This window comes from Roseateles sp. P4_D2, from assembly GCF_056401875.1.
On record NZ_JBFUIM010000007.1, the window covers coordinates 1 to 115,343 of the forward strand.

The following is a 115,343-nucleotide window of genomic DNA, read 5'->3' on the forward strand; positions in this document are numbered from 1 at the left end:
AATGACCTGGCCTTCAAGCACTACGACAAGGACCGCATCGTCCTGGGCCAGCGCATGGAGGACCACCTGCGCTTTGCCGTGTGCTACTGGCACAACTTCGTCTGGACCGGCCTGGACCCGTTCGGCGGCGCCACCTTCGAGCGCCCCTGGTTCCAGGGCGGCAGCCCGATGGAGCTGGCCAAGCTCAAGGCCGACGCCGCCTTCGAGTTCTTTGCCAAGCTCGGCGCGCCCTACTACTGCTTCCATGACCGCGACGTCGCCCCGGAAGGCGCCACGCCGCGCGAGAGCCACGAGAACTTCCTGCGCATGGTCGACGTGCTCGGCGAGAAGCAGCAGGCCACGGGCTTGAAGCTCTTGTGGGGCACGGCCAACCTGTTCAGCCACCGCCGCTTCATGAGCGGTGCGGCCAGCAACCCCAACCCCGAGCTGTTCGCCATGGCCGCGCTGCAGGTGCGCGACGCGATGGACGCGACGAAGAAGCTCGGCGGCGAGAACTACGTGCTGTGGGGCGGCCGCGAGGGCTACGAGACGCTGCTGAACACGCGCCTGGGCCAGGAGCTGGACCAGCTCGGCCGCTTCCTGAACATGGTCGTGGAGTACAAGCACAAGATCGGCTTCAAGGGCGCCATCCTCATCGAGCCCAAGCCGCGCGAGCCGTCCAAGCACCAGTACGACTTCGATACCGCGACCGTGTACGGCTTCCTCGTCCGTTACGGCCTGGAGAAGGAAGTCAAGGTCAACATCGAGGCCAACCACGCCACGCTGTCGGGCCACAGCTTCGAGCATGAGATCGCCACGGCAGGCGCCTTGGGCATCCTGGGCAGCCTGGACATGAACCGGGGTGATCCGCAACTGGGCTGGGACACCGACCAGTTCCCCAACAACGTGCCGGAGACGGCGATCGCGCTGTACCACGTCATCCAGGCCGGCGGGCTGGGCTCGGGCGGGTTGAACTTCGACGCCAAGGTGCGCCGCCAGTCCATCGACGCCGAGGACCTGTTCCACGGCCACATCGGCGGCATGGACGTGTGCGCCCAGGCGCTGCTGATTGCCGAGAAGATGGTCAACGACGGCCGCCTGAAGGCCGCCGTGGACAGCCGCTACGCCGGCTGGGACGCACCTGCCGGGCAGGACATCCTCAACGGCCGGCGTTCGCTGACCGAGCTCGCCGACCAGGTGCTCGCCGCCAACACCGACGTGGCGCCCGTCTCCGGCCGCCAGGAAGTCTTCGAGAACCTGGTCAATCGCTTCTGCGGCTGACCGGCCTCGTTAAAACAACAGGCCGACGCCCTGCCATGACCCACGCTCTCCCATTGCTGCCCGACTTCGTTCCGGTCGCGCCCGCGACTGCCCGCCACACCGGAAGCGCCCCCTTCATCAAAGGTACCGCCGCGACACCCGGAAGTGCCTTGAGTAGCGAGGCGCGCAACAGCGCGATGCTGACCTACTCCAGCCCCTTCCCCGCCGACTTCGTCTTCGGTGTTGCCGCCGCCGCACCCCAGATCGAGGGCGCCGCCTTCACCGATGGCAAGGGCGAGTCCATCTGGGACCGCTTCTGCCGCACGCCCGGCAAGGTGCATGACGACGACACCCTGGACGTCGCCTGCGATCACTACAACCGCTTCGATGACGACTTCGCGCTGATGGCGTCGTTGGGCGTCAAGAACTACCGCCTGTCGCTGGCCTGGCCGCGCATCTATCCGAACGGCGACGGTGCGCTGAACCAGGCCGGCCTGGACTTCTATCACCGCCTCTTCGCCAGCATGAAGAAGCACGGCATCGAGCCCTGGGTGACGCTCTTCCACTGGGACCTGCCGCAGGCGCTGGAAGACCGCGGCGGCTGGACGTCGCGCGTGACGGTCGACGCCTTCGGCCGCTACGCCGACACGGTCGTCAAGGCCTTCGCTGGTGAAGTGAAGCACTGGATCACGATGAACGAGATCCGCTGCTTCACGCAACTGGCCTACGGCTATGGCACCAAGGCACCGGGGCGCAAGGAGAGCGCGGCCGTCGTCAACCAGACCTTCCACCACGCGCTGCTGTGCCACGGCCACGGCGTGCGCGCGGTGCGCGAGTTCGGCGGCGCAGGCGCCGTGGTCGGCCTGACCGACAACTGCGATGTCTGCGTGCCCGTCACCGAGACACCGGCCGACATCGCCGCGGCCAAGGCCTGGTTCCTGGAGAAGAACGCGCACGTGCTGGGCGCCATGCACGCCGGCCACTACCCGGCCGACTATCTGGCCCGCGTGGGCAGCGATGCCCCGCAGGTGCTGCCCGGTGACTTCGAGCTCATCAGCCTGCCCACCGACCACCTGGGCCTGAACATCTACACCGCCACGTACGTGCGCGCCGGCAAGGATGGCGCCGCCTGGGAGGCCGTGCCGCTGCCGGCCAACTACCCGCGCGCCGACAGCCTCTGGCTCAACCTGGTGCCCCAGGCCATCTATTGGGCCACCCGTTTCTGCCATGAGCTGTACGGCCACGCTTCGCTGTACATCACCGAGAACGGCTGCGGCTACAACGACGAGCCAGTCGTGAACGGCGAGGTGCTGGACCTGCACCGCCGCGACTTCCTGCGCAACCACCTGCGCGAGGCCCACCGCGCGATTGCCGACGGCGTGCCGCTGCACGGCTACTTCCTGTGGAGCTTCATCGACAACTACGAGTGGGAAGACGGCTACCAGCGGCGCTTTGGCATCGTGCACTGCGACTACGCCACGCAGGTGCGCACCCCGAAGTTGTCGGCGCGCTACTACGCCGAAGTCATGCGCGAGCGGTGCATCCTGTGAACGCGAGCACCCTTCACCTGGAGCGCGTCGTGCCGCCGGCGGCGGATCGCCTGCCGATGCGGCAGAAGATCGGCTTCGGCCTGGGTTCCATCCTGGACATGTGGGGCCACTGGCTCTATCCGTCGCTGGCCTACCAGGTCTTCAACATCTTCCTCGGCGTGGCCCCCGGCCTGATCTCGACGGTGCAGATGATCAAGATCTTCGTCGACGCCGGCTCGGACGCCGTCTTCGGCTGGCTGTCGGACAACACGCGCACGCGCTACGGGCGCCGCCGTCCCTTCATCCTGGTGGGCGGCGTGCTTGCCGGCATCGGCCTGCCACTGATGTTCGCTGTCGGCAAGGGGTGGACCCAATCCGAGTACTTCATCTTCATGCTGGTCAGCACGGTGATCTACGTGCCCATCATGAGCTGCTTCAACATGCCCTGGAGCAGCCTTGGTGCGGAGATGACGCCGGACTACCACGAGCGCACGATGGTGATGGCGATCCGCAACGCCATCCAGAAGGGGCCCGAGCTGGCGATGTTCTTCGCCGCCCAGTTCACGACGCTGGCCATCTTCAACCAGGCCAACGGCAAGCCCGACATCCTGCGCGGCGCGCAGACCTATTGCGCCATCCTCGGCGCCATCATGGTGGCTGCTTCCATCGCCATCTTCCTGCTGGTGCGCGAGCGCTACTACGAGAAGCTGGTGTCGCGCACACAGACCCACATCCCGTTTGCCGACACGCTGTGGCGCACGCTGCGCTGCAGGCCCTTCCGCCATGTGCTGGGCATGATGCTGGCCTACGGCACCGGCACGGCCATGGTGGGCACGCTCGGCTACTACGCGACGGTCTACTACGTCTGCGGCGGCAACGTCGTGGAGGGCGCGAAGTGGAACACGGCCATGGGCCTGTCGGGCATGGCCTTCGGCTTCGCGGGCATCCCCTTCTTCGCGTGGATCGCGCGCCGCCAGGGCAAGCGGGTCGGCCTGGCGGCAGTGCTGTTCCTGGCCATCTGCGCCTTCATCGGCGACTGGTGGCTGTACGACCCGGCGCGGCCTTATCTGCAGCTGCTGGCCTGTGGCTTCGTGGCTTTCACAGGTGCAGGGTTCTGGACGCTGTACAACGCCACGCTGGGCGACGTGGTGGACTACGACGAGATGCAGACCGGCCAGCGCCGCGAGGGCTCGTTCTCGGCCTGCCAGTCGTGGATCTCCAAGGTCGGCATCGCGCTGGGCACGGGCGCCTCGGGCTGGATCCTGCAGTTCACCGGCTTTGACGCCAAGCTGGAGGCCCTGCAGACGCCGCACGCCATTTTTATGATGCGCATCCTGCTGTCCACCATCCCCGTCATCGGCCTGGTGCTGGCGCTGCTGTCGCTGCTGCGCTTCGAGCTGACCGAGAAGCGCATGGCCGAGATCCGCGTGCAGCTGGAAGCCACGCGGGGGCAGGTATGACAGCCACCGGAGCGCGTTGATTTCGCCACCCAGGTCGACGCAAAGCACCCCAAAACGATGATGCAGGAATGCAAGAAGAGCCCACGCCCTTCCTGGGCTCGATGGCATCTGCTCGCCCTGACCTTGACCTTGCTCGCGTGGGTGTGCCCATGTCCCGCTGAACCGGCGGTCTTGCGCATCGTGGCGCCGACCAGCCAGTCGATGCCGGTGCTCAGGATGGCTGAGCAGCGACCCGTCGCAGGTTTGCTCAAGGACCTGGGCGAGGTGTTCGCCCGGCAACTGGGGCTGAGCCCAGTTTTCCTGCCGCTCCCGAGCAAACGCGCGGCCCTGGCCGTGGAGTCTGGTGCCGCCGATCTGCTGTGCTACGCCAAGCCGGAATGGCTGGAGGCCGATGTGCTCTGGACGCAGCTTTTCCTGTCGGGCACGGGCATCATCGCGGCCGGCCCGGACTCGCCCGCCGTGTCGCAGTTGCAGGATCTGCGCGACGAACCACTTGGCACCGTGCTGGGCTACCGCTACCCGGCAATCGATCAGGTGCTGGCGCGGCCGATCGCCCGAGAGGACGTCGCCGACGCAGAGACGAATCTGCGTCGTCTGGCCCTGGGGAGAGTCCGCTACGCCGTGACGGACCGCGCCGCGTTGGCGCATTACGTCAAGAGCCATCCGACGTCAAACCTGCGCGAAGTGCTCGAGGTCGAGCCCTACCGGCTGGGCTGCGCGCTGTCACCGGCCAAGGCCGACCTCCTTCAGCCTCTGAACCGCGTCATCGATCGCATGCGCGTCGACGGCACGTTGGAGAAGCTGTTGAATCGCTACCGCTGATCGGCAATCCGGCCCGGGTATTCACTGGTCTTACCAAATTTTCCATATGGCAAAGTGGCATGACCAATATTTTGACTATTAAGGAAACCTTGTCGCGATGACCTCGCTCCAGGCCGAGTCCTCCACTTCATCGTTGCTGAGCATGCGCGGCGTCTGCAAGCGTTTCGACAGCGTCACCGCGTTGTCGGGCGTCGAGCTGGACGTTCGTCGCGGCGAGGTCCACGCGATCTGCGGTGAGAACGGCGCCGGCAAGTCGACGCTGATGAAGATCCTGAGCGGCGTCTATACACCCGACGAAGGCGAGATCCGCATCGACGGCCAGCCCGTTCGCATCGGCGGCCTGCATCACGCGCAGGAACTCGGCATCGTCATGATTCACCAGGAGCTGAACCTGGTGCCCCACCTGACCGTGGCCGAGAACATCTGGCTGGGTCGCGAGCCGCGGCGGGGCTGGTTTGTGGACAGGGCTCAGCAGCGCAAAGGCGCGCTCGCCTGCCTGCAGCGGCTGGGCATGGACATCGACCCGGATACCGAGGTTTCGGCCCTGTCGATCGCGCAGCAGCAAATGGTCGAGATCGCCAAGGCCCTGTCGATGGATGCGCGGCTGCTGATCATGGACGAACCCACGTCATCGCTCGGCGAGGCGGACGCTTCCCGCCTGCTGGCGGTGGTGCAGGAACTGAAGCGCTCCGGCGTGGGCATCGTCTACATCTCGCACCGGCTCGACGAACTGGACCACATCGTCGACCGCGTCACCGTGCTGCGCGACGGCCACTACATCACCACCCGGCACTGGGCCGAGACGTCGATCGACGAGATCGTCAGCCTGATGGTGGGCCGCGAGCTGAACCAGCAGTTCCCGCCGGCCACGCGCCAACCTTCCACCGAAGTGCTGCTGCGGGTGCGCGGCCTGCGGCGTGAGGGTGTCTTCGGGCCGCTGGATTTCGAGCTGCGGCGCGGCGAGATCCTCGGCTTGGCCGGCCTGGTCGGCGCCGGCCGCACCGAGGTCGCACGGGCCATCTTCGGTGCCGATGCTGTCGATGGCGGCGAGATCGAACTGGATGGCCAACGCCTGCAGATCCGCTCGCCGCGCGATGCCATCGCTGCCGGCATCGCCTACGTCTCCGAAGACCGCAAGGCCCACGGCCTGGCGGTGAAGATGAGCGTGGCCCACAACATCACGCTGGCCAACCTGGGCGCGCTGGCCAGCGGCCTGGGCTTCATCGACGCGGCGCGCGAGCGCAGCACGGCCGAGCGCTTCATCAGCCAGCTCGGCATCCGCACGCCGTCGCCGGACCAGATCGCCCGGCTGCTGTCGGGCGGCAATCAGCAAAAGGTGGTGATTGCCAAATGGCTGTTCCGTGAAGCGCGCGTGATCCTGTTCGATGAACCCACCCGAGGCATCGACGTGGGCGCCAAGTACGCCATCTACGAGCTGATGGACCGGCTCGCGGCCGAAGGCGTGGGCGTCGTGCTGATCAGCTCCGAGCTGCCGGAGATCCTGGGCTTGAGCGACCGCGTGGCGGTGTTCCGCCAGGGCCAGCTCGCCACGCTGCTGAACACCCGCACGTGCAGCCAGCACGACATCATGCACCATGCCTCCGTCGGCTCATCCGAGCCGGCCAAGCCCTCCATGGCATCCCTCGAACCGACGACATGAACGACCGCCAGAAAGACCTGATCCAAAAATTTGCCGCGCTGGCGGGCCTGCTCATCCTGGTGCTGGTGTTCTCGCTGACGAGCAACGCCTTCTTCTCGGTCGGCAACGCGATGACGGTGTCGCTGCAGGTGAGCACCATCGTCTACCTGGGCATCGGTGCGACCCTGGTCATCCTGACCGGCGGCATCGACCTGTCGGTGGGCTCGGTGCTGGCGCTATCGGGCGTGGTGGCGGGCATGCTGGTCAAGAACGGCATGCCGGTGCCGCCGGCCATGGCCATCGGCGTCGTCGTCGGCGCGCTGTGCGGTGCCATCAACGGCCTGTGTGTGACCCGCCTGCGCCTGCCGCCTTTCATCGCCACGCTGGGCATGATGCTGGTGGCGCGCGGCGTCGCGCTGCAGCTCACCGACGCGCGGGCCATCTCCGGTCTGGGCGAAGCCTTTGGCGAACTGGGCAACGGCGCGCTGTGGCGCATCGAGAAGATCGACGAGCAGGGCTTCCCCGATATCGTCTTCCCCGGCATCCCCTATCCGGTGCTGCTGATGATCGTGCTGGCCATCGTCGCGGGCATCCTGCTGCGGCGCACGACGCTGGGGCGGCATCTGCACGCTGTCGGCTCCAACGGCGAGGCAGCGCGGCTGTCGGGTGTCAACGTCGGGCGCGTCGCTATGTTTGCCTACATCGCCTCGGGCGCGCTGGCGGGCCTGTGCGGCTGCGTGCTGATGTCCCGCCTCGTCACCGCGCAGCCCAACGAGGGCGTGATGTACGAGCTCGATGCGATCGCGGCAGCCGTCATCGGTGGCACCTCGCTGCTGGGCGGTGTCGGCACCATCTCCGGCACGCTCATCGGCGCCTTCGTCATCGGCATCCTGCGCAACGGGTTGAACATGAACGGCGTCTCGTCCTTCACACAACAGATCATCATCGGTCTGGTCATCCTCGTCACCGTCTGGATCGACCAACTCCGCAACCGGCGCTGAAGACCGGTTCCATTCCTCAGGAGACATCCCATGCCCCGTCCTTTGATTCACGCGCTCGTGAGCGCCTGCCTGGCTCTGCTCGGCACCGCATCCCAAGCCGGCGAGATCGCCGTCATCGTCAAGACCACGAACTCGACCTATTGGCAGAACGTCAACAAGGGCGCCGAGACCGCCATCAAGGAGATCGCCGGCCACACGCTGACCTTCTCCGGCCCGGCCAGCGAATCAGCCATCGCCGACCAGGTCAACCTCGTCGAGAACGCCATCAACCGCAAGGTGGCCGGCATCGTGCTCGGCCCGTCGGACCCCGACGCGCTGGTGCCGGTTATCAAGAAGGCCTGGGAAGCGCGCATTCCTGTCGTGTTGATCGACTCGCACGTGTCCGAGGCCGGCAAGCCCTACTACCAGTCCTTTCTGACGACGGACAACCGCGCCGCCGGTGAGCTCTGCGCCAAACAGCTGATCGACAAGATCGGCACCACCGGCAAGGTGGCCGTCATGTCCTTCGTTGCCGGGGCCGGCTCCGAGGTCGGGCGCGTCGGCGCCTTCACAAGCTACCTGAAGGCCAACTCCAAGCTCGAGATCGTCGGGCCCTTCTATTCGCAGTCGCAGATGGCCACCGCGATGAACCAGACCACCGACGTGCTGGCCGCCCACCGCGACCTCAAGGCGATCTTCGGCGCCAACGAGCCCACCGCCGTCGGCATGGGCCGCGCGCTGGTGCAGAGCGGCCGCGCGGGCAAGCTGGTCGCCATCGGCTTCGACGGCAACCAGGACCTGCAGAAGTTCGTCCAGGACGGCACGCTCACGGGCATCGCGGTGCAGAGCTCCTTCCAGATGGGCTACCTGGGCGTCAAGACCATCTCCGACGTTTTGCAGAAGAAGCCCGTGCCCAAGTTCCGCGACACCGGCGTCGTGTGGGTCAACAAGGCCAACCTGCAGTCGCCCGAGGCCAAGGCCGTCCTGTACTGAAGTGGACCCGCGACGAACTTCAATGCCGCGCTTGAACCACCTTCCCAGCCGCCCTCTCACCGGCGCCGGCCTGCAGCTGACGACGCTGGGCCTGGGCGCCGCGGCCCTGGCCGGCCTTTACGAGGCCGTGGATGACGCCACGGCCATCGCGACGCTGCAGGCCGCCTGGGGCGCCGGCGTGCGCTATTTCGACACGGCCCCTTTCTACGGCTACACGCGCAGTGAACGCCGCGTCGGCGAGTTCCTGTCGCGGCAGCCGCGGGACAGCTTCGTGCTGTCCACCAAGGTTGGGCGCCTCATGCATTCCGACCCGAAAGTGGCGGCCGGCAGCGACGGCTGGGCCAATCCCCTGCCCTTCCGCCCGGTGTATGACTACAGCTACAGCGGCGTGATGCGCTCCTTCGAGGACAGCCTGCAGCGACTGGGACTGGCGCGCATCGACATGCTGCTCGTCCACGACATCGGCCGCCTGACCCACGGCGACCAGCACGACCTTCATTGGCACGCGCTGACCACCGGTGGTTTCCGGGCACTGGAGGAACTGCGCAGCCAGGGCGTCGTGCGGGCCATCGGCCTGGGCGTGAACGAATGGGAAGTGGCGCAGGACGCCATCGCCGCCGCACCCCTGGACTGCGTGCTGCTGGCCGGCCGCTACACGCTGCTGGAGCAAGGCAGCCTGGGCTTCCTGGACCAATGCGCAACGGCGGGCGTGAGCGTAGTCATTGGCGGCCCCTTCAATTCGGGGCTGCTGGCCGGGCAGGCCAAATACAACTATGGCGGCGTGCCACCGCAGGTGATGCGCCAGGCGCAGGCCCTGGACGGAACCTGCGCCGAGTTCGGCGTGCCGCTGCAGGCCGCGGCGCTGCAGTTTCCGCTGGCGCATCCGGCCGTGGTCAGCGTGCTGGCGGGCATGCGCTCGCCTGAACAGGTCGCAGCCAACGCCGCCTGGCTGGAGCGCGCCATCCCACGCGAGCTCTGGCATCGGTTGCGCGGCCGTGGCCTCATTGCCGGCAATGCGCCCCTGCCCGAGCGCGGGCCCCAGGACGACTGATGAAGGTCGACTCACATCAGCACTTCTGGCGCCTGGCCGATCGCGAGGGCCAATGGCCGCCCGCTTCGCTGCAGGCCATCCACCGCGACTTCGGCCCCGAGGATCTCGCACCTCACCTGCAGGCCGCCGGCATTGACGCCACCGTGCTCGTGCAGTCCTTGCCGAGCATCGACGACACCCGTTGGATGCTGGCACTTGCCGAACGCACGCCCTGGGTGCGCGGGGTCGTCGGCTGGGTGGACTTCAAGGCCGCCGATGCGGCAGCGCAGATCGCCGCGCTGGCCCGCCACCCGCTGCTCAAGGGCCTGCGCCCGATGCTGCAGGACCTGCCCGAAGACGACTGGATCGCCGACCCGGCCTGCAGCCCGGCCGCCGAGGCCATGCAGCGCCATGGCCTGGTGTTCGACGCGCTGGTGCTGCCGCGCCAGTTACCGGCGCTGTGCCGTTTCGCCGCACGCCACCCGCGGTTGAACCTCGTCATCGACCACGCCGCCAAACCCCTGATCGCGCGCGGCGAGCTCGAGCCCTGGCGCAACGACATCGCCGCATTGGCCGCCCTCCCCCAGGTGCACTGCAAGCTCTCGGGCCTGCTGACCGAGGCAGGCGAGCGCCGCGATGCGGCAGCCCTGCAACCTTACGCCCAGGCGCTCTGGACGCTGTTCGGCCCGCGCCGCCTGCTGTGGGGCAGCGACTGGCCCGTGCTGCGCCTGGCTGCCGACTACGCCGACTGGTGGCAGCTCGCCCACCAGTTGGCCCGCCAATTCCACCCGGTTCCCCAACCTGACGACCTGCAGGCGCTTTTCGGGGGCAATGCCGCTCGCCTCTACCGCCTCGCCTCCACCACCTAGAACCATGTTGACTGTTTCCTGCGAATCCCCCGGCGTTCTCGTCGCTCACCAACGCCCTCGCCCCGAGCGCGGCCCCGCGGAGGTGTTGCTGCGCGTGAAGCGCGTGGGCGTGTGCGGCACAGACCTGCACATCTTCACCGGCCACCAGCCCTACCTCAGCTACCCGCGCGTCATGGGGCACGAGCTCTCGGGCATCGTGGAGGACGCCGACGCCGACAGCGGCCTGAAGCCGGGCGACGCGGTCTACGTGATGCCCTACCTGTCCTGCGGCCACTGCATCGCCTGCCGCCAGGGCAAGACCAACTGCTGCGTTCGCATCCAGGTGCTGGGCGTGCATCGCGACGGCGCCTTTGCCGAATATGTCAGCGTGCCGCAGCGCTTCGTCGGCAAGGCCGATGGCATCACGCTGGACCAGGCCGCGATGGTGGAGTTCCTGGCCATCGGCGCACACGCGGTCCGCCGCGGCGAGGTTGCGGCCGGCCAGCGCGTGCTGGTAGTGGGCGCAGGCCCCATCGGCATCGGTGCAATGCTGTTCGCCCGCCTGCGTGGCGCCATCGTCACCGCCCTCGACAGCCGCCAGGACCGCCTCGATTTCGCGCTGCGCCACGCCGGCGCCACTGCGGCCGTGGCCCTGGGTGAAGGCGATGAGGCGCAACTGTCGCAGCTCACCGAGGGTGAGTTCTTCGACGTGGTGTTCGACGCCACCGGCAACCCAGGCGCCATGGAGCGCGGCTTTCGCTTCATCGCCCATGGCGGGCGCTATGTGCTGGTGTCCATCGTGCAGGGCGATATCCGCTTCTCCGACCCGGAGTTCCACAAGCGCGAGGCGACGCTGCTCAGCAGCCGCAACGCCACGACGGAAGACTTCGAGACCGTCATGAAGGCGATGCGCGAGGGTCTGGTGCCCGACGTGGCGCTAGCCACGCACCGGCTGACGCTGGCCGACGTACCCGCCGGCTTCCCGCGCCTGCTGGACCCTGCCGAGGGCGTCATCAAAGCCATCGTCGAATGCTGAGCATGAAGCCCCTCGTCCAAGGAGTACCTTGGCCGGTCCCCCGAGGGGGCGGCGATGCTTGCCGGTTCGACCGGCAAGCACATCGCCCTGGCGGGCCGGCTTGGGAGCGGCCCGGCGCTCGGCCCGCGATGCCTGAATTCGAAACCGCTCGGCACCCATGAACCCAGGCCAGCCCATCCTGCAGTTCGGCACCAGCCGCTTCCTGCAGGCCCATGTCGACCTTTTCGTCAGCGAAGCCGCCGAGCGCGGCGAGGCGCTGGGCGGCATCACGGTGGTGCAGAGCACCGGCAACCCGGCAAGCACGATGCGCACCCAGGCCATGGCCCGTGCCGGAGGCTTCGACGTCATCGTGCGCGGCCTGGCGCAGGGCCAGCCCGTGGAAGAGCGCAGAACCTGCCGCTCCGTGCGCGAAGCCTTCCATGCCGCGACGGACTGGCCCGCCGTGCGCGGGCGCATGCGGGGGCCCGTGCAGGTGATCGTTTCCAACACCGGCGACGGTGGCTGGGTGCTGGACGCTGCTGACGCCGCCGCCCTGCTGTCCGACGACGCCGCAGCGCCCTCATCCTTCCCCGCCAAGCTGCTCGTGCTGCTACACGACCGCTGGCAGGCGCAGCCCGACGCCGAGCTGACGCTGCTGCCCTGCGAACTGGTGTCGCGCAACGGCGATGCGCTGCGCGACCTCGTCGTGGCGCTGGCCCGCCAATGGCAGTGCACGCCGGCCTTCGTCGACTGGCTGCAGGCCCGGCCGGTGTGGGCCAATTCGCTGGTGGACCGCATCGTGTCCGAGGCGCTGGAGCCGGTCGGCGCCGTGGCCGAGCCCTATGCGCTGTGGGCCGTCGAGGCGCAGCCGCGGCTGCAGCTGCCTTGTCGGCATCCCGACGTCGTCCTCACCGACGATCTCGCGCGCTTCGAACGGCTCAAGCTCTTCTTGCTCAATCTTGGCCACACACTGCTCGCTGAGCAATGGCAGAAGGGCCGCCTTGCAGCCGACATGACAGTGCTGCAGGCCATGCAGGACCCGGCGCTGCGCGAGCCGCTCGAAGCCGCCTGGCAGCAGGAGGTGCTGCCGGTGTTCGACGCGCTGGGCCAGGGCGATCAGGCGCGGGACTACCTGGTTGCCCTGCGCGAACGGCTGTTGAACCCCTTCCTGGCCCATCGGCTGGCCGACATCGCGCAGAACCATGAACAGAAAAAATCACGGCGCCTGCGTCCAGTGGTTGAATTAGCACGGCTGCATGTGCCCGGCCTGGTGCAGCCCCGGCTGAACGCCGCGCTGGCCGCGCAATGAACAAGGAACACGCAATGCAACGCATGGGCATGGTGATCGGCATCGAGCCGGACCGTATCGCCGAATACAAGCGCCTGCACGCGGCCGTCTGGCCCGCGGTGCTGGCGCGCCTGGCCGCCTCCAACATCCGCAACTACAGCATCTTCCTGCGCGAGCCGGAGAACCTGCTGTTCGGCTGCTGGGAATACCACGGCAGCGACTACGAGGCCGACATGGCGGCCATCGCCGCCGACGCCGAAACCCGCCGCTGGTGGACCTTCTGCAGCCCCTGCCAGCGTCCGCTGGAAAGCCGCGCGCCTGGCGAGCACTGGGCAGCCATGGAGTGCGTCTTCCATGTCGACTGACGAAGCGCCGCCGCTGATCCTGCTGCACGCCAGCGACAACGTCGCCGTGGCGCGCGTGGCGCTGGCGGAAAACGCAGAAATCGCCGCGCCGGGTGGTGCTGCCTTGCGTGTTCGCGCTGCCATCGACGCGGGCCACAAGATCGCATTGCGCGCCATCGCGCCCGGTGAGGTGGTACTGAAGTACGGCCAGCCCATCGGCGTGGCCAGCACCGCCATCCAGGCCGGCGACCATGTGCACGTCCACAACGTCGACATGGCCAAGGAAGCGCCACCCCAGGCGGCCAGCCGCTCGCCCGCAGCGCCACTGGCCGCTGGCGAGGCGGCCAGTTTCGAGGGATTCGTGCGAAATGACGGCCGTGTCGGCACGCGCAACTACATCGGCGTGCTTTCCAGCGTGAACTGCTCGGCGACCGTCTGCAAGGCCATCGCCCAGGCTTTCAGCGGCGAGGCGCTGGCTGCCTTCCCTGGCGTGGACGGCGTGGTCGCCATCACGCACGGCAGCGGCTGCGGCATGAGCGCCGAGGGCGAAGGCCTGGAACTGCTGCGCCGCACGCTGCGCGGCTACGCGACCCACCCGAATTTCGCCGGCGTGGTGCTGATCGGCCTGGGCTGCGAAGTGAATCAGGTCGACCCGCTGGTGCAGGGCCTGCCTGCTGAAGCGCGTGAACGCATCCACACGCTGACGATCCAGCAGGCCGGCGGCACCCGCGAAGCCGTCGAGCAGGGCAAGCAGCTCGTCCGTGAACTGGCCGCGCAGGCAAGCGCCGCCCGGCGCAGCACCGTGGCGCTGTCCCATCTCGTCATCGGCCTGCAATGTGGTGGCTCGGACGGCTATTCCGGCATCAGCGCCAACCCGGCACTGGGCGCCGCGGTGGACCTGCTGGTGCGCCACGGCGGCACGGCCATCCTGTCGGAGACGCCCGAGATCTACGGCGCTGAACATCTGCTCACCGCCCGCGCCGCATCACCTGAAGTGGCCGAGCGGCTGCTGGCCCGCATCCGGTGGTGGGAGACGTATGCCGCCCTGCATGGCGCGCAGCTGAACAACAACCCGTCGCCCGGCAACAAGGCGGGTGGCATCACCACCATCCTCGAGAAGTCGCTCGGCGCCGTGGCCAAGGGCGGCAGCAGCACGCTCAATGACGTGGTCGAGTACGCGCAGCCCGTTCAGGCGCACGGTCTGGTGTTCATGGACACGCCGGGCTACGACCCCGTGTCAGCCACGGGCCAGGTGGCCGGTGGCGCCAACCTGATCTGCTTCACAACGGGGCGTGGCTCGACCTATGGCTGCAAGCCCACGCCTTCGCTGAAGCTCGCCACCAACAGCCGCCTGTTCGAGCGCATGCCCCTGGACATGGACTTCAATGCCGGCGGCATCGTCGAGGGCTCGCAAACGGTGGCCGAGGCTGGCGAGGCGCTGTTCCGGCTGATCGTGGAGACGGCGTCGGGCCGTCTCACGCTGAGCGAGCAGCATGGCCTGGGTGACAACGAGTTCGTGCCCTGGCAGCTGGGCGCCGTCATGTGAGGCGCGCGGCGCCAGCGCCGCGCTAGACGGCGATGGCGCGCCGCGCAGCCGATTCGGACGGTTCGCCGATCCAGCGACCGTGCGAGGCCAGCAGATGGCTGCACATGGCCGCCGCTGCGGCCTGTGGGTTGCGCGCCTCCAGCGCATGCAGGACGGCTTCGTGCTCAGCCATCGCCGCCTGCCAGGTGTGGGTTGACTCGACACGCCCGCTCATGCGCGAGGAGATCGGGCTGTGGCGGCCGTCGAACAGCGTTCCCACCATGCCGACAAGCACCGAATTGCCGCACATCTCGGCAATGCTGAGGTGAAAGCGCCGGTCCGCCTCGACAGGCTTGCGGTCATGGGCGTGATCTTCGCGCATCGCTTCCAACGCGTCCTCGATGCGCCTCAGCCCGGCCTTGGTGACCCGGGCCGCGGCCAGCGTGATGACCGCACTTTCGAGCACGACGCGCGCCTGCATGAGCTCGGCGGGGCTCTCGCCCAACGCGGGTGTCGCCACATTGCCGCGCTCGGTGGCGGCGCAGAGGTACACGCCCGAGCCGCCGCGGATCTCGACGCGGCCGTCAATCTCCAGCGCGATCAGCGCCTCGCGCAACGATGGCCGAGACACACCCAGCTGCAGCGCCAGCTCACGCTCCGCCGGCAGGCGTGATCCGTCGGCGATGCCTTCGGTCTCGATCAACGCTCGAATCCGGTCCGCGACCAGCTGATATTGGCGGCGGGCGTCGCCGCCGCCGCGAGGTTGACTGGCCATGGCTCACTTGAATCAAAAAATTGGACTGACCAAATGCTATCGCGCGCCGCGCGAAAGATTCGGCTTCGCAAGGAAAACCCTGGCGAAATCGCTCAAGGATCTGACCGTTTGAGGCGCCATGCCGGCGCGAGGCTGGTCGTTGCCTCAGTCGGCGACAGCCGCCCCGACCGGCGGATCGGACGGTTCGCCGATCCATCGGCCGTGCGACGCCAGCAGGTGGCTGCCCATCGCGGCAGCCGCAGCCTGCGGGTTGCGCGCCTCCAGCGCATGGAGGATGGCCTGGTGCTCCGCCAGCGCCACGTGCCAGGCATGCGTTGGCTCGAAGCGACCGCTCATGCGCGAGGAGATCGGGCTGTGGCGGCCATCGAACAGCGTTCCCACCATGCCGACAAGCACCGAATTGCCGCACATCTCGGCAATGCCCAAGTGAAAACGCCGGTCGGCCTCGACCGGCTTGCGCCCAAAGGCATGGTCTTCACGCATCGCCTGCAAGGCCTCCTCGATACGCTGCAATCCCGCCGGCGTGACCCGGGCCGCCGCCAGCGTGACGACCGCGCTTTCGAGCACGACCCGCGCCTGCATGAGTTCGCCGGGGCTGTCTCCCAGGGCCGACGTTGCCACATCGCCCTGGTCCTGGCCGGCACAGACATACACGCCCGAGCCGCCGCGGATCTCGACGCGGCCATCGATCTCCAGCGCAATGAGTGCCTCGCGCAACGACGGCCGTGACACGCCGAGCTGCAAGGCGAGGTCACGCTCCGCCGGCAGCCGCGACCCGGCCTCTCGGCCTTCCGTCTCGATCAAGGCTCGAATGCGGTCCGCGACCAACTGGTACTGGCGGCGCGTGTCGCTACCGCGAGGGTGTTGAGCCATGTTTCCCTGGATGTGGCAATTGGACTGACCACATGCTAACGCCCCAAATTGCGAAATTTACAGCCACGTCACGAAAACCCCAATGAATATCCCTGCTGCGCGGGATCAATTCGGGTATTCACCGGTCTTACCAAAAAGTCTCAGTGGCAAAGTGGCAATACCAAAGTGGTTTGACCGAACGCAACAGGCCATCAACCTGAAAGAGCGAGCTGCCAAGCCGCCGCGGCACGCTCCAGCTTCGCTGCACTTATTGATCTCCCGTCGGCCGGCGTACAAGCGCTGGCCGGGCCCGTTCCCGCCGCCATGCCGATTCTTCTTTCGCGCCGTCTCGCCCAAGTGGCGCTGGCGGTTGCCCTGCCCCTCGCCGCCACGGCCACCCTCGCGGCCGACATGCCCCGCCTCGCCCAGCGCGACGGCCGTCACGCGCTGATCGTTGACGGCGCGCCATTCACCATCCTGGGCGCCCAGGTCCACAACTCCAGCAACTACCCAGAGGCGCTGAAGAAGGTCTGGCCCGCCATTGCCGACATCCACGCCAACACCGTGGAGGTGCCGGTGGCCTGGGAGCAGATCGAACCCGTCGAAGGGCGCTTCGACTTCTCCTTCGTCGACACCCTCGTCAAGCAGGCGCGCGAGAACAAGGTGCGCGTGGTGCTGCTGTGGTTCGGCACCTGGAAGAACACCAGCCCGCAGTACACGCCCGCCTGGGTCAAGTTCGACAACCAGCGCTTCCCGCGCATGGTCGAGCCGGACGGCAAGAACAGCTACTGCCTCTCGCCCCTCGGCGAAGAAACGCTCAAGGCCGACAGACGAGCCTTCACGGCGCTGATGGCCCACCTGAAGAAGATCGACGAGAACGAGCGCACCGTGCTGATGGTGCAGGTGGAAAACGAGGTCGGCACCTTCGGCCTGGTGCGCGACTTCGGCAAGACGGCACAGGCCGCTTTCGAAGCCGACGTGCCAGCCGCCGTGCTGGCCCGCAAGAAGGCGCCGGTGCCGGGCGCGGCCAAGGGCAACTGGCGCGCCGTCTATGGCGAGTACGCCGACGAGTACTTCCATGCCTGGGCCAAGGCCCGCTACATCGGCGAGATCGCCAAGGCCGGCCGCGCCGTCTACGACCTGCCGATGTATGTCAACAACGCGCTGCGCGACCCGCTGGAGCAGCCGCCCAAGCCCTGGAACAAGAACTTCGCCAGCGGCGGCCCGACCTACGATGTCATCGACATCTACAAGGCCGCCGCGCCCGCCATCGACATCGTCGGCCCCGATATCTACAACCCCGAGTCGGCCAAGCTCAGCGCCAATCTGGCCAAGTTCAAGCGTCCCGACAACGCCTTGTTCGTGCCCGAGATCGGCAATGCCGAGCTCTATGCCCGCTACCTCTATCAGATCCTGGGCAGCGGCTCCATCGGCGTCTCGCCCTTCGGCATCGACTACTTCGATTACGCCAACTACCCGCTCGGCGCCAAGACCAACGACAAGGCCACGCTGGAGCCTTTCGCGAAGATCTTCGCCGCCTTCCGGCCGATGCAGCGCCAGTGGGCGCAATGGGCCTTCGAGGGCCGCACGCACGGCGTGTCCGAGCCCGACGACCATGCCGACCAGTTCGTCACGATGAAGGGCTGGAAGGCCCACGTCACCTTCGGCCAGTGGCAGTTCGGCGAGCGTGAATGGCCGGGCAACCAGAAGGAGGCGCCGGCGCATGCCGCCAAGCTCGTCGGTGGCGTGTCCATCGCGCAGATCGGCGACGACGAGTTCCTGCTGGTGGGCCAGCAGGCACGCGTGCGCATCGACGACATCGAAGGCAGCGGCCGCACGCTGATCGAGTACGCCGAGGAAGGCCACTTCGACACCAGCGGCAAGTGGGTGATGGAGCGCCGCTGGAACGGCGACCAGGTCGACTGGGGCCTGAACTTCGTCGCGAACCCGCGCGTGCTGAAGGTCAAGATGGGGCGCTACAAGTGAGCGGCGTTCGCACGGCAATCCTAGGCGCGCTGCTCACCACGGCGGCCCTGGGCGCCCTGGCGCAGGCAGCGCCCGACATCACCCTCCTGCCGGCGCCATCGGCCGCCTGGCGCACTGTCGTCGGCCACTGGGAGAAACAGGTCGAGCTGACAGGCGACGGCGTCGTCGTCCCGGCGCCGACCGCCGACTACGCACGAGCCAGCACGCTGGCCGCCAGCGCACTCACGACCGGCGGCAAACGCGAGGCCGTGCTGCTGGACTGGAAGGACCTCTGGCAGGCCACGCTGCGCATCGAAAGCCGCGAGCCGCTGGACTTGCGCCCCTACCTGGGCGGCACGCTGGAGTTCGACCTCGATGTGGCCGAACTCGCCAAGGGCGGTGTGCGTGCCAAGCTCAGTTGCGGCGACGGCTGCGAGCGCGGCGTCAACCTCATCGAGCCGGCGCGCAGCTGGGCCGGCAAGGGCTGGCAGCACGTCGCCCTGGCCATGAGCTGCTTCACGCGCGAAGGCGCCGACTTCTCCAAGGTCAGGCTGCCGTTCGCCATCGACGCGACCGGCACGGGCCGCGTCAGCGTCGCCAACGTGCGCATCACGCGCACGGCCAAGGCCGGGCTGGCCTGCCCCGACTACCGCACCGAGTCCGTCACGCCGGCCATGCTCAACGAGTCCTGGGCCGTCGACTGGTGGCAGCCGCGCCACGAACAGAAGCTGCAGGAGAAGGCCCGGCTGATCGCCGCCGGCACGCCGCCCGAAGTCGTCTTCATCGGCGACTCCATCACCCAGGGTTGGGAGAAGGACGGCAGCGAGGTCTGGCAGCGCCACTACGCGCCGCTGCACGCACTGGCCCTGGGCTTCGGCGGCGACCGCACCGAGAACGCGCTGTGGCGGCTGCAGCACGGCGAGGTCGATGGCATCGCGCCCAAGGTGGCCGTGCTGATGATCGGCACCAACAACACCGGCCACCGCGCCGAGGCGCCGGAGCGAACGGCCGCCGGCGTCAAGCGCCTGCTCGACGAGCTGCGCCAGCGCCTGCCCAAGACCCAGCTGCTGATGCTGGCCATCTTCCCGCGCGGCGAGAAGCCCGACGACTTCCTGCGTGGCATCAACCAGCGCGTCAACAAGCTCCTCGAAGGCCTGGCAGACGGCCGCAGCGTTCACTTCCTGGATATCAATGCCGCGCTGCTCAATACCGACGGCACGCTTGGCAAGGACGTCATGCCCGACCTGCTGCATCCCAACGCCAAGGGCTACGACATCTGGCAGCGGTCCATGGCGCCGACGCTGCAGAAGCTGCTGAGGTCGACGCCATGACGCTGGCGGCCACCGCTGCCGAGCCGACCCGGATGCCGGGCGGCCTGCCGTGCCGCGCGTGGGCGCACGACCATTTCGTGTCCAAGGCATGAACACGCCGGCCACGCTGCCCCTGGTTCCGCGGCATCCAGCCGTGGTGGCAGCCCTCGGCAGCGCAGGCACGACCCGCCCTACCCAGTCCTGGGGCCGCGGCATCGACGGCCAGCGGCTGGCGGACCTGGGCGACGGAAGCTTTCGCAACCCCGTCGTGGCCGGCGACCACCCCAACCCCGCCATCCTGAAGGACGGCCCCGACTACTACATGACCTTCTCGTCGCGGCAGTCCTGTCCGGGTGCCGTGATCTGGCATTCACGCGACCTGGTGAACTGGGTGCCCATAGCCGCGGCGCTGAACCAGCCGCCCGGCACGGGCTCGCCGACGGATCTTGTCCGGCACAACGGCCGCTACTTCCTCTACCTCCCCTTGCTACGGCCTCAGGGGGTCGGCATCCACGTCATGCACGCCGACAGCATCCGCGGGCCCTGGAGCGATCCCGTCGACCTGGGGCTGCAGGGGTGCCTGGACCCGGCCCATGTCGTGGGCGAGGACGGCAGGCGCCATCTCTTCGTCAACGGCGACCGGCGCGTCGGCCTCACGGACGACGGACTGGCCACCATCGGTGGGCTTGTCCATGCCCAGACGGCCCGCAGCGCCGCACCGGCCGCGACCGCCGGCGCCAAGCTGCTGCGCCGGGGCGACTTCTTCTACCGCGTCCAGGCCCAGTGCGCCAACGCGCTTGACGGCCATGTGGTCAAGGTGGCGCGAGCGCCTTCCATCGCCGGGCCCTGGCAGGACGGCCCGTTCAGCCTGATCGATAGCGCAGCGGACGGGCCGTGGCGCACCAGCGGCCCTGCCAGCCTGGTGGAAGGCCCGGCAGGCGACTGGTGGATGCTGTGCCACGGCCACGAAAGCGGCTACCGCACCCTCGGGCGGCAGGTGCTGCTGGCGCCGATCGAATGGACGCGTGACGGCTGGCCGCGCAGCAATGGCGACCCGCTCGACCGGGCCCAGCGCAAGCCGCGCGGTGGATCGGTGTTGGCAGCGGGTCTCTCGCTCAGCGACGACTTCACGCATGACCGCCTCGGCCTGCAGTGGACCTTCCAGGACGCAACGCCCGAGGACCTGCAGCGCACCCGCTATGACGGCACCGGTCTGACGCTGCGGGGCAAGGGCACGGGGTTGTCCGACTGCTCACCGCTGACCTGCCTCGCGGGCGATCGCAGCTACACCGCCGAGATCGAATTCGAGCTTGAAGGTGCGGCCCAGGGTGGGCTGGCTCTCTTCCATGACGCGCGCGGCTTTGTCGGCGTGGGCATCGGCGACGGCCAGATGCACACCTACAGCTATGGCCAGCGCCACGGCTGGATGCGGCAGGCCGTGCAAGGGCAGCATCACCGCCTGCGCGTGACGAACCGCCGCCACCTCCTGACCTTCGAGCATGCGATCGGCGACGGTCCCTGGACCTGCAACCCGTGGCTCACTGAGGTTTCAGCCCTGCACCAGACCGCCGCCGGCAGCCTTGCAAGCCTGCGGCCGGCGCTGTTCGCCGCCGGCGAGGGCGAGGTGCGCCTGCGCCGCTTCAGCTACAACTGCATCGGGCCCGAGCCCTGAGATCCCTCCCAAAGCCCGAGCGCGACGGAGACATTCGCGCCGAGCATTTCCGCAAGAGAAAAGGTTGATCCATGAAGTCCAAGTTATTGAAGACCCTGCGCCTGTTGTCGGCGCTGCCCGCGCTGGCTCACGCCCAGGGCTGCGGCAGCGGCATGGCTGACGCCGGTGCGCCGCGCCTGCCTGACCAGATCAATGCCCTCGTCGACGCTACAAAGTAAACGTCCCCACCGGCAACCACAGGGCCGGCATCGCAAAACGGGCATGGCGTGCTTCGGCGCGCCATGCCCATCTCCACATCTGACACCGCCATGTCCGCACATCTCCCGACCCGCCGCTCCTTCCTTCAGGCCGCCACCGCTGCCGCTGGCGCCACCGGCCTGCCCGCGGCGCAGGCTGCGCCCGCCCCGTTCAAGCCCACCTGGGACTCCCTCGTCGAGGGCTACCGCACGCCGGACTGGTTCCGCGACGCAAAGTTCGGCATCTGGGCGCACTGGAGCGCTCAGTGCGTGCCCGAGATGGGCGACTGGTACGCCCGCCAGATGTACACCCAGGGCAACTGGCAGTACGACCACCACGTGCGCACCTATGGCCACCCGACCAAGGTCGGATTCATGGAGATGCAGAACCGCTGGAAGGCCGAGGCCTGGGAGCCCGAGGCCCTGATGGACCTCTACGCCAAGGCCGGCGCCAAGTATTTCGTCGCGCTGGCCAACCATCACGACAACTTCGACGCCTACGATTCCAAGTACCACGGCTGGAACTCAGTGCGCGTCGGCCCCAAGCGCGACCTCGTCGGCGAATGGGCCAAGGTGGCGCGTGCCAAGGGCCTGCGCTTTGGCGTCAGCAACCATTCGGCGCATGCCTGGCACTGGCTGCAGACGGCCTACGGCTACGACCCCGAAGGCCCGCTGGCCGGCCAGCGCTACGACGCCTACCGCTTGACCAAGGCTGACGGCAAGGGCACCTGGTGGGAAGGCCTGGATCCGCAAGACCTCTACACCGGCCGCAACATGGTCATGCCCGACGGCATCAACACCATCCGCACGGCCAACGAGTGGCATGAGCAGAACGACCGCGTCTGGGACGAGAAGGCGCCGCCGCACAACCCGGCGTTCACCCGCCAGTGGTTCCTGCGCTGCCGCGACCTCATCGACAGCTACCGACCCGACCTCGTCTATTTCGACAACTCCGGCCTGCCCCTGGGCCAGGCCGGGCTGGACATCACGGCGCACTACTACAACGCCAGCATGGCCTGGCACGGCGGCAAGCTGGAGGCCGTTGTCAATGCCAAGGTGCTGCCGCCCGAGCGCCGTGCCGGTGTCGTCGAGGACGTCGAGCGCGGCCAGCGCGAAGGCATCGAGCCGCTGCCCTGGCAGACCGACACCTGCATCGGCGACTGGCACTACAACCGTGGCGTGTTCAACAACCACAGCTACAAGTCGGCCGCCAGCGTGATCCACAGCCTGTGCGACATCGTCTCCAAGAACGGCAACCTGCTGCTGTCCATCCCCGTGCGCGGTGACGGCAGCATCGATGCCGACGAGCGCCGCTTCCTCGAGCAGATGGCCGAGTGGATGGGCCGCAATGGCGAGGCCATCCACGGCACACGCCCCTGGCGCAGCTTCGGCGAAGGCCCGACCCGCGTGGGCGGCGGCATGTTCAGCGAAGGCAAGGCGCACTTCGGCGCCGAGGACATCCGCTTCACGACCAAGGGCGGCGCCCTCTACGCCATCGCACTGGGCTGGCCCAAAGGCGGCCTGCTGCGCATCCAGGCGCTGGCACAGGACTCGGCGCTGGCGCCCGGTGCCATCGAGCGCGTCGAGGTGCTGGGTTCGACGGACAGCCTGGCCTTCACGCGCAGCCGCAAGGGGTTGGAGGTGAAGCTGCCGGAGGGCCTCGCCGGCACGCCGGCCGTGGCGCTGAAGATCCGCGGCGCTGGCCTGGCTTGAAGCTGAACCTGGTCATCGCGGCGGTGCCGCGGTGATCCTGGAATCCTTGCGCTGAAGACGGGTATGCCGTCGCCGATGTTCACTGAGAAATCCATGAAGACCCTTCTTTCGACGCTTCTGCTGCCCCTCGGGCTGGCCTGCGCGTTTGCGGCTTGCGCCGCCGACGGCACCGGCATGCGCGAATTGACCAGCCTGCAGCTCTCCCGGGAGATGTCGCCCGGCCTGAACCTGGGCAACACGCTTGAGGCCGTGCCGAGCGAAACCGCCTGGGGCAACCCGCCCGCCAACCAGGTGGTGATGACCGCCTTCAAGGCGGCCGGCTTCAATACCGTGCGCATCCCGGTGGCCTGGAACCAGTACGCCGATGCCAACGGCAACATCAGCCCCGCCTGGATGGCCCGCGTCACGCAGGTGGTGGACTACGCCCGCAAGGCCGGGCTGTACGTGCTGCTCAACACCCATTGGGACGGCGGCTGGGCGGACCACCCCACCTACGCCAAGCAGGCCGAGGTCAATGCCAGGTTGACGAAGTTCTGGACCCAGATCGCCAAGAACTTTGAGGGCTACGACGACCACCTGCTGTTCGCCGGCACGAACGAAGTGCACATCGAGAAGGAATACGGCCGGCCCACGCCCGAAAACTGCACGGTGCAGAACAGCTTCAACCAGACCTTCGTCAACACCGTGCGCGCCACCGGCGGCAATAACGCCAAGCGCCACCTCATCGTGCAGTCCTACAACACGAGTCACATCGATGCACTGGGATGCAACGCCAAGCTGCCCGCCGACACCTTGCCCGCGCGGCTGATGATGGAAGTGCACTACTACGACCCCTTCCCCTTCACCATCGACGACAAGAGCAAGATCTGGCAGTGGGGCAAGATCGCCACCGACCCCGCCGCCACCGTGACCTGGGCCAACGAGCCCCAGGTCGATGCCGCCTTCCAGGCGCTGAAGGCCGCCTTCATCGACAAGGGCGTGCCGGTGGTGCTGGGTGAATACGCCGTCGCCATGAAGCGCGCCTACCCAGGCATGGACCGCTACCGCATGTACTGGAACGAGTACATCACCGGCTCGGCCGTGCGCCACGGCATGGTGCCCGTCTACTGGGACACCGGCGGCCTGTTCGACCGCAAGACTGGCGCGCGCAAGGACGCCGTCATCGAACTCATCGTCAACGCTGCCAACGCCGCCGACACCGCCAAGAAGCCATGAACAAGTTCTCCTCCTTCTTCACCTGGCTGCTTGCGCTGACGCTGTGCGCGGGGCCTGCAGCAGCCAATGACAACCCGCGCCAGCGCACCCGCATCGACGACGGCTGGCGCTTCGCGCTCGGCCACGCGCAAGATCCCGCACAGGACTTCGATCACAGCACGCGGGCCTTCTTCTTCGCCAAGGCCGGCTTTGGCGATGGCCCCGCGTCGGCCGAGTTCGACGACCGGCCGTGGCGCCGCGTCGACCTGCCGCACGACTGGGCGGTGGAACTGCCCTTCGACGCACGCGGCAGCACGACGCACGGCTCCAAGGCCATCGGCAGGGCTTTTCCGGAGAACAGCGTCGGCTGGTACCGGCGCGAGCTGAGCGTCCCCGCCGCGGCGCAGGGCAAGCGCATCGCGCTGGAGTTCGACGGCGTCTTCCGCGACAGCGTGGTCTGGGTCAACGGCCACTACCTGCGCCACGAGGCCAGCGGCTACTCGAGCTTTCGCGTCGACATCAGCGACTACCTGCACTACGGCGGCCGCAACGTCGTCGCCGTGCGCGTGGACGCCAGCACGCAGGAAGGCTGGTGGTACGAAGGTGCCGGCATCTACCGCCACGTCTGGCTGACGCAAACCGAGCCACTGCATGTGGACCACTGGGGCACGTTCGTGCGCGCCACGGTGAACGGCAACCGCGCCGACGTGGCCGTTGACGTGACGGTGCGCAACGACGGCAAGGCCGCCGAGTCGTTCAGCCTGGAACACGAGCTGCGCGACCCCGAGGGCCGGGTCGTCGCGCGCGGCAGCGTGCCCGCCCGGCGCGTGGCGGTGGATGCCACCGCAGAGGCCAGCGCCACGCTGCGCGTGACCGCACCGAAGCTGTGGTCGCTGCTGACGCCGCAGCGCTACACGCTGACGACGCAGGTGAAGCGCGGCGGGCAGGTGATCGACAAGTACGACACGCCGTTCGGCATCCGCACCCTCCGCTTCGACGCGAACCAGGGCTTCTTCCTGAACGGCCAGCACGTCAAGCTGCATGGCACCAACAACCACCAGGACCATGCCGGCATCGGCATCGCGCTGCCGGATGCCATGCATGACGCGCGGCTGAAGATGCTCAAAGACATGGGTGTGAACGCGATCCGCTCGGCCCACCACCCGGCCACGCCCGAACTGCTGGACGCCTGCGACCGCCTTGGCATCCTCGTCATTGACGAGCACCGCATGATGGGCACCGCGCCGCAGTTGCGCGACGAGATGGAACGCATGGTGCGGCGCGACCGCAACCACCCGTCCGTCATCCTGTGGTCGGTGGGCAACGAGGAATGGGCCATCGAGAACAGCGAGATCGGCACCCGCCTGGCGCGCGAGATGCAGGCCATCGTCAAGCGCATGGACCCGACGCGCCCTGCGACGCTGGCTGCGTCCAGCTCCGGCGGGCCCGAAGGCACGGCAGTAGGCTCCGAGGTGCTGGGTTTCAACTACAAGGCGCAGCACGACATCGACGCGATGCACAAGCGCTTCCCCGAGCGTGCGTCCGTCGTCACCGAGGAAGGCCTGACCTACGCCACGCGCGGCATCTACGCCGACGACCCGGCGCGGGTGCACGTCGCCGCCTACGACAAGCGTTCCGGCGGCGCGTCGACGGCGTCCATCGAGGAGGCCTGGCGCTTCAACGCCGAGCGCCCCTTTATGGCCGGCATGTTCGTCTGGACCGGTTTCGACTACCGCGGCGAGACCACGCCCTACGGCTGGCCCGCCGTCTCCTCGCAGTTCGGCATGATGGACACGACCGGTGCGTTGAAGGACAGCGGCTACTACCTGAAGGCTGCCTGGACGTCTGAGCCGATGGTGCATGTGTTGCCCCACTGGAACTGGCCCGGCCGCGAAGGCCAGCCCGTCGATGTGCGCGTCTACGCCAACACCGACGAAGTGGAACTGCTGCTGAACGGCAGCTCGCTCGGCCGCAAGCCGCTGGCGCGCTACGCCCACCTGCAGTGGAGCGTGCCCTACGCGCCGGGCAGCCTGACGGCGCGCGGCTACCAGGCCGGCAAGCTGGTCGTGACCGAGACCGTGGCCACCACAGGCGACGGCAGCGCCGTGCGGCTGACGGCGGACCGCGCACGCATCCGCGCCGACGGCGACGACGTGGCGGTGGTGCGTGTCAGCGTCGTTGACCGTGAAGGCCGCGTCGTTCCCACCGCCAACCAGCGCCTCAGCTTCGAGGTTTCAGGCCCCGCGCGGTTGATCGGCATGGGCAACGGCGATCCCGGCTCTCACGAGGCCGACAAGCCGGCCGAGTTCCATCGCTACGCCGCGCTCGGCCACTGGCGCCTGCAAGGCGTGGCACGTTCGGAAGACGCCGCGGCATTGCTGGCCGGTGCCGGCGAGGCCAAGGGGCGTGACCCCTTCGCCTGGGTGCCCGCCGACGCGCAACCGGCCGACAGCGCCTGGAACGTGGTGCATGCCAGCTTTGCGCGCCCGCCTGCGACGGCAAGACGCGCATCGCTGTTCGTGGGCGACATCGCACCCGGTGTGCAGGTCTACCTGAATGGCCGCCCGGTGACGCCGCGGCCCGAGGAAGGCATGGGCGTGATCGACCTCGACCCGGCGCAGTTGAACGATAGCAACACGCTCAGCCTGGTCTTCGCCACGCCAGCCGGTGGCACTCGCAAGCTCTTCGACGACGCCCAGGGCGGCCGTCGCTGGGCGACGCTGCGCACGTCCACCGCCGCCGGGCCATGGCAGCGCAGCGTGTTCAACGGCCAGGCGCAGGTGATCCTGCAATCCACCGGCAGCCCGGGCCGCGCCACGCTGCGCGCCCGCGGCGACGGCCTGGACCTGGGCAGCCTGACCCTCGACGCCTTCTGAACCGCGCCATCTGCGATCCCACCGCCCATCTGGAACCGGCAAGCTGAACCCAAAGAGCCCCTCATGAGCCAGAGCTTCAATCGCATCGTCATCGTGGGCGGGGGCACCGCAGGCTGGATGACCGCCGCCGCCATCGCCACCGGCCTGAAGGGGCGCTGCACCGTGGAGGTGGTGGAGTCCGAGGAGATCGGCATCATCGGCGTCGGCGAGGCGACCTTCCCGTCCATCCGCAACTACAACCGGCTGGTCGGCATCGACGAGGCCGAATTCCTGCGTGCCACGCACGGCACCTACAAGCTGGGCATCGAGTTCCGCGACTGGCGGGTGCAAGGCGAACGCTACTTCCACACCTTCGGCGACTTCGGCGAGATGCAGGGGCCGCACGCGCTGTGGGGCCAGTACCGGCGCCTGGCCGACCCGGCGCTCGGCGGGCTTGGCGAGCAATGCCTGCCCACCGTCATGGCCATGCAGGGCCGCTTCGTGCCGCCCGACGACGAGGGCCGCGCACCCTACAAGTACGCCTATCACTTCGACGCCACCCTCTATGCCGGCTTCCTGCGCCGCCTGGCCTTCGGCCGTGGCGCGCGCCGCACCGACGGGCGCATCGTCGGCGTCACGCGGCGCGCCGACGGCGGCGTTCACAGCCTCAGGCTGGCCGATGGCCGCGAGATCGAAGGCGACCTCTTCATCGACTGCTCCGGCTTCGGCTCGCTGCTGTTGGGCAAAACGCTGGAAGAACCCTTCGTCGACTTCAGCCGCTGGCTGCCGGTGGACAGCGCCTGGGCGTGCCCCTGCGAGCGCACCGGCACGGCGCTGACGCCCTACACCCGCGCGACCGCGCTCGAAGGCGGCTGGGCCTGGCGCATCCCGCTGCAAAGCCGCACCGGGCATGGTCATGTCTTCAGCAGCCGCCATATCGACGCCGACCGCGCCCGCGAGCAGCTGCTGCAGCAGCTGGACGGCAAGCCACTGGCCGAACCGCGGCTGCTGCGCTTCACCACCGGCCACCGCGAGCGTTTCTGGGTCCACAACGTCGTGGCACTCGGCCTGTCTTCGGGCTTCCTGGAGCCGCTGGAATCAACCAGCATCTTCCTGATCCAGAGTGGCCTGGGCCACCTGATGACCCTGCTGACCTCCGGCCAGCCGATCAGCGAGGGCGTGGTGGCCGGCTACAACGCGCGGGCCGTGCGCGAGTTCAGCCGCATCCGCGACTTCATCATCCTTCACTACTGCCTCACGGCACGCCGCGACAGCGCGCTGTGGCGCGACATGGCGGCGATGGAACTGCCCGAGACGCTGGCCTTCAAGATCGACGCCTGGCGCCGCCTGGGCCTGCTGCACCTGCAGGGCGACGAGGGCTTTGACGAGCACAGCTGGCTGGCCATCCATGCCGGCATGCAGCACTGGCCCGAACGCACCGACCCGGTTCTGCAGGAAATGCCGCCCGACGAGGCGCGACAGGCCCTGCAGCAGCGCCGCCACGCCATCGCCGAGTCGGTTGCCCGGCTCCCCTCGCATGAGGCCTTCCTTGGCCAGGTGTTGGCCAGGGGCGGCGTATGAACGGCGCCCAGCCGCCGTGCCGCCGTGCCGCCGTGCCGCCTGGCGCTGGCGGTGGCAGGCTCCCATCTATGCCCATGAACCCGTTTTAAGTTGCTGAAGTAGAAGACCATGAACCCGATACCACCCGAGGCCGGCAAGCCCACCACCGAAACCGGACAGCAGCAGCAATGGCGGCGGGGGGTCAACGGCTATGCGCTGACCATTGCGGTGATCGTCCATCTCATCCTGCTGGCGGCGGTGCTGATGTGGCGCACCCGCGTGCCGCCCCCAGAGAAGCCCCGCATCACGGATGTGAGCATCGTTGAGCTCAAGACCCCGCCAAAGCCTCCCGAGCCCCCGCCACCCSCCCCAAAGATGCCCGATCTGCCGCCCCCGAGCATGCCGCCCATGCCCGAACTCCCGGTGATCGAGGTGCCCAAGGTCGCGCCCGTGCCGCAAGCCGTCGCGCCSGTGGTGGCGGTGGCGCCGGCACCGCCGGCTGTCAGCGTGGCCCCGCCGCCAGCGCCTGCCCCGGCGGCCAGCAGCGCGGCGCCGGCCAAGCTGTTTGAGGAATGCGCGGACTCACCGGACCGGCCGATGGTGGCCGAGGTCTACCGCCTCCGACCGGACACCAAGTCGGTGAACGAAATGCGCCGGCGCAAACCCATCAAGACCGTTTGCCTGGCCCAGCTCGACATCACGCCGCGCGACCACCGCGAGGGCTTCCCTGGCCTGGACATGAACGAATGGTTCGGGCTGGACATCCGCTTCACCGTCAACATGCCGCAGGACCTCACCATGGACCTCATGCTGCTGTCTGACGACGGGGCCATCCTCACCATCGATGACGTGGAGGTGATCAACAACGACGGCATCCATGCGGCGTATCCGCTGATGGAAACCGTGAAGCTGGCCAAGGGCCTGCGTAATTTCCGTGTGCGTTACTTTCAGGGGCCTGGCTACGGTCTCGCGCTGATCCTGGGTTGGAAGAAGCCGGACGGCAAGGACTACCAGTACATCCCCCGCCGGCTGCTCGGCCGCCCGCCGGCCGCCGCTTCGGCCCCGGGATAGCACGATGCCGCGAGCTTGACCCGTGCACCGCTGGGTTACGCGCTGACCACTGTGGTCAGCGTCCATCTGCCGGCTGCCCACCGCGACTCATGCTCGCCGCGTTTCTCGTAGGAGAACATGTCGATTTCAGATCGACCATCATCGGTCAGACCGATGATCGACCGCAGAAGTTCACCGCGCCGAGCTTGGATAAACCGGACGCTGTCCAGCGATGGCGGTCGCTGGCTTCGGCAAAGTGCCATCCAGTCTGTTGATCAGCACATTGTCGAAGTACGGCGTGCTGACGCGGTTCTGCGATGCGCCCGCCATCAGTCCCGCCATTCCCTTCCCGTACAGCGTGTCGGTCGCACTGAGTACCGCTTTACCGTCGACGACGGCGGTGATGGTGGACCCGCTGAAACGCAGCGCCAATTTGTGCCACCGGTTCGGCGCGATGCCCGCCAACTGCGTCGTCGCGAGCACTTTTTCGCCACCAGGACTGCTGTCGTTTTGCGCCTTGATCAAGGCCTGCTGCTCGGCGTCGCCTTCCAGCTTCTTCGGGTCAGCCTTGCCGCGAATGACCACCAACCGCAACTGCCCGTTGTCGTCCAGTTGCGCGAAGTAGCCCTTCGGCGTGACGCCGAAACCCGTGCCAACGTGGTTCACACGCCCCATCACGGCGGCCGCGTCGCCAGGCTGCAGATACACGTCGGCGCTGACTTCGTAGTCTTGCCAGGCGTCGTCACCCACGATGGTGTACGGCTGCCAGTCGGGCCCCCACGAGATCGTTGGCACTGGCGTCATCTGACGCAAGCAACGTCCCTTCCCCCCTGGACAAGCGGTCAACTCGAAGGCACCGCTGATGTCGGAGAAGTAGCGCGGCAAATAACCCCATTGCTTCGGATCGGCGTACTGTTCGAAGGTCTCGTAATAGGGGAAGGGGAAAGCCTTGACCTCCGGGATCTTGTCGAAACCACCCTTGCGCTGCCCGCGGGTGGTCGTCAGTGAATAGACAGCATGCGGATCGAGGGTGAGCGTCACGACACCATTGACCGGTTCGAGGTCATCCTGGCGTACGAAGTGCTCCTTCTCATTGCTGCGCCAGACAGCCAGCTCGTTCGACGACAGGCCGCCGCCAATTTCGAACCGGACCTGCTGCGGGGCCTTGGCGTCTTTGGTTTCAAGGATGATGCTGTAGTCGCTGGCTGGCGATTTCAGGGTGACATAAGTGCCGCCCGCCGTCAGGTCGCCACTACCACCCTTGAGGTAGGTCCAGCCAATTTCGGTGAATTGGCCGTAATGGGCGTAACCCCAAAGCACGGGGTTGAGCTGGTAATGCGCACTCCAAGGCCAATTGGCCCGTATGGCCGCTTCCTTCTCGCCGGAATACGGGGTCATGGTGTACAGGCCTGCAATGCCATACCAGTTGACGACCTTGGTGGCGCCGCTGCGAACAAAATTCTCGTTGAAACCCTGCACCATCGAGATCAGCCCGTCGTAGCCAGCCTTGTACACGTGCTGCTCGGTATTCCAGATCGGCTTGTTGAGGCGGTCGGCCAACTCGCGCACCGATGCCGGCGTAAATGACTCGGGCGGATTGATATGGGCGCCGATGATGTCGATCGAGTCGCGCAAGTCTTTGTCCGTCAGCATGTCCTTCACAAAATTGAATTTCCAATCGTCCGGCCAGTTGTCAAAGGCGTGAATCTTTGTCGACTTGAAACCATTCGCTGTCAGGGTCGTGCGCAGCGCCTTGCTGAAGTCATAGCTCACGCCCTTTTCATTGCGAATGCCGATCGCGTCCAGCTCCAGCCCATACACCTGGCGCAGGCCCTGGAGCCACGTCACGTAGTAGTTGGCCGTGTCTTGTGAAAAGAAGTTGAGGTCGCCCTTGTCGTCGCTACCGGCTTGTTTTTTAAATACCGGGCCCTGGTCGCCCAGCCATCCGGGCGCGCTCCAGGCGGTGGCATCAAGCGAGAGTTTTGGATTGCGCTTCTTGGCCTCCTGCATAACCCACCACATATAGCCGCGCGAATAATTCAAGTCATCGCGCTTGTGCATGTGGCTGGGCATGGAACCCTGCGTGGAATTGCCGTCGCCGGGAATTTCGACGTACAGCGCGCTGACGGAGGCACCGAACCTGGGCTTGTAAATCAAATCTAGGATCTGGCTGCGCTGGGGTTCCGGATAATCCTTCAACAAGACCGAAGTGGCCCCGCCGCCATCGACGACGCCGATGCCGTCAAAACGCTTCCCGCCCGCATCGCCTTGCAGCGTAATGCGCTGCTCTGGCGGTGATGCGAGTACGCCGTTGAATCCGATAATCAATAACAGAAATATAACTGGCAAGGAAAAACGGCCGCGCATAGGAAACTTCCACGAAATCGTCAGGCCGGGCTTAGGCCGGCAATTAAAAACAAATTAGTCTCGCGTATTGGGAAGTTCGACTTCGTGCCGACCCGATGCCTACAGCTATTTTGAGAATTGCCAGTAATCGAACTTGAACAGTTCTTCGCCGGCCGCACCGCGGAATACAAAGAAAAGATCTTGGATGCCGGAGGCTCCAGAGATCTCGGCCAACTGCTGCTTCCATTCGCCGCCGGTTCCCGAGACCGGCAGGGTGCCGACCAACTGGCCGTCGAGCTTGCCCAGACGAATCTCGATCTTCGCCCCGCTGGCCTCCTTGGCCTTGGCCGTGCTGGAGAGGCTGGCCATGAAGGCGCGCGCGCCGGTCACGCCGAAATCGACATTTCGCACCTGGATATAGGCCCCGTCGTGGATGTCGCGCACGTTCTGGCCGCCGGCGCTGCTCGGCTCGATCTTGACGCCGGAAGACCAGGCGATGGTCTCGGCTTCGACTCGCTTGTAGGGATCGAGCGGGCCGACCGGTGCCGGCCCTTCCTTGGTCGGCTGCACCATCGGGACCGAACCATCGGGGTTGAACCTCAACTCGTCGACGCACACGGAACGTTTGAAGCCATCGCCTCCCGGAAGCGCGGCGTTGTGATAGAAAAGGTAGGTCTTGCCCTTGTAATCGACCACGCCCGGGTGGTTGGTGAAGGCGCTCTGCGGGGCCATGACGGGGCCGCCGTAAGTCCACGGCCCTTGCGGTGTGGGGCCGGTGGAGTAGCCGAGAGGCTCAGGGAGCGGACCAGCGGCAAAAAACAGGTAGTAGCGCTCATTGCGCTTATAGAGCCAGGGGCCTTCTTCGTAAGACGTGCCGCGTTTTGCGTCCGCAGGGATGCGCTCGCCCAAGGCCTTGATGGTCATCGGATGCCGAATGAGGCCGTTCTCCCCGACGCTGGTGTCGTAGGAAATCATGTTCTTGTTCAGCTTCACCGACCACAGATTGGGATTGCCCCAGGCGAGATGGGCCTGGCCCTTGTCGTCGATATAAACGGTCGGATCGATACTGTCATACTGGCCGCCGATCAGCGGCTTTTTGAGGGGATCGGTGTAAGGCCCGAGGGGATTGTCGGCGACCAGCACGCCAATGCCCCGGCCTTGCAACGGAGCATAGAGATACCATTTGCCATCCCGCTCAATCACCTGGAGGGCCCAGGCGCCGTTGTCAAAACCATCCCCGCCTGAGATCTCCTTGGCGGCCCAGGGAAAATCCCGGAGGGAGGCGATGGCGCCATGCTGGGTCCAGTTCACCATGTCCGTCGTCGTGGCGAGCACCCAGTTCTTCATGTTGAAGTTACCTTTTTCCCCGACATCTTCGTCGTGGCCGGAAAACAGGTAGAGCGTGCCGTTATGGACGATGGGGGCCGGATCGGCCGTGTACATCGTTTGAATAACCGGGTTGAGCGCGAATGACGTCGCGGGCAGCAGAGCCAACACGGACAAGAGAACGACAGCGGAGAAGGTTGGTTTTTTCATGACGGGCGGAAATTGGGGGAAGTGGGAAATAAGGTCGCGCCGCGTCAGCGCCCGTCTTTCGCCCCTTGTCCGATTCGGTAATAGTCGAAGTCCACACGGCCGCCGGCGGTTTTGGTCGAGTAATAGAAGAGACCGAAGCGATAACCCATGAAGTGCTCCGGAAGGGTGTAGTGAAGAGCCGAGGGACGTCCGATGGGGGTCCAGGATTTGCCGTCGAGGCTGTAGGAGAAGCGGGCGACGTCAGGCGCGGGCAGAAATTCGCATTCGACCTTGAGGTGAACGGTTTTGCCGGAGAGGGGAACGGAGGCGATTTCCTCGGGATTGCCGGAGTCGGCGCTCACCATGACGAGAGATCGGGTGCCGCCGCTCATCTTTACGCCAACAAACCCATAGTCTTTCTGAAAAGCGGCGATGCCGGCCAGGTCGCCGTCTTTCATGCCACTCACGTCGATGCTCGTGGTGGCGAAACTGCTGGGGCCAAAGGTGCGCTGGGTGAGGGTGTTCGTGGCCTCCGGCAACGTGGAAACGACCCGGCTGGTGACGAGGCTCAGGTGGCCCGGGCGCTTGGTAAGCGACCAGTCACGCGGCTTGGGGTTGTGATTCCATTGCCAGGCGAGGGGCAGGTCGGGATCGCCGGGCCGGCGGTCGAATTCGTCGGAGGCGACGACGCCCGAGACGCCGGAGACGCCCTGTACGCCGGCGGGGATGTCGAGCGTCATGGGCGCCTTGCCGTTTTCGCCGAGCACGGGCCAGCCGTCCTTCCAGGTCACCGGCACGAGATAGGGAATGCGACCGACGGCGCCGTTGTCCTTGAAAAGATAGGCGTACCACTTGCCTTCGGGCGTGTCGATGAGGCCGCCCTGGGCGATGCCGCGGTCATCGAGCACGATGCGACCCTCGTAGGGACCGTCGATTTTGTCGGCGCGGTGGACGATGACGCTGCGCGCCCAGCGGCTCCCGGGCGAGGCGATGTTGACGAGGTAGTAGCGGCCGTTGATCTTGAAAAGCTGCGAACCCTCGCTGAGCCCGCCCAGGTCGGAGCCGAAGACGGCGTTGAGATTTTCGATGATGACCTTGTTCACGCCGCCGGGCTTGATTCCGGAGAGGTCGGGTTGCAGCTCGGTGAGCGTGATGCGACCGGCCCCCCAGAGCATGTAAACGCGACCGTCGTCGTCGAAAAACAGGCTGTGGTCATGCAGCGCTGGCTCGAAACTCGTCTCTTTCCACGGGCCGCGCTCCGGATCGCGCGTGGTGTAAATGTGGGTGCGTCCGCTGGTAGAGGCGAACGTCGAGACATAGAACACGCCGTTGTGGAAACGCAGGCTGCTGGCCCAGGAGCCGCGACCGTAGGCGGTTTTGCCGTTTTCGAGGCGCATGGCTTCGTTGTCGGCAAGGGTTTCATAGGCGTAGGAAGCCATGCTCCAGTTGACCAGGTCCGTGGACTTCATGATCGGGAGGCCCGGGCTCATGTGCATCGTCGTGCTGCTCATGTAGTAGGTCTTGCCGACACGGATGATGGCGATGTCCGGGACGTCGGCCCAGATGAGCGGGTTGTGGGCAGGAGCCGCCTGTGCAGCTGGTGCTGCCTGTGCAGCCTCGGCCGCCGGAACGACCTGAGACGCGACGGAGAGCACGAGGGCCATCAGCATGGGAAAGATCGGGCGGTTCATGAGACGCGCGGGAGAGCCGGCGGAACGGCGGCCCAGGCTGCCAGCGTGTGTGTTCATGTTTTGTCTCTGGAGTAGTTATTGCGAGTCCAGCGCCGTAAAGGCAGCAGCAACGGCCTGAAGCAGCGCACGGCGCGACGGCGAGGAAGCGTCAGCTGCGGCGACGGAAATCTCGTTCTTCTTTATCGCTCAGATCCGGGGGCGGCTTCAGGGTCGCAGACCTCACTTGCGCTCGAAGCGCCAGTGATCGAACTCAAACATCGTCGGCTCGCCTTGACCCCTGAAGATGAGGTAGAGGTCGTGCACGCCCGTGGCGCCTGAGACCGGCACGCTTTGCTGCTGCCACTGATCCCGGCCGCCGGTGCGGGCCACCGTCAGGGTGCCAAGATGGGGACCTTCGACGCTGTCGAGCCGCAACTCGATCTTGCCGCCGTCCATTTCGCTGGCCACGTTGGCGACGAAGCGTGATGCGCCCTTGCTGCCAAAGTCGACGCCGTTGACCTTGATGTAGCTCAGATCGGTGATGCGCGTGACATACATGCCGGCCTTGTCACTGCGCGCGGTCTTGATGCCAGGCGCCCAGTCGAACGGGCGATCCCGATCCCGCTTCACGCGGGACGTCCAGGCCATGGTCTCGGCCTCCACGCGTTCGTAGGGCGACAAGGGTTTGAGCGGAGCGACGCCGACGTTGTCCCACCAGGGGAGCATGTTGATGGTGCCGTCCGCGTTGTAGTCGAACCGGGTCACGGTGACGGAGCGGCGTTCGCGATGGATGGGCGTGTCGGCAAAGTTCAGCCGGTAGTTGAACCCGAACAGGTAGGACCCACCCATGTAGTCGATGATGCCCGGGTGGTTGCCAGTCGAGTTGGTGTTGTGGTCCATGATGTCGCCCTTGTAGACCCAGGGGCCGGTGGGCTTGTCGCTCATGGCGTAGCCAATGCCTTCGGGGCAGCAGGCCGATGCGTAGGCCATGTAGTACTTGCCCTGGCGCTTGTAGAACCAGGGGCCTTCCTGGTAGTTCCCCGGCTTGGAGTCGATCTGCTTGATCTCGCCCGAGTAGGAAATCATGTCCTTGTTCAGCTTGACGTACCAAAGATGGGGATTGCCCCAATACATATAGGCCTGACCGTCGTCATCGACAAAGACCGTGGGATCGAAGTAGCCGTTGGCCTTGTCGATCAACGGCTTGCCCAAGGCATCCTTGAAGGGGCCTTCGGGCCGGTCGGCCACGGCGACGGCAATCACGCTCTTGGGCCAGCCCTGCACACTCACCGACGCGTAAAGGTAGAACTTGCCGTCGCGCTCGACCACCTGGGAAGCCCAGGCATCGTTGTCCTGCACCGCCCAGGGGAAGGTGGCCAACGACGCCACGACGCCCTTGTCGGTCCAGTTCGACATGTCGGTCGACGCGTAGAGCCGCCAGTTGCGCATCTTGAAGTCGCGGGCGTCGTCCTCGTCCTGCCCGGTGTAGAGGTAGACAACCCCCTTGTGCACCAACGGTGCCGGATCGGCGGTGAAGCTGGTCTGGACGACGGGGTTCTCGGCCTGGCTCGGCTGCGGCCAGACGCAGGCCTGGACAAGCGCCAGGAGCGCAAGCACGCGCGCAATCATGGGAAACCTCGATTCGGAACGATGCGGAGCGGCGAAACGGCCATCCGCTGGGAAAACTACGGGCGATTTCGACCCATGCCGCATGGCGCTTCACCTTTCAGGTTGATCAGTCCGAGCTGACGCCAGTGGGCGTGCAGCAGATGGTTTTTATCGTGCCCGCATGAGCTCAAGATGCGCCAGGGATCAGCCCAGCATCTTGAGCAGCATGCGATGGTGCTGCGGCATGCGCGCCACCGAGGCTTCGATGGCCTTGCGACGCTGGTCCAGCGCCTGCGTGGCGCGCTCCGGCGAAATCTCCGCGAAGACCGGATCGTTGCGCTCCGGCCAGTGCTCCATGCCGGCGTGGATGGCCAGCCAGCTGGTGGCGTCGAACCCCTCTTCGTCGTACTCATGCAGCACGCCGTAGCGACGCCACAGCTCCATCCGGAAGGCCAGCGTCTCTGGCAGCTCCATCGATGACACGTGCCGCCACAGCTCGCTGTCGCGGCGGCGGGTCAGGCAGTAGTGCAGGATGATGAAGTCGCGGATGCGCGCGAAGCGGCGAGCCGCGCCGTCGTTGAACAGGGCCCGGTCGTTCTCGTCCACCGGCCGGCCGGCGGTCAGCAGGGTCATGAGACGGCTGATGCCGTCCTGGATCAGGTAGATGCTGGTGGACTCGAGCGGCTCCAGGAAGCCGGAGGACAGGCCGATGGCGACGACGTTGTGCACCCAGAAGCGCTCGCGGTGGCCGGTGGTGAAGCGCAACAACCGCGGCTCGCCGAGCGGCTTGCCGTCGAGCCGGGCCAGCAGCTGTTCGCGGGCACGGTCGGCGTCGATGAAGCGGCTTGAGAAGACGTGGCCATGACCGGTGCGGTTCTGCAGCGGGATGCGCCACGCCCAGCCCCCTTCCAGCGCCGTGGCCTGGGTGTACGGGGCCAGTTCCTCGCCGACCCGCTCGGTGGGGCAGGCCCAGGCGCCGTCGACGGGCAGCCAGTGGCTGAAGTCGACGAAGGGCTCTTCCAGCGCCTGGCCCAACAGCAAGGAACGAAAGCCCGAGCAGTCGACGAACAGGTCACCCTCGATGCGCCGGCCGTCCTCCAGCTGCACGGCGGCCACGCCACCATCGGCACGGCGGGACACGTCGGTGATGCGTCCCAGCGTGTGGCGGGCACCGCGCTGCACGGCCAATTTGCGCAGGAAGGCGGCGTACTGGACGGCGTCGAAGTGGTAGGCGTACTTGAACTGCGCCTGCTCGTCGGGCAGCACGAAGCGGCCCTTCATCGCCATCACCGTCGGCACGCACTGCACGCCCAGCGGTTCGGCCAGCCCCATGCGGCGGTGCTGGCCCCACAGCGTCTGCGAACCGAACAGGTTGCCGAAGTGGCCGAAGGTGTGGAAGTAGTCCTTGCCCACGTCCAGCCAGTCGCAAAAGCGGATGCCCAGCTTGTAGGTGCCGTTGGTGGCGCGCAGGAAATCGCGCTCGTCGATGCCGATCAGCTGGTTGTAGTTGCGGATGGACGGGAAGGTGGCTTCGCCCACGCCGATGATGCCGATGTCCTCGGACTCGACCACCTCGACGGCGGCGCGGCCCTTCAGCCCGGTGACCAGCGCCGCGGCCACCATCCAGCCGGCGCTGCCACCGCCCACGACGACGATGCGAGCAATTTTCTGCGTCATAGAGACTCTGCCAAGTTCTTGGGCGCCATCAATGATCTGCGCCGACGTCCATCATTTCCATCTCTGGCCACGCGGCGCCGACCCACGCAAGTGGGCATGCCGCCCGGACAGTCCGTCCAGGCGGCATGCAGTTACGCCGCGTCAGGGACCGCGTCAGAACTCGTAGCGTGCGCTCATTGAGTAGCTGCGGCCAGGGTAGAACCACGCACGCCCCATCGTGCCGATGTGCTGCTGCTGCGTCTGGCGGACGATGACGTTGTTCAGGTTCGTCATGTTGAGCGACATACTGAACTGGTCGCTGAACCTGTAGTTCATGCCCGCGTCCCACTGGCCGAACGCCTCCTGCCAGGTCGGCAGGCCCCAGCCCACATCCCGGGCACCCGGGCGCGTCGGGTCCGCGCTCGTCGCATCATCGCCGCGCGTGCCATTGGCATCCGCCCCCTGCAGCACCCGGCTATGCCAGTTGTAGGCCAGCCGTGCCGAAAACGGGCCGCGGTCGTACATCAAGACGAAGTTGGCCGCGTTCTTGGCCATGTAGGGCAGCGGCAGATCGTTGAACGGCACGCCGTTGGTGTCGCAGCCGAACAGGTGCAAGGTGCCATTCGTCTGCGTCCTGCCCGCATCGCAATAGGGGTTGTAGATCTGCTTGTACAGGCTTTGCTTGGCGTCGATGTAGGTGTAGTTGGCCGACACGCCGATGCCCTTGGCCCACTCCGGCAGCACGCCGTCCAGGAAGGGCAGCTTGTCCAGGTAGGTCATGCCCGCAACTTCCAGGCCGCTGACCTTGGCTTTGCCCACGTTGGCAGGACCCGTGACCGAGAAAATCTGCGGATTGCCACCCACACTGTTGTAGGTGCGGCTGTAAGAGGTGTTCATGATGACGTCCTTGACATCTTTATGGAACACCGTGCCCGTGATGGACTGGCCGTCACGCGGGTACCACTCCAGCGCCAGGTCATAGCTGTTGGCCGTGATCGGCTTGAGCTTGACGTTGCCAGAGTTCTCGCCACGGTAGGAGACCCTCTGGTTGATGGCGTCGTAGTCCTGCCACAGCTTGATGTACTCGCCAAGTTGGTTGAAGCCGGGTCGGTTCATGCTCTGGGCCATCGCCAGGCGAGCCTGCAACCTGTCGGTGAAGTTCATCTTCAGGTTGAGCGACGGCAACACCTTGACGAATTCGTTCTGCACGTTCAGAGGCCCTCCGAGCTGGTCGAAGCGCGGCAGATCGGGCGGCGTCTGCGAGTTGTATTGCGTCTGGAAAGCTGTGTAGCCGTGCGAGACGTCGCGGGTCAGCACGACACGCACACCGGCGTTGCCTTCGATCGGGAACTTCAGGTCGTCGAAGCCGAAGCGCAGCGTGGCGTAGACCGCGTCGGTCTGTTCGCTGTGCGTGCTGGTCTTTTCCGGGTTGCCGTCGAAAACCAGCTCCTGGAAGTTCTGATAGTCCTTCGCGTAGTCGCACGTGATGTTCATGGTGGGGAACAGCGCCTTGCCATCCAGGCATTGCTGGTAGCGGTAATCGTTGGCCAGCGTCTTGTATGTGTTCGGGTAGTCGCGCACGGCACCGATCGTCGGCATGACGATGTTCGGCAGCTTGCCCGCCTTGCCGCCATAGAAGTTGCTGAAGTTGAACACTTCGACCGGCACGGTCTGGTAGCGCGGGTCGCTCATGTAGCCGAAGCTTCCGCGTGATTGCCAGTCGAGCCCATCGGTGACCGCAGGCGGCTTGCCGGGCGTGGAGGTCTGCTTGACGGCCCAAGGATCGGAAGTGGACGTCCAGGTATTGCCCGTGGCGTCGTAGTGGCGTGCCACGCGATAGGTGGCTCTCACGCCGACACGGATGTCACGCAGGATGGGGTTGTCCTCGAAACGGTAACGCGCGTCGGCCTTCCAGGCGTAGAGGTCGGCATCGGCCTTGCTCATGCCCGGCATGACCAGGTTCCAGTAATAGTTCTTCGGGTCGGCCAGGAAATCCGTGGCGGTCTGGTCGAACCCGATGCGCACCGGACTCTTTCCGGACACGTCGATGCCCATGCTCGGCACGTAGGTGCCCAGCTGCATGTTGCGGCCGATCGAATCGTTCTTCGCATGAACCCATTGGACGTCGTTCTGCACCAGCCACTGGTCGTTGATGGCCCACTTGAAGTTCCACGCCAGTTCACCGGTTTTCGAATTGCTCCGATTCCAGCCGCGCGAGACGTTGAAGCCCAGGCCGCCATCGGCAAAGGTGTTCGCCCCGAGGCCCCCGCTGGGGTAGGTGTAGAGGCCAGAGGTCAGCACGTTGTTGGCGTCGTACGTCGCATTCTTGATCACCGACTTGTACGGGTTCTCCACTCCGGTGTAGATGCCCTGCTCGCTGCCCGTCTCCCGTGCGCCCGACAGGAAATAGGTCAGCGACGAGTCCATCCTGTCCTTTTTCCACTGCAGCGCGGCGTAGAAGCCGGCACGTTCGGTGTCGCCGGTGTTGTTCCGGAACGAGGCCGATTTCGGCGCCCAGGCCACCTTGCCGGCGATCAGGTCGGTCCGCGGGAAGTAGGCATCCAGCTGGATGCTCTCATTCTGGAAGCTGGAGTGGTTGTAGGAGAGGTCCAGCAGCACGCCGACGCGCCCGATGTCCGTATTCCATTGGGTGGTGTACAGCCCCGACACGCTGGGCGAATTCTTGCCCGAGCGCTGCACGTAGTTGTTGCCTGCCGACAGGTAGGCCTTCGTTCCTTTGTAGTCAAAGGGCAAGGCTGTGCGCAGGTTCACTGTGCCGCTGACGCCGCCTTCGATGATCTCGCTGGAGGGGTTCTTGTAGACGTCCACGCCGGCCATCAGCTCTGGCGGGATGTCACCCCAGCTCAGCTCGCGGCCCGGCCAACCGGCCGAGAACGACTCGCGGCCATTCAGCACCGAAGAACCCCAGCTGAGGCCCCGCACGCTGATGCCCGAGCCTTCGACGGAGAAGTGCTCCGGGTCGCCACGCGACTTGTTGCGGTCGATGACGACGCCCACGACGCGCTGCAGCACTTCCGTGATCGACTTGTCCGGCAGCTTGCCGGCCTCTTCCGCGACGACCGAGTCGACGATTTCCTCGGCGTTTTGCTTGATCTTCTGCGCCGACTGCAGCGCTGCGCGCTGCCCGGTGATGACAACGGTTTCCAGGTTTGCCGGCTTTTCAGCCGCCGTCTGTGCCATTGCGGCGCTGCCGACGGTCAGCAGCATCATGTGGACCATGCCGCGATGGATGGCCGTGGTGCGGAACTGTTTTTTCATGGTGTCTCCGTATTCCTTCGATGTGTCCGGCGGCAGCTGGCTTCAGCGCTGCCGCGTGCCCCGGCACCGAATGCCGAGGCCGCCCCTCGCGATGCTGGTGTCACCGCCCCGATCAACACGGGGCCGGTCGCTGACACGCAACGCCGCTCGCGGCCTGGGTTACTGGATGGTGATGGCGCCCTTGATGGTCAAGTCGGACGCGTAGATGCCCGCGGTTTTCTTGTCCACGTTCGCGTCCATCAACCAGAAGCGCGTGCGCACGACGTTGGAGGACTGCAGCAGCGTCGCAGCCGAGGCGCGCGAGGCCGCCATCTTGTCCAGGGCCGCCTTGAACGCGGCGGCGTTGACGGGGGCGCCCGTGCTGTCAAAAGGGTTCGGCAGCTTGCGCACGTCGTCGTCAAGCGACGCCGTGGTGACGCCCGACAGGCCGCAGGCATCGGTCACCGCGAAGTTGTCAAGCGGCACGCCGTAGCTGAGCAACCCCGGCAATGGGGCCCACACCAAGGTGCTCAGCCTGACGTTGCAGCCGTTGTTGCGCTTGCCCAGGTCCAGGTGCACGACGATGGGCTTGTTCGACGAGTAGAGATCAAGGCCCAAGCCCATGGTGAAGCCCAACGCCTTCTCGGTGGTTACCTGCAGTCCACCCACCGTGTCGCCCGACGAATTGAAGCCACTCAGGCCAGGCGCAAAGATGTCGATGCGGTTGAAGCCGTATTGCCAGCCGCCGGTGAACATGGTGTCCGGGATATGCAGGGCCGAATCGAGCGTGGAGCCATCGGTGGAGACCTTGCTGTAGCACCAGTCGCCCGCGCTCGCATCGCACCACTCCCAGCCAGCGTTGAGCGCGCTGTCCCACGGGTTCACCCAGACGTTGCCGCCCTGCTTGGTGACTAGGTTGTTCATTGTTCCGCGACCACCTCCCGGCGCGAAGCCGTCGGCAATGAGCAGCGGGTCGACGGCGATATAGCGCTGCGTCGTCGTCTCCTTGTAGCTCTCATTGCCGGCTTGCTTCGCCGACACCGCGCAGGAGCCCTTGGCCAGCAACTGGAGCGTGCTGCCGCTGACGGTACAGACCGCAGGCGTGTCGCTGGAGAAAGTGACCGGCAGCCCTGAGCCCGAGGTCGCGCTGAGCGCGATGGACTTCGTTGCCGCGCTGAGGACGTAGTCCGGCGGGGTGAAATCAACCACCTGCGCATGCTTCAACACATTGAACAGCTGGCTCGCATCGTCGGCAGCGGCCCATTGGGTGCCATCCGAACCGGCCCCGCCGGGCTGGCTGGCGATGACCAGGCACTCACCCGCGGCCACCAGCGTCAGCTTGTCACCAGCGACCGTGCAGGTGGTGGGTGTGCCGGTTCGGAAGCTGACCGGCAGCCCGGATGTGGCCGTGGCTGACAAAGTCGTCGGGGGATTCAGCAGCGTGCCGCCTATGGCGCCACCCGGATATTTGAGAGTTATGACCTGGTAGCGGCCCTCTGAGCCGCCACCGCCACCGCCACCGCCACCGCCACCGCAGGAGGCCAGAAAAGCGCAAGCCGCAATAACGGTCAACTTCCGGGCCTGCGGAACCATCTTTTTCGTCACTTTATGTCTCCTGTTCTGAAATAACTGGGCACCCGGCTGCAGAACTTGCTCTGCAGCGACGCTGCTCCTTGAGATCGGCTCGCCCCGCCTCACTGACGGCGACTTGGTTCGGTCGTTGCACCAACTATTGGCCGGTGAGAGAAAGCCGCCCGTTGCGTCTTTGTCACCCTGTTCCAAGGCTGGCGAGCGCACCATGAACCGCGCCGTCTGTCAGAAATGCTTTCCGATGCCTGCGCCAAGCGTACAACTGGTAAGACCAAAGAGACATAGGGCAAACTCCCGGACAGACCAGATCTGTTTTTTTTTGGAGACTTTTTGTGCGAAATCGTCCACTTCAGCGGATCGTCATCGTCGGCGGCGGCAGCGCCGGCTGGATCACCGCCGCCCCGCTGGCGCGGATGCTGTGCCGGCCTGACCAACGGGATCAGCATTGCGAGGTGACGCTGGTGGAGTCGGCGGACATCGGCACTGTGGGGGTCGGCGAAGCGACGTTGCCAACCATCCAGTTCTACAACCAGCTTCTGGGAATCGACGAGGCAGACTTCGTCCGCAGCACACGCGCCACCTTCAAGCTCGGCATCGAGTTCCAGGACTGGGGCCGGATCGGCCATCGCTTCTTCCACGGCTTCGGCGGGTTCGGCCCGGCCATCCACAGCCGGCCGTTATGGGCCTACTGGCTGCGCCTGCAGGCCCTGGGAGACAAACTCCCCTCCTACGAGGAATGGTCGACCGCGACGGTGATGGCCCGGCAAATGCGCTTCGTGCCACCGGCAGCCGGCGAGCCGTCGCCTTCCAATGCCTTCGACTACGCCTTTCACTTCGATGCATCGCTGTACGGCGCCTACCTGCGCGAGTACGCCCTCAAGCACGGCGCAAAGCGCGTCGAGGGCACCATCACGCACGTCGAGACGCGGCCCGAAGATGGTTTCGTGGCGGCACTGCACCTGAGCGACGGGCGCCGCGTGGAAGGCGATCTCTTCATCGACTGCTCCGGCTTTCGCGCCCTGCTGATCGACGGTGCGATGAAGTCGCCCTATGAAGACTGGAGCCGCTGGCTGCCCTGTGATCGCGCGCTGGCCGTGCCCTGCGAGCGCGCCGGCCCCATGACGCCCTACACGCGGTCGACCGCACGTACGGCCGGATGGCAGTGGCGCATCCCGCTGCAGCACCGCACGGGCAATGGGCTGGTCTATTGCAGCGGCTACCTGAGCGATGACGAGGCGCAGCGCACGCTGCTGGACCACCTGGACGGCAAGGCCCTCGACGAGCCTCGGCAACAGCGCTTTGTCACCGGGCGACGCAAGCAGGGCTGGGTGAAGAACGTGGTGGCCATCGGCCTGTCGTCCGGCTTCCTGGAACCGCTGGAATCCACCAGCCTGCATCTCATCATGGACGCCGTCAGCCGCCTGACGGCCATGCTGCCTGACCAGTCATTCCAGCCGGCGCTGGCGGACGAGTTCAACCGGCAAATGGCCTACCGCTACGAGTCCGTGCGTGACTTCATCATCCTTCACTACAAGCTGGGCGAGCGGCGCGACAGCGAGTTCTGGCGCTACTGCGCCGACATGCCCATTCCCGACGATCTCGCGCACCAGATCGCCCTGTTCCGCAAGACCGGCCGTGTCGCCGTGATCGAGCCGGAAGGCTTTGCCGAGCCGTCGTGGGCGTCCATCCTGCTGGGCCTGGGCGTCTACCCCGAGAGGTACGACCCATATATCGACCTGGTGGACCCGCAGCTGATCCGCCGGCACCTTCACTCGGTGCACAGCTCGATCTCGCGCACGGTGGCCTCCATGCCGTCGCATACGGACTTCCTGGACAGGATCTCCGCCCCGCCGAAGGCCTGACGCGCGCGGCCCTCGACGAGGGCGGCCCCGGCCGCGAGTCGAAGGCACCCGTCGCCGCGCAAGCTGCCTCGTCAGCGCCAGCGCTGGCTTGTCGCATCATCCCGGCCGTCCCGGCACGGGTTGCACACACTGCGGTCGTCCCTCCCAAACTGAAAGGAAGAACCGATGGACTACCGAGCCCTTTTGACCATTCCACTGGCTGCCTTGGCGCTGACCGCCAGCGGCGCCGAGAAGCTGCGCCAGCCCGACGGCTGGATGGCGGGTGCCACCTATCGGTGGCCCGACGGCAACACGCATGAAGCCGGCATTGCCCCCGAGACCGAAGCCAGCGGCCAGCGCGCGCTGACAGTCAAGTCCATTGGCAAAGGATCCAGCAGCGACATCGGCAGCATCGGTCAGTTCGTCCTCGGCTACACCGGGCAGCGTGTGCGCTTCACCGGCCAGGTCAAGACCGCCAGCCTGGATGGATGGGGCGGTCTGGTCGTGGCCGCCGGCTTCAAACTTCTCTACGGCGCACACCTCGACCCGGACTTCGACAAGACGCCGCCACTGGGTGCGGCCGGTTGCCCGGACTGGTGCGACGTCAGCGTGGTGGCCGACATTCCCGCCGACGGCTCCGGCGCGGTCAGCGTCGGTCTGGCCTTGGCCGGCAGCGGCCAGGTCTGGGCAAGGAGCCTGCGGCTGGAGGTGGTGGGGCGGGATGTGCCGTTGAGCACCCAGCGCTTTGGTGTCGAAGCGGCCATCACCGCACGGGAGCTGCATCAGAAGGTGCAGCAGATGCTGAGGGCGGCACAGCAAGCCGAGCCGCCCATGCTTCCGCAGAACCTGTCCCTGCAATAAATCCGACAACGTCGTCAAGGACCAACGCCATGAACTTCCGCATCCTCCTGCTCGCGCCGCTGGCCGCCGTCGTGCTCAGCGCTTACGCCGCCAGCCCGCACGTGCCCCAGGGTTGGTACGCCTTCCAGGCGTCCTATCCCACTGACGCCAAGACGTCCGCGCTGAACGGCTATGAAGTGGGCATCGATCCCGCCGCTGGCGGCGTGCCGACCCTGACGATCCGCTCGGTCTACCCGAAAACACTGGGACCCATCAGCGCCGGCTCCGCTCATCAATCGGTGCTGGGCTATGCCGGCAAGCGGGTCCGCTTCAGCGGCGAGCTGAGAGCCGAGGCCGTCCGCGGCTGGGCCGGCCTCTACCTCGGCGAGGGCTTCGGCGACTTGAGCGGCGTCACGACTGCCGGCAGCGGTGGGGAAAAGCCGCTTCCCAGGGGCATCGCCGTACCGGCTGACGGCGGTTGGCACGACATGAGCGTCGTGCTGGACGTGCCCGCCGAAGCCACACACCTCGGCCTAGGTCTGGGCTTGGTGGGCGAAGGCCAGGTCTGGGCGCGTGGCCTGCGCTTTGAGGTTGTCGGCCCTGAAGTGGCGCCGACGACAACACCCATCGGCATTGACCTGGAGCGAGCGCGGCGCTTCCATGCGCAGGCATTGGCCGAAACGGCAAAGCAGCCACCGGCGCCGCTGAAAAATGCCGCGCTGGACTGAGTCGCTGCGCCGCGCCCTCCTCCCCGCCCTGCTGTTCTGGGCGGCCTGGGTCCTGTTGCACTGGTACTGGCCCCATGCGCGCTGGCTGCCCCTGGCCGCTCAGCTCTGGCTGGCCTACAGCGCTGCCTGGTTCACGCTCAACTGGCGCTGGTGGCCCGTGGCGGTGCCGGCGGCCGCCGCTCTGGGCGCGGCGGCGGGGACGCTGCTGCTGCCGGCCATCGACTTGGCGCAATGGCAGAACCCGCTGGCCATGTGGCGGCCCTGGCTGCCGGCCTTCGCCTTCGCGCTGCTGATGCACCTGCCAACCCGCTGGTGGCGCTGGCGCGAGGAACAAGCCCTGGCGCTGCGCCTGGCACACGCCGAGCACACAGCAGCGATGGCCGAGCTGTCGCGCCAGGTCAGCCTGACGGAACTGAAGGCGCTGCAGGCCCAGGTCGAACCGCACTTCCTGTTCAACGCGCTGGCCAGTCTGCAGCAGCTGATCCGCAGCCAGCCGGCCACGGCCGAGCGCTTTCTCGGTGAGCTGCACGACTACCTGCGCCTGGCCCTGCCCTCGCTGCGCGAGCCCATGAGCACGCTGGAGCGCGAGTTCGAGCTGGCACGCGCCTACCTCACGGTGATGTCCACACGGCTGGGCGAGCGCCTGCGCTTCGGCCTGCAAGCCGAGCCCGGCTGCGACGACCACAAACTGCCACCGCTGATGCTGCTGACGCTGGTGGAGAACGCGGTGCGCCACGGCATCGAGCCCAAGCCGCAAGGCGGGCGCATCGAGCTAGACGCTCGGCGCGAGGGCGAGCGCCTCGTGCTGGAGGTGCGCGACGATGGCGCCGGCCTGCAGGCCGCTGCGGCGGGGCCGGCCAGGGGCCAGGGCCTGGGCCTGGCCAATGTGCGTGACCGCCTGGCTGGCCTGTACGGCGAGGCGGCGCGCTTGAGTGTTCAACAGCGTTCCACGGGCGGCGTCTGCGCGCGCATCGAGCTGCCCTGGAACACCCCCGAGACCCGATGAAGCACCCCACCGCTCTCCTGATCGAAGACGAAGCCTTGCCACGCCAGCGCCTGCGCGAGGGCCTGGCCGAGCTGTGGCCGCAGCTGCAAGTGCTGGCCGAGGCAGAGGACGGCGAACGCGGCCTGGCCCTGGTGCTGGAACTGCGGCCCGACATCGTCTTCGTCGACATCCGCCTGCCCGGGCTGGACGGCCTGCAGCTGGCGCGGCGCATCAAGGGCCTGTGCCACATCGTCTTCGTCACCGCCTACGACGCGCACGCGGTGACCGCCTTCGACCAGGGCGCGGTGGACTACCTGCTCAAGCCGCTGGCCACCGAGCGCCTGCGCGAGACGGTGCAGCGCCTGCAGCAGCGTCTGCAGTTGCCTCCGGCCGAACTCGCGCGCTGGTTGCAGCAGTGGGCGCCACCCTCCTTGCCATCCAGCGCCCCTCCCGCGCCCAGCGCACCGCTGCGCTGGCTGCAGGCCTCACAGGGCGAACGCTTGCACCTTGTGATGGTGGCGGATGTGAGCCATTTCCGCAGCGACAACAAGTACACCTGCGCCTTCACCGCGGAAGGCGAATACCTGCTGCGCCTGTCCTTGCGCGAACTGCTGCAGCAACTCGACCCGGATCAGTTCTGGCAGATTCACCGCGCCGTCGTCATCAACGTGGCCCACGTCGCTCGCGTGGATCGCAGCCTGGGCAGCATGGAAGTGCTGCTCAAGGACGGCAAGACAAGGTTGCCGGTGAGCCAGAGCTTCCAACCCCGGTTCAAACCGATGTAGCGTGCAAGGTCGGCACACGCCTGCGGCCTCATTTGCTTGACGGAAATGCAAACGCCGCGTTCTCGCGCACGCCCGACGACGGCCAGCGCTGCGTGATCTGCTTGCGGCGCGTGTAAAAGCGCACCGCGTCCGGGCCGTAGGCGTTCAGGTCACCAAACAGCGACCGCTTCCAGCCGCCAAACGAGTGATAAGCCACGGGCACAGGCAGCGGCACGTTGACGCCCACCATGCCGACGAGGATGTGGTCGGTGAAGTGCCGCGCCGTCTCGCCGTCGCGCGTGAAGATGCAGGTGCCGTTACCGTATTCATGCGCGTCGATCATCGCCATCGCCGCCAGCAGGCTGTCTACGCGGACGATGCCAAGCACGGGGCCGAAGATCTCTTCCTCGTAGATGCGCATGCCGGGCGTCACGCGGTCGAACAGGCAGGGGCCGAGGAAATAGCCGGCTTCATGCCCGGCCACCGTCAGGCCGCGGCCGTCGACGACGAGTTCAGCGCCCTCTTCCACGCCCTGGTCGACATAGCCGCGCACCTTCTCCAGGTGCGCCTTCGTGACCAGCGGCCCCATGTCGCAGCCCGCCTCGCGGCCGGAGCCGATCTTCATGCGGGCCATCTCGGCAATGAGCTTCTCGCGCACGGCATCGGCCGTCGCATCGCCCACCGCGACGACCAGCGGGATGGCCATGCAGCGCTCGCCGCAGGAGCCGAAAGCCGCGCCCATCAGCGCCGTGACGGCGTTGTCGATGTCGGCGTCGGGCATGACGACGGCGTGGTTCTTCGCGCCGCCCAGCGCCTGCACGCGCTTGCCGTGCCTGGTGCCGGTGGCGTAGATGTATTCGGCAATCGGCGTCGAGCCGACAAAGCTGATGGCCTGCACGCGCGGGTCGGTCAGCAGCGTGTCCACGGCCTCCTTGTCGCCGTTGACGACGTTGAGCACGCCCGGCGGCAGGCCGGCGTCCTGGGCCAGCTGGGCGATGAACAGCGTGCTGCTCGGGTCGCGCTCCGACGGCTTCAGGATGGAGGTGTTGCCGCAGGCCACGGCCATGGGCCACATCCACAGCGGCACCATGGCCGGGAAATTGAACGGCGTGATGCCGGCGCACACACCCAGCGACTGGAACTCCGACCAGGCGTCGATGCCCGGGCCGACGTTGCGACTGTGCTCGCCCTTCAGCAGCTCGGGCGCATAGGTCGCGTACTCGACGTTCTCGATGCCGCGCTGCAGCTCGCCCAGGCTGTCGGCCAGTACCTTGCCGTGCTCGTCGGTGATGAGGCGGCAGATGGTGTCGGCATGCGCTTCGAGCAGTTCCTTGAAGCGGGTCAGCACGCGGGCGCGCTTGAGCGGCGGCGTGTTGCGCCAGGCAGGGAATGCGGCTTGCGCGGCGGCTATTGCCGACTCGACGGTGGCACGGTCCGCCAGGCGAACCTGCCCGCCGACCTTGCCGGTGGCGGGGTTGAAGATGTCGGCCGAGCGGCTGCCGCCGTCGACCTGCTGGCCGTTGATGAGATGGGTGATCACGGGATGCTTGGAAGTGAAAGTTCAGGGAGTCGCGTCGAAGCAGTCGCCTAAAGCGGAGACCAGCGAGTCGATCTCGGCGGGCGTGCTGATGAAGGGCGGCGCCATCTGGATGGTGTCGCCGCCGTAGCGCACGTAGAAGCCCTTGGCGTACATGGCCATCGCGATGTCGAAGGGGCGCTTGGCGGGCTCGCCGGGCAGCGGCATGACGGTGATGCCGGCGGCCAGGCCGTAGTTGCGGATGTCGGCCACGTGTTTGGTGCCCTTCAGGCCGTGCACGGCAGTCTCGAACATCGGCGCCAGTTCCTTCACGCGCTGCAGCGCATGCTCGCGCTCCAGCAGGTCCAGCGAGGCGATGCCGGCCGCGCAGGCGACGGGGTGGGCCGAGTAGGTGTAGCCGTGCGGGAACTCCAGCATGTAGTCGGGCCCGCCCTGGGCCATGAAGGTGTCGTGGATCTCCTGCTTGGCGACGACCACGCCCAGCGGCTGCACGCCGTTGGTGATCTGCTTGGCGGCGGTCAGGATGTCGGGCGTCACGCCAAAGGCCTCCGCACCCGTCCATGCACCGGCGCGGCCGAAGCCGGTGATGACCTCGTCGAAGATGAGCAGGATGTTGTGGGCCGTGCAGATCTCGCGCAGCCGCTGCAGATAGCCCACGGGCGGGATGACGACGCCGGCCGAGCCCGAGAACGGCTCGACGATGACGGCGGCGATGTTGCTCGCGTCATGCAGCGCGATCAGTTGCAGCAGGTCGTCGGCCAGCGCGGCGCCCATCGGCCCCTCCTGCGGCGGCATGCCCTTGAAGAAGCTGCCGTTGGCCGGCTGGGTGTGCGGCAGGTGGTCGGCCTCGATGCCCTGGCCGAAGGTCTTGCGGTTGCCCACCATGCCGCCGACCGAGATGCCGCCGAAGTTGACGCCGTGGTAGCCCTTGGCGCGGCCGATCAGCCGCGTCTTGCCGGCCTGGCCCTTGGCGCGCCAGTAGGCCCGCGCCATCTTCAGCGCCGTGTCGGCCGACTCCGAACCCGAGCCGGTGAAGAACACGCGGTTCAGCCCCGCAGGCATCTTCTCGACGATCTTGTTGGCCAGCTCGAAGGACAGCGGGTGGCCGAACTGGAAGGCGGGCGAATAGTCCAGCTCGCGCGCTTGGCGGCTGACGGCGTCGACGATCTCCGTTCGCCCGTGGCCCAGGCCTGTGCACCACAGGCCCGACAGGCCGTCGAAGATCTGCCGCCCGTCGTCGGTGCGGTAGTAAGCGCCGGCGGCGCCGGTCAGCAGGCGGGGGTTGGCCTTGAACTGCCGGTTGCCGGTGAAGGGCATCCAGTGGGCGTCCATCCATCCTGCGGGTCGGTCGGCGGTCTGAGTCATGGCTGCTCGTGCGAGTGGTTTGCGCCGCATCGTGCCCGGGCCAATGCTTGTAGACAATGACAACGTCGCCATGTCTACTTGCCGCTAGATGAAACCAAACGACGCACGTCTTCCGGGCCAGATTGCCGATGTGGACCTGCGCCTGCTCAGGGTCTTCAAAGCCGTCGTCGAATGCGGCGGCATGGCGGCGGCGGAGCTGGAGCTCAACGTCGGCATGCCGACCATCAGCCGGCAGATCAAGGACCTGGAGGAGCGCCTCGGCCTCGTGCTGTGCCGCCGCGGCCGCGCCGGATTTGCGCTGACGGCCGAGGGCGCCGAGCTCTACGCGGCGGCGCTGCAACTGCTGTCCGCCACCACCGACTTCCGCGCCCGACTGGAAGAGATCCACCACCAGATCGGCGGCGAGCTGCACCTGGCGCTGTTCGAGAAGACCGTCAGCAACCCCGCCTGCCACATCGACCGCGCGCTGGCGCAGTTCAACGAGACGGCACCGGGCGTGAAGCTGCACATCCATGTCGGCACCATCACCGACATCGAGCAGGGTGTGCTGTCGGGTCAGTTCCAGGTCGGCGTCATCCCGGAGCATCGAAGGTCGGAGAGCCTGGCCTACCGGCCGCTGTTCGGCGAGCAGATGCACCTCTACGCCGGCAGCAGCCACCCCTGGTTCAAGGCCGACCACCGCTGGAGCTGGGCGGACCTGAGAGGCCAGCAACTGGCGGGCCTGGGCTACCACTCGCCCAACCTGGTGCTGACGCACCGACAAAAGCTGGAGCGTGCGGCCACGGCGTCCGACCAGGAAGGCGTCGCCACGTTGATCCTGACCGGCTGCTTCGTTGGCTTCCTGCCCGACCACTACGCCCAGCCCTTTGTCGACGCCGGCCGCCTGCGCGCCGTGTCCGTCGATGAGCTGAGTTATGACTGCAGCTTCGCCTGCATCTACCGCCACGACCCCGCACCCACCCGGGCTGCGGCAACCCTCGTGCAGGCGCTCGAAGCGGCTCACGCCTGAGGAAGCGGCGACTACCATCCCGCTCCTGCCTTCACCGCCATCTTCAGCGGCCTCGCGCCCTCCATCTCGCATGAGCCACACGCCCGATTCCTCGCGATACGACCGCCAACCCTATCGCCGCAGCGGGCGCAGCGGCTTGCTGCTGCCAACCTTGTCGCTTGGCCTGTGGCACAACTTCGGCGACGTCGACCGTTACGACAACGCCCGCACGATGCTGCTGGGCGCCTTCGACCGCGGCATCACCCACTTCGACCTTGCCAACAACTACGGCCCACCCCCAGGCTCGGCCGAGCTGACCATGGGCCGCGTGCTGCGCGAGGACCTGCAGGCCCACCGGGACGAGCTGATCATCTCGACCAAGGCCGGCTACCGCATGAACCCGGGCCCCTACGGTGAATGGGGCTCGCGCAAGTACATGCTCGCCAGCCTGGATGCGAGCCTGAAGCGGCTCGGCCTGCCCTATGTCGACATCTTCTATTCGCACCGCCCCGATCCCGACACCCCGCTGGAGGAAACGATGGGCGCGCTGGACCAGGCCGTGCGCAGCGGGCGGGCGCTGTACGTTGGCCTGTCCAACTACTCGGCCGCGCAGACCCGCGAAGCCAGCGCCATCCTGCGGCGGCTGGGCACGCCCTGCGTCATCCACCAGCCGCGCTACAGCATGCTGGACCGTCATGTCGAGGGTGGCCTGCTGGAGGTGCTGGCCGAAGAAGGCATCGGCTGCATCGCCTTCTCGCCACTGGCCCAGGGCCTGCTGACGGAGAAATACCTCTCGTCCATCCCTGCCGACTCACGCGCCGCGCTGGGCGGTTTCCTGAAGCCCACCGACATCACGCCGGGACGGCTGGCGGCGTTGTGCGCGCTCAAGGCACTGGCGGATGCGCGTGGGCAGACGCTGGCGCAGCTGGCCCTGACCTGGGTGCTGAGGCAGCCTGGCATGACGTCCATCCTGGTCGGCGCCAGCCGGCTGGGCCAGATCGACGACGCTCTCGGCATCGTCGCGGCAGCGCCACTGACCGATGCGGAGCTGGCGGCGGTCGACTCCGCGCTGGCGCTCGAGAAGGCCGCCGGCTGAGGCCGCTCAGCCGCCGGGGGCCGCCAGGTTCTCGCGCAGCTTGGCCAGCAGCGCCAGCAATTGCCGGCACTCCGCCTCGTCCAGCCCGCTGACGGCCTGCGCTGACACGCGCTGAGCCTGCTTGCGCACCTGCTGCTGCAATGCCTTGCCCGCCGCACTGACCTGCAGGTGCACGCTGCGCCTGTCGGTGGCATCCGCAGTGGCCTCCAGCAGGCCACGCTCGCGCAAGCCCGCGATCAACCGCGCTACCTGGCCCTTGTCGCGCCCAGAGTGCTGCACCAGCTCGCTCTGCGTCGCGCCCGGGCGAGAGGCAAAGAAACCCAGTGTCTTGGCCTCCATGTGGCTCAGGTCATGCGCGGCGTCCTTCAGCGCCTGGAACTGCAGCGAGCGGAACCGGTGCATGACCGAGTGAACGCTCTCCACGACCTCTTCGGCGAGGCTGCCCTTATTGTTGACAATATCAACTTGTTTGCGCATGATGGATGACATTATCAACCAATGTTCCAGCCCATCATGTCCGACCCCACCACGGCGCCCGTGCGCCGCATCCAACGCGTCCGCCATGAGCTGCTGATGCGCGACCTCGAAGTCAGCCGCGTCGAGCAGCTCAGCCCACACTTCGTCTCGGTGACCCTGCACGGCGAGTCCCTGGCGAGCTTCCGGTCCGACTCCTTTGACGACCACGTGAAGCTCTTTTTCGGTGAAACGGATCGCCGCGACTACACGCCGCGATCGTTCGACCGCGAGCGCCGCGAGCTGACGATCGAGTTCGCGCTGCACGGCGCCGGCGCCGCCTCCGACTGGGCCGGCCAGGCCGCGGTTGGCCAACACCTCAGGGTCGGCGGCCCCCGAGGCTCGATGGTCATCCCGACCGACTACGACTGGCACCTGCTGATCGGTGACGACTCCGCCCTGCCAGCGGTGCATCGCCGCCTGGAAGAACTGCCGCCCGAGGCGCGCGTCATCGCCGTGTTGCGGGTCGGCGACGCCGCGGACCGCCGGCTGTTTACCGGCCGTGCGCAGACGGAAGTGAACTGGGTCGAAACCCCCGAAGCGCTGCAATCCGCCGTCGCCGCACTGAAGCTTCCCGATGGCGAAGGCTTCGCCTGGGCCGCGGGTGAAGCGTCCGCGATGGCCTCGGTGCGGGCCCTGCTCGTGGCCAAGGGCTTGCCCAAGGAAGCGCTGAAGGTGGCGGCCTACTGGAAGGCCGGCGCCGCAGCCTTTCACGAGACGCTGGAGGCCTGAGCCGAGTTCAGGCCTTGTGGCCGCGCGGCGAATCAGCCAGCGGTAGCCGCACACGGGCGTCCAGGCCCGACACGCGCGCGCCTTCGATCCGATTGACCAGTTCGATCTGGCCGCCCAGGGAATGAACCAGGGCCAGGCAGATCGCCAGCCCCAGGCCTGATCCCTTGCCGGCATCGCCGACGGCAAAGGGCAGGAAGAGCCGCTCCTGCTGCTGCGGCGTCAGCCCCGGCCCGCCATCGGCAATCAACAGCTGCGCCATGCCCATGTCGAGCGACAGCGCGATGGCCAGCCGCCCGCCCACCGGCGTGTGCTGGATGGCGTTGTACAGCAGGTTGCGCGTCAGCTCGCGCAGCGCCCACTCGTGGCTCTCGACGGCCGCGGGCTCGGTGTGGATGTCGAAGTCCAGGCCCTGCTTGGCGATCAGCGGCGCCAGGTCCAGGGCCACGGCGCGCGTGATCTCGGCCCAGTCCTGCGTCGGCATGGCCTCGCCCGGCTGGCGCATCTGTTCGGCGCGCGCCAGGGCCAGCATCTGGTTGGCAAGCTGGGTGGCGCGGTTCACCGTGGTGTCGATTTCGGCGAGGGCCTGCAACGGCTCCACATCACCCTGGCGGGCGGACTGCACCTGCACCTTCAGCACGGCCAGCGGCGTGCGCAACTGGTGCGAGGCGTCGCGCACAAAGCGCTTCTGGTGCTCCAGCAGCCGCGCCTGTCGGGCCAGCGCCTCGTTGGTGGCGACGATCAGCGGGGCCAGCTCAACGGGCAGGCCAGGCGCCTGCAGCGGGCTGAGGTCGTCGGCGTCACGCGTACGCAGCGCGGCGCTGAGCTCGCGCACCGGCCGGGTGGCGCGCTGCACCACGGTCCAGACGACGATGGCGATGACGGCCAGCAGCGCCGCCTGGCGCCACAGCGTGTGCAGCAAGACCTGGCGCGCGAGGCCCCGGCGCAGGTGCAGCGTCTCGGCAACCTGGATGGTCGCCAGGCCCATGCCGGTCTGGCCAGACACCGGCTGCAGTAGCACGGCCATGCGTACCGGCTCGCCACGGAAGCGCGCGCCGTAGAAGTCCACCAGCGCCTGGTAGGCGCCCTGGTCGGGCAGCTTGCCCGTCCAGTCGGGCAGGTCCTCGTCGCCCGAGACCAGCTCGCCTTTGAAGCCTCGCACCTTGAAGTAGAGCCGGCTGCGGCCATCGGTCTCGAAGGCTTCCAGTGCCGAATACGGCACGGGCGCCAGCAGCCGCGCCTGCTCGCCGCTGCCCGCCACGCCGAGCAGTTCGCCGATGGCCTTGGCCGACGCCAGCAGCGTGCGGTCGTAGGCGGTGTCGACGGCGCGCAGCGTTTCGCGGTAAAGACTGAACGTGTTGATGGCCACCAGCAGGCCGACGGGCAGCAGGATGCCCCACAGCAGGCGGGCGCGCATGGACAGGGCGGCGAGGCGCTTCATCGGACGCGGCTCAGTCGTCCGACTGCAGCAGGTAGCCCAGGCCGCGCAACGTCACGAGCCTGGCGCTTCCTGGTGGCAGTCGCTTGCGCAGCCGGTAGGCCACGACTTCGATCGCATCGGGCAGCGCATCCGCCGCGTCCGCAAACACCAGTTCGAAGAGCTTGTCCTTGGCCACCGCCTGGCCCGGTCCCACGAGCAGCGCGCGCAGCAGCGCGGCCTCGCGCGGCGCCAGGTCCAGCGGCTGGCCCTGGTGATAGACGGCGCCACTCTGGGCATCGGCGCGCAGGCCGCAGAAGCTCGGTGCGTCGGCGGGCCGGGCCTCGCTGGCCTGGCCCTGGCGGCGCACCAGCGCGCGGATGCGGGCCTCCAGCTCGTCGAGGTCGAAGGGCTTGGGCAGGTAGTCGTCGGCGCCAGTGTTGAGGCCGAGGATCTTGTCGCCCAGCGTGCCGCGGGCCGTGATGATGATGACCGGCGTCGTCAGCCCCTCGGCGCGCGCCTGGGACAGCACGTCCAGCCCGTCCTGGCCCGGCAGGGACAGGTCGAGCAGCACGACGTCCGGCACGCTGGCGCGCCAGCGGCTCAACGCCCGCGCGCCGTCGTCGCAGATGACGACCTTGAAGCCGCGCCGCTCGAAAGAGCGCTGCAGCGTCGTCTGCATCGCGGCGTTGTCCTCGATCACCAGCAGCTTCATGGGCCGGCAGGCTAGCACCGCGGCGCTGTGAAACAGGGGCTGAGGTTTACCCCGAGGCCATGGACAGCGGATTGACAGCCTCGTCGTCAACCATGCGGGCTGTAAAAGAAAACCGGCCGCTTCCTCATCCGCAGGGGCTCGGCCATCATGCCGGGGCGGGATACGCCCCGAGACGACAAGGAGACAAGCAATGCGTCGCGATACCTTCCTGAAGTCCCTGGCGGCCCTGGCCGCAGCCGGCGCCTGGCCATTGCAGGCCAACGCCGCCGGCGTGCCCATGAAGCTCATGATCCCCGCCAACCCCGGCGGCGGCTGGGACACCACCGGCCGGGCACTGGGCAAGGCACTGCAGGACGCGGGCCTCGCGTCCTCCGTGCAGTTCGAGAACAAGGGCGGCGCTGCCGGCGCCCTGGGTCTGGCGCAGTTCGTCAACGCCAGCAAGGGCGACCCGCATGCCCTCATCGTCATGGGCGCCGTCATGCTGGGCGGCATCATCACCGGCAAGCCGCCGGTGACGCTGGCCCAGGCCACGCCGATTGCGCGGCTGCTCAGCGAATACAACGTCTACGTCGTCCATGCCGCATCGCCGCTGAAGACGATGAAGGATGTCGTCGAGCAGCTCAAGAAGGACGCCGGCAGCGTCAAGTGGGGCGGCGGCTCGCGCGGCTCGACCGAGCATGTCGCCGCGGCCATGATCGCGCGCGACGTCGGCGTGGACGCGGCCAAGATCAACTACGTGCCCTTCCGCGGCGGCGGCGAGGCGGTGGCGGCCATCCTGGGCGGCAACGTCACGGTGGGCGGCAGCGGCTTCAGCGAGTTCCAGCCCTATCTCGATAGCGGCAAGATGCGCGCGCTGGCCGTCACGGCGCCGACCCGCATCAAGGGCCTGAATGCGCCGACGCTCAAGGAGCTGGGCATCGACGTCGAGATCGGCAACTGGCGCGGCGTCTACGCGCCGCCCGGCATCACGCCCGAGCAGCGCAAGGCGCTGACGGACATGGTCGTCGCGGCCACCAAGAGCAAGAGCTGGGCGGAGTCCATCGACAAGAACGGCTGGACGCCGGCACTGCTGTCCGGCCCCGAGTTTGAGGCCTTCGTCGACCGCGAGTTCGCGACGTTGCGGGCGATCATGGTCAAGTCGGGGATGATCTGACGCCCCTCGCCTGGTCTCGCGCCGCTGAACGCGGGCGAGCCCAGTCGGTCTTGCAGACCGCGCTGCGGCAATGCCGCAGCTCTTCGGCAGGCACGACAAGCCCACAGGGCTTATCGTGTCCGGCCTCAGCCCCCGAGGGGACGGCGATGCTTGCGGCATCGAGCCGCAAGCACATCGCCATCGCGGGCCGGCTTGGGAGCGGCCCGGCGCTCGGCCCGAAATTCACGCGGCGCTGCCGCGAATTCACAAGGATCGCTGATGAGCAGCAATTCCTCTTCCAACGGCCAGACATTCGTCGGCGTCGGCACCCTGCTGATCGGTGCGGTGATGGCCTACGGCGCGACCTTCATCTCGTCGGAGGCCGGCTATGCCGGTGTCGGGCCGAACGCCCTGCCCTGGCTGGTGTCGGTGGTGCTGATGATCTGCGGCGCCTGGCTTGTCTGGGAGGCGCGCACAGGGGGCTACCGCGAGATGGAGGCGCCGTCGGGTGCCGAGCGTGGCGATTGGAAGGCCGTCGCCTGGGTCATCGCTGGCGTCATCCTGAACGCGAGCCTCATCACGACGCTGGGCTTCATCCTGTCCTGCGCGCTGTGCTTTGCATTCGCCGTGCGCGGCCTGCGAATTTCGGAGGGCAAGACGGGCGGCGCAATCAAGCGTGGCCTGCTGGACCTTGCGACCGGCATCTGCATCGCGGCGCCGGTGTTCTGGCTCTTCACCAAGCTGCTGGCGATCAACCTGCCCGGCCTGACGGCCAGCGGCTGGCTGTGAGGAAAACACCATGATGGATCTCTGGAACCAACTGCTCGGCGGCTTCGCCACCGCCGGCACGCCCATCAACCTGATGTGGGCCTTCCTCGGCTGCGTCATCGGCACGGCCATCGGCGTGCTGCCGGGCCTGGGCCCCGCGGTGACGGTGGCCATGCTGCTGCCCATCACCACCCAGGTGGAACCGACGGCGTCGCTGATCTTCTTCGCCGGCATCTACTACGGCGCGATGTACGGCGGCTCGACGACCTCCATCCTGCTCAACACCCCCGGCGAGACCGGCACCATGGTGACGGCGCTGGAAGGCTTCAAGATGGCCAAGAGCGGCCGCGCCGGCGCTGCCCTGGCCACCGCGGCCATCGGTTCCTTCGTGGCCGGCACCATCGCCACCGTGCTCGTCACGCTGTTCGCACCCCTCGTCGCAGACTTCGCCGTCACCCTCGGCCCGCCGGAGTATTTCCTGTTGATGCTGCTGGCCTTCACGACGGTCAGCGCGGTGCTGGGCAAGAGCACGCTGCGCGGCATGACATCGCTCTTCATCGGTCTTGCCCTGGGCCTGATCGGCCTGGACCAGATCACTGGCCAGGTGCGCTACACCGGCGGCGTGCCGGAGTTCATGGACGGTATCGAAACCGTGCTCGTCGCGGTTGGCCTGTTTGCGGTGGGCGAGACGCTGTACCTGGCCCTCTACGAAGGCCGCAGCACCACCGATCTCAACAAGATGGGCAGCGTGCACATGACGCGCCAGGAATGGCGGCGCTCCTGGCCGGCCTGGCTGCGCGGCACCCTCATCGGCTTCCCGTTTGGCACCATCCCCGCAGGCGGCTCAGAGATCCCGACCTTCCTGAGCTATGCCACCGAGCGCAAGCTCAGCAAGCACAAGGAAGAGTTCGGCACCACCGGCGCCATCGAGGGCGTGGCGGGCCCCGAGGCCGCCAACAACGCCGCCGTCACCGCGACCCTGGTGCCGCTGCTCACACTGGGCATCCCGACCTCGGTCACCGCGGCCATCCTGCTCAGCGCCTTGCAGAACTACGGCATCCAGGCCGGCCCGCAACTGTTCACCACATCATCGGCCCTGGTGTGGGCGCTGATCGCGTCGCTCTACATCGGCAACGTGATGCTGCTGGTGCTGAACCTGCCGCTCGTGGGCCTGTGGGTGAAGCTGCTGAAGATCCCGCGGCCGCAGCTGTATGCGGGCATCCTGATCTTTGCCACCGTCGGCGTCTACGGCATGCGCCAGAGCGCCTTCGATCTCTTCCTGATGCTGGGCCTGGGGCTGATGGGCGTCGTCATGCGGCGCTTCGACTTCCCGACCGCACCAATCGTCGTCGGCATGATCCTCGGCCCCCTGGCCGAGGCCCAGGGGCGCAATGCGCTGTCCATCGGCAGCGGGAACTGGAGCGTCTTCATCGAGCGGCCGCTGTCCGTGGGCCTGCTGGTGGTGCTGGCCGCCGTGCTGGTGCTGCCACGTGCATGGCGCTGGGTGGCCGCGCGGCGCTGACGCCGGCGCCCGTCCCGTACTGCGACGACCCGGATCAGAACGGGTCCTTGAACTGCATCGTCACGAAGAACGAACCCCGCGCCTCGCCGGCCTGGCGGCGCAGGTTGGCCATATAGCCCAGGCTGAAATCCACGCTGTCCACCAGCGTCACGCGCAGGCCCGTGCCCACGGCCAGGCGGGTGCGCGGGCCGCTCAGGCGCGGGCCGAGATTCACCGCGTCGAGCATCAGCAGCGGGCTGATGGCGATGGCATTGATCTCGTCCATCAGCGTGTCGACGATATGGCGCACCGGTTCGATCTCGCGGCGCGCGTCCTGCTCGGCCAGCTTGGGGTCGGCCGCCGCGAACCACCGCGCCAGCTGCTCGATGTCGGCGCGCAGCGCGGCGCCTTGTTGCGTGATTCGCGGGTTGCGTGGGCCGGCGTTGAAGCCCTCCACGCAAAGCGCCACCACCTGCCCCAGGGTGTTGGCGGTGTCTTCACCGGGCAGCAGTTCGGTGAACAGGCCAAGCTGCGTCAGGCTGGACTCCCGCAACACCTGGGTGATCTCGTCCTGGGCTTGAGCGAGCTGCCCCTTGCAGGCGGCGAACGCATCCCTGTCGGCGCTGCCCGCAGGGGGCTGCACGGCGGCCACGGCACCATCCAGCGCGCCCAGGGTCTGCTGCACCTTGGGCAGTTGCGCAATGGCCTGCAGATAGGTCGGCAGGGTGGTGCGGTTGTCTGCCGCGAGGCCGCCGACGGCGGAGTCGAGCTGGCCGTTCAGTGCAGCGCGGACCTGGGCGTCGCGGTAGGCCTCGGCCGGTACCAGGGGCTGGTTGAACACCGGCAGCGCCGCCGTCAGGCTCAGGGCCGAGAAGCGCCGATAGCCCGGGCTGGCGGCGCTGCCGGCCAGTGCATTGGTGCCCAGGCTGCGCAGCAGCGGCGCCGCGCGGATCTGCCATTCCTCGCCGCCGATGAAGGGCTGCTCGCGCCCGCCGGCGAAGAAGCGCGCGCCGTGGGGCACCAGGCCTGCCTCGCGCAGATGGCCCAGCGTCAGACGCGTCTCCAGCGACAGGCTGCGATGGTCGGCCACCAGCCAGCGGCCCTCATGGGCGATGTCGACGATCTGCTTGACCCAGTCCAGGCCCGCGCCGCCGCTGCCGGCGCCGAACTCGACCGCATAGCTCGCGGCCAGGCTCTGTCGCGCCAGCCGTGCCGTGGTGCCGGCCATCAACTTGAGCGACTGGTAGCGCTGGTCCGCGACCAGGCCTGCGGCGGGGTCGTCCTGGCCGCGGCTGCGATGCTGGCCGGCGTCCAGCGCCGCTCCCAGGCGCAGCGCCAGCGCCCAGCTGCCCAGCGGACGCGTCTGAGCGAAGGCCTGGGCCTCGAGGTTGTTCTGCCCCAGCCGCGACACGGACTTGGCGGGCACCGACTGGTCGGCATAGCCCAGCCGCCAGGCCGTGTGGGCCCAGATGCCGTCGCTGTGCTCCCGGCCTCCCTCCAGCGCGAGCGCCACGTCGCGCAGCCGATCGCTGGCGTAGGCATCGACGGCGAGGGAGCGCCAATTGAGGGTGTCGGCGTCGGCACCGGCACCGCTGCGGTTGTAGAGGGCCGCCAGCCCGGCGCCTGCGCCCTCGCCGGCCCGGTACCCCAGGCGCGGTTGCAGGCGCATGCCCGGGCGCAAGGCCTCCTGCCCGGACTGGCGCTCCGGGGCTGCCGTCTCGCGCTGGCGCGACTCCCAGGTGAGCCCCACCGACAGTGAGGCCTTGATGGCGTAGACGAAGAACACCAGGTCCAGGCCCTGCGGCGTGCAGCTGACCATCACCGGCAGCACGCGGCCGCCGACACGGGCCTCGACATCCAGGTTGGCGAAGGGCAGCGCCGCGATCTGGTTCCACACGGTCGTGACCTGGCTGGCGCTGTAGGGCGTGCCGCGCAGCGGCTCGGCCAGGGCCTTCGCCTGGTTCAGGTCCGCGCGGATCCAGGGCAGGAAGGCCAGCGGCGTCTGCACGTCCACGGCATGGATGGGCATGCCGCCAAAGGCGCCGTTGGCCGGACAGGCATTGCCGACGACCACCGCAGCCTGCCCGGCTTGCGGGCCGGCGCTGGCGACGGCGGGCGCCAGCAGGGCGGGCAGGGACAGCGCCCAGCACGCGCCCAGTGGCGGGCGCCTCACCGCTTGATCAGCGTGCGCTGGATGGTGGCATCGGCCGCTGGGCCGCCGGGCTGCTGGCTCGCGAGCGCCGCGTTGGACGCCGGGCCGGCCAGGAAGGCGGCCTGCGTGGCGGTCAGGCCGTTGGTGGCTGTGGCGGCGGCCTTGCTGTGCAATTCCTTGTCGACGACCACGTCCAGGCTCACGCGCGCTTCGCCGTAGGCCACGGCCTTGTCATCGCGGCGGAACAGCTTGAAGTGGATGGTCCAGGTCGGCAGGCCGTTGTCGTCGCTGACCTTCTCCAGCCCGAACACGATGCGGCGCAGATCGTCCTTGGTATTCACGACGAGGTCGACCTTGATGTTGGTGATGATGTGTTCTCGGGTGGTCATGGCTGGCTCCTGATCTTGATTGACCGGCATGAGTAGGCCGCCGGCCCGCGCCGGGGTCATCCGTAGAAGTGGGGAAGGTCGGCGGCTGGCGGCTGCCGCAGGCCAGATTCGGCCTCCTCCAGCGGCGCCAGCAGCAGCTTCAGTTCCATCTCGCCGAACTTGCTCAGGCTGCTGCCGTCGTCGCTGCCGAGCAGGCCGTCGGCCAAGGCCTTCTTGCGCGCCTGCAACTCCAGCATGCGCTCCTCGATGCTGCCCTGGGCCACCAGTTGGTAGACGAACACCGGCTGGTCCTGGCCGATGCGGTGGGCGCGCGCGCTGGCCTGGGCCTGCACGGCTGGGTTCCACCAGGGGTCGACGTGGATGACGGTGTCCGCGGCCGTGAGGTTCAGGCCCACGCCGCCGGCCTTGAGACTGGCCAGCAGGATGGGCTCCTCGCGCGCCTGGAAGCGGCGCACGACCTCGCCACGCGCGGATGCGGCGGTCTGGCCGGTCAGGCGCAGATGGGGCAGGCCCAGACGGTCCAGCTCAGCGGCTATCAGGTCCAGCATCTCGGTGAACTGCGAGAACACCAGCAGGCGCCGGCCCTGGGCAACGAAATCGGGCAGATGCTCGCGCAGCCATTCGAGCTTGGCGCGCTCCACAAAGGGCGGCATCTCCACGCCCTTGAGCAGCAGCGGGTCGCAGCAGACCTGCCGCAGCTTCAGCATCGCGTCCAGCACGCTGATGAGGCTGGTAGCGTTGAAGCCGTCGCGCGCCAGGATGCGCCGCACCATGTGGTCGGCCGCGACGCGCACGCTCTCGTACAGCTGCTTCTGCTGGCCCACCAGCGTGACGCGCTTGACCAGCTCGGTCAGCGGCGGCAGCTCGGTGGCGACCTCCGTCTTCATGCGTCGCAGGATGAAGGGCCGCACACGCGCCGCGAGAAGGCGGGCGCGCGGGCCGTCGCGGTTGACCTCGATGGGCTTGCGCCAATGGCGCGCGAAGCTGCGCGAGTCGCCGAGGAAGCCGGGCATCAGCAGGTCGAACAGCGACCACAGCTCGCCGAGGTGGTTCTCCAGTGGCGTGCCGGTGAGGGCCAGGCGGTGGCGGGTGTCAAGCCGGCGCAGCGCGCGGGCGGCACGGGCCTGGGCGTTCTTGACCGACTGAGCCTCATCGAGGATCAGCAGATGCCAGGGCTGGGCGGACAGCTTGCGCAGGTCGCGCCAGACGAGGTTGTAGGTGCTGAGCACGACGTCGGTATCGGCGAGTTGCGCCGCCTCGCGGTCGGCGCCATGCCAGGTCATCAGCCTGAGCCCCGGCGCGATGCGCGCCGCCTCCTGCTGCCAATTGAAGAGCAGCGAGGTCGGCACGATGACGAGGGCCGGGCGGTCCAGCCGACCAGCCTGCTTCTCGGTCCAGATGTGGGCCAGGGCCTGCGCCGTCTTGCCCAGGCCCATGTCGTCGGCCAGGATGCCGGCGAGGCCCTGCTCGCGAAGGTATTGCAGCCAGGCCAGGCCATGCAATTGATAGGGCCGCAGCTGCAGGCCGAGACCTTCGGGCTGCGCCATCGAAGTCGGCGCGCCGGCCGCCAGCAGGCGCTGGCCCAGCGCCTTCAGGCCCGCGTCGCCATGGATCTGCCAGCGGCCGCGCGATTCCTCCTCGATGCAGCGGATGCGGTCGGCGTCCCAGGCATTGAGCTTGAGCGGCTTACCCTTCTCCAGCTCCACCGGCTTGAGCAGGTCCAGCAGCGCCAACATGATGGCCTTGAGCGGCGCGGCAACGGCGTGATAGCGGCGGCCACCAGGTGCGCGCAGCGCCACGACGGCGTCGTCCTCGATGGCGGCGATGGCGATCGCGTCCAGCCAGCGCTTGTCCTTGCGCAGCAGGTTGGCGATCAGCGGGGCCAGGTCGATGCGCTGGCCATCCACCTCCATGCCGAGGCTGACCAGCCATGCGCCGGTGCGGCGCTCCAGACCCAGGCCTTCGACGCGGCGGCTGGGCGGTGGCGCTTCGGTGTCTTCAGCCAGCCCGAGCTGCCAGCCACTGACGGCTTGGCTATGGTGGGCAAAGCCCGGCTCGGTCGTGACCTGCCAGCCCAGGGCCTGCAACTCGGGCACTTTCTCGGCGTGGAAGTCGCCGAAGAACTCTTCCTGGACCAGGGTCCAGAGCGAAGCGCCCAAAGGCAGCGGCGCGCCGCGCCATTGCAGCAGGGCCGGGTCCAGCGCAATCAGGCCACGCGTCAGCAGCGCCAGCTCGGCTTGCACGTCGGCCGCAGCCAGCATCGCCACCGTCACTTGCTCGCCCCGCGGGCCGAGGGCGCCGCGCGGGCGCAGGCCGAGCAAGCCGTCGCCGCGCGTCAGTGTGCGCAGCGTGAGGTGAGGAGGCGGAACAGACATCGCGACAGTCTCGCAGCCCGCGAGACTGTCGCCCCGTACAACGGCGTGGTGAATTGTGCGGGCCGAGCGCCGGGCCGCTCCCAAGCCGGCCCGTCAGGCGATGTGCTTGCGGCTCGACGCCGCGAGCATCGCCGTCCCCTCGGGGGACCGACCAGGCTCGCACGCGTTCAGCGGCGAGACTGGGCGAGGGGCTTAAAGGATCGACTTGATGTGGGCGGCGATGGCGTCGTCCTGGCAGTTTGTGAAGAACAGTTCCTGGAACTTCTCGCCCGACACGGCGGCCTTCAGCAGGTCCTGGTCGACGGCCTTCAGCGTGGTCAGCATGTCCTTGCAGGATGCGGCCTTCAGGTCCTTCAGGATGCCGCGGTTCTTGGCCATGATGGCGGCGCGCTCCTTGGGGTAGCCGGCGCCGCGCTCGTTCTCGAGCAGCTTGCGGTAGCAGTCCTGCAGGTTCAGCTCGGCGGCCCAGCCGAAGCCCTTGGCGTAGGGCATGGACATGCAGTTGCCGTCATTGATCTGGCCGAACAGGAAGGCGTCGGTCGGGTCGATGACCAGGCCGCAGAACACGCCCGGCATGCTGTTGCAGGCCAGCATGGAGCCCATGCCGGTGCCGCAGCCCGTGACGACGAAGTCGGCGGCCTTGGAGTTCAGCAGGATGCCGGCCAGCAGGCCGTTCATCACATAGGTCAGCGAGGCCTTGTCCTCCGGCGTGTACATGCCGTAGTGGTGGACGCTGTGGCCCAGCGGCTCGGCGACGGTCTTGAGGGCGCTGTGGACGATCTCGGACTTGGCGGCCTGGCTGTTCTCGATGATGAGGGCGATCTTCATGGCGGGTGGCTTTCGGTAGCGGAATGGGGGCTGGGGCGGCACAAGCCACCCCGGTTGCATGGGCCGCGGCTGCTCGAACCAGAGGGGCTCGAGCGCGGGCCGTCATGCCAGGCGTCCGCCTCGAAAGGCCGGGACTGCATGGTCCCGATGGAGCAACCTGGCCAACCGCGCACCTCGAAGCGAGGTGCTGACGCTGGCGCCATTGTGCCACTTGCGCCAAATATTGGAACGCCGTTTCAGAAAAGCACTCAAGCCCGCGATCGATGCGATGCGAGCCTCGCAGCATCAGCGGCGGTGGGGATCGTTGGGCCGGCGGTCGGCACCGTTGGGCACGCCATCACGGTCCGCGTCGCCGCGGGCCCAGCCACCGCGCCGCAGCTCCCAGTGGCCGTTGCGCTCCTCCCAGGCGGGCTGGTTGTACATGTAGCCGCGGCGCTCCTTCACCCAGACGCCCTGCTGCCAGACGTGGCGGCGGCCGTTCCAGTTCCAATAGCCGGGCACCCAGACATAGCCGCGGCGCGCGCCCGGCATCACTTCATGACGTGGAGGCGGCGGTGCGGTCCGGATGGACACGCTGACCTGTGCTGCGGCTGCGGTCGGGAGTGCTGCTGCACCAAAGGCACAGCTGGCGACCAGACACGAAGCGAGGAGGGTTCTGTTGAGCATGACGATCTCCAAGTGACAGGAGGTCATTCAACGACTGGCCCCGACGCGCGGTGGTCGGACAAGCGCCCGTCGCGCCGCAAAGTTGTGCAAAGCGTCCAACTGATCGAAGGCGGGTGAGGCCTGCCGCAGCGCCTCAGTCGCCTTCACCACCCAGCGGCTTCAACTGCCGGCCCGCCGGCAGAGCGCGCAGGTATTTGAAGGTGCCCGTCGCATGGGCGCAGAGCTTGTCACCCGCACCGAATACCGAGCCCTCGCAGAAAGCCATGGTCGTCGAGCGATGCAGCAGCTTGCCCACCGCGCGCAGTTCGCCCTCGCCGGGGCGCATGAAGCTGGTCTTCATCTCCACCGTGACGACGCCCGGACCGAGGTCCGGCAGATGCCGGTTCACGCTGCGGGCGGCATGCGCCATCGCCACGTCCAGCAGCGTCATCACCACGCCGCCGTGGGCGACGCGCCAGGAGTTCAAGTGCTGCTCGCTGATCGTCAGCCGCAGCTCGGCCTCGCCGTCGCCGACCGAGTGCAGCGTGAAGCCGAGTTGCTGGACGAAGGGGATGTGGACCGGGAATTCCATGGCAGCCTAGAAACGGTAGTTGGGCGCGGCCGAAGGGGCTGCGCTGGGGTGCGCTGGCAAGGCGCGACGACGCTGCGGGCTCGCGCCCGCGAGGAGAAGCAACGCGGCCAGCGTGCGCCAGCGCAGGCCAGGCGGGCGTGCAGCGTTGCCACCCACATGGTGAACGTGGCCGTGGGTCCAATCTTGTGATGAAGCAAGAACTTGCATGCGCTGGGTAGCGGTCGACTGCCGTTTCTAGGCTTATCCCCCGTGGATGGCCGACACGCCGCCGTCGACCGCCAGGATCTGGCCGGTGATGTGCTTGCCGGCCCTGGACGCAAACAGCAGGGCCGCGCCCTTCAAATCGTCGTCATCGCCGATGCGGTTCAGCGGCGCGTGGGAAGCGAGTTGCTCTTCACCGATGGTCGCCATCAGGCCCTTGGTCATCTTGCTCGGGAAGAAGCCCGGCGCCAGCGCGTTGACGGTGATGCCGTACTGGCCCCACTCGCCGGCCAGCGCGCGCGTGAAGTTCACGGCCGCGCCCTTGCTGGTGTTGTAGGCAATGGTCTTCATGACGGCCGAGTTGCCGCCCAGGCCGGCGATGGAGGCCACGTTGATGATGCGGCCCGACTTGCGCGGGATCATGCTGGCCTTGGCCACCGCTTGCGCAAAGACGAAGAGGCTGCGGATGTTGAGGTCCATGACCTTGTCCCAGGCCTCGATGGGATGCTCCTCGGCGGGCGCGCCCCAGCTGGCACCGGCGTTGTTGACGAGGATGTCGATCTGGCCCAGGCGCTCCATGGTCTCCATGACGACGCGCTGCGCGTCTTCCTCCTTGGACGCATCGGCCGCCACCCAGCGCGTGTCGATGCCGCGCGCCTGCAGGTGGGCCGCGGCCTCCTCCAGGTCGGCCGCCTTGCGCGAGGTCAGCATGATCTTGGCGCCTGCTTCACCGAGGGCTTCGGCGATCTGCAGGCCCAGGCCACGCGAGCCGCCGGTGACGAGGGCCACCTGGCCGCTCAGGTCGAAGAGGTCTTGGACTTTGGTGCTCATGGTGTCTCCTTAGAAGTATTCAGCTTTCATTTCGCGGCACAGCGGCTCGCGGCGCGCAACCACGTCCAGCCAGGCGCCGATCTTGGGCAGCTCGTAGGCGAAGAAGTAGCGGGCCGCGGCGCGCTTGCCGTGGGCGAAGTCGCTGTCCCCGTGCACGCTCAGCACGACGTCCAGCCACAGCCAGGCCAGCACCGTGTGGCCGAAGGCCTGCATATAGGGCGTCGCATTGGCCAGCGCTTCTTCGGGCTCGCCCGTGCTCCAGGCCTTCTTCGTCGCGCCGCCTACTTGCGCCAACGCGGCGGCCAGCTGGTTGGCCTGCGGCGCCCAGTCGGTCTGCATCGCGCGCTCGATGGTCTGCTGCACTCGCGCGGCCAAAGCAGCGAGAGACGCCCCGCCCTGCTGCACCACCTTGCGACCCAGCAGGTCCAGCGCCTGGATGCCATGCGTCCCCTCGTGAATCATGTTCAGGCGCTGATCGCGCCAGTACTGCTCGACGGGGAAATCACGCGTGTAGCCATAGCCGCCCAGCACCTGGATGGCCAGGGAGTTGGACTCCAGGCACCACTCGCTCGGCCAGCTCTTGGCGATGGGGATGAGCACGTCCAGCAGCGCCTGCGCCTCGGCCTTCGCGTCACCGGTGTTCAGCTCGTCGACGAGGCGGGCGCAGTACAGCTCCAGCGCCAGGCCGCCCTCGACATAGCTCTTCTGCGCCAGCAGCATGCGGCGCACATCGGCGTGTTCGATGATGGGCCGCTGCGGGCTGGCCGCGTCCTTGCCCGTCGCGGTCATCGGCCTGCCCTGGGGACGCTGCTTGGCGTATTCCAGGCTGGCCTCGTAGCCGGCATAGCCCAGCATGACGGCACCGAGACCCACGCCAATGCGCATCTCGTTCATCATGAAGAACATGCAGCGCAGGCCTTCGCCGGGCTTGCCGACGAGATAGCCCACGGCACCCGCTTTGCCTTCCGGCTGGAAGCGGCCTTCGCCGAAGTTCAGCAGGCAGTTGGTCGTGCCGCGGTGGCCGAGCTTGTGGTTCAACCCGGCCAGCGCGATGTCATTGCGCTCGCCGGTCAGCTGGCCGTTCTCGCCGACCATTTGCTTGGGCACGATGAAGAGCGAGATGCCCTTGGTGCCCGGAATGAGCTTGCCGTCCGGCCCCGGGATCTTGGCCAGCACCAGGTGGACGATGTTCTCGCGCAGCTCATGCTCGCCGCCCGAGATCCACATCTTGTTGCCGCGCAGGCGGTAGCGCGGGCCGAGGGCGTCGTTCTCGTCCTCCAGCTCGGCGCGCGTGACCACATCGGACAGCGACGAGCCCGCCTGCGGCTCCGACAGGCACATGGTGCCGAACCACTGGCCAGCCAGCAGCGTCTTGGCGAACACCTCGCGCTGGCGCTCGCTGCCGTGTTCCATCAGCAGGTTGGCATTGCAGGTCGTCAACACGCCGTAGGAGCCAGCGTGGACGTTGGCCATGCTGACGAAGGCATTGGCGGCCGTCTCGACGAGGCAGGGCAGCTGCATGCCGCCCAGCTCGTAGTCATGCGCCGCAGCCATCATGCCGGAGTCGACCAGGGCATTGACCGCCTCCAATGTCGCCGCGGGCAGGTGCACGCGCTCGCCACCTTCATCCACAACCACGCGCGGCTCCTCCGTGTCCATCAGCCTGTAGCTCGGCGCGAACTTCTCGCGGGCGATGCGCTCGCAGGTGTCGAGCACGGCGCTGAAGGTCTCGCGCGAATGGTCGGCAAAGCGCTCGCGCGCGGTGAGGTCACCAGCACGCAGCCAGTCGAACAGAAGGAACTCCAGGGTGTCGCGCATGGCTGCTATCCCGTTGTGGTGACGGCCGTGGGCTCAATGCCCAGGTCGGCCATGATCAGTCGCCCGCAACGCGGACGATGGTGCCCTGCGCCAGCGCACAGAGCTTCTCGGCGCCGCCCTTGACGGCAAAGATCTCGCAGCGGCAGACCGCCTGGTTCTTGCTGACCGCGTCGGCGCTGGCGCGGGCGATCAGGCGTTCGCCAACGGCCGGACGCACATAGTTCACCTTGAACTCGCTCGTCACGACCTCGACCTGCATGGCCGTGCCGCCGGCATAGGTCAGCGCGTTGTCGGCCAGATAGCTGACGACGCCACCGTGCGCAAAACCATGCTGCTGCAGATGCTCGGGCTTGAGCACCAACTGCAGCTCGACCTTGCCCGGGGACAGCGCCGCCAGTTCCGTGCCGAGCAGGCGGCTGAAAGCCTGCTTGGCCAGGATCTCGCGGCCCATCTGCAGGAAGACCTCCGGCGAGACGGCCATGGTCTTCAGAGCACTTCGAAGATGCCAGCCGCGCCCATGCCGCCGCCAATGCACATCGTCACGCAGACGCGCTTGGCACCGCGGCGCTTGCCTTCGATGAGGGCGTGGCCCGTCAGGCGCTGGCCCGACACGCCATAAGGGTGGCCGACAGCGATTGCGCCGCCGTTGACGTTCAGGCGGTCCATCGGGATGCCCAGCGTGTCGGCGCAGTACAGCACCTGCACGGCGAAGGCTTCGTTCAGTTCCCACAGGTCGATGTCGGCCACCGTCAGGCCCAGCTTCTTCAGCACCTTGGGGACGGCGAACACAGGACCGATACCCATCTCGTCAGGCTCGCAACCGGCCACGGCAAAGCCGAGGAAACGGCCGATGGGCTTGAGGTTGTGCGTGGACGCGTATTGCTCGCTGACCAGCGCGCAGGCGCCGGCACCGTCGCTGAACTGGCTGGCGTTGCCGGCCGAGATCAGACCGCCGGGCATGGCGGAGCGCAGGTCCTTGATGGCGTCATAAGTGGTGCCCTCGCGCAGGCCCTCATCGGCGCTGATGGTCACTTCCTTGCTCATCAGGCCCATGACCTTGTCGGCCACGCCCATGGTCGTCGTGACCGAGATCAGTTCGTCGGCGAACTTGCCGGCGGCCTGGGCGGCGCAGGCCTTCTGCTGGCTGCCGGCGCCGTACTGGTCCATGCGCTCGCGCGAGATGTTGTAGCGCTTGGCCACGTTCTCGGCAGTCTGCAGCATGTTCCAGTAGATCTCGGGCTTGAGCTTCATCAGCGCCGGGTCGACCAGCATGTGCTTGTTGGCCTCTTGCTGCACGCAGGAAATGCTCTCGACGCCGCCGGCGATGTAGACATCGCCCTCGCCGGCAATGATGCGCTGCGCGGCCATCGCAATGGTCTGCAGGCCGCTGGAACAGAAGCGGTTGATGGTGACGCCGCTCACCGTGATCGGCAGGCCGGCCTTCAGCGCGATCTGGCGCGCGATGTTGGAGCCGGTGGCGCCTTCGGGCGTGGCGCAACCCATCAGCACGTCTTCGATGGCACCGCCATCGATGCCGGCGCGCTCGACGGCTGCCTTGACGGCGTGGCCGCCGAGTGTGGCGCCGTGGGTCATGTTGAACGCGCCCTTCCAGCTCTTGGCGAGCGGCGTGCGGGCAGTGGAGACGATCAGTGCGTTGCTCATGTCTTGTTCCTTGTCAGTCGCGCGCTGCGATCAAGTGAAGCTCTTGCCTTCCGCCACGAGGCGGGCCAGCAGCGGGGCGGGCGTCCAGAACGCACCGTCATCCATCGGGTTCTTGGCAAAGCGCTTCATTGCCTGCACGACGTTGAAGAGGCCGAGGGTGTCGGCGTAGCACATCGGGCCACCGCGGAAGATCGGAAAGCCGTAGCCGGTCAGGTAGACCATGTCCACGTCCGACGCGCGCTGGGCAATGCCCTCTTCCAGCAGATGCGCGGCCTCGTTGACCAGGGCGAACACCAGGCGGTGCACGATCTCCTCGTCGCTGATGTCGCGCTTCTTGGCGCCGATGGCTTCGCGGTGCTTGGCGAGCATCTCGTCGACGACAGGTGACGGGATCGCGTCGCGCTTGCCAGGCAGGTAGTCGTACCAGCCAGCACCGGTCTTCTGGCCGAAGCGGCCCAGCTCGCACAGGCGGTCGGCGCTCGCCGAGTACTTCATGTTGGCGCGCTCTACAGCGCGGCGCTTGCGGATCGCCCAGCCGATGTCATTGCCCGCCAGGTCACCCATGCGGAACGGGCCCATCGCGAAGCCGAACTTCTCGACCGCCTTGTCGACCTGCTGCGGCGTGCAGCCTTCATCGAGCAGGAAGCCGGCCTGGCGGCTGTACTGCTCGATCATGCGGTTGCCGATGAAGCCGTCGCAGACGCCCGACACGACAGCCGTCTTCTTGATCTTCTTGCCAATGGCCATGACCGTCGCCAGCACATCCTTGGCGGTTTCCTTGCCGCGCACCACTTCCAGCAGCTTCATCACGTTGGCTGGGCTGAAGAAGTGCATGCCCACCACGTCCTGCGGGCGCTTGGTGAACGAGGCGATCTTGTCGACGTCCAGCGTCGAGGTATTGGACGCGAGGATGGCGCCGGGCTTGGCGACTTCGTCCAGCTGCTTGAAGACGGCCTCCTTGACGCCGATCTCCTCGAACACCGCCTCGATGATGAGGTCGGCGTCGCCCAGGTCGGCGTAGCTCAGCGTCGTGCTCAAGAGCGCCATGCGCTGGGCGTATTTGTCTTCCTTCAGCTTGCCCTTCTTGACCTGGGACTCGTAGTTCTTCTTGATCGTCGCGACGCCGCGGTCCAGGGCTTCCTGCTTGGTCTCCAGGATGGTGACCGGGATGCCCGCGTTCAGGAAGTTCATCGAGATGCCGCCACCCATCGTGCCGGCGCCGATGACGCCCACCTTGGCGATGGTGCGCAGCGGCGTGTCTTCGGGCACGTCGGAGATCTTGCTGGCCACGCGCTCGGCGAAGAACAGGTGGCGCAGCGCCTTGGACTCGGGCGTCAGCATCAATGCCATGAAACCCTCGCGCTCGGCGCGCATGCCGTCGTCGAACTTCATGTTGACGGCACTGGCCACGGTCTCCAGGCAGCGCAATGGTGCCGGGAAGTTCTTGCTCATGCCGCCCACCATGTTGCGGGCGAACTGGAAGTAGGCCTCGGCGTTGGCGTGGCGGGCTTTCAGGTCGCGCACCTTGGGCAGCGGGCGCTTCTCGGAAACTTCTTCAGCGAACTTGACCGCCGCGTCGACCACGTCGGCGTCGACGATCTTGTCGAACAGCTTCTGGCCCGGGACCATGGCCAGCATCTGCGCCTCGACCGGCTCGCCGCTGACGATCATGTTCAGCGCGGGCTCCACGCCCAAAGCGCGTGGCAGGCGTTGCGTGCCGCCGGCGCCGGGCAGCAGGCCCAGCTTCACTTCGGGCAGCGCGACCTTGGTGCCGGTCTGCGCGACGCGGTAGTGGCAGCCCAGGGACAACTCCAGGCCCCCGCCCATGCAGACGCTGTGGATGGCCGCGACGACCGGCTTGCTGCAGTTCTCGACGACAGCGATCAGGCTCAGCAGGTTCGGCTCGGCCAAGGCCTTGGGGCTGCCGAACTCCTTGATGTCGGCACCGCCCGAGAAGGCCTTGCCGGCGCCGGTGATGACCAGGCTGGTGATGGCCGGATCGGCTTCGGCGCGCTCCACGCCGGCCGCAACGGCGGCGCGGGTGGCAAAACCCAGGCCGTTGACCGGCGGGTTGTCGAGCGTGATCACGGCGACGCTGCCGCGAACTTCGTAATGGGCTGTCATGGGCACGACCTCAGTTGGCGGGCCCACCGCGCCTTGCGCAGCCGGCCCAGAATAGAACGACCGTTCGATTCTAGGCAGCGCCCGCCGCGCAGTCTTGTCCCGGCAGTGACAAGGCCGTGAAGGGCTCAGTACTGGGACTTGGGCAGGACCACGGTGTCCTTGAACGCCTTGGCCGCCTCCGGCTCCGCTGGCGGCTGCAGCTTGGCCTCGGCATAGCGGCGCATGGCCTCGGCGGCATCCAGGGGGGCAACAGGTGCAGGAGCCTGGCGCGGCGCGGGCCGCACTGCCAGGCGCAGCTCATGGCAATCGCGCTGCAGCTGCTCCACCTGCTTGCGTGCCTGGGTGAGCTGCTGGGCGCCAAGTTGGCGGGACTGCTCCACGTGCATCACCCGCTCATGCTCGCGCTTGATTCGTTTGGCTGACCAGGCGTAGACGGCACCTCCCGCCACCAAACCGCCCACAGCAAAGCTGCCCACCAGCTGCAACAGTTGACCGTTGTCCATTTTTTCTCTCCCCTGACACCGTTGTCCGTTGGCACTGTATCGGTCTGACGGCGCAACGCCCGTCTTGCCAGGGTTTGTCACGAGTCGCCACCGCTCCGTCTCGCCCTTGGACGCCCAGCGCCCCCCGGCTAGAGTGCGGGCCATGCTGATTCCGGTCGTCTACCCGCCCCGCGATCCCGCGCCGCCGCCGCAGTTTTCCCCGCCGCCGCCGCCAAAGTCGGAGGAGCCCGCGCCTCCTCCACCGCCCGAGCCGCCTTCCACGGCATCCACGACCGAGGGCGATGTGCCCTGGATGCTCTATCTGCTGCGCGTGCTGGGCCTGTGCGCCTTTCCCGTCGTCATCGTCATCGCCGGCGTCGCCGTGCTGCTCGGCCTGGAACAGGCCCGCGAAACGCTGCTGTCGCTGGAAGTGGGCAGCGCACAGACCGCCCTCCTCGTCTTCACCTTCGGCTTGTGGCTGCTGCTGGCCTGGTATGTGAGCCGCCTGCTGCTGGACCGCCGCTTCAAGCCCGACACGCTGGGCGAGTGCATGAACCCGCGCTTTGGCGACGGCCTGCGTCGCTGGCTGCCGCGCGGGCTCATCCTCGGCGGCGGCCTGCCCATCGCGATCTTCTTCCTGGTGCAGACGCGCGAGCGCCTCATCGGCGTCGCGCTGCTGGCCGTCACGGCGGGGCTGGCCCTTTTTGTCTGGAAGCGGCGCGCCTGGCTGCTCAAGCTCGGCACGGGCTCGCGGCTGGCGCGCTGGCTCGCGCTGGATGGCCGGCGCGAGGCCATCGCGCTGCTGGAGCGTGAGGACCGCATGAGCACGCCGTCGCGCGTGCTCGTCGCGCTGGTGCTGCTGCTGCAATGGGGCGTGTTCGCCGCCCTCGTGGCCTGGCCCGAGGCCACGGCGCGCGCCATCGGCTCACCGGCCCTGGTGCTGCTGGCCATGGGCAGCTGGATCGTCTTTGGCGGCATCCTGCTGACCTATGCACCCAAGGCGTTGATACGCATGCCGCTGACGCCGTTGCCGCTGCTGCTCTTCGTGGCATTTGCCCCGCTGAACGACAACCACCGTGTGGCCGACCCTGAGCGCAGCGCTCGCAATGCCATCGCCGCCCGCCAACCGGCCGACGCCTGGGTGCAAACCTGGCTGCGCACCGTGGGCGCGGACGGCAAGCGGCCGCTCGTGATCGTCGCCGTGGCCGGCGGCGCCTCGCGCGCGGCGTATTGGGGCAGCGCATCGCTGGCGCGCCTGCAGGATCTCGGTGAACAACAGGGCGTCAACTTCGTCGACTCGATCTTCGCCATCAGCGGCACGTCGGGCGGGGCCCTGGGCGCGGCCAGCTTCGTCGCCGCCGTGGACGCGCGCCGCCAGGCGGTCGATGCTGCCAACTGCACGCCCTGGAAGCTGGTGCGCGACTTCACTGGCCGCGACCATCTCGCCACGCCGGTCGGTGACATGCTCTACCCCGACCTGGTGCAGCGCTTCCTGCCCCTGGCCGTCGCCGGCGCGGACCGATCTCTCGGCCTGGAGAAGGTCTGGACGCATGACTGGCCCAGGAGCCTGGCCCAGCAATGTCCGCTGCGCCCGACCGCCCATCCCAACCCCTGGGGCGAGGCGATGACGGCCTTGCACGGCCGCGCCACCGACGCCGAATGGCTGCCGCTGCTGGCCATGAACGCCACAGCCCTGTCGCGCGGCCAGCGGGTCTACCAGTCCGACTTCCTGCTGGCCGGTGGCGACGGCATCGACCTGCTCGACCCCTCGCTCGGCCTGGAGGTCGAGCGCATGACGCTGGCTCAGGCCGTGCACAACAGCGCCCGCTTCCCCTACATCAGTCCTGCCGCAGCCGTCCTCTTCAAGGAGGCGCACAGGGATGAGGAGAACGGCGATGTCGGCCGCGTCTGGGACCGTCTGGGCGATGGCGGCTACGTGGAAGCCAGCGCGACACTGCTGCTCTCCGACTTGCTGCGCGACCTCGAAGCCAGCGGGCGGCTCAAGGCCTGCAAGCCCGAGGACAACTGTGCCGCCCAAGGCGTCCTGGACCGCTCGCGGCTGCGTCTGCTGCTGCTGGTCAACAGCGCCTCGCAGGTCGACGACTGGCTGTGCCGCGACGCGCCCACGGCTGCCGATGCGCAGCCGCTGGACGGGCGCCGCTACCGCGCCACGCACATGGGCCTGAACGAGGTGGTCGCGCCGGCGCAGGGCATCCTGAACAGCAACGACGCCCGCGCGCGGGACTCGGCAGTCGAGCTCATCAAGCGCATCGGCGGCTGCGGCCAGGTGGCGGAGCTGCGCATGCCTGCACTGCCGGGCCAACGCCAGCCGTCGATGAACTGGATGCTGAACTCGGCCTCGCGCGAGCTGATCGACGCGGCACTGCTGGAGAAGCTCAATGCCACCGACCCGGCCGTCGGCGCGGCGCAGGCCCAGCTGGTGGCCCATCTGCGCCAGGCCAAGGGCTGGATGCTGCAGATGAAATAGGGCCGTCACAATGCGGCCCCCATGCCCAGCTTTCTCCTGCACCTCTGCACCGCGCCGCAGCGCCGCGCACTCTGGCGCGCCTTGCTCGCCGTCCTGCTCATCGTCATCACCTGCCTGGCCCTGAGCCCGGCACCGCCCAAGACCATCACCACCGGCTGGGACAAGTCCAACCATGCCCTCGCCTTTGCCGCGCTGGCCTTCAGCGGTGTCTGGGCCATGTGGCCCGTCTCGCAGCGGCCGCGGCAATGGGTCTGGCTGGTGATCGCGCTGGTCGGCTACGGCATTGGCATCGAGATCGCGCAGAGCTTTCTGCCACCGCGCGAGGCCGATTGGCATGACGTGGTGGCCGACAGCGTCGGCATCGCCCTGGGTCTGCTGGCGGCCTGGCCCATCACAGCCAGCGCAGCACGCCGACGGTGACGGCGGGCACGAACAGCAGCAGCAGCAACCTCAGCACGTCGCTGGCCAGGAAGGGCATGACGCCTTTGTAGGTCTCGTTCATCGGCACGTCGCGCGCCATGCCGTTGACGACATAGACGTTCAGCCCCACCGGCGGCGCCAGCATGCCGATGCCCACCGTCATCAGCACCAGGATGCCGAACCAGATCGCCTTGGGCTCGGGCGCAAGGCCGAACAGGTCCAGGCCCATGATGGTCGGGAAGATGACGGGAATGGTCAGCAGCAGCATCGACAACTCGTCCATCACGCAGCCCAGCACCACATAGAAGGCCAGCACGCCGGCGACGATGGCCAGCGGCGGCACGGGCAGCCCGCCCACCCACTGCGCCAGATGCGCGGGCATCTGCGTCAGCGCCAGGGCCGAATTCATCATGTCGGCGCCGAGGAAGATCATGAAGACCATGGCCGTCGTCTCGGCCGTGCCCAGCAGCGCGCGCTTGAGTCCATCGCCGCGCAGCTCGCCCGACAGCAGGCCGCTGGTCAGCGTCGCCAGCGCGCCGATGGAGGCACCCTCGGTCGGGCTGAACAGGCCACCGTAGATGCCGCCAAAGACGACGACAAAGATGGCCAGCAGCGGCCATACGCCCAGCAGAGCGTGCCAGCGCTCGCTCCAGCTGTGGCGCGGTCCCGGCACGGCCAGATGGGGCCGCAGCCGGCAGGTGATGGCGATGACCGCGAGATAGCCGGCGGTTGCGATCAGGCCGGGGATGAAGGCGGCGGCGAACAGCTTGGCGATGTTCTGCTCGGTCAGGATGGCGTAGACGATCAACGGCACCGACGGCGGGATCAGAATGCCCAGCGTGCCACCCGTCGCCAGCACGGCAGTGGACAGGCGCCCGTGATAGCCCGCGGCCTTCATCTCGCCGTAGGCCACCTGGGTGATGGTGGCGCAGGTGGCCACCGAAGAGCCGCAGACCGAGCCGAAAGCGGCCGACGCCAGGATGGCCGCAAAGGCCAGGCCGCCGCGCCAGTGGCCGACCCAGGCAGACGCGGCGCGAAAGAGTGCCTTGGAAAGCCCGCCCTGGGTGGCGAACTGCCCCATCAGCAGAAAGAGCGGGATGACGGACAACTCGTAGACCGTCAGCCGCGCGACGGCGGAGCCCTTGATGAGGTTCAGTAGCGCGGCGTCATTGCTCATCCAGGCGTAGCCCAGGGCCCCGGGGATGAACATGGCGGCCGCGATGGGCACGCGCAAGGCCATCAGCGCGAGCATCAGGGCGAAGATGGCGAGGCCGGCTGTCATCTGTTCCCGAGCTTGGCTTGGCGCACAGGCCCATGCCCGGAGTTCGCCCGGGCGGGCGACCTACTTTCTTGTGCGAACAAGAAAGTAGGCAAAGAAATCGCCCCTGCGAAACCGCCCACCCGCAAAGCGGGTGGGTGCCCTGCGATGCTCGAAGACCGAGGCCCGCGCAAAACTCCCGCCGCTACGCTCTGGTCAAACAGTTGCGCGGAGCCAGTTGTTGAAGCGCGCCAAGGCGCGCGCCTCGGTCTCCTGTGCTTCTCGGCGGTTTCAAAGGGGGAATCCCAAACAGCCGAACAACCAACCGCCAAACGCATCAGACGGCTGGTGCGGGCTGTTCCTTCACTCCCCCTTTGAGTCCCGCCGAGGAGCGCACGGCCTTGAGGCCGCGTGCGCCAGCACGCTTCAAGCTCTGACTCCGCGCAACTGTTTGACCACAGCGGCCCTTGGGCCGCGACGGGAGTTTTGCGCGGGGCCTCAAGGACGGCGCACCGCAGGGAACCCCTCGCTGTGCGAGGGGCGGGCGGTTCGGGGGCGACTCTTTGCCTACTTTCTGGTCGCTCAGAAAGTAGGTCGCCCGCCGGGGCGAACTCCCGGCTGGGCCTGGCCATCAAGCTTCACCTCGCTGAACAGCTTGCACCACCGCAATCACCGCCGTCAGTGCCAAGCCTGGCGCCAAGATGGCGTAGGCCCACCACATCGGCAGGCCCAGGATCATGGTCTGCTCACCGGCCTCGTCCACCGCCGCCGCGCCCATGCCGGTGCGCCAGGCCAGCAACCCCAGCATGACGGCCAGAAGCAGCGCGCCGAAGCGGTCCAGCGCGCCATTGACACGCTCGGGTGCAGCCTGGGTGAAGAAGTCCACGATGATGTTGCCGCGCCGCAGCTGGCACCAGGGCAGGCACAGCGCGATCGCCAGCGCAATGCCGATCTGGCTCAGTTCCACATCACCACGCACGGGGCTGGCGAACAGGTTGCGGCCGATGACGCTCCACAGCGTCATGCCGGCGACGAGCAGCGCGCAGACGCCGCCCAGCAGCGCAAATACTGCCGCCAGCTTCTCAAGCCATTTCACTTCTTGTACTTGGCCAGCAGCGCCTGCGCTTCGCTCAGCATCTGCTTGCCGGGCAGGCCACGCTTGTCCATGTCGGCGGCCCAATCGTCGTAGAGCGGATGGCTGGCCTTGATCCAGTTGTCCACCTCGGCAGCCGGCACCGTGTAGAAGACATTGCCGCGGTCCACCGCCGGCTTTCGGCCAGGCGCCTGGCTGGCATCCCAGGTGCGGCCGGCGGCCTGTGACAGGGCGGCGCCGGAGTTCCTGTCGATGACGGCCTTCAGGTCGGCCGGCAGGCTGTCGTATTTGGCCGGGTTCATCGCCAGGATGAAGACCGCGCTGTACAGCGCCGGCCGGCTCGGGTCGGTCTCGGTGTGGTACTTGACCATCTCGTGCAGCTTGACCGAGGGGATGACCTCCCAGGGCAGCGCAAAGCCGTCGATGGTGCCCTTGCTGACCGCATCGGCCACGGCCGGCAGCGGCATGCCGACCGGTGAGGCACCCAGGCTGCTGAGCAGCTTGTTGGTCTGGCGCGTCGGTGCGCGCAACTTCAGGCCCTTGAAGTCGGCCAGCGTCTTGATCTGGCGCTCGCGGGTGTGCAGATAGCCCTCGTCGTGCGTCGCGAACATCAGCGGCTTGACCGCGGCAAACTCCTTGACGGCGTACTTGCCATAGAAGTCCCAGGCTGCGCGCGACGCCGCCTCGGCGGAGTTCGTCATGAAGGGCAGCTCGAACACCTCCATGATGGGAAAGCGCCCGGCCGTGTAGCCCGGTAGCGTGAAGGCGATGTCGACGACACCGTCCTTGACCTGGTCGATCAACTGGGCCGGCGTGCCGCCGAGCTGCATGGCCGGGTAGACCTGGCATTTCAGGCGGTTGCCGGAGTCTGCCGCGATCTTGTCGCACCAGGGCGCCAGGATCTGTGTCGGCGGCATGGCGCCGGGCGGCCAGAAGTGATGCACCTTGAGCGTGATCGGCTCGTTGGCCTGCACCGCGGTCGCGGCCAGCAGGGCGGCGATGAAGGCGATTGCTTTCATGCCCGGTCTCCTTGTTGTGTGGCGGCGATCCTAGGGGAATTGGCTCTGCTGACATCCCCGCACCCACCCTAGGGGGGGGTGTCCTACAGCCAAAGACCCTGCACTGACATACCGTTGGCAGCAGTTTGCGATACGGTGCCACCCATGTTGACCGAGCTGCTCCGCGCCACCCGAGCCCATTCGCTCGCCCTTGCCGCGCCCCTGTCGGACGAGGACGCCCAGCTGCAGTCCATGGCCGACGCCAGCCCTACCAAATGGCATCTGGCCCACACGACCTGGTTCTTCGAGACCCTGGTGCTGTTGCCACATCTGCCGGACTACTGCGTCTTCGACGAGCGCTGGCCGCGCCTCTTCAATTCCTATTACGAGAGCCTGGGCCCGCGTCATGCGCGCCCGCAACGCGGCCTGCTGAGCCGGCCCAGCCTGGACGAGGTCAAGGCCTACCGCCGCCATGTGGATGCCGCCCTGGCCGACCTGCTGCCACATGCTGGCGACGATGCCCGCCGGCTGATCGAACTGGGCTGCCACCACGAGCAGCAGCACCAGGAGCTGCTGCTGACCGACATCCTGCACGCCTTTTCCTGCAACCCACTGCTGCCGGCCTACGACGTGTCAACACCGCTCAAGGCCGTCGCCCCCGATCAGGCCTGGTTGAAGCACGCTGGCGGCATCGTCGACATCGGCCATGGCGGCAGCGGCTTTGCCTTCGACAACGAAGGCCCGCGCCACCAGGCCCTGCTCGCGCCTTTCGAGATCAGCAACCGCCTCGTCACCTGCGGTGAGTACGAAGACTTCATCGACGCGGGCGGCTACCGCGAGCCGCTGCTGTGGCTGTCCGATGGCTGGGCCACCGTGCAGGCCCAGGGCTGGCAGCGACCGGCCTACTGGCTGGAAGACGGCAGTGTGTTCGGCCTGCATGGCGTGCAACCGCTGGATGCCGACGCGCCTGTCATGCAGCTCAGCTTCTACGAGGCTTGCGCTTTTGCTGAATGGGCTGGCGCGCGGCTGCCGACCGAGTTCGAGTGGGAGGCGGCATGCGGATTGCCGGGCTTCGCGCTGGCCGCCGATCAGGCCTGGCAGTGGACTCGCTCCAGCTACGCGCCCTACCCCGGCTTCAAACCCGCGGCGGGCGCGGTTGGTGAATACAACGGCAAGTTCATGGTGGGGCAGCAGGTATTGAGAGGCGGCAGCCTCGCGACCCCGCTGGGCCACGCACGACCGAGTTACCGCAATTTTTTCCCGCCGGCCGCACGCTGGCAGTTCAGTGGAGTGAGGCTCGCAAGATGAAACCAGGAATTGAATGGCGCCAGCCCCGCGCTTCGGCCGACAACGAGCAGTTCGCGGCCGACCTGCACGCGGCGCTGAGCCGCGCGCCCAAGGCGATCTCGCCCAAGTACTTCTACGACGAGACCGGCTCCAAGTTGTTCGAGCAGATCTGCGACCTGCCCGAGTACTACCCGACGCGCACCGAACTGTCACTGCTGCAGACGCATGCGGACGACATGGTCGCGCAGATGGGCGGCCAGGTGCAGCTCGTCGAATACGGTGCCGGCGCTCTGCGCAAGGTGCGCCTGCTGCTGGACGCCATCCCGCGCGACAGCGTGCAGTTCGTGCCGGTGGACATCTCAGGCCCGCACCTGCTGGCGGCCTGTGACGGGCTGGCAGGCGACTATCCGGGCCTGGCCATCCAGCCGCTGGTGGCTGACTTCACGCGCCCGCACACGCTGCCACCCTGCCCCGAAGGCAGCCGCCGTGTCGGCTTCTTCCCTGGCTCCAGCATTGGCAATTTCACGCCGAGCGAGGCGGACGCCTTCCTGCGTCTGGCCGCGGGCGAACTGGCCGGCGGTGGCCTGCTGATCGGCATCGATCTCGTGAAGGACCACGGCACGCTGCATGCCGCCTACAACGACGCGGCCGGCGTGACGGCCGCGTTCAACATGAATTTGCTGCACCGCGCCCGCCAGAAGCTGGGTGCGGAATTCCCGCCGGACGGCTTCGAGCACCTGGCCTTCTACAACCCGGCCTACCGGCGCATCGAGATGCATCTGCGCGCGACCCGGCCGCTGGAGCTGCGGCTGGGTGATGAGGTCTACGCGTTCAGCGAGGGCGAGACCCTGCATACCGAGCATTCGCACAAATACACCGTCTCCGGCTTCCAGGCCCTGGCCGAGCGCGCGGGCTTCAGGCCGGGCAAGGTGTGGACGGATGCGAACGGGTGGTTTGCGGTGCTGTGGCTGGAGGCAGAGAGCAGCAAATAAGCCAGCACTATGCGCGTCGCCCGCCAAACCCCGGGCGCTTGCTGTCGTGCTTGACGACGATGATCCTGACCTCGTCCGCGATCACGCGATAGACAACTGTGTATGGAAAGACGCTCATGGCGAAACCGCGTCGGCCATTTGAGCGTGGCGAGCCGATGTCGGGATGCTCAAGGAGCAGGGCAGCAAGCCGTTTGAACTCTGCAACAAAACGGGCCGCCACGATGGGCGAGCCCTCACGCTCGTAGAAGGCGGCGGCTTCGTGGACGTCTTGCTCTGCGGCCGGATGCAGTGTGACCTTCATCCGGGAAAGCGGGCTTCCAGTCTGGCGACGGCCACATCGACGGGCACGGCGTTGGCGGTGCCGACTTCAAGCTCTTGCTCGCGTTCGTCGGCCAGCTTGTCCCAAGCAGCCTCAACGCCAGCGTCCACGTCCAGGCTGGCGATCAATCGATCCAGCAACTTCGCGCGATCGGCTGGCGATAGTCGCAGTACTTCTGCTTGAAGGGTTTCGAGAGCGGTCGTCATGAGCATCCCCTGGGGCCCGAAGCTTGGGCAGTTCGGGTAGCTTGCCACAACTCCGTTCGGGCACTGCGAACCCGAACGATGCATGACGCGGCCAACGTTGGGGATCACTGCGTTCACCCCTACTGGAGCCCGGCGATATAGCGTTCTGCCGCGTCAGAACACGGAATCGATTGGCAGCGATCTCAGATCGCCAACCTCTCCCGCACCCCATCCGCCGGCATGTCCTTGCCCCGCCCACGCATGACGATCTCGCCGCGCTGCATCAGCAAATACTGGTCGGCCAGCTCTTCGGCGAAGTCGTAGAACTGCTCGACGAGCACGACCGACAGGCCCTTGTCGTGGGCCAGGTGCTTGATGACGCGGCCGATGTCCTGGATGACGTTGGGCTGGATGCCCTCGGTCGGTTCGTCCAGCAGCAGCACCTTCGGCCCCGGCGCGAGCGCGCGGGCGATGGCCAGCTGCTGTTGCTGGCCGCCGGACAGGTCTCCGCCGCGGCGGGAACGCATCTTGTCGAGCACGGGGAACAGCTCGAACAACTCTTTCGGCAACGGCGTGCCCGCGGGCTGGCTGGAAAGACCCATTTGCAGGTTCTCCATGACCGTGAGCCGGCCGAAGATTTCCCGGCCCTGCGGCACGTAGCCCAGGCCGGCGCGAACGCGCTGGTGCGTCTTCAGCTTGTTGATTGCCTCGCCGTCCAGCGTGATGCTGCCGGACGTGACAGGCACGACCCCCATCAGGCTCTTCAGCAGCGTCGTCTTGCCGACACCGTTGCGACCCAGCACGACCGTGATTTCACCGGGCTTCAAGTCGAAGCTCAGGCCGCGCAGGATGTGAGAGCCGCCGTAGTGCTTGTGCAGGTCCTGCACTTTCAAGATGTCATCTGCCAAGGTACACCTCGATCACCTTCTCGTCGGACTGCACGGCGGCCATGGTGCCTTCGGCCAAGGTCTTGCCTTCATGTAAAACCGTGACCGTGCGATGCGCGCCGGCCAGCGTGCCGACGAAGTTCATGTCGTGCTCGACCACGACGAGGGAATGCTTGCCCTCCAGGCTCAGGAACAGCTCGGCGGTGCGCTCGGTCTCCTCGTCGGTCATGCCCGCCACGGGCTCGTCGAGCAGCAGCAGCTTGGGGTCTTGCGCCAGCAGCATGCCGATCTCCAGCCACTGCTTCTGACCGTGGCTCAGCAGGCCGGCGACGCGCTCGCGCTCCTCGGTCAGGTGCACAGTCTTCAGCAACTCGCCAAGCCGATCCTTTTGCTCGCCATTCAACTTGGCCCGCATGGCGAAGCGCGCGCGGCGATCACCAGCGAGAGCCAGCTCCAGGTTCTCGGCCACGGTCAGCGCCTCGAACACCGTGGGCTTCTGGAACTTTCGGCCGATGCCCGCGCGGGCAATCTGCTGCTCGCTCATCAGACGCAGGTTGAGGTTGCTGCCGAAGAAGATGCGTCCGCTGTCGGGCCGCGTCTTGCCCGTGAGGCAGTCCATCGTCGTCGTCTTGCCAGCACCGTTCGGACCGATGACACAGCGCAGTTCGCCCACGCCGACCGTGAACGACAAGCCGCCCAACGCCTGGAATCCGTCGAAGGCGACCTTGAGGTCTTCGACGTAGAGCGCAACACCTTGGTTGAAAACAGGCTCGCCAGACGTGGCGAAGCGGGTAATGGCACGGGAGCGTGCCTCAGCGCCCGCCTCAAGAAGTTCTGGTGTCATTTCTTGAACCTCTTCGCCAGCCCCATCAAGCCTTGCGGCAGGAACAGCGTCACCGCGATGAAGAGCCCGCCGAGGATGTAGAGCCAGCCTTCCGGCCACCAGGCCGTGAAGACCGATTTCGTCCCATTGACGAAGAAGGCGCCGAGCACCGGCCCGATCAGCGTGCCGCGCCCGCCGACCGCTGCCCAGATGGCCATCTCGATACTGGCCGCCGGGCTCATCTCGCCGGGGTTGATGATGCCGACCTGGGGCACATAGAGGATGCCGGCCAGCGCGCACATGACCGCCGAGATCACGTAGGCGCTGAGCTTGAACGCGACCGGGTCATAGCCGAGGAAGCGCACGCGACCCTCGGCGTCGCGGATGGCTTGCAGGATGCGGCCCCAGCGGCTTTTTGTCAGTGCCCGGGCGATCAGGTAGCAAGTAATCAGCGCCAGGCCGCTGGCGATGCACAGACCGACTTTCATGCCCGGCGTGTTCAGCGGCATGCCGGCGATGCGCTTGAAATCGGTGAAGCCATTGTTGCCGCCAAAGCCCGTCTCATTGCGGAAGAACAGCAGCATGGCCGCCACCGTCAGCGCCTGCGTGATGATGGAAAAGTACACACCCTGGATGCGCGAGCGGAAGGCGAAGTAGCCGAACACCGCGGCCAGCAACCCCGGCACGGCGAGCGCCAGGAAGATCTGCCCCGCCAGCGAGTCGCTGAGCGCCCAGTGCCAGGGCAGCTCCTTCCAGTTCAGGAAGACCATGAAGTCCGGCAGGTCCGATTGGTACTGGCCTTCGCGGCCGATCTGGCGCATCAGATACATGCCCATGCCATAGCCACCCAGGGCAAAGAAAAGCCCATGGCCGAGCGACAGGATGCCGCCGAAACCCCAGATGAGGTCCAAGGCCAGGGCACAAATGGCAAAGCAAAGAAACTTGCCGAGCAGGCCCACGTAGAACTCGCTCAAGTGCAGCGCGTGGCCGGGCGGGAAAGCGAGGTGCAGCAAGGGCACGAACAGCAGCACGAGGGCCCCCGCGATGAGCAACGTCTTCTTCATTCGACCGACCTGCCCTTCAATGCGAACAGGCCTTGCGGCTTTTTCTGGATGACGAGCACCAGCAACATGAGCAGCGCGATCTTGGCGAGCACAGCGCCCTGCCAGCCCTCCAGCAGCTTGGACAGCACCCCAAGGCCCAGGCCCGCGTAAACGGTGCCGGCAAGCTGGCCCACGCCGCCCAGCACGACGACCATGAAGGCGTCGACGATGTAGCTCTGGCCGAGGTCAGGGCCGACATTGCCGATCTGGCTCAGTGCGCAGCCGGCCAGGCCCGCGATGCCCGAGCCGAGCGCGAAGGCCATCGTGTCGACCTTGGCGGTGTTGACGCCCACGCAGGCCGCCATGCGGCGGTTCTGCGTGACGCCACGCACCATCAGGCCCAAACGCGTCTTGGCCAGCAGCAAAGCCATGCCGACCAGCACCAGCGCCGCAAATCCAAGAATGGCCAGGCGGTTGTAGGGCAGCGTCAGATTGGGCAGCAGCGCCCAGCCGCCGGACAGCCAGGTGGGGTTCTCGACCGCCACGTTCTGCGCGCCGAACAACGTGCGTACGGCCTGCATCAGCACGAGTGAAATGCCCCAGGTCGCCAGCAGCGTCTCCAGCGGCCGGCCGTAGAGCCAGCGGATGACGGTACGTTCCATCGCTGCGCCGACGAGGGCAGCGACGATGAAGCTGGCGGGCAGCGCCAGCCACAGGTAGTAATCGAAGGCCGCAGGCAGCCAGGCGCGAAAGCCCTGCTGCACGCAATAAGTGGCGTAGGCGCCCACCATCAGCAGCTCGCCGTGCGCCATGTTGATGACGCCCATCAGGCCGTAGGTGATGGCCAGGCCCAACGCGACGAGCAAGAGCACAGAGCCGAGGCTCAGGCCCGAGAACAGCAGCTGCGCGCGCTCGCCCCAGGCCAGGCGGTCGCCGATGGCGTCGATGGCGTTCTTCATCGCGGCCTTGGTGGCGGCATCGGTCTCGCCGCTCATGCGCTCCAGCAGCAGCGCGCGCGTCGTCGGGTCGGCGCTGCCGGCCAGCTCGACGGCGGCGGCACGGCGCTGTGCGGCGTCCGTTGACGACAGCTTGGCGCCGGCTACCAGCGCGCCCAATTGGCTGCGCAGGCCCGCGTCCGTCTCGGCCGCTAGCGCACGCTCGTAGAGCGGCAGCTTGACGGCGCTGGCGTCTTCGCGCAGCGTCACCAGCGCCTTGGCGCGTGTATCGCGATCCTTGGACAGCAGGGCCAGCCCCGCCAGCGCCGAATCGATCTCGCGACGCAGGCGGTTGTTCAGCATCGGCTCTTCGCCCTCGGGCGGCGCAGCGCCCTCGGCGGCCACGACCGCCTTGCCCTCGCGCAGCCGCACTCGGCCGTCGAGCAGTGCGTGCAGGTAGTCCGCCAGCGCCGGGTCAGCCTGCGCCACGGCCTCGTTGAGGGCGGCGACACGCTCGTCGCCTTCACCAGCGGCGATGCGGGTCAGCAATTCAGGCGGCAGCGCAGCCCAGGCCGAAAAGCCCAGGAGCGCCAGACACCAACCGATCAGAAGTCGTTTGATCATGAGAACCCACGAAGACGCAGACCAGCGCCGCACAAAGTGCGCGCGCCCCTCCAGCGGCCGCCGTGGATCTGGCTCTGCCAGTCCACCAGCGGCGCCCCCTCGAAGGGGGCCGCAGCTTTGCTGCGGTAGGGGGTGAGCCTTATTTCGCGGGCTCGTCCTTCTTGCCCTTGTTCTCAGGGATGTAGGGGCTCCACGGCTGGGCCTTGACCGGGCCGGGCGTCTTCCACACCACGTTGAACTGGCCGTCACCCTTCACTTCGCCGATGAAGACCGACTTGTGCAGGTGGTGGTTCTTCTCGTCCATCTTGGACGTGATGCCCGACGGTGCCGTGAAGGTCTGGCCGGCCATCGCCGCGATGACCTTGTCGGTGTCGGTGCTGCCGGCCTTCTTGACGGCCTGCGCCCACATGTTGATGCCGATGTAGGTGGCTTCCATCGGGTCGTTGGTCAGCGGCTTGTCCTTGTGGCCGGCAATGCCCTTGGCCTTGGCGTAGTCGCTCCACTTCTTGATGAAGGCGTCGTTGGCCGGTGCCTTGATGGACATGAAGTAGTTCCACGCGGCCAGGTGGCCTTGCAGCGGCTTGGTGTCCACGCCGCGCAGCTCTTCCTCACCGACCGAGAAGGCCACCACCGGCACATCGGTCGCCTTCAGGCCCTGGTTGCCCAGTTCCTTGTAGAAGGGCACGTTGGAGTCGCCGTTGATCGTGGAGATGACCGCCGTCTTCTTGCCTTCGGCGGCGAACTTCTTGATCTTGGCAATGATGCTTTGGTAGTCCGCGTGGCCGAAGGGGGTGTAGTCCTCCATGATGTCGGCTTCGGGGATGCCCTTGCTCTTCAGGAAGGCGCGCAGGATCTTGTTCGTCGTGCGCGGGTAGACGTAATCGGTGCCCAGCAGCACGAAGCGCTTGGCGCCGCCGCCGTCCTTGCTCATCAGGTATTCGACGGCGGGGATGGCCTGCTGGTTGGGCGCGGCACCCGTGTAGAACACGTTCTTGCTCAGCTCTTCACCCTCGTACTGCACCGGGTAGAACAACAGCGCGTTGGTCTGCTCGAAGACCGGCAGCACCGACTTGCGGCTCACCGAGGTCCAGCAGCCGAACACGACGGCGACCTTGTCCTGCGAGATGAGCTGCTTGGCCTTCTCGGCGAACAGCGGCCAGTTGGAAGCCGGGTCAACCACCACCGGCTCCAGCTTCTTGCCGAGCAAGCCGCCCTTGGCGTTGATCTCGTCGATGGCCATCAGCACGGTGTCCTTCAACACCGTCTCGGAAATGGCCATGGTGCCGGACAGCGAATGCAGCACGCCGACCTTGATGGTGTCGGCAGCAAAGGCGGCGTGGGGGAGCAGGGTGGCAGCGGTGGCCAGTGCAAGAGCGGAACGGCGAAGCATCGGTATTCCTCCAGGTTGGATGTGAGGGTCGGGTAGCCGGAGGGCATGAGCGCAAGCCCCGTGCCAGCTTCGTGCACTTCGTCACACCCTGTGATCGCGCATCCGGCCGCACGCATACAGCCCATGACAGCCCTGTCGCGGTGCGATTCGCACCGTTGGTGTACTGCAGCATCGGGCTATTGCACGAAAACGGGGCTAGTCATGCCCCGATTTGTGGCTTGCGGGTAGACCCTAGCCAGCCAAGCCGCGCAAGACCTGGGACCGGCTTCGGCTGACCATCAACGCCCGGCCGTCCTTCAGTTCGGCGCTGAGCTGGCCATTGGCCAGGCGACGAAAGCGCGCCACCGCATCCAGGTTGACGATGCAGCCGCGGTGGATGCGCACCCAGCGCTCGGCGTCCAGCCTCTCCTCCAGCCGCGCCAGGGCCAGATGCAGCAGGTGCTCGGCACCGCCGGCGTGCACGGCGACGTAGTCGCCCACTGCCTCGAAGTGGCTGACCTCGGCCACGGCCACCGGCACGATGGCCGCGCCGCTGCGCACGAACAGGCGTGTCAGCGGGCCGCGCCCGAGCAGCTCGGCCAGTCGCTCCAACGCCGGTGGGCAGGGCTCGCCCAGGGCGGCGCGCACACGCTCCAGCGTGGCATTGAGCCGCTCAGCGCCGAAGGGCTTGAGCAGATAGTCCAGCGCGCCCAGCTCGAAGGCCGTGATGGCGTGTTCAGCGTGGGCCGTCGTGAAGATGACCAGTGGCGGCGTGCCGGACGCCGCCAGGCGGCGCAGCACCTCGGTGCCCAGCAGACCCGGCATCTGGATGTCCAGGAAGACCAGCTCGGGCTTCAGGCGCTGGATCTCGGCCAGCGCCGCCGGGCCGTCGGCCGCTTCGCCGATGCAGTGCAGCCAGGGCAGGCCTCGCAGCAGATGGCGCAGGCCGGCACGGGCGACGGGCTCGTCGTCGGCGATCAGGGCGGTGACAGCGGCCGTCATGCCTCGTCCTTCACCGGCAGGCGCAGTTCGGCGCGCAGGCCCCGGCCAGGCGCCGTCTGCACCGTCAGTGAAGCGCTGGCGCCGTAGAGCCAACCCAGCCGCTCGCGCAGCCGGCGCAGGCCGGTGCCACCGGCCTCCAGCGCGGCGGGCTCAGCGCCCATGCCGTCATCCGCCGCGGCGATCAGCAGAGTCTCGCCCTCGACGCGTGCAGTGACGCGCACCGTCGTCGCCTCGACCCGCGGCGCGGCACCGTGGCGCACCGCGTTTTCCACCAGCGTCTGCAGCGCGAAGCTCGGCAGCAGCTCGTTCAGCGCCGCGTCCTCGAACTCGGTGACAACACGCAGGCGCTCGCCGAAGCGGATGGCCTCGATGTCCAGATAAAGCTGCACCATCGCCCACTCCTCGCGCAGCGTGACGAACTCGCGCGGGTTGTCGAAGCTCGCGCGCAGCAGGGCCGCAAGTTGCTCGGCCGCGCGCGTGGCGCGTTCGGGGTCCAGCGGGATCAGCTGCACCACCGTGTGCAGCGCGTTGAACAGGAAGTGAGGATGCAGCTGGGCGCGCAAGGCTGCCAGCTGGCTGCGCGCCTGCAGCGCTTCGAGCTGCGCGTTGCGGGCCGCGGCGCGCTGGGCGTAGGCGACGCCGGCGATCATCACGTAGAACCACACGCCGGTGACGAGATAGGCCGCGATGCCGGGCCCAACCACCAGGACGACACGGCCCACCACGAGGCTCTCCACGATGCTGTTGGCCGCGACCCAGGCCACGGCGTACAGCGTCGCACCGAGCGCATGCTTGGCGACGAAGCTCAGCTTCAGCGGATGTGGCCACGGCAGGCGAGCGGTGAAGCGGTGCACGACGAGGCCGAGCACGGCCGCCGTCGCCATCAGACGCAGCGAGTAATGCAGCGCCTCGTGAATGCCGGCGCCATGCACGGTCATCATCAGCACCGCGAACAGCGCTGCTACCGGCAGCCAGCCGATCAGCCATTGCACCCAGATCCAGGCTCTGCCCATTCCTGCTCCGCGCCTATCTAACTGCTTTGCGCGACGTGCGCTTGGCGACGATGGTCAGCGTCCCCTCCTCCCAGTTCGCGCCATTGTCCAGCGAGCGGTCCTGGCGCATCTTGAAGCGGTCAGCGGTGATCTCGGTGAAGCGCGTGCGTGTCAGCACCGGCTTGCCCTCGGCGTTCTGGCCGCTGCCCTCGAGCAGCATTTCACCGCCCTGCCACTGGCCGTTGCTGCTGCCGAAACGCGCGCGGTAGACATCCAGGCCGCTGATGAGCCAGCGCTTGGTCTTGGCGTCGAAGATGCGCTGGCTGTAGTTCAGCGACGTCGGGTTGCCCGACGCATCGAAGATGCGCAGCTCGTCATCCAGGCCGTAGCCGTCGAAGGCTTTCCAGGCCTTCCAGCTGCCCATCAACTTGGGCGCCCCGTGGATCATCGCGGCCAGGCCACCGACCTTGGGTGCCACCTCCAGCTCCCACTGGCCAACGAGGAAGTCGAACTGCGCGGCTTCGGCCGGCGCAGCGGCGGCTGCGGGCGCCGCGCCGCCATGCTGGGCATGGGCAATGCCGGTGAAGGCGAGAGCGAGGGACAGGACAAGAGCTTTCATGACGTCTCCAGGTAAGGGATGCCGCAGCATCGCGACGCGCGGGACGCCTGGCGAGGGCCGAATCGCCGAGTGGCACAACGGTGCCGTCCAACGGTGCGCCGCACGGCCGGCGGCTTCCTACATTGGTCGCCATGGACCCAACTGCACTCATCCGCCTGCGCGGCGTCGGCAAGAGCTACCCGCAAGCGGGCGGCGATTTCCAGGCCCTCGCCGCCCTCGACCTCGACATCCACGCCGGCGAGTTTGTCGCCGTGGTCGGCCCTTCGGGCAGTGGCAAGTCGACGCTGCTCAACCTGCTCGCCGGCATCGACCGCGCGGGCAGTGGCGAGCTGAGCGTGGCTGGCCAAGACCTGCGCGCTTTGCCCGAGCGCGCCTTGTCCCGCTGGCGAGGCAAGGCAGTCGGCGTCGTGTTCCAGTTCTTCCAGCTGCTGCCGACGCTGACCGCTTTGGAGAACGTGATGCTGCCAATGGACTTCTGCGACCAGTGGCCGGCCGCTGAACGGCCTGAGCGAGCACTGGCGCTGCTCGAGCGCCTGGGTGTGGCCGACCAGGCGGACAAGTTCCCGTCTGCCCTTTCAGGCGGCCAGCAGCAGCGCGTGGCCCTGGCCCGGGCGCTGGCCAACGCGCCGGCGCTGATCCTGGCCGACGAGCCGACTGGGAACCTCGACTCCGTCAACGCCGAAGCGCTGCTGGCGCTGCTTGCCGAGCTGGCCCGGGAACAAGGCGTCACCATCGTCATGGTCACGCACGAAGCCGCCGCTCTGGGCCAGGTGCAGCGCAGCCTGCGCCTGCGCGACGGCCGCCTCATCGAGGACCGTCGACATGACTAAGGTTCTCAAAACCTGGCGCGACCTCTGGCAGCACCGCGCACGCAGCCTGCTGGTCGTGCTCGCCGTCGCGCTGGGGCTGACCGCCGCCGGCACCATCCTGAATGCGTGGACCCTGGTCGAACGCGCCACCGACCAGGGCTATAGCGCCAGCCTGCCCGTCTCGGCCACGCTGGTGCTGGACCGGGCCGATGCGCAGGCGCTGGCCCTTGCCAAGGCACAGCCCCAGGTCGTCGCCGCACGGCTGCGGCGCAGCGTGATGGCCGCCGTGCAGGCCAATGGCCGGTCGCGCAATGCCGTCGTCATTGCGCTCGACGACTTTCAGCGCGCCGACATCGGGCGGCTGCAGCTCGACACGCCACCCATCGACGGCGGGCTGTGGATCGAACGCTCGTCGCTGGACTTCTCCGGCGCCAGCGTTGGCGAGCCTGTGTCCCTGCGCGCGGCCGGTGCCGAGACACTGCCGGTCGACATCAAGGGCTTGGTGCGCGACGTCAGCCAGGCGCCCGGCTGGATGGAAAACCTCGTCTACCTGTACGGCACCGCAGCGACGCTGACGCGACTGGGTGCGCCAGCGGGTTTCAACGAATTGCAGTTCCGCATGCGGGACGAGCACGCGACGCGCACCGACGTGCGCGCTGTCGTCGACACCTTGAAGGCCGCGCTGATCGCCGGTGGCTACGTGGTCAAGAGCGTCGACGTGCCCGAACCCGGCCAGCACATCCACGCTGCGCAGATGGACTCGCTGCTGATGACCCAGGGCGCCTTCGGCCTGCTGGCGCTGCTGGCCTGCGGCTTCCTGGTCGTCAACCTCGTGGCCGCGATGCTGGCCGGGCAGACGCGCGAGATCGCCGTCATGAAGGTGCTGGGCGGCTCGCCTGGCCAGATCGGCGCGATGGTGCTGGCCCAGGCTGGCGCTTTAGGCCTGCTGGCCTCGGCAATCGCACTGCCCTTGGCGCTGTGGCTGGGGCGGCTCTACGGCGGGCTCAAGGCCGAGCTGCTGAACTTTCCGCTCGACGGCATTGCCACACCGGCGTGGGGCGTTGCGCTGCAGTTGGCCGTCGGGCTCGCGCTGCCGCTGGCCGCCGCCGCGCTGCCGGTGCGTACGGCCCTGCGCCGCCCCGTGGGCGAGGCGCTGCGCGACATCGGCATCACCCGCGAAGGCCGGCCGCTGAGCCTGCAGCGCGGCGCGCTGGCGGCGCGGCTGGTGCCGCTGCTCGGTGGCTGGGCGCGGCCACTGCTGCTGTCGGTGGGCAATGCCTTTCGCCGCCGCCAGCGCATGCTGCTGACCGTGCTGGCCCTGGCCAGCGGTGGCGCGGTGTATCTGGGTGCCGCCAATTTGCGCAGCGCCGTGCGCGGGTCGGTGGACGATCTCTTCGATGCCCAGCGCTTCCAGCTGCAGGTGCGCGTCGCCACGCCTTCACCCGCCACCAAGCTGGAGGCGCTGGCCCAGCAGGTGCCTGGCGTCGCGGCGGCCGAGGCCTGGCGCGGGCTGCGTACCAGCCTCGGTGCCGAGCCGCTGACGCTGCTCGGCGTGCCGCCCAGCGGCCGTCTGCTGGCGCCGCGTCTGCTCGAGGGTCGTTGGCTGGCGGGTGACGGCGAACTTGTCGTCAGCCGTCTGCTGCAGAGGCAGCAGCCCGCGCTGACCGTCGGCAGCCACCAACGCATCGCCGGCCGCGACTGGACCATCGTTGGCCTCGTCGAGGCCGGCCCGCAAGCCCTGGCCTACACCTCGCGTGCCACGCTGGACGCGCTGGCCGGCAACGAGCTCGCGACCAGCCTGGTGCTGAAGCTGGATCGGCCGGACTCGCCGGTCGCCCTCCTTGACGCCGTGCAGCAGCTGCGTGGTGCCCTCACTGAAGCCGGCATCGGCATTGCCGCCAGCCAGTCCCAGGCCGACAACCGCCGCGTCGTCGAGGACCATCTGCTGATGTTTGTGGACTTCCTTGGCGCCATGGGCCTGGTGATGATCGCCGTCGGCGCGATGGGCCTGGCCTCGACGATGGGCCTGGCCGTGCTGGAGCGCCGGCGCGAGATCGGTGTGCTTCGGGCCATCGGTGCACGCGATGGCGCCATCCTGGCAATGGTGCAGGTCGAGGGCCTGACCCTGGTCGTGCTGGCCTGGCTGACGTCGCTGCCCCTGGCCCTGCCCATCAGCGCCCTGCTCGAGGTGGCCTTCGGTCGCATCATGTTCAGCGTGCCGTGGCGTCTGGTACCGAGCGCGACCACGGCGTTCGGCTGGCTCGGATTGATGGCGCTGATCTCGCTGATTGCCTGCGCGCTGCCCGCACGCCGCGCGTTGCGCATTCCCGCTGCGCAGGCGCTTGCCTACGCCTGAGTCACGGTAAGCCCCAATCGCCATTTGAAGCACTTCTCAAGACAATCGCGGCCTCCCGGCAGGTGGCGATCTCCTTGAGTCACACAACATTACAGAAGTCGTACGAAACGCAAGGTTGGCGCTGCCGGGCGGCCCGCAAGATGCGGCGCATGTTGGCGTTGGCGGTGTTGCCCTGGAGTTGCGCGGCCATGGCGGCCGGGCCTGCTTCGACCTCGTCTGCGCCCGAAGGCAGCGGTGAGCTCAACGTGCTGCACTGGTGGACATCCACCAGCGAACGCGCCGCAGCCAACCACGTCGCCGCACGCATGGCCGAGAACGGCCTGAAGTGGGTGGACGGTGCCGTGGCCGGCGGCGGCGGCGGTCCGGCCATCAAGGTGCTGAACGAACGCATCCTGCGCCGCATGGCGCCCAAGGTGGCGCAGCTCAACGGCGCGTCCATGAACGAATGGGCCGACATGGGCCTGCTGCTCGAACTCGACGGTGTCGCCGCGAAGCGCAACTGGTCCAAGGTCATGTTCCCGCAGGTCATGGCCCAGGTGACGGTGCGCGGGCACATCGTCGCGGCACCGTTGGGCATCCAGCGCATCAACAACCTCTATCTGAACAAAGCGCTGCTGAAGCGCCATGGCATCGAGCCGCCCAATGACTGGGACGGCCTGGAGCGCGCCGCCGTCAAGCTGCGCGCCGTCGGCGTCACGCCGGTCGCCTTCAGCGACGAGCCCTGGCAGGTGGCCACCATCTTCGAGGCCATGCTGCTCAGCGAGGCCGGCCCGGCGCTGTACCGCCGCATGCTGGAGCAACGCGACCTCAGCGCTTTCGACGACCCGGCGCTGGAGCGCGCCCTCAAGCGCCTGCGCAACTGGCGCAACCTCGCGCTGCCGGCCAGTGGTGTGGCGCCCGGCGAGCGACCCTGGACCGACGTCGTTGCCGACTTCGCCAATGAGCGCGCGGCCATGATGATCATGGGCGACTGGGCTCGCGGCGAGTTGGGCGCCATGGGGCTGGAAGGTGAGCGCGACTTCAGCTGCAAGGCCGTGCCCGGCACCGCCCAGGCCCATCTCTACAGCATCGACACCCTGGCCATGCTGGCCGGCAATGGCGGCAGCCAGGCCGACCAGGAGAAGATGGCCGAGCTGCTCGGCAGCGCCACGCTGCAGCTCGGCTACAACCGCATCAAAGGCTCCATCCCCGTGCGCCGCGACGTGCCGGTGGACGAGCTGGACCCCTGCGCGCAAGCCTCCTTCCATCTCTTCGCCAACCCCAACACGCCGCGCGTGCCCAGCCTCGTGCACCGCATGGCCTTTGGCGAGGTCGGCAAGAACGCCATCATCGAAACCGTCCATCGCTTTGCGCTGGACCCGAGCCAGACGCCCGCCGCCGCACAGCGCAAGCTGCAGGGCCTGCTGCGCGCACTCGCTCCCAAGAAAGCTGTCCCATGACCCCGCGCAAGATCCTGATCGTCGACGACGATCAAAAAATCCGCAGCCTGTTGAAAACCTATCTCGAGAAAAACCAGTACGAGGTGCTGCTGGCCCACGATGGCGCCAGCTTCATGGCCGAGTTCGAACGCCACCGCGACGAAATCAGCCTGTGCATCCTGGACGTGATGCTGCCCGACACCGAGGGCTTCACGCTGTGCCAGTCGGTGCGCCGCCGCTCCGAGGTGCCCGTCATCATGCTGACCGCCAGCGCCGACGAAACCGACCGTATCGTCGGCCTGGAGCTGGGCGCCGACGACTACCTCGGCAAGCCCTTCAACCCGCGCGAGCTGCTGGCGCGCATCAAGGCCATCACGCGCCGCACCGGCCAGGAGAAGGCCAAGGAGCCGCGCTACTACGCCTTCAACGGCTTCACGCTGGACCTGCTGGAGCGCAGCCTCATCGACCCCGACGGCACGGCCACCGCGCTGTCGGGCATGGACTTCCAGCTGCTCAAGCTGCTGGTGGAACACCCGGGCGAGGTGCTGGACCGCAGCCGCCTGGCCGAGGTCACGCGCGGCCGCGACCTGGGGCCGCTGGACCGGTCGCTGGACGTGCAGGTCAGCCGCCTGCGCCAGCGCCTGCAGGACGATGGCAAGCAGCCGGCGCTGATCAAGACCGTGCGCGGCTCGGGCTACGTTTTCTCAACGACGGTGACACCGCGGCATGCCCTCGGAGGTTGAGGACGCCGGCCCACTCGTACCAGCGCGAAGCTGGTGGCATCGCGCCAGCAGCTTTCTCTTCGACAGCCTGCAGGGCCGCTTCGTGCTCGCCATGCTGGGCGGCCTGGCTCTTGTGCAGTTGGTCGTCAACCTGCTCTGGTACAGCCAGATCGAGCAGCGGGTGCGGCGCCAGACCGAGCTGGCCGCGCATCACGTCGCCAGCGGTGCAATAGGTGCCGTACGTGCGCTGCGTGAGCTGCCGGCGGCCTATCGCCCCCTGCTCATCGAACAGTTGCGCACGATGGGCGGCACACGCTTCCTCGTCTTCTTCAACGGCGCCGCGGTCAGTGTTGAGCCCCTTCCCAGCCAGCCGATGGCGCACATGTTGGAGCAACAGGTCACACAGGAACTGACCGCCCAGTTGCCCAAGGGCACGCCGCTGCGCGTGGCGCTGGCCTCGCCCATCGGCCTGGCCGTGTCGCCCAGCGGCGCGCTGCTGAGCGACTTGCCGGAGAGCTGGGTCGAGCCCTCGTTGATTGCCGCCGAGCGGCCCGCGCCCTTTCTCGTCATCCAGGCCGAGACCGAGCCGGGCGTGTGGCTCTACCTGAGCAGCACCCTGCCCGATCCCTACTTCCTGGAGCAACTGGAGTTCTTCACCTGGCAACGCTTGACGCCGCAACTGCTGGCCCTGGGCCTGGCCGTGCTGCTGACGCTGATCGCCGTGCGCGCCATCACGCGGCCGCTGGCGGGCCTGAGCCAGGCGGCCGCGCGCGTGGGCCGGCGCGTGGCGCCCAAGCCATTGCGTGTCAGCGGCACGCAGGAGGTGCGCCAGGCCATCGAGGCCTTCAACGACATGCAGGAGCGCATCCGCCGCTACATCGGCGACCGCGAGCGGCTGTTCGCGTCCATCTCGCACGACCTGCGCACGCCGATCACGCGGCTGCGCCTGCGCAGCGAGTTGCTGGACGACACCGCCGTGCAGGACGAGTTCCATGAGGACCTCGACGAGCTGGACATGATGGTGAAAACGGCGCTGCAGATCGTCAAGGACACCGACATCCACGAGAACCGCGCGCCGCTGCGCATCGACCTCGTGCTGCAGAAGATGGTGCGCGACGCGCGCATGGGAGGGCACAAGATCGAGCTGCAGAACGAGGCGCTGACGGTATTCGGCAAGCCGCTGGCGCTCAAGCGAGCCATCGGCAATTTGCTGGACAACGCGATGTTCTACGGCGAGAGCCAGCAGCAGCCGGTGGAGGTCAGCGTGTGCAGCGACGAGGACGGCCTCGTGCTCGTGACCGTGCGCGACCATGGCCCCGGTGTGCCGGAGAGCGCGCTGGCGCGGCTGGGCCAGCCCTACACGCGGCTGGAGCATGGCGCCGCGATGCGCAAGGAGGGCTTGGGCTTGGGCCTGTCCATCGTGCGCGAGATCGTGGCGGACCACGGCGGCACGGTCGGGTTTCGTAATCACCCGGCCGGCGGATTTGAAGTCCGGGTTGCCCTACCCGCAGGCTGAGCAATGGCGCCTCCCAAACACATCGCCATCGTCGGCGGCGGCACGGCCGGCTGGATGACGGCCAACCTGCTGCGGCACCGCTGGGCGCGGCTCGGCGTTGACGTCACGCTGATCGAGTCGGCCGACATTGGCACCATCGGCGTCGGCGAGGGTTCGACGCCCTTTTTGCGCCACTTCTTCCGCACGCTGGGCATTGAAGAACGCGACTGGATGCCGGCCTGTGACGCGACCTTCAAGAGCAGCATCCGCTTCCCCGGCTGGAGCACCGTTGCGGGCTACGAGAGCTACGTTCATCCTTTCTTCAGTGAAGCGGACCGTGAGCTGGGCAATCTCTTCTTCACCAACGCCTGTCTGCGTCGGCGTGGCCAGGCGGCCGATGCCAACCCGCGGGACTTCTTTCTCGCCGCAGAGTTGGCCCGGCAGCGAAGAGCGCCGCTCGGCACGGATTACGCCTATCACTTCGACGCTGGCAAGCTCGGCGCCTTCCTGCGCACGCACGCGGTGGGCCTCGGTGTGCGCCACATCGTCGACACGGTGGCGCGCGTGGAACTGCGCGAGAACGGCGACATCGCGGCTGTGCACCTGAAGAGCGGCGCGCGCGTCGATGCGGACCTCTTTGTTGATTGCAGCGGCTTCAAAGGCCTGCTGATCACCGAGACGCTCGGCGAGCCGTTCCACCCCTACCGCGACAACCTCCTCAACGACCGCGCCATCGCCATCCCGACACCGCTGGTCGACGGCGAGGACATCCCCTGCGAGACCGTCTCGACCGCGCTGCGCCACGGCTGGGCCTGGCAGATCCCGCTGACGACGCGCTATGGCAATGGCTATGTCTACAGCTCTGACTTCGTCAGCGATGACGAGGCCGAGCGCGAGTTGCGCGAGGTCCTCGGCGCCGCGGCCGAAGGCGCCACCGCGCGACGCCTGCGCATGCGCGTGGGCTGCGTGAAGCAGCACTGGCGCCAGAACTGCGTCGCCATAGGCCTGGCCCAGGGCTTCATCGAACCGCTGGAAGCGACGGCGCTGATGCTGATCCAGCTCAGCGTGGAGCAGTTCATCGCAGCCATGGAAGGTGGCGAATTCGAGCGCCGACAACAGGACGCGTTCAACCGCCGCGTCAGCGAGATGTTCGAGGGCGTGCGCGACTACGTCGTCGCCCACTACCAGCTCAACACGCGTCGCGACACCGACTACTGGCGCGCCAACCGCGCCAACAAGAACATCTCCGACCGGCTCGCCAGCCTGCTCGACGTCTGGGGCCGCGGCGGCGACTTCGAGGCCGAGCTGGAGCGCCACGGCGCGAAGCTGATGTATCTGCGCCCGTCCTGGTACTGCCTGTTCGCCGGCATGGGCCGCTTCCCAGCTGAGCTGCGCGCGGCGCCTCAGGCCATCACGGCCGCGGTCGCAAGACAAAGCCTGGCCAACATGGCTCGGGCGTTCCGCTCACACCATCGCTGCTTGATGGGCGAATGAGCCATCCTGCACCAACTTGCCGTGTCAGTCGCGTCGAGGTCACCTCCACTCGCCAACTCCGGTGTTGACCGACGCCCGCTCCAGGCTGGTTGCAGTCTTTCGCCGCGGCGCCCAGGTTGGCCGCTCAGCTCCCGAGCTTCCTTTCAAACGACCGACCGGGACGCTCTGAAGCGGGTGGTCACGGCACCCTGAGCCGCCGCCTCATGAAGAACTTTCCGGAGTTCGTCTCGCTGAACATGAGAATTTACGAGGTGGACTTCGCTCGAGCATTTCGGTGCACCCTTCCCAAGGACGTCGGTACGCTCTGCGGCAAGAACGTTGCGTTTGTCGTCAGCTCAGACCTTCGTCCACGTGCAGCGCGCCGGCTCGGGCTCGCCGTCCAGACTCGTCAAGACGATTGCTGCCGCGCCCGCAAGCACCGGAGGTCGATGGTCGGACTGACTGTGGCGATACCTGGTTCCAGCTAGACGCGATGCTAGAGTGCGCCGCCCCGTCTCTCCCGCCCGCCGGACAGTGTCCGCTTCGATACCCAGGCCTTCCACGCCGCCGAAGAGCCATCGTCACAAGTTGCCCACGCTCGCTGACGTCGCGCGAGAAGCGGGGGTTTCTGAAGCGGCGGCGTCCTCCGCGCTCAGCGGTGCGAACGGTTCGACGCGCGTATCGATCGAGACGCGTGAGCGGGTCCTTGCGGTGGCGGCGCGCTTGAGCTACCGGCCGAACGCGACCGCGCGTGCGCTGACGTTTCAACGCACCAATGCCATCGGCTTCGTCGCCAACCTCGGCAATGACGAACCCAACCTCTACTTCCTGGAGGTGTTCAACGGCGTCGTGCGCGGTGCGACGGAAGTCCACCAGACCACATCCATCTTTCCACTCGGCGGCTGGGAAGAAGCGCCCAAGCGCATCCCGGCCTTGTGCGACGGCCGCGTCGACGGACTCGTCGTGCTGGCACCCTACCTGGAAGATGACAGCACGACCTGGCTCCCACCGCATACGCCCATGGTCACGATCCATGCCGGCAGGCTGTTGCGGGCGCAGGTGAACGTCGAGGCGGACGATGAAACGGGCGGCTATGCCATCGCGCGCCACATGCTCGGGCTTGGATATCGCCGCATCCTCTGCGTGGGGGGACCGGTGCGCGCCAAGGGCGCGGACCGCCGTGTCGAGGGCTTCCTGCGCGCCCATGCCGAAGCCGGGGTCGAAGTTGCTTCCGACCATGTGATCCGCACGTGGTTCACCGGCGAAGGGGGCAGGCAGGCCATGCAGGAATGGCTGCAACGCCACCGCGGCCAGCCGTTGCCCGAGGCCGTCTGCTGTGGCAGCGACGACATCGCCTTCGGCTGCATCGAGGCATTGGAGGGCGTCGGGCTGAGCGTTCCTCGGGACATCTCGATTGCAGGCTTCGATGACACCTTGCTGGCCCGCTCACTGCACATGACGACGGTGCGCCAGCCCCTGCTTGAGATGGGGCGCCGCGCGGTCGAGGTCCTGATGCAGTTGATCGAGGCGCAGCGCCTTGGGGAAGCCTACGCCGGCCCGAGCGACATCGTTCTGCCCATCGAAATCGTTCACGGCCGAAGCTTGCCAGGTCCTCGAAGCACGCCGCTGATCATCCCTTGACACGGGGAAGCCGCTAGGTTTTTCCCTAGTTAGTTCGGCCACCGAACGAACTAAGATTGCTTGCGCGGCACGACCGCAACTATTTTGGCCAATTGATTAACCGCCCCATCAAATTGATTAACCGGTGAATTAACGCGCGTGGTTGGAGGAGTCATATGCCGCGGGGCGAATCCATTCATTTCTCCCGCGGACCTCGCTGCTGACGATGACCCTGCTTTGCCCGTGGGGTCGATCGATGAGTCCGCAAACCACCATGTGCACAGCCGCCACAACCGAATTGAAGGTTCTCACTTAGCCATGCGCCTCGCCAGACTGCTTCAACACACCGCTCTTTGCTGCGCAGCCATCACGTGTGCCGCCGCTCCGGCCGCCGGACTGGCACCAGGCGCCAACCCCGTGCTGCGCGACCGCTTCACCGCCGACCCCGCACCGCTGGTGGTGGGCGACACGGCCTACCTCTACGTGGGTCGCGACGAGGCCAAGGGCAACGACTTCTTCCTGATGAAGGAGTGGCTGGCCTACTCGTCCAAGGACCTGCGCCAGTGGACCGCACACGGCACCATCATGAAGCCCACCGATTTCAAGTGGGCGGTGAGCGATGCCTGGGCCGCGCAGGTGGTGCAGCGCAATGGCCGCTTCTACTTTTACGCCACCGTGCAGCACAACGACACGCAGCCGGGCAAGGCCATCGGCGTGGCGGTGGCCGACAACCCGCTGGGCCCGTTCAAGGATGCACGCGGCACGGCGTTGATCACGGATGCGTCCACGCCCAGCCCCTACGGCTGGAGTGACATCGACCCCACCGTCTTCATCGACGACGACGGCACCGCCTGGCTGGCCTGGGGCAACCCGGTGCTCTACCTGGCCAAGCTCAAGGCCAACATGACCGAGCTGGACGGCCCCATCGAGAAGATCTCGGTGCCCAACTACACCGAGGGGCCGTGGCTGTCCAAGCGCAAGGGCACGTACTACCTGACCTACGCATCCATGGCGCAGCAGGGTCTCTTTGAGCATCTGTCTTATGCCACCGCGCCGAGCCCACGCGGCCCTTGGACCTACCAGGGCCTGCTGACCGGCGCCGTGCCCAACAGCTTCACCATCCATGCCGGCGTCATCGACGACTTCAAGGGCCAGTCCTATCTCGTTTATCACAATGCCGGGCTGACCCTGAACGGCGAGACCGGCGCCACCTCCCGCCGCTCGGTCGCGATGGAGTACCTCTACTACGACGCCGACGGCCGCATGTGGCCGATCACGCAGACGGAAGCCGGCATCAGCAAGCCGCCCCAGCCGCCCAAGGGCAAGGTGCCGGCGCTGGCGGACCCGGGCCGCTCCGACCCGCGCGTGGCCGTCCAGCAGTTCGCCCAGGGCTATCCCGAAACCTGGCCTGGCAGCCCGGCGCTGGCCTCCGTCACCCGGCCTTTCGAGCAGACACCCGAGCCCATCGGCTTCAACCGCGACGGCGGCGCCAGCCGCCTGGTGCAGACCTTCGTGCCGCGCGCCGACATCGCACTGGGCCGGCTCAGCCTGTACGCCGGCGACGGCCACGGCACGGATGCCACGCGCAGCTTGCGCCTGTCGTTGCGCGACGTGGAGGCCGGCACCGAACTGCTCGGTGCGGGCGAGGGCCTGGCCATTGCCTACCGGCCGCAAGGGGCCGGGCTGCTGAGCTTCGACTTCAGCGCCCATCCGCCTGTCGTGCTGAAGTCCGGTCGTCGCTACGCGCTGACGCTGCAGGGCCAGAAGGACGCGGTGACGATCAACCTCCGCGCCAGCCGCAGCGATGTCTATGCCGACGGCGAGGCGACCCTTGATGACCGGCCGCTGAAGGACAAGGAAAGCGGCCGCCCTGCGGACTTCGCGTTCGCGCTGTATGCGCGGTAGGCGCGCTGAAACGGCCTCAGGCCGGGCGGCAAGTCGCCTTGACCGACGCGACTCCAAATGACTGATCCGGACAAAACATGGACAAACACGCTGACGACCTGAGCCGCCCTTGCGCCGCCTCTCCCACCCGCCTCATGAACCGCCCGGTTCTTTGGCTCGTGATGGCCCTCGTGCTCTGCGTCGCGTCTCAGGCCGTTCCGGCGGCACAGGCAGCTCCTGCTCACAACCCGCTGATCTGGGCCGACGTTCCGGACATCGCCATCATCCGAGTAGGCAAGACCTACTACATGAGCAGCACGACGATGCACATGAGCCCGGGCCTGCCGATCATGAAGTCGACGGACTTGGTCAACTGGCGCATGGCTTCCTACGCCTATGAAACGCTGGCAGACAACGAAGCCCTCCGCCTCGACAACGGCAAGGACGCCTACGCGGCCGGCTCGTGGGCCCCCAGCCTGCGTTACCACGACGGCGTGTTCTATGCCTCGACGTTCTCCTACACCAGCGGACGCACCCATATCTTCAGCACGCGCGATCCAGAGCGCGGCCCGTGGAAGGAGATGAGCTTCGAGCCCGTGCTGCATGACCACAGCCTGTTCTTCGACGATGACGGTCGCGTCTACATGGTTTACGGAGGCGGGCGCATCACGCTCGTCGAGCTGAAATCCGATCTCTCCGGCATCAAGCCCGGCGGCGTGAACAAGGTTCTCATCGAGAACGTCAACACCGTCTTCGGCACCGACCTGGGCGGGCTCAATGGCGAGGGTTCGCATCTTTCCAAGATCAACGGCCGCTACTACCTCTTCAACATCGCCTCGCCCGCAAGCCGCTGGGCGCCCACCGTCATCGTCCACCGCGCCGACAGCATCGACGGGCCCTACGAGGGTCGCATCGTGCTCGATGACCGTGGTATCGCCCAGGGCGGCCTCATCGACACGCCCGACGGCAAGTGGTACGCCTATCTCTTCAAGGGCAACGGCGCCGTCGGTCGCATTCCCTACCTCGTGCCCGTGACCTGGAAGGACGGCTGGCCCGTGCTAGGCGAAAACGGCAAGGTGCCCATGACGCTCGACATCCCGGCCGGCGCACAGGGCGTCTCCGGCGCCTCCGGCATCGTCGCCTCCGACGAATTCAACCGCCAGCCCGGCGACCCTGCCCTGCCCCTGGCCTGGCAATGGAATCACAACCCGAGGCCCAACGACTGGTCGCTCACCAAGCGCCCGGGCCATCTGAGCCTCGTCACCAGCCGGGTCGTTGCCACGTTGCCGGAGGCCACGAACACCCTCACCCAGCGCACCTTTGGCCCTGCCAGTTCCGCCACGACAAGCATCGATGTGAGCGGCATGAAAGACGGCGATGTGGCCGGCCTCACGGTCTTCCAGAAACAGTACGGTTTTGTCGGCGTCAAGATGACCGGTGGCGTCAGATCGCTCGTCATGGTGAGCGCTGATTCCGACAAGCCCGAGGAGATCGCCTCCATTCCCCTCGCTGGCAAAACCGTTCACCTCAAGGTCGAAAGCGAATTTGAGCCCGCGCCCGAGGTCGCTCGCTTCTCCTACAGCCTCGACGGCAAATCCTGGACTGCCATCGGACGTCCCTCGCGCCTGACCTATTCCTACCCAAAGCACTTCATGGGTTATCGCTACGGGCTCTTCTTTTATTCGACCAAGACCGCCGGCGGCCGTGTGGACTTTGACTACTACCGCATCGGACCCACCGGCGACTCCCGCTGATCTTCGCCGTGCGCCTCACCCACAACACATTCCAACAGCCGCAGGCCGTCGTGCCGGCACCGTTCTCCGCGAAGCCCGGCCCGCAAGGCCCCTGGTGCTGGAGCTGCCACCCCAATCCCTCGGAGTTGTCGGGATGTAAGCCCATGTACTGAGCTGCGTCCTTCCATAACGCTCGAGTCCGGAGGAGACAACCGGCCGAGCACTTTCAACCTTGAAAGGTAGAACATGAGAACCTTGATACCAGCACTGCTGCTTGCATTCGGAGCAAGCGCAGGCAGCCTCGCGCAGGCGCAAAGCTGCGGCAGTGGCGGCGGCGCCACCGTCTGCCTCACAGCCAGCGGAACGGCCAACAACAACCAGCTCAGTTGGACCGTCAGCGGCACCGTCACGTCACTGGAGGTCTACCGCGACATCGACGCCGACCCCGCCGGCCGCACCCGCATCGCCGTGCCGGGCAGCAGCGCCCGGAGCTACGCCGACGGCTCGGCCAACACCGGCACGCCGTACTGGTACTGGGTCAAGTTCACGACCAACGCCGGCAGCTACAACTCCGGCTCGGCCAGCGCCACACGCGGCACCAGCTGCGCGCCGACAGCCATCACGCCCTACATCAGCGCCAACGGCTCCTGGACGCAGACGTCCTCAGCCACGGTCACCGCTGGCAACTCGGCCATCCTCGGCCCGCAGCCGACGACCGGCGGCTCGTGGGGGTGGAGCGGCTGCGGTACGTCGGGCTCGGCACGCCAGCAGACCATCACGCCCACTGCCAGCTGCACGGCCACCGCCACCTACACCAACACCTGCGGCGCCAAGACCACCCAGGCGTTCGCGATCGCCGTGCCCAGCGCGCAGACCCAAGTCTTTCCGAATCCCGGTATCAACCTGGGAAACACCCTCGAAGCATTCTGGCCAGGAGCGGCGGCGCCCACCAAGGCACTGATCGACTCCATCAGGGATAGGGGGTTCAAGACCCTGCGCATACCCGTTGCGTGGGATTTTCATTCCACCAACGGAACGATCGATCCCGCGTTCATGGCCCAGGTCAAGCAGACGGTCGACTGGGCCCTCGCCGACGGCCTGTACGTCATCATCAACGACCACTATGACCTTGGCTGGTTCGAACGCAACGGCTTCAATTCCTACGACCCTGCGATCAATGCCAAGTTGATCAACATGTGGACCCAGGTTGCGAATACTTTCAAATGGTATGACAGCGACAAATTGGCCTTCGCTGTCGCCAACGAACCTGACGCGCCAACCCAGGCCAAGACCGATGTGCTCTACAAATACCAGCAGAATTGGATTACCGCGATGCGCGCCAACGGCGGCGGCAATGCCGTTCGCTGGCTGATCGTCCAAGGGCCGAACACCAATATCGATAACACGATTAACTATGGAAAGAATCTACCTTCGGATCCGGCGAATAAGCGGATGGTCGAAGTGCACTTTTATGATCCCTTCGACTTCACCTTGATGGAAACAGATGAGTCGTGGGGGACTTGGAGTGCCTTCTGGGGAAGTTATAACGTGAGCAATCAGTTTACGAATCGCAATGTCAAGGGGGGATATAACGAAAGCTCCATTGATGCTCAGCTCGCCAAGATGAAGTATTTCACGGACCGGGGTATCCCCGTGCTGATCGGCGAATATCGCGCGGGGGTAAAGCCGGCGAGCCTCGGCCTGACCGGCTCATACAAAGACCAGAACTACCGGGCAGCCACGCACTGGAACAAGTACGTGCAGAACAAGATCGCCAGCCTTGGGTTCAGTGGCACGGGCTGGGTAACCCAACACGACATTTTCCACGAGACGACCGGTGAAGTCCTGGACTGGAACCTGCTTGGCTCCATGCTTGGCACTTCCGATATTGCTCCGATTCCGGGTCTGTAATTCCCTGGGAGTTTGTCCGAAGGTCCGCCGCATGGCGGACCTTCTTTTGAATTCCTTGGCCGATTCCGGACGTATCTACGACAGCGGGAACGGCCGCGGTTTCCTCTACAGCAACTGAGCCAATGGTTCGGCGGCCTGGCGTCCAGCTTCTGGCGCCGGGCCTGCCGCCCTCTCTTCCCAAGTCCTCCGAAATCCTCCAATGAACACATCCCTGTCCCTGCCCCGAAGCGTTATCAGCCTCGCGGCGACGCTCCTTTCACTTGGCCTGTGCACCGCGACCCCTGCGGCCACTCCCGCCGCTCGCGTGGTGACGCTGGACCGCGCTGCTGCGACCCAGCCCATGGACCGCTTCTTCGATCTCTCGGTCGGCGCGGACTATCCGGGCACCACCGGTCGCCCCGAAAACCTCGCCCAGCTCAAGACGGCTGCGGACGAGCTGGGCTTTCGCTATGTGCGCTTCCACGACATCTTTCACGACGTCTACGGCACGGTGAAGAAGGACGGCGACAAGCTGGCGTTCGACTGGACCGGCATCGACAAGCTGTACGACGGCATGCTGGCCAGTGGCGTCAAGCCCTTCATCGAGCTGGGCTTCACACCCGCCGTGATGAAGACCTCCGACCTGAAGATCTTCTACTGGAAGGGCAACACCTCGCACCCGCAGCCAGGGCCGTGGACCGAGCTGATCGACGCGTTCGCGCGCCACCTCATCCAGCGCTATGGCATCGAAGAGGTGCGCAAGTGGCCGTTCGAAGTGTGGAACGAGCCCAACCTCGACGGCTTCTGGGAAAAGGCCGACCAGAAGGCCTATTTCGAGCTGTACGCCAACACCGCGCGCACGCTCAAGAAGGTGGACGCCCAACTGAAGGTGGGCGGCCCCGCGACGGCCGGCGCTTTCTGGGTGCCCGAGTTGCTGGCTTATGCCAAGCAGGAAGGCGTGCCGGTCGACTTCGTCACCACCCATACCTACGGCGTCACGGAAGGCTACCTCGACGAGTTCGGCAAGTCGGACCGCATCCTGGACCCTAACCCCGACGCCATCGTCGGCGACGTGCGCCGCAATCGCAAAGAGATCGAAGCCTCGCCGTTCCCCGGCATTCCGCTGTACCTCACCGAGTGGAGCACCAGCTACAACCCGTACGACAAGGTGCACGACAGCTACATCAGCGCGCCGTGGATCCTGACCAAGCTGCGCGCCACGCGAGGCTATGCGCAGGCGATGAGCTACTGGACCTACAGCGACCTGTTCGAGGAGCCGGGCCCGCCGCCCCGCGCCTTCCATGGCGGCTTCGGCTTGATGACACGCGATGGCCTGCGCAAGACGACTTGGTTCGCCTACAAGTACCTCAATGCGCTACGCGGCAATGAGATCCCGAGCGCCGACGACAAGGTACTGGCCGCAGTCGACGGCGACAAGACGGCCGTCGTGGCATGGGACTGGCAGCATCCTGATCAAAAGAGCACCGCTAACGGCGTGTTCTTCGCCAAGCCGGTGCCCAACGGCCCGGCGCCAGCGCTCAAGCTCGCGCTGCGAAACCTGAAGCCGGGCGCCTATCGGCTCGAGCTGCGTCGCGCCGGCTACAAGGCCAACGACGCCTACACCGCTTACCTTGAGATGGGTTCGCCCATCAACCTCGATGCGGCGCAGCTTGCCAAGCTGCAGTCACTGACCCGCGACCTTCCCGAAATAAAGCGCACCGTCAACATCGGCAAGGACGGCCTGCTGAACTTCACCGTGCCCATGCGCAGCAACGACATCACCTTGCTGACGCTGGACCCGGTCAAGCGCTGAAACGCAGTGCTGCTTGCATCACGATACGCCCCTAACTGCCGTCTTTCCAGCCACTCTCCCAGGCGTATCGGCGCAAAAGACCCAGACGCTGGCAACCGGACCAGTGCAGCTCGGCTGTGCTGGTCTCCGCATACCAACCGCCCGCGAGTGACGGCTCCTGGCCGAGACCTAACCTCCGTGGCCATCATCTCGACCGGCAGCAACCGCTGCAAAGGCGACCGGCGGCTTCAAGCTCGAAGCGGCCGAGGCTTCAATAGAACCAGCGCAGCGGTGCGAGCACGGTCTGAGGGAACAGGACCATCACGAACATCACCGCGAACTGGGCGGCCATGAAGGGCAGGACCCCGCGCGTGACCTCGTCCATCTTCATGCGGCCAACGCCGGCCACCACGTTGAGGACGGTGCCGACCGGCGGCGTGATCAGGCCGATGGAGTTGTTGACGATGAAGAGCACGCCGAAGTAGACCGGGTCGATGCCGGCCGCCTTGATCAACGGCATCAGCACCGGCGTCAGGATCAGGATGGTGGGCGTCATGTCCATGGCCGTGCCCACGAGCATCACGAGCACCATGATGGCGGTCAGGAGCAGCGTCTGGTTGTCCAGCAGCGGACGAAGCAGGTCCACCATCTGCACCGGCAAATTGGCCACCGTGACCAGCCATGCAGACACCATGGCCGAAGCCACCAGGAACATGACCACCGCCGTGGTGCGCGCGGCCGTGATGAAGATGCGCATCAGCGCCTGCAGCTTCAGCTCGCGGTACAGCACGGTGCTGACGAACAGCGCGTAGACCGCGGCCACGACCGCTGCTTCAGTAGGCGTGAACACGCCCATCCGCAGCCCCACCAGGATGAAGACCGGCAGCATGAGCGCCCACACCGACTCGCGTGCCGCGGCCCAGACTTCGGTGCGCGTCTTGCGTTGAGGCAAGGCCAGCGCCTCCTTGCGGCCGACCCACCACCAGGTCAGCGCCAGGCCGATGCCGATCATGATGCCGGGGACGATGCCGGCGATGAACAGCTTGCTGATCGACACATTGGCGGCGACGCCGAAGATGACGAAGCCGATGCTCGGCGGAATGATGGGGCCGATGACACCGGCCGCTGCGATCAGCCCGCCGGACACTTCGCGCTTGTGCCCGGCCTTGATCATCATCGGTAGCAGCAGCGCCGTCAGCGCGGCGGCATCCGCCACCGCGGAACCCGACAGTGCCGACAGCAGGCAGGCCGCGAGGATCACAACGTAGCCCAACCCACCCTTGACGTGGCCCACGAGCGCCAGCGCGAAGTTGACGATGCGCTGCGACAGCCCGCCGACGTTCATGATCTCGCCGGCCAGCATGAAGAACGGCACCGCCAGCAGCGGGAAACTGTCCGCACCGTTGATGAAGTTCTGCGCCAGGATCTGCGCGTCGAACAGGTCCAGATGCCACATCAACGCGACGCCGCTCGCCAGCAAGGCATAGGCGATGGGTATGCCCAGTGCCATGGCGCCGAGCAGGCTGCCGAGGAAGATGAGGACCGTCATTGACGTGGGCGACCGGGTGTGTCGCCGGCGCCGTGGGCAGGTGGCTGATCACGCTGCGCTTCGCTGCGCGCCAACTCGGCCTGCAGGGCTTCGAGCTCGGCCTGCTCTTCCGACTCTGTGACCATCACGAGGTCGCTCTCCTCGAGGTTGCCGGTCAGTAGCCGTGCGAGCTGCAACAGCAGCAGGACGCCGGCGCAAACAGAGAAGACCACGCCCGGCGCATAGAAGATGGCCATGGATGCGCCGGTCACCGGCGCTGCCACGTCCAGGTTGATGCGCGCCTGCTGCCAACTGCCCTGAAGGAACAGCCAGGTCAGGTACAGCATGAGCAGGTGGCCCAACACCATGCAGGCCTTCTTGCCCACCACAGGCAGGCGCGACACGAGCATGTCGGTGCCCAGGTGTGCACCGTCCTTCATCGCCACCACGGCGCCCATGAAGCACAGCCAGACGAACAGCCAGCGCGAGACTTCTTCGCTGACGGCGATGCCGGAGTTGAAGGCATAGCGCAGCACGACATTGCCGAACACCAGCACCACCATCACGGCGAGTGCAGCGCCGACAGCCAAGTCAATGGCGCGGCACAGCCGCTGGATGGCGGCGTCGATCAAGGCGCCTTCCCCGCGAGACGCCCGGCTGTCACAGCCGCGCCCCCTGCAGCAGGCCGCGTTCAGCCAGGTTGCCGATGAGGGCGCGCAGGCCGAAGCGCCAGGGCGGCGCCGCTTCGCAATGCGTCACGCGGTTTTGCAGGCTGCCCAGCCAGTGGCTGTGGATGGTGACCACGTCGCCCAGCTTGTGGGTGAAGCCGCTGCCAGGCTCATCACGGTCTTCGGTGGGCGCGAACAGCGTGCCCAGGAACAGCATGAAGCCGTCGGGGTATTGGTGGCTCGCCATCGTCTGGGCCACCAGGTCGACCGGGTCGCGGCTGATCTTGGCCATGGTGTTGATGCCGCGCAGCGTGTAGCCGTCGTCCCCGCTCACGTGCAGGTGCACGGTCTCGCGGCGCACCTCGCTCAGGCCGAACGGGCCGTCGAACAGGCGGATGAAGGGGCCGATGGCACAGGAGGCGTTGTTGTCCTTGGCCTTGCCGAGCAGCAGCGCGCTGCGACCTTCGATGTCGCGCAGGTTCACGTCGTTGCCCAGCGCAGCGCCGACGATGACGCCCCGGCTGTTGACAGCCAGCACGACCTCGGGCTCCGGGTTGTTCCAGGCGGAATCAGCGCGGATGCCGATGTCCTGGCCATGCCCCACAGCCGCGAGCACCGGCGCCTTGGTGAAGACCTCGGCATCCGGCCCGATGCCGACCTCCAGGTACTGCGACCACAGGTTCTTCTGCTGCAGCAGCGTCTTCAGCGCCTGCGCCTGGGGCGACCCGGGGCGGATGTCGGCCAGGCTGTCGCCGATCAGCGCCAGGACCTGGCTGCGCAGCGCCTGGGCACGACTGGCGTCGCCGCGAGCCTGCTCCTCGATCACACGCTCGATCAAGCTCGAGGCAAAGGTGACGCCAGCGGCCTTGACCACTTGCAGGTCGCATGGCGCCAGCAACCACGGCAAGGCGGCGTCGCGGCCTTCGGCCTTGCTGTTGTCCAGCAGCGCATCGACGGTGCACAGCAACTCGCCGGCCACCGAACGCACGGCCGACGCCGGGTCGTCGGTCTCGAGCAACGTGCTCATGGTGGCGAAGTGCCGGCTGACGTCGAACACGCCATCCGGGCGCAGCGCCACCACGGCCGGGCCACCGGGCGTGCCAGCGCGCCAGACGCGGCCCACCAGCGTGCCGGCCAGGCCGTCTTGCGGCAGCAGGGGGTGCACGCCCTCGGCGCGCGCAGGCAGGGCGGTCGTTGTCGCGGTCATTAGGCTTCTCGGATGTTGTGGAAGGTGGGACGCGGAGCGCGTGGCGATGTCGGCAGGCCGTCGCGAACAAGGGTGGACGCCAGGCGGGCGGCTGCGACGCCAGGCGAAACAAACTACTTGGCGGCTGCCGTGCCGCTGCGCACCTTGGCCAGTTCGGCATTCAACTCCGCCGTCGTGTCCTCGCCGAACTCCTTGCTGAACTTGGCCAGCACCGGCTGCAGCTTGCTGCGCATCTTGGCCTGCTCGGCGGCCGGCAAGTCGGTGATCTGCATGCCGGCCTTCTTGAGCTCGGCCAGGGCCGTCTCGGAGAAGGCGCGGATGGTCTTGCGCTCGTACAGCGTGGCTTCGCGTGCGGCGTCCTGCACGATCTTTCGTTCGTCCGCCGAGAGGCCGTCCCAGGTCTTCTTGGACATCAGCAGCACCCAGGCGCTGTACATGTGTCTCGACAGCACCATGTGCTTCTGCACTTCGTAGAACTTGCTGGCAAGGATGGTGGCGGCGGGGTTCTCCTGGCCATCCACCGCCGACTGCTCCATCGCCGTGTACAGCTCGGTGAAGGGCATCGGCGTGGCGTTCGCACCCAGTGCGTTGAAGGTGTCCAGGAACAGTGGACTCTGGATGACGCGAAGCTTCAGGCCGCTCAGGTCGTCCGCGCGCTGCACGGGGCGGCGCGAGTTGGTGACGTGGCGGAAGCCGTTTTCCCAGAAGCCCAGGCCAATCAGGCCTTTCTCGGGCAGCGTGGCCAGCAGCTTCTGGCCAAAGGGGCCGTCCAGCACCGCATCGGCTTCCTGCTCGTTGTTGAAGGTCAAAGGCAGGTTGATCACGCCGAAGGGCTTGACGAGGGACACGAGCGTCGAGCTGTCGGGGACCGTCATCTCAAGGGTGCCGCCCCGCAGCGCCGACGTCATGCTGATGTCGTTGCCCAGCGCGCCGCTGGCGAAGACCCGCGCCACCAGCTTGCCGCCGCTCTTGGCTGCCAGCTGTTCGGCAAAGAACTTCAGCGCCTTCGCCTGAGGATGGTCGTCGCTGAGGCCGATGCCGACCTTGAACACGTGCTCCTTGATTTGCGCCGAAGCGGGGCCGGCGAGCCCAGCGAGGGCGGCGAGCAGGGCCGCAGCCAGGCCTAGTGATCTGATTTGCATGATGTCTCCAGGATCGTGAAGTGCGGAGCGCGCGACCTTGCTCCGACCTGCCGGCCCCTCTGGGGGCGGTTCTTGGTGGAGCTGGAGGCTAGGTGAGCGCTCTGGCCCAGTCCACTGAATTTTTTAGCTAGCATCCATTCCAAATGCTGATGAGTCCCGACAAGCCTCCTGGCAAACCCTTGGCCGTGGCACAACTGGCCCGGTTGCGTTTCAGGCATCTGCACTTCCTGGACATCCTGGGACGCACGCGCAATCTGCGGCTGACTGCCGAGCAGATGCACATCACCCAGCCGGCGGCGACCAAGGTGCTCATGGACATCGAGGAGATGCTGGAGTCGCGCCTGTTCGATCGCCTGCCGCGTGGCATGCGGCCGAATGAGCTGGGCCTGTTCACCTTGCGCTATGCCCACGCGGCGTTGGACAGCCACCGCAAGTTCGTCGACGAGTTCAGCACCCTGAAGCAGGGCGGGCACGGCCATTTGACGATCGGCGCCATCTCGGGCTCGGCGGCGCACCTGTTGATTGCGGCGGTGGCCGAGCTGCAGCGCCTGCGTCCGTTGCTGGTGTTGAAGATCCTGGAACAGAGCAGCGACCAGCTGATCATCTGGCTGGCCGAACGCAAGATCGACGTGATGATCGGCCGTTTCACCGACAAATCGCAAAGCGACCAGTTCCAGTACGAGAGGCTCGCCGGCGAAGGATTGCAGATCACTGCCGGCGTTCACCATCCGCTGCGCGGCGTTCAGGCACCCGGGCTGTTGGAACTCTCACGCTGGCCGTGGATCCTCTATCCAACGTCCACGGCGCTGCGCAAGGTGTCGGACGACATCTTCAGCAGCACGGGCCTGTCGCTCACCTCGGGCATTGTCGAGACACCGTCGTTCCTGTTTGCGATCGAGCTGATGCAGAGCACCCATATGCTGTCGCTGCAGCCTGCTGCGCTGGTGGACAAGTACGTGCGGCGTGGTCTGCTGACGCGAATTGCCGCCGACCTCCCCGATCGCATGCCCGACTTCGGCCTGATCACATTGCGAGACGAGCCCCCCAGCACCGCGGTTCAAGCGTTCACGGACGTCATCCGCAACTTGGCCGAGCAGGCGATCGCGACAGCGTAGGTCCGCTGCCCTGCCCTCGCACCCCGACGAGGGCTGCATCAGCAGCCGCGGCGAGCCCCGGACGACAGCCTCACCACTTCCTGAGCCGGCTGCCGAACAGCGCGTAGAACAGGATGAGCCCGTACCAGGGCAGCATGACCCAGTAGCCCCGCTGCGGCGTCCACACATCGGCGAAGTGGCCGTAGAGCATGGGGATCAACGCACCACCCGCTATGCCCATGATGAGCAGGGCCGAACCGGCCGCCGTGTACTTGCCCAGGCCTTCGAGCGCCAGCGGCCAGATGGACGGCCAGACCAGCGCGTTGGACAGGCCCAGCATGGCGAGGAAGAACACGGTGTTCGGGACCGACGGCACGCCGGCCCAACCCAGCAGGGCCTGCGAGATGCCCGACTCCGTCGGCGACGACGTGGCCACGCCGAGCACGAAGGCGATGCCGCTGACGGCCGAGAAGATCAGGGCCAGGCGCTGCGACATCCAGCGCGGGATCAGCGCCACGCCGAGCAGATAGCCCAGCACCATGAAGCCCATGGTGTAGGACGTCAACACGCCGTAGTGGGCCACGCCAAGTTCACGGCCGTACAGGCCGATGGTGTCGCCGGCG

The 115,343-nt window shown here is 67.1% G+C and carries 93 protein-coding genes (1 of these 93 running past the window's edge); 49 read left to right on the forward strand and 44 right to left on the reverse strand.

The features are described from left to right. The 13 genes from xylA to AC1DW0_RS13875 all read left to right on the forward strand — a co-directional run. Positions 1 to 1,260, forward strand: a 1,260-nt coding sequence (xylA, locus tag AC1DW0_RS13815) for a xylose isomerase (protein ID WP_477946425.1), incomplete at its 5' end; no start/stop codon positions are given. A gap of 35 nt (positions 1,261 to 1,295) precedes the next feature. Further along, positions 1,296 to 2,789 (forward strand): GH1 family beta-glucosidase, encoded by a 1,494-nt coding sequence (locus AC1DW0_RS13820; RefSeq protein ID WP_477946427.1) that lies wholly within the window; start codon positions 1,296 to 1,298, stop codon positions 2,787 to 2,789. Then, the gene (locus AC1DW0_RS13825; protein ID WP_457356529.1) at positions 2,786 to 4,228 is read left to right on the forward strand and encodes an MFS transporter; all 1,443 of its coding nucleotides are present in this window, start codon (positions 2,786 to 2,788) and stop codon (positions 4,226 to 4,228) included. The genes AC1DW0_RS13820 and AC1DW0_RS13825 overlap by 4 nt, the downstream gene beginning before the upstream one ends. A 180-nt stretch (positions 4,229 to 4,408) precedes the next feature. Further along, positions 4,409 to 5,050 carry a substrate-binding periplasmic protein gene (locus AC1DW0_RS13830; protein WP_457322466.1) on the forward strand — a complete coding sequence of 214 codons (642 nt, stop codon included), beginning with the start codon at positions 4,409 to 4,411 and terminating at the stop codon, positions 5,048 to 5,050. A gap of 97 nt (positions 5,051 to 5,147) precedes the next feature. Further along, positions 5,148 to 6,710, forward strand: a complete 1,563-nt coding sequence (locus tag AC1DW0_RS13835) for a sugar ABC transporter ATP-binding protein (protein WP_457356527.1) — start codon at positions 5,148 to 5,150, stop codon at positions 6,708 to 6,710. After that, on the forward strand, positions 6,707 to 7,690 hold the full coding sequence (locus AC1DW0_RS13840; RefSeq protein WP_457356526.1) for an ABC transporter permease: 984 nt from the start codon (positions 6,707 to 6,709) through the stop codon (positions 7,688 to 7,690). Before AC1DW0_RS13835 ends, AC1DW0_RS13840 begins: the two co-directional genes overlap by 4 nt. Positions 7,691 to 7,720: 30 nt before the next feature. Then, positions 7,721 to 8,662, forward strand: a complete 942-nt coding sequence (locus tag AC1DW0_RS13845; protein WP_056197494.1) for an ABC transporter substrate-binding protein — start codon at positions 7,721 to 7,723, stop codon at positions 8,660 to 8,662. A 31-nt stretch (positions 8,663 to 8,693) separates the two neighbouring features. Beyond that, positions 8,694 to 9,713 (forward strand): aldo/keto reductase, encoded by a 1,020-nt coding sequence (locus tag AC1DW0_RS13850; protein ID WP_477946431.1) that lies wholly within the window; start codon positions 8,694 to 8,696, stop codon positions 9,711 to 9,713. Next, complete coding sequence (locus tag AC1DW0_RS13855; protein ID WP_477946433.1) at positions 9,713 to 10,561, forward strand: amidohydrolase family protein; 849 nt, start codon at positions 9,713 to 9,715, stop codon at positions 10,559 to 10,561. The genes AC1DW0_RS13850 and AC1DW0_RS13855 overlap by 1 nt, the downstream gene beginning before the upstream one ends. 4 nt (positions 10,562 to 10,565) lie before the next feature. Further along, on the forward strand, positions 10,566 to 11,576 hold the full coding sequence (locus AC1DW0_RS13860) for a zinc-binding alcohol dehydrogenase family protein (protein ID WP_477946435.1): 1,011 nt from the start codon (positions 10,566 to 10,568) through the stop codon (positions 11,574 to 11,576). A gap of 157 nt (positions 11,577 to 11,733) precedes the next feature. After that, a complete protein-coding gene (locus tag AC1DW0_RS13865; RefSeq protein ID WP_457447852.1) occupies positions 11,734 to 12,864 on the forward strand; it encodes a mannitol dehydrogenase family protein in 1,131 nt (376 codons plus the stop codon). 14 nt (positions 12,865 to 12,878) lie between these two features. Beyond that, positions 12,879 to 13,208 (forward strand): L-rhamnose mutarotase, encoded by a 330-nt coding sequence (locus tag AC1DW0_RS13870; protein WP_056197501.1) that lies wholly within the window; start codon positions 12,879 to 12,881, stop codon positions 13,206 to 13,208. Continuing rightward, positions 13,198 to 14,733: a UxaA family hydrolase gene (locus tag AC1DW0_RS13875; protein WP_477946437.1), complete on the forward strand. Its 1,536-nt coding sequence runs from the start codon at positions 13,198 to 13,200 to the stop codon at positions 14,731 to 14,733. The genes AC1DW0_RS13870 and AC1DW0_RS13875 overlap by 11 nt, the downstream gene beginning before the upstream one ends. Before the next feature lie 22 nt (positions 14,734 to 14,755). On the opposite strand, the gene AC1DW0_RS13880 is transcribed toward AC1DW0_RS13875, so the two are convergent. After that, positions 14,756 to 15,487, reverse strand: a complete 732-nt coding sequence (locus AC1DW0_RS13880; protein ID WP_457322483.1) for a FadR/GntR family transcriptional regulator — start codon at positions 15,485 to 15,487, stop codon at positions 14,756 to 14,758. 144 nt (positions 15,488 to 15,631) lie between these two features. Next, a complete protein-coding gene (locus AC1DW0_RS13885; RefSeq protein WP_457447856.1) occupies positions 15,632 to 16,360 on the reverse strand; it encodes a FadR/GntR family transcriptional regulator in 729 nt (242 codons plus the stop codon). Between the two features lie 303 nt (positions 16,361 to 16,663). Here AC1DW0_RS13885 and AC1DW0_RS13890 point away from each other — a divergent pair, with 303 nt between their 5' ends. The 9 genes from AC1DW0_RS13890 to AC1DW0_RS13930 all read left to right on the forward strand — a co-directional run bounded on the left by AC1DW0_RS13890 (position 16,664) and on the right by AC1DW0_RS13930 (position 29,915). Further along, positions 16,664 to 18,325 (forward strand): GH35 family beta-galactosidase, encoded by a 1,662-nt coding sequence (locus AC1DW0_RS13890; protein WP_477946440.1) that lies wholly within the window; start codon positions 16,664 to 16,666, stop codon positions 18,323 to 18,325. Then, entirely contained in the window at positions 18,322 to 19,635 is a 1,314-nt protein-coding gene (locus tag AC1DW0_RS13895) for a GDSL-type esterase/lipase family protein (RefSeq protein WP_477946442.1), read from the forward strand. Before AC1DW0_RS13890 ends, AC1DW0_RS13895 begins: the two co-directional genes overlap by 4 nt. 88 nt (positions 19,636 to 19,723) lie before the next feature. Then, positions 19,724 to 21,286, forward strand: coding sequence for a family 43 glycosylhydrolase (locus tag AC1DW0_RS13900; protein ID WP_477946443.1), 1,563 nt, complete (start codon positions 19,724 to 19,726; stop codon positions 21,284 to 21,286). A gap of 71 nt (positions 21,287 to 21,357) precedes the next feature. Then, positions 21,358 to 21,504, forward strand: coding sequence for a hypothetical protein (locus tag AC1DW0_RS13905; RefSeq protein ID WP_457393764.1), 147 nt, complete (start codon positions 21,358 to 21,360; stop codon positions 21,502 to 21,504). Between the two features lie 90 nt (positions 21,505 to 21,594). Then, entirely contained in the window at positions 21,595 to 23,235 is a 1,641-nt protein-coding gene (locus tag AC1DW0_RS13910) for an alpha-L-fucosidase (RefSeq protein ID WP_457356516.1), read from the forward strand. A 93-nt stretch (positions 23,236 to 23,328) separates the two neighbouring features. Continuing rightward, positions 23,329 to 24,450: a glycoside hydrolase family 5 protein gene (locus AC1DW0_RS13915; RefSeq protein WP_477946445.1), complete on the forward strand. Its 1,122-nt coding sequence runs from the start codon at positions 23,329 to 23,331 to the stop codon at positions 24,448 to 24,450. Next, complete coding sequence (gene galA / locus AC1DW0_RS13920) at positions 24,447 to 27,305, forward strand: beta-galactosidase GalA (RefSeq protein ID WP_477946447.1); 2,859 nt, start codon at positions 24,447 to 24,449, stop codon at positions 27,303 to 27,305. The genes AC1DW0_RS13915 and galA overlap by 4 nt, the downstream gene beginning before the upstream one ends. A 63-nt stretch (positions 27,306 to 27,368) precedes the next feature. Beyond that, the gene (locus AC1DW0_RS13925) at positions 27,369 to 28,865 is read left to right on the forward strand and encodes a tryptophan halogenase family protein (protein WP_477946449.1); all 1,497 of its coding nucleotides are present in this window, start codon (positions 27,369 to 27,371) and stop codon (positions 28,863 to 28,865) included. A gap of 108 nt (positions 28,866 to 28,973) precedes the next feature. Continuing rightward, positions 28,974 to 29,915 (forward strand): PA14 domain-containing protein, encoded by a 942-nt coding sequence (locus tag AC1DW0_RS13930; RefSeq protein ID WP_477946451.1) that lies wholly within the window; start codon positions 28,974 to 28,976, stop codon positions 29,913 to 29,915. A gap of 171 nt (positions 29,916 to 30,086) precedes the next feature. Here the strand turns inward: AC1DW0_RS13930 and AC1DW0_RS13935 are convergent, their stop codons facing one another. From AC1DW0_RS13935 to AC1DW0_RS13965, 7 genes are all read right to left on the reverse strand, one after another. Continuing rightward, the gene (locus tag AC1DW0_RS13935) at positions 30,087 to 32,261 is read right to left on the reverse strand and encodes a 3-keto-alpha-glucoside-1,2-lyase-like domain-containing protein (protein WP_457356650.1); all 2,175 of its coding nucleotides are present in this window, start codon (positions 32,259 to 32,261) and stop codon (positions 30,087 to 30,089) included. A gap of 105 nt (positions 32,262 to 32,366) precedes the next feature. Beyond that, positions 32,367 to 33,776 carry a glycoside hydrolase family 43 protein gene (locus AC1DW0_RS13940; protein WP_477946453.1) on the reverse strand — a complete coding sequence of 470 codons (1,410 nt, stop codon included), beginning with the start codon at positions 33,774 to 33,776 and terminating at the stop codon, positions 32,367 to 32,369. 44 nt (positions 33,777 to 33,820) lie between these two features. Continuing rightward, positions 33,821 to 35,503 (reverse strand): glycoside hydrolase family 43 protein, encoded by a 1,683-nt coding sequence (locus AC1DW0_RS13945; protein WP_200955337.1) that lies wholly within the window; start codon positions 35,501 to 35,503, stop codon positions 33,821 to 33,823. A gap of 162 nt (positions 35,504 to 35,665) precedes the next feature. Next, positions 35,666 to 37,042 (reverse strand): glycoside hydrolase family 43 protein, encoded by a 1,377-nt coding sequence (locus AC1DW0_RS13950; protein ID WP_235532098.1) that lies wholly within the window; start codon positions 37,040 to 37,042, stop codon positions 35,666 to 35,668. A gap of 195 nt (positions 37,043 to 37,237) precedes the next feature. Continuing rightward, positions 37,238 to 38,710: a tryptophan halogenase family protein gene (locus AC1DW0_RS13955; protein ID WP_477946456.1), complete on the reverse strand. Its 1,473-nt coding sequence runs from the start codon at positions 38,708 to 38,710 to the stop codon at positions 37,238 to 37,240. A gap of 153 nt (positions 38,711 to 38,863) precedes the next feature. Next, the gene (locus AC1DW0_RS13960) at positions 38,864 to 41,968 is read right to left on the reverse strand and encodes a TonB-dependent receptor (protein ID WP_056203680.1); all 3,105 of its coding nucleotides are present in this window, start codon (positions 41,966 to 41,968) and stop codon (positions 38,864 to 38,866) included. Between the two features lie 159 nt (positions 41,969 to 42,127). Then, entirely contained in the window at positions 42,128 to 43,519 is a 1,392-nt protein-coding gene (locus AC1DW0_RS13965; RefSeq protein WP_477946458.1) for a hypothetical protein, read from the reverse strand. Positions 43,520 to 43,869: 350 nt separating this feature from the next. On the opposite strand from AC1DW0_RS13965, the gene AC1DW0_RS13970 reads away from it, so the two are divergent. The 5 genes from AC1DW0_RS13970 to AC1DW0_RS13990 all read left to right on the forward strand — a co-directional run bounded on the left by AC1DW0_RS13970 (position 43,870) and on the right by AC1DW0_RS13990 (position 48,716). Continuing rightward, the gene (locus tag AC1DW0_RS13970; RefSeq protein ID WP_457353591.1) at positions 43,870 to 45,399 is read left to right on the forward strand and encodes a tryptophan halogenase family protein; all 1,530 of its coding nucleotides are present in this window, start codon (positions 43,870 to 43,872) and stop codon (positions 45,397 to 45,399) included. Positions 45,400 to 45,564: 165 nt separating this feature from the next. Then, on the forward strand, positions 45,565 to 46,239 hold the full coding sequence (locus AC1DW0_RS13975; RefSeq protein ID WP_457353593.1) for a hypothetical protein: 675 nt from the start codon (positions 45,565 to 45,567) through the stop codon (positions 46,237 to 46,239). 29 nt (positions 46,240 to 46,268) lie between these two features. Further along, positions 46,269 to 46,946, forward strand: a complete 678-nt coding sequence (locus AC1DW0_RS13980; RefSeq protein ID WP_457353595.1) for a hypothetical protein — start codon at positions 46,269 to 46,271, stop codon at positions 46,944 to 46,946. Continuing rightward, entirely contained in the window at positions 46,930 to 47,952 is a 1,023-nt protein-coding gene (locus AC1DW0_RS13985) for a sensor histidine kinase (RefSeq protein WP_457353597.1), read from the forward strand. The genes AC1DW0_RS13980 and AC1DW0_RS13985 overlap by 17 nt, the downstream gene beginning before the upstream one ends. Next, positions 47,949 to 48,716 (forward strand): LytR/AlgR family response regulator transcription factor, encoded by a 768-nt coding sequence (locus AC1DW0_RS13990; protein WP_457353599.1) that lies wholly within the window; start codon positions 47,949 to 47,951, stop codon positions 48,714 to 48,716. Before AC1DW0_RS13985 ends, AC1DW0_RS13990 begins: the two co-directional genes overlap by 4 nt. A gap of 28 nt (positions 48,717 to 48,744) precedes the next feature. Here AC1DW0_RS13990 and AC1DW0_RS13995 read toward each other — a convergent pair whose 3' ends face one another. Further along, positions 48,745 to 50,235, reverse strand: a complete 1,491-nt coding sequence (locus AC1DW0_RS13995) for a CoA-acylating methylmalonate-semialdehyde dehydrogenase (RefSeq protein ID WP_477946462.1) — start codon at positions 50,233 to 50,235, stop codon at positions 48,745 to 48,747. A 21-nt stretch (positions 50,236 to 50,256) separates the two neighbouring features. Further along, on the reverse strand, positions 50,257 to 51,597 hold the full coding sequence (gene aptA / locus AC1DW0_RS14000) for an omega-aminotransferase AptA (protein ID WP_457353603.1): 1,341 nt from the start codon (positions 51,595 to 51,597) through the stop codon (positions 50,257 to 50,259). Between the two features lie 88 nt (positions 51,598 to 51,685). Between aptA and AC1DW0_RS14005 the strand changes: the two genes are divergently transcribed. Next, positions 51,686 to 52,606: a LysR family transcriptional regulator gene (locus AC1DW0_RS14005; RefSeq protein WP_157282080.1), complete on the forward strand. Its 921-nt coding sequence runs from the start codon at positions 51,686 to 51,688 to the stop codon at positions 52,604 to 52,606. Positions 52,607 to 52,676: 70 nt separating this feature from the next. Further along, on the forward strand, positions 52,677 to 53,681 hold the full coding sequence (locus tag AC1DW0_RS14010) for an aldo/keto reductase (protein WP_477946464.1): 1,005 nt from the start codon (positions 52,677 to 52,679) through the stop codon (positions 53,679 to 53,681). A 6-nt stretch (positions 53,682 to 53,687) separates the two neighbouring features. Here AC1DW0_RS14010 and AC1DW0_RS14015 read toward each other — a convergent pair whose 3' ends face one another. After that, positions 53,688 to 54,083, reverse strand: coding sequence for a MarR family winged helix-turn-helix transcriptional regulator (locus tag AC1DW0_RS14015; RefSeq protein ID WP_457445270.1), 396 nt, complete (start codon positions 54,081 to 54,083; stop codon positions 53,688 to 53,690). A 111-nt stretch (positions 54,084 to 54,194) separates the two neighbouring features. Here AC1DW0_RS14015 and AC1DW0_RS14020 point away from each other — a divergent pair, with 111 nt between their 5' ends. Then, a complete protein-coding gene (locus tag AC1DW0_RS14020) occupies positions 54,195 to 54,926 on the forward strand; it encodes a siderophore-interacting protein (RefSeq protein ID WP_477946467.1) in 732 nt (243 codons plus the stop codon). Between the two features lie 7 nt (positions 54,927 to 54,933). On the opposite strand, the gene AC1DW0_RS14025 is transcribed toward AC1DW0_RS14020, so the two are convergent. Continuing rightward, on the reverse strand, positions 54,934 to 56,364 hold the full coding sequence (locus tag AC1DW0_RS14025) for a sensor histidine kinase (protein WP_477946469.1): 1,431 nt from the start codon (positions 56,362 to 56,364) through the stop codon (positions 54,934 to 54,936). 10 nt (positions 56,365 to 56,374) lie between these two features. Next, a complete protein-coding gene (locus AC1DW0_RS14030) occupies positions 56,375 to 57,055 on the reverse strand; it encodes a response regulator transcription factor (protein WP_457391917.1) in 681 nt (226 codons plus the stop codon). Between the two features lie 190 nt (positions 57,056 to 57,245). Here AC1DW0_RS14030 and AC1DW0_RS14035 point away from each other — a divergent pair, with 190 nt between their 5' ends. The 3 genes from AC1DW0_RS14035 to AC1DW0_RS14045 all read left to right on the forward strand — a co-directional run bounded on the left by AC1DW0_RS14035 (position 57,246) and on the right by AC1DW0_RS14045 (position 60,477). Next, entirely contained in the window at positions 57,246 to 58,208 is a 963-nt protein-coding gene (locus AC1DW0_RS14035) for a Bug family tripartite tricarboxylate transporter substrate binding protein (RefSeq protein ID WP_477946471.1), read from the forward strand. Between the two features lie 258 nt (positions 58,209 to 58,466). Beyond that, a complete protein-coding gene (locus tag AC1DW0_RS14040) occupies positions 58,467 to 58,976 on the forward strand; it encodes a tripartite tricarboxylate transporter TctB family protein (protein ID WP_457320321.1) in 510 nt (169 codons plus the stop codon). A gap of 10 nt (positions 58,977 to 58,986) precedes the next feature. Next, positions 58,987 to 60,477: a tripartite tricarboxylate transporter permease gene (locus AC1DW0_RS14045; protein WP_477946473.1), complete on the forward strand. Its 1,491-nt coding sequence runs from the start codon at positions 58,987 to 58,989 to the stop codon at positions 60,475 to 60,477. Between the two features lie 34 nt (positions 60,478 to 60,511). On the opposite strand, the gene AC1DW0_RS14050 is transcribed toward AC1DW0_RS14045, so the two are convergent. The 12 genes from AC1DW0_RS14050 to AC1DW0_RS14105 form a co-directional block, all read right to left on the reverse strand. After that, positions 60,512 to 62,629, reverse strand: a complete 2,118-nt coding sequence (locus AC1DW0_RS14050) for a hypothetical protein (protein WP_477946475.1) — start codon at positions 62,627 to 62,629, stop codon at positions 60,512 to 60,514. Continuing rightward, on the reverse strand, positions 62,626 to 62,997 hold the full coding sequence (locus AC1DW0_RS14055) for a hypothetical protein (RefSeq protein ID WP_457320325.1): 372 nt from the start codon (positions 62,995 to 62,997) through the stop codon (positions 62,626 to 62,628). Before AC1DW0_RS14055 ends, AC1DW0_RS14050 begins: the two co-directional genes overlap by 4 nt. 56 nt (positions 62,998 to 63,053) lie before the next feature. Further along, positions 63,054 to 65,372 (reverse strand): DEAD/DEAH box helicase, encoded by a 2,319-nt coding sequence (locus AC1DW0_RS14060; RefSeq protein ID WP_477946477.1) that lies wholly within the window; start codon positions 65,370 to 65,372, stop codon positions 63,054 to 63,056. Between the two features lie 192 nt (positions 65,373 to 65,564). Next, on the reverse strand, positions 65,565 to 66,200 hold the full coding sequence (locus AC1DW0_RS14065) for an RpiB/LacA/LacB family sugar-phosphate isomerase (protein ID WP_477946479.1): 636 nt from the start codon (positions 66,198 to 66,200) through the stop codon (positions 65,565 to 65,567). Between the two features lie 285 nt (positions 66,201 to 66,485). After that, positions 66,486 to 66,866 carry a YXWGXW repeat-containing protein gene (locus AC1DW0_RS14070; protein ID WP_056204470.1) on the reverse strand — a complete coding sequence of 127 codons (381 nt, stop codon included), beginning with the start codon at positions 66,864 to 66,866 and terminating at the stop codon, positions 66,486 to 66,488. Positions 66,867 to 66,999: 133 nt separating this feature from the next. Then, positions 67,000 to 67,437, reverse strand: coding sequence for a PaaI family thioesterase (locus tag AC1DW0_RS14075; protein WP_056203730.1), 438 nt, complete (start codon positions 67,435 to 67,437; stop codon positions 67,000 to 67,002). A gap of 240 nt (positions 67,438 to 67,677) precedes the next feature. Beyond that, positions 67,678 to 68,469, reverse strand: coding sequence for an SDR family oxidoreductase (locus AC1DW0_RS14080; RefSeq protein ID WP_457445284.1), 792 nt, complete (start codon positions 68,467 to 68,469; stop codon positions 67,678 to 67,680). Positions 68,470 to 68,478: 9 nt separating this feature from the next. Continuing rightward, positions 68,479 to 70,287, reverse strand: a complete 1,809-nt coding sequence (locus AC1DW0_RS14085; RefSeq protein ID WP_457445286.1) for an acyl-CoA dehydrogenase — start codon at positions 70,285 to 70,287, stop codon at positions 68,479 to 68,481. A 55-nt stretch (positions 70,288 to 70,342) separates the two neighbouring features. Continuing rightward, complete coding sequence (locus tag AC1DW0_RS14090; protein WP_056203739.1) at positions 70,343 to 70,768, reverse strand: PaaI family thioesterase; 426 nt, start codon at positions 70,766 to 70,768, stop codon at positions 70,343 to 70,345. A 5-nt stretch (positions 70,769 to 70,773) separates the two neighbouring features. Further along, positions 70,774 to 71,949, reverse strand: coding sequence for an acetyl-CoA C-acyltransferase (locus AC1DW0_RS14095; protein WP_457320339.1), 1,176 nt, complete (start codon positions 71,947 to 71,949; stop codon positions 70,774 to 70,776). A 30-nt stretch (positions 71,950 to 71,979) separates the two neighbouring features. Beyond that, positions 71,980 to 74,073: a 3-hydroxyacyl-CoA dehydrogenase NAD-binding domain-containing protein gene (locus tag AC1DW0_RS14100; protein WP_477946483.1), complete on the reverse strand. Its 2,094-nt coding sequence runs from the start codon at positions 74,071 to 74,073 to the stop codon at positions 71,980 to 71,982. A 125-nt stretch (positions 74,074 to 74,198) separates the two neighbouring features. Continuing rightward, entirely contained in the window at positions 74,199 to 74,576 is a 378-nt protein-coding gene (locus tag AC1DW0_RS14105) for a hypothetical protein (RefSeq protein WP_457323564.1), read from the reverse strand. Positions 74,577 to 74,718: 142 nt separating this feature from the next. On the opposite strand from AC1DW0_RS14105, the gene AC1DW0_RS14110 reads away from it, so the two are divergent. Further along, positions 74,719 to 77,043, forward strand: a complete 2,325-nt coding sequence (locus AC1DW0_RS14110; protein ID WP_477946485.1) for a hypothetical protein — start codon at positions 74,719 to 74,721, stop codon at positions 77,041 to 77,043. A gap of 21 nt (positions 77,044 to 77,064) precedes the next feature. Next, positions 77,065 to 77,463, forward strand: coding sequence for a VanZ family protein (locus AC1DW0_RS14115; protein WP_477946487.1), 399 nt, complete (start codon positions 77,065 to 77,067; stop codon positions 77,461 to 77,463). Here AC1DW0_RS14115 and AC1DW0_RS14120 read toward each other — a convergent pair. The 3 genes from AC1DW0_RS14120 to AC1DW0_RS14130 all read right to left on the reverse strand — a co-directional run bounded on the left by AC1DW0_RS14120 (position 77,435) and on the right by AC1DW0_RS14130 (position 80,833). After that, a complete protein-coding gene (locus tag AC1DW0_RS14120) occupies positions 77,435 to 78,745 on the reverse strand; it encodes a TRAP transporter large permease (protein WP_457391901.1) in 1,311 nt (436 codons plus the stop codon). The two genes, AC1DW0_RS14115 and AC1DW0_RS14120, sit on opposite strands and share 29 nt — an antisense overlap. A 607-nt stretch (positions 78,746 to 79,352) precedes the next feature. Next, the gene (locus AC1DW0_RS14125; RefSeq protein ID WP_457353637.1) at positions 79,353 to 79,817 is read right to left on the reverse strand and encodes a TRAP transporter small permease; all 465 of its coding nucleotides are present in this window, start codon (positions 79,815 to 79,817) and stop codon (positions 79,353 to 79,355) included. Further along, entirely contained in the window at positions 79,814 to 80,833 is a 1,020-nt protein-coding gene (locus AC1DW0_RS14130; protein WP_457323569.1) for a TRAP transporter substrate-binding protein, read from the reverse strand. Before AC1DW0_RS14130 ends, AC1DW0_RS14125 begins: the two co-directional genes overlap by 4 nt. A 144-nt stretch (positions 80,834 to 80,977) precedes the next feature. On the opposite strand from AC1DW0_RS14130, the gene egtB reads away from it, so the two are divergent. Continuing rightward, positions 80,978 to 82,120, forward strand: coding sequence for an ergothioneine biosynthesis protein EgtB (gene egtB / locus AC1DW0_RS14135; protein ID WP_457323570.1), 1,143 nt, complete (start codon positions 80,978 to 80,980; stop codon positions 82,118 to 82,120). Next, positions 82,117 to 83,091: an L-histidine N(alpha)-methyltransferase gene (egtD, locus tag AC1DW0_RS14140; RefSeq protein ID WP_477946490.1), complete on the forward strand. Its 975-nt coding sequence runs from the start codon at positions 82,117 to 82,119 to the stop codon at positions 83,089 to 83,091. The genes egtB and egtD overlap by 4 nt, the downstream gene beginning before the upstream one ends. 7 nt (positions 83,092 to 83,098) lie before the next feature. Here egtD and AC1DW0_RS14145 read toward each other — a convergent pair whose 3' ends face one another. The 10 genes from AC1DW0_RS14145 to AC1DW0_RS14190 form a co-directional block, all read right to left on the reverse strand. Beyond that, positions 83,099 to 83,392, reverse strand: a complete 294-nt coding sequence (locus tag AC1DW0_RS14145) for a type II toxin-antitoxin system RelE/ParE family toxin (RefSeq protein WP_056203768.1) — start codon at positions 83,390 to 83,392, stop codon at positions 83,099 to 83,101. Then, positions 83,389 to 83,616: an addiction module protein gene (locus AC1DW0_RS14150; protein WP_056204477.1), complete on the reverse strand. Its 228-nt coding sequence runs from the start codon at positions 83,614 to 83,616 to the stop codon at positions 83,389 to 83,391. Before AC1DW0_RS14150 ends, AC1DW0_RS14145 begins: the two co-directional genes overlap by 4 nt. Positions 83,617 to 83,798: 182 nt before the next feature. Next, positions 83,799 to 84,491 (reverse strand): urea ABC transporter ATP-binding subunit UrtE, encoded by a 693-nt coding sequence (urtE, locus tag AC1DW0_RS14155; RefSeq protein ID WP_457353888.1) that lies wholly within the window; start codon positions 84,489 to 84,491, stop codon positions 83,799 to 83,801. 1 nt (position 84,492) lies between these two features. Beyond that, positions 84,493 to 85,326, reverse strand: a complete 834-nt coding sequence (urtD, locus tag AC1DW0_RS14160; protein ID WP_457391893.1) for an urea ABC transporter ATP-binding protein UrtD — start codon at positions 85,324 to 85,326, stop codon at positions 84,493 to 84,495. Further along, positions 85,323 to 86,369 (reverse strand): urea ABC transporter permease subunit UrtC, encoded by a 1,047-nt coding sequence (gene urtC, locus AC1DW0_RS14165; protein WP_477946492.1) that lies wholly within the window; start codon positions 86,367 to 86,369, stop codon positions 85,323 to 85,325. The genes urtD and urtC overlap by 4 nt, the downstream gene beginning before the upstream one ends. Then, positions 86,366 to 87,907 (reverse strand): urea ABC transporter permease subunit UrtB, encoded by a 1,542-nt coding sequence (urtB, locus tag AC1DW0_RS14170; protein WP_477946494.1) that lies wholly within the window; start codon positions 87,905 to 87,907, stop codon positions 86,366 to 86,368. The genes urtC and urtB overlap by 4 nt, the downstream gene beginning before the upstream one ends. A 139-nt stretch (positions 87,908 to 88,046) precedes the next feature. Next, a complete protein-coding gene (urtA, locus tag AC1DW0_RS14175; RefSeq protein WP_477946496.1) occupies positions 88,047 to 89,297 on the reverse strand; it encodes an urea ABC transporter substrate-binding protein in 1,251 nt (416 codons plus the stop codon). Positions 89,298 to 89,528: 231 nt separating this feature from the next. Next, the gene (locus AC1DW0_RS14180; protein ID WP_477946498.1) at positions 89,529 to 90,278 is read right to left on the reverse strand and encodes a LytR/AlgR family response regulator transcription factor; all 750 of its coding nucleotides are present in this window, start codon (positions 90,276 to 90,278) and stop codon (positions 89,529 to 89,531) included. After that, a complete protein-coding gene (locus AC1DW0_RS14185; RefSeq protein ID WP_457323607.1) occupies positions 90,275 to 91,291 on the reverse strand; it encodes a sensor histidine kinase in 1,017 nt (338 codons plus the stop codon). The genes AC1DW0_RS14180 and AC1DW0_RS14185 overlap by 4 nt, the downstream gene beginning before the upstream one ends. A gap of 13 nt (positions 91,292 to 91,304) precedes the next feature. Beyond that, positions 91,305 to 91,889: a hypothetical protein gene (locus AC1DW0_RS14190; protein ID WP_457323606.1), complete on the reverse strand. Its 585-nt coding sequence runs from the start codon at positions 91,887 to 91,889 to the stop codon at positions 91,305 to 91,307. Between the two features lie 131 nt (positions 91,890 to 92,020). On the opposite strand from AC1DW0_RS14190, the gene AC1DW0_RS14195 reads away from it, so the two are divergent. The 11 genes from AC1DW0_RS14195 to AC1DW0_RS14245 all read left to right on the forward strand — a co-directional run bounded on the left by AC1DW0_RS14195 (position 92,021) and on the right by AC1DW0_RS14245 (position 109,102). After that, positions 92,021 to 92,719 (forward strand): ABC transporter ATP-binding protein, encoded by a 699-nt coding sequence (locus AC1DW0_RS14195; RefSeq protein WP_477946501.1) that lies wholly within the window; start codon positions 92,021 to 92,023, stop codon positions 92,717 to 92,719. Then, positions 92,712 to 95,054, forward strand: a complete 2,343-nt coding sequence (locus tag AC1DW0_RS14200; protein ID WP_477946503.1) for an ABC transporter permease — start codon at positions 92,712 to 92,714, stop codon at positions 95,052 to 95,054. The genes AC1DW0_RS14195 and AC1DW0_RS14200 overlap by 8 nt, the downstream gene beginning before the upstream one ends. A 149-nt stretch (positions 95,055 to 95,203) precedes the next feature. Beyond that, positions 95,204 to 96,493 carry an ABC transporter substrate-binding protein gene (locus tag AC1DW0_RS14205; protein WP_477946504.1) on the forward strand — a complete coding sequence of 430 codons (1,290 nt, stop codon included), beginning with the start codon at positions 95,204 to 95,206 and terminating at the stop codon, positions 96,491 to 96,493. After that, the gene (locus AC1DW0_RS14210) at positions 96,490 to 97,215 is read left to right on the forward strand and encodes a response regulator (RefSeq protein ID WP_056203803.1); all 726 of its coding nucleotides are present in this window, start codon (positions 96,490 to 96,492) and stop codon (positions 97,213 to 97,215) included. Before AC1DW0_RS14205 ends, AC1DW0_RS14210 begins: the two co-directional genes overlap by 4 nt. Continuing rightward, positions 97,199 to 98,710: an ATP-binding protein gene (locus AC1DW0_RS14215; protein WP_477946506.1), complete on the forward strand. Its 1,512-nt coding sequence runs from the start codon at positions 97,199 to 97,201 to the stop codon at positions 98,708 to 98,710. The genes AC1DW0_RS14210 and AC1DW0_RS14215 overlap by 17 nt, the downstream gene beginning before the upstream one ends. A 3-nt stretch (positions 98,711 to 98,713) precedes the next feature. Next, positions 98,714 to 100,183: a tryptophan halogenase family protein gene (locus AC1DW0_RS14220; RefSeq protein ID WP_477946508.1), complete on the forward strand. Its 1,470-nt coding sequence runs from the start codon at positions 98,714 to 98,716 to the stop codon at positions 100,181 to 100,183. Positions 100,184 to 100,750: 567 nt separating this feature from the next. Then, the gene (locus tag AC1DW0_RS14225) at positions 100,751 to 101,803 is read left to right on the forward strand and encodes a LacI family DNA-binding transcriptional regulator (RefSeq protein ID WP_477946510.1); all 1,053 of its coding nucleotides are present in this window, start codon (positions 100,751 to 100,753) and stop codon (positions 101,801 to 101,803) included. A 297-nt stretch (positions 101,804 to 102,100) separates the two neighbouring features. Next, the gene (locus AC1DW0_RS14230) at positions 102,101 to 103,687 is read left to right on the forward strand and encodes a glycoside hydrolase family 43 protein (RefSeq protein ID WP_477946512.1); all 1,587 of its coding nucleotides are present in this window, start codon (positions 102,101 to 102,103) and stop codon (positions 103,685 to 103,687) included. 77 nt (positions 103,688 to 103,764) lie between these two features. After that, positions 103,765 to 105,420, forward strand: a complete 1,656-nt coding sequence (locus AC1DW0_RS14235; protein ID WP_477946514.1) for a glycoside hydrolase family 43 protein — start codon at positions 103,765 to 103,767, stop codon at positions 105,418 to 105,420. A gap of 225 nt (positions 105,421 to 105,645) precedes the next feature. Continuing rightward, complete coding sequence (locus AC1DW0_RS14240) at positions 105,646 to 107,310, forward strand: glycoside hydrolase family 5 protein (RefSeq protein WP_477946516.1); 1,665 nt, start codon at positions 105,646 to 105,648, stop codon at positions 107,308 to 107,310. Between the two features lie 199 nt (positions 107,311 to 107,509). Continuing rightward, entirely contained in the window at positions 107,510 to 109,102 is a 1,593-nt protein-coding gene (locus AC1DW0_RS14245) for a GH39 family glycosyl hydrolase (protein ID WP_477946518.1), read from the forward strand. 250 nt (positions 109,103 to 109,352) lie between these two features. On the opposite strand, the gene AC1DW0_RS14250 is transcribed toward AC1DW0_RS14245, so the two are convergent. The 4 genes from AC1DW0_RS14250 to AC1DW0_RS14265 form a co-directional block, all read right to left on the reverse strand. Continuing rightward, positions 109,353 to 110,630 carry a TRAP transporter large permease subunit gene (locus tag AC1DW0_RS14250; RefSeq protein WP_477946520.1) on the reverse strand — a complete coding sequence of 426 codons (1,278 nt, stop codon included), beginning with the start codon at positions 110,628 to 110,630 and terminating at the stop codon, positions 109,353 to 109,355. Further along, entirely contained in the window at positions 110,627 to 111,238 is a 612-nt protein-coding gene (locus tag AC1DW0_RS14255; protein ID WP_477946730.1) for a TRAP transporter small permease, read from the reverse strand. The genes AC1DW0_RS14250 and AC1DW0_RS14255 overlap by 4 nt, the downstream gene beginning before the upstream one ends. 31 nt (positions 111,239 to 111,269) lie before the next feature. Further along, positions 111,270 to 112,484 carry a fumarylacetoacetate hydrolase family protein gene (locus AC1DW0_RS14260; RefSeq protein ID WP_477946522.1) on the reverse strand — a complete coding sequence of 405 codons (1,215 nt, stop codon included), beginning with the start codon at positions 112,482 to 112,484 and terminating at the stop codon, positions 111,270 to 111,272. A gap of 113 nt (positions 112,485 to 112,597) precedes the next feature. Continuing rightward, a complete protein-coding gene (locus AC1DW0_RS14265) occupies positions 112,598 to 113,626 on the reverse strand; it encodes a TRAP transporter substrate-binding protein (RefSeq protein ID WP_457353676.1) in 1,029 nt (342 codons plus the stop codon). A gap of 149 nt (positions 113,627 to 113,775) precedes the next feature. Between AC1DW0_RS14265 and AC1DW0_RS14270 the strand changes: the two genes are divergently transcribed. Further along, positions 113,776 to 114,741 carry a LysR substrate-binding domain-containing protein gene (locus AC1DW0_RS14270; protein WP_457445598.1) on the forward strand — a complete coding sequence of 322 codons (966 nt, stop codon included), beginning with the start codon at positions 113,776 to 113,778 and terminating at the stop codon, positions 114,739 to 114,741. A gap of 70 nt (positions 114,742 to 114,811) precedes the next feature. On the opposite strand, the gene AC1DW0_RS14275 is transcribed toward AC1DW0_RS14270, so the two are convergent. Further along, positions 114,812 to 115,343 carry the final stretch of a sugar MFS transporter gene (locus tag AC1DW0_RS14275; RefSeq protein ID WP_477946525.1) on the reverse strand. 788 nt of this gene lie beyond the right edge of the window, so the window shows 532 of its 1,320 coding nt (coding positions 789-1,320); its start codon lies off the right edge, out of view; its stop codon occupies positions 114,812 to 114,814.

Coding starts and splice junctions, on each gene's coding strand:
- AC1DW0_RS13960 (WP_056203680.1), bottom strand. CDS start 41,968: ATGAAAAAACAGTTCCGCACCACGGCCATCCATCGCGGCATGGTCCAC.
- AC1DW0_RS13855 (WP_477946433.1), top strand. CDS start 9,713: ATGAAGGTCGACTCACATCAGCACTTCTGGCGCCTGGCCGATCGCGAG.
- AC1DW0_RS14145 (WP_056203768.1), bottom strand. CDS start 83,392: ATGAAGGTCACACTGCATCCGGCCGCAGAGCAAGACGTCCACGAAGCC.
- AC1DW0_RS13905 (WP_457393764.1), top strand. CDS start 21,358: ATGAAGTCCAAGTTATTGAAGACCCTGCGCCTGTTGTCGGCGCTGCCC.
- AC1DW0_RS13885 (WP_457447856.1), bottom strand. CDS start 16,360: ATGGCTCAACACCCTCGCGGTAGCGACACGCGCCGCCAGTACCAGTTG.
- AC1DW0_RS14055 (WP_457320325.1), bottom strand. CDS start 62,997: ATGACCACCCGAGAACACATCATCACCAACATCAAGGTCGACCTCGTC.
- AC1DW0_RS14090 (WP_056203739.1), bottom strand. CDS start 70,768: ATGGCCGTCTCGCCGGAGGTCTTCCTGCAGATGGGCCGCGAGATCCTG.
- AC1DW0_RS13990 (WP_457353599.1), top strand. CDS start 47,949: ATGAAGCACCCCACCGCTCTCCTGATCGAAGACGAAGCCTTGCCACGC.
- urtD (WP_457391893.1), bottom strand. CDS start 85,326: ATGACACCAGAACTTCTTGAGGCGGGCGCTGAGGCACGCTCCCGTGCC.
- AC1DW0_RS14185 (WP_457323607.1), bottom strand. CDS start 91,291: ATGGGCAGAGCCTGGATCTGGGTGCAATGGCTGATCGGCTGGCTGCCG.
- AC1DW0_RS14130 (WP_457323569.1), bottom strand. CDS start 80,833: ATGAAAGCAATCGCCTTCATCGCCGCCCTGCTGGCCGCGACCGCGGTG.
- egtD (WP_477946490.1), top strand. CDS start 82,117: ATGAAACCAGGAATTGAATGGCGCCAGCCCCGCGCTTCGGCCGACAAC.
- AC1DW0_RS14240 (WP_477946516.1), top strand. CDS start 105,646: ATGAGAACCTTGATACCAGCACTGCTGCTTGCATTCGGAGCAAGCGCA.
- AC1DW0_RS14100 (WP_477946483.1), bottom strand. CDS start 74,073: ATGACAGCCCATTACGAAGTTCGCGGCAGCGTCGCCGTGATCACGCTC.
- AC1DW0_RS14010 (WP_477946464.1), top strand. CDS start 52,677: ATGAGCCACACGCCCGATTCCTCGCGATACGACCGCCAACCCTATCGC.
- AC1DW0_RS14230 (WP_477946512.1), top strand. CDS start 102,101: ATGCGCCTCGCCAGACTGCTTCAACACACCGCTCTTTGCTGCGCAGCC.
- AC1DW0_RS14065 (WP_477946479.1), bottom strand. CDS start 66,200: ATGAAGATCGCCCTCATCATCGAGAACAGCCAGGCCGCCAAGTCCGAG.
- AC1DW0_RS14120 (WP_457391901.1), bottom strand. CDS start 78,745: ATGACAGCCGGCCTCGCCATCTTCGCCCTGATGCTCGCGCTGATGGCC.
- urtC (WP_477946492.1), bottom strand. CDS start 86,369: ATGAAGAAGACGTTGCTCATCGCGGGGGCCCTCGTGCTGCTGTTCGTG.
- AC1DW0_RS14260 (WP_477946522.1), bottom strand. CDS start 112,484: ATGACCGCGACAACGACCGCCCTGCCTGCGCGCGCCGAGGGCGTGCAC.
- AC1DW0_RS13935 (WP_457356650.1), bottom strand. CDS start 32,261: ATGCGCGGCCGTTTTTCCTTGCCAGTTATATTTCTGTTATTGATTATC.
- AC1DW0_RS13945 (WP_200955337.1), bottom strand. CDS start 35,503: ATGAACACACACGCTGGCAGCCTGGGCCGCCGTTCCGCCGGCTCTCCC.
- AC1DW0_RS14110 (WP_477946485.1), top strand. CDS start 74,719: ATGCTGATTCCGGTCGTCTACCCGCCCCGCGATCCCGCGCCGCCGCCG.
- AC1DW0_RS14025 (WP_477946469.1), bottom strand. CDS start 56,364: ATGAAGCGCCTCGCCGCCCTGTCCATGCGCGCCCGCCTGCTGTGGGGC.
- urtA (WP_477946496.1), bottom strand. CDS start 89,297: ATGCTTCGCCGTTCCGCTCTTGCACTGGCCACCGCTGCCACCCTGCTC.
- AC1DW0_RS14080 (WP_457445284.1), bottom strand. CDS start 68,469: ATGAGCACCAAAGTCCAAGACCTCTTCGACCTGAGCGGCCAGGTGGCC.
- AC1DW0_RS14210 (WP_056203803.1), top strand. CDS start 96,490: ATGACCCCGCGCAAGATCCTGATCGTCGACGACGATCAAAAAATCCGC.
- AC1DW0_RS14180 (WP_477946498.1), bottom strand. CDS start 90,278: ATGACGGCCGCTGTCACCGCCCTGATCGCCGACGACGAGCCCGTCGCC.
- AC1DW0_RS13925 (WP_477946449.1), top strand. CDS start 27,369: ATGAGCCAGAGCTTCAATCGCATCGTCATCGTGGGCGGGGGCACCGCA.
- AC1DW0_RS14205 (WP_477946504.1), top strand. CDS start 95,204: ATGTTGGCGTTGGCGGTGTTGCCCTGGAGTTGCGCGGCCATGGCGGCC.
- AC1DW0_RS14040 (WP_457320321.1), top strand. CDS start 58,467: ATGAGCAGCAATTCCTCTTCCAACGGCCAGACATTCGTCGGCGTCGGC.
- AC1DW0_RS14270 (WP_457445598.1), top strand. CDS start 113,776: ATGAGTCCCGACAAGCCTCCTGGCAAACCCTTGGCCGTGGCACAACTG.
- AC1DW0_RS13840 (WP_457356526.1), top strand. CDS start 6,707: ATGAACGACCGCCAGAAAGACCTGATCCAAAAATTTGCCGCGCTGGCG.
- AC1DW0_RS13860 (WP_477946435.1), top strand. CDS start 10,566: ATGTTGACTGTTTCCTGCGAATCCCCCGGCGTTCTCGTCGCTCACCAA.
- AC1DW0_RS14015 (WP_457445270.1), bottom strand. CDS start 54,083: ATGCACCGGTTCCGCTCGCTGCAGTTCCAGGCGCTGAAGGACGCCGCG.
- AC1DW0_RS14150 (WP_056204477.1), bottom strand. CDS start 83,616: ATGACGACCGCTCTCGAAACCCTTCAAGCAGAAGTACTGCGACTATCG.
- AC1DW0_RS13975 (WP_457353593.1), top strand. CDS start 45,565: ATGGACTACCGAGCCCTTTTGACCATTCCACTGGCTGCCTTGGCGCTG.
- urtB (WP_477946494.1), bottom strand. CDS start 87,907: ATGATCAAACGACTTCTGATCGGTTGGTGTCTGGCGCTCCTGGGCTTT.
- AC1DW0_RS14190 (WP_457323606.1), bottom strand. CDS start 91,889: ATGAAAGCTCTTGTCCTGTCCCTCGCTCTCGCCTTCACCGGCATTGCC.
- AC1DW0_RS13865 (WP_457447852.1), top strand. CDS start 11,734: ATGAACCCAGGCCAGCCCATCCTGCAGTTCGGCACCAGCCGCTTCCTG.
- galA (WP_477946447.1), top strand. CDS start 24,447: ATGAACAAGTTCTCCTCCTTCTTCACCTGGCTGCTTGCGCTGACGCTG.
- AC1DW0_RS13890 (WP_477946440.1), top strand. CDS start 16,664: ATGCCGATTCTTCTTTCGCGCCGTCTCGCCCAAGTGGCGCTGGCGGTT.
- AC1DW0_RS13955 (WP_477946456.1), bottom strand. CDS start 38,710: ATGACGCAGAAAATTGCTCGCATCGTCGTCGTGGGCGGTGGCAGCGCC.
- AC1DW0_RS13915 (WP_477946445.1), top strand. CDS start 23,329: ATGAAGACCCTTCTTTCGACGCTTCTGCTGCCCCTCGGGCTGGCCTGC.
- AC1DW0_RS14115 (WP_477946487.1), top strand. CDS start 77,065: ATGCCCAGCTTTCTCCTGCACCTCTGCACCGCGCCGCAGCGCCGCGCA.
- AC1DW0_RS14020 (WP_477946467.1), top strand. CDS start 54,195: ATGTCCGACCCCACCACGGCGCCCGTGCGCCGCATCCAACGCGTCCGC.
- AC1DW0_RS14085 (WP_457445286.1), bottom strand. CDS start 70,287: ATGCGCGACACCCTGGAGTTCCTTCTGTTCGACTGGCTGCGTGCTGGT.
- AC1DW0_RS14195 (WP_477946501.1), top strand. CDS start 92,021: ATGGACCCAACTGCACTCATCCGCCTGCGCGGCGTCGGCAAGAGCTAC.
- AC1DW0_RS13940 (WP_477946453.1), bottom strand. CDS start 33,776: ATGAAAAAACCAACCTTCTCCGCTGTCGTTCTCTTGTCCGTGTTGGCT.
- AC1DW0_RS13870 (WP_056197501.1), top strand. CDS start 12,879: ATGCAACGCATGGGCATGGTGATCGGCATCGAGCCGGACCGTATCGCC.
- AC1DW0_RS14045 (WP_477946473.1), top strand. CDS start 58,987: ATGATGGATCTCTGGAACCAACTGCTCGGCGGCTTCGCCACCGCCGGC.
- AC1DW0_RS13985 (WP_457353597.1), top strand. CDS start 46,930: ATGCCGCGCTGGACTGAGTCGCTGCGCCGCGCCCTCCTCCCCGCCCTG.
- AC1DW0_RS13845 (WP_056197494.1), top strand. CDS start 7,721: ATGCCCCGTCCTTTGATTCACGCGCTCGTGAGCGCCTGCCTGGCTCTG.
- aptA (WP_457353603.1), bottom strand. CDS start 51,597: ATGACTCAGACCGCCGACCGACCCGCAGGATGGATGGACGCCCACTGG.
- AC1DW0_RS13910 (WP_457356516.1), top strand. CDS start 21,595: ATGTCCGCACATCTCCCGACCCGCCGCTCCTTCCTTCAGGCCGCCACC.
- AC1DW0_RS13820 (WP_477946427.1), top strand. CDS start 1,296: ATGACCCACGCTCTCCCATTGCTGCCCGACTTCGTTCCGGTCGCGCCC.
- AC1DW0_RS14075 (WP_056203730.1), bottom strand. CDS start 67,437: ATGGAATTCCCGGTCCACATCCCCTTCGTCCAGCAACTCGGCTTCACG.
- egtB (WP_457323570.1), top strand. CDS start 80,978: ATGTTGACCGAGCTGCTCCGCGCCACCCGAGCCCATTCGCTCGCCCTT.
- AC1DW0_RS13875 (WP_477946437.1), top strand. CDS start 13,198: ATGTCGACTGACGAAGCGCCGCCGCTGATCCTGCTGCACGCCAGCGAC.
- AC1DW0_RS14250 (WP_477946520.1), bottom strand. CDS start 110,630: ATGACGGTCCTCATCTTCCTCGGCAGCCTGCTCGGCGCCATGGCACTG.
- AC1DW0_RS13880 (WP_457322483.1), bottom strand. CDS start 15,487: ATGGCCAGTCAACCTCGCGGCGGCGGCGACGCCCGCCGCCAATATCAG.
- AC1DW0_RS14060 (WP_477946477.1), bottom strand. CDS start 65,372: ATGTCTGTTCCGCCTCCTCACCTCACGCTGCGCACACTGACGCGCGGC.
- AC1DW0_RS14245 (WP_477946518.1), top strand. CDS start 107,510: ATGAACACATCCCTGTCCCTGCCCCGAAGCGTTATCAGCCTCGCGGCG.
- AC1DW0_RS14220 (WP_477946508.1), top strand. CDS start 98,714: ATGGCGCCTCCCAAACACATCGCCATCGTCGGCGGCGGCACGGCCGGC.
- AC1DW0_RS14235 (WP_477946514.1), top strand. CDS start 103,765: ATGGACAAACACGCTGACGACCTGAGCCGCCCTTGCGCCGCCTCTCCC.
- AC1DW0_RS13900 (WP_477946443.1), top strand. CDS start 19,724: ATGAACACGCCGGCCACGCTGCCCCTGGTTCCGCGGCATCCAGCCGTG.
- AC1DW0_RS14215 (WP_477946506.1), top strand. CDS start 97,199: ATGCCCTCGGAGGTTGAGGACGCCGGCCCACTCGTACCAGCGCGAAGC.
- AC1DW0_RS14070 (WP_056204470.1), bottom strand. CDS start 66,866: ATGCTCAACAGAACCCTCCTCGCTTCGTGTCTGGTCGCCAGCTGTGCC.
- AC1DW0_RS14005 (WP_157282080.1), top strand. CDS start 51,686: ATGAAACCAAACGACGCACGTCTTCCGGGCCAGATTGCCGATGTGGAC.
- AC1DW0_RS14030 (WP_457391917.1), bottom strand. CDS start 57,055: ATGAAGCTGCTGGTGATCGAGGACAACGCCGCGATGCAGACGACGCTG.
- AC1DW0_RS13835 (WP_457356527.1), top strand. CDS start 5,148: ATGACCTCGCTCCAGGCCGAGTCCTCCACTTCATCGTTGCTGAGCATG.
- AC1DW0_RS14105 (WP_457323564.1), bottom strand. CDS start 74,576: ATGGACAACGGTCAACTGTTGCAGCTGGTGGGCAGCTTTGCTGTGGGC.
- AC1DW0_RS14095 (WP_457320339.1), bottom strand. CDS start 71,949: ATGAGCAACGCACTGATCGTCTCCACTGCCCGCACGCCGCTCGCCAAG.
- AC1DW0_RS14035 (WP_477946471.1), top strand. CDS start 57,246: ATGCGTCGCGATACCTTCCTGAAGTCCCTGGCGGCCCTGGCCGCAGCC.
- AC1DW0_RS14265 (WP_457353676.1), bottom strand. CDS start 113,626: ATGCAAATCAGATCACTAGGCCTGGCTGCGGCCCTGCTCGCCGCCCTC.
- AC1DW0_RS13980 (WP_457353595.1), top strand. CDS start 46,269: ATGAACTTCCGCATCCTCCTGCTCGCGCCGCTGGCCGCCGTCGTGCTC.
- AC1DW0_RS14200 (WP_477946503.1), top strand. CDS start 92,712: ATGACTAAGGTTCTCAAAACCTGGCGCGACCTCTGGCAGCACCGCGCA.